101 protein-coding genes and 3 tRNA genes (1 of these 104 running past the window's edge) are annotated in these 115343 nt (G+C 37.9%); 57 read left to right on the forward strand and 47 right to left on the reverse strand.

Annotation, left to right across the window (positions count from 1 at the left end):
• Positions 1–174: 174 nt before the first annotated feature.
• Positions 175–1005 carry an alpha/beta fold hydrolase gene (locus ACSZOX_RS02535; protein WP_437918178.1) on the forward strand — a complete coding sequence of 277 codons (831 nt, stop codon included), beginning with the start codon at positions 175–177 and terminating at the stop codon, positions 1003–1005.
• A gap of 201 nt (positions 1006–1206) precedes the next feature.
• Positions 1207–3168, forward strand: a complete 1962-nt coding sequence (locus tag ACSZOX_RS02540) for a gamma-glutamyltransferase family protein (protein ID WP_437918179.1) — start codon at positions 1207–1209, stop codon at positions 3166–3168.
• Positions 3169–3218: 50 nt separating this feature from the next.
• On the opposite strand, the gene ACSZOX_RS02545 is transcribed toward ACSZOX_RS02540, so the two are convergent.
• From ACSZOX_RS02545 to proS, 3 genes are all read right to left on the reverse strand, one after another.
• Entirely contained in the window at positions 3219–4358 is a 1140-nt protein-coding gene (locus ACSZOX_RS02545) for a cystathionine gamma-synthase (protein WP_437918180.1), read from the reverse strand.
• A 142-nt stretch (positions 4359–4500) separates the two neighbouring features.
• Positions 4501–5277 (reverse strand): NAD-dependent epimerase/dehydratase family protein, encoded by a 777-nt coding sequence (locus ACSZOX_RS02550; protein ID WP_437918181.1) that lies wholly within the window; start codon positions 5275–5277, stop codon positions 4501–4503.
• Positions 5278–5350: 73 nt separating this feature from the next.
• Positions 5351–6823, reverse strand: coding sequence for a proline--tRNA ligase (gene proS / locus ACSZOX_RS02555; protein ID WP_437918182.1), 1473 nt, complete (start codon positions 6821–6823; stop codon positions 5351–5353).
• A 178-nt stretch (positions 6824–7001) separates the two neighbouring features.
• On the opposite strand from proS, the gene ACSZOX_RS02560 reads away from it, so the two are divergent.
• Together ACSZOX_RS02560 and ACSZOX_RS02565 are read left to right on the forward strand one after the other, a co-directional pair.
• Positions 7002–8147: a hypothetical protein gene (locus tag ACSZOX_RS02560; protein WP_437918183.1), complete on the forward strand. Its 1146-nt coding sequence runs from the start codon at positions 7002–7004 to the stop codon at positions 8145–8147.
• Positions 8148–8210: 63 nt separating this feature from the next.
• Positions 8211–9776 carry an OmpP1/FadL family transporter gene (locus ACSZOX_RS02565; protein ID WP_437918184.1) on the forward strand — a complete coding sequence of 522 codons (1566 nt, stop codon included), beginning with the start codon at positions 8211–8213 and terminating at the stop codon, positions 9774–9776.
• Between the two features lie 59 nt (positions 9777–9835).
• Here the strand turns inward: ACSZOX_RS02565 and ACSZOX_RS02570 are convergent, their stop codons facing one another.
• Positions 9836–11191: an NfeD family protein gene (locus ACSZOX_RS02570; protein ID WP_437918185.1), complete on the reverse strand. Its 1356-nt coding sequence runs from the start codon at positions 11189–11191 to the stop codon at positions 9836–9838.
• A 31-nt stretch (positions 11192–11222) separates the two neighbouring features.
• Between ACSZOX_RS02570 and ACSZOX_RS02575 the strand changes: the two genes are divergently transcribed.
• The 3 genes from ACSZOX_RS02575 to ACSZOX_RS02585 are packed head-to-tail and all read left to right on the forward strand — an operon-like array spanning position 11223 to position 13581.
• Positions 11223–11972 carry a hypothetical protein gene (locus ACSZOX_RS02575; RefSeq protein WP_437918186.1) on the forward strand — a complete coding sequence of 250 codons (750 nt, stop codon included), beginning with the start codon at positions 11223–11225 and terminating at the stop codon, positions 11970–11972.
• 10 nt (positions 11973–11982) lie between these two features.
• Positions 11983–12915, forward strand: coding sequence for a DPBB and LysM peptidoglycan-binding domain-containing protein (locus ACSZOX_RS02580; protein ID WP_437918187.1), 933 nt, complete (start codon positions 11983–11985; stop codon positions 12913–12915).
• Between the two features lie 21 nt (positions 12916–12936).
• Positions 12937–13581 (forward strand): uridine kinase family protein, encoded by a 645-nt coding sequence (locus tag ACSZOX_RS02585; RefSeq protein WP_437918188.1) that lies wholly within the window; start codon positions 12937–12939, stop codon positions 13579–13581.
• 201 nt (positions 13582–13782) lie between these two features.
• On the opposite strand, the gene ACSZOX_RS02590 is transcribed toward ACSZOX_RS02585, so the two are convergent.
• Positions 13783–15006 carry an MFS transporter gene (locus ACSZOX_RS02590; protein WP_437918189.1) on the reverse strand — a complete coding sequence of 408 codons (1224 nt, stop codon included), beginning with the start codon at positions 15004–15006 and terminating at the stop codon, positions 13783–13785.
• 201 nt (positions 15007–15207) lie between these two features.
• Here ACSZOX_RS02590 and ACSZOX_RS02595 point away from each other — a divergent pair, with 201 nt between their 5' ends.
• The 8 genes from ACSZOX_RS02595 to ACSZOX_RS02630 all read left to right on the forward strand — a co-directional run bounded on the left by ACSZOX_RS02595 (position 15208) and on the right by ACSZOX_RS02630 (position 23728).
• Positions 15208–15687: a DUF4442 domain-containing protein gene (locus ACSZOX_RS02595; protein ID WP_437918190.1), complete on the forward strand. Its 480-nt coding sequence runs from the start codon at positions 15208–15210 to the stop codon at positions 15685–15687.
• Between the two features lie 13 nt (positions 15688–15700).
• Positions 15701–16129: a transposase gene (locus ACSZOX_RS02600; protein WP_437918191.1), complete on the forward strand. Its 429-nt coding sequence runs from the start codon at positions 15701–15703 to the stop codon at positions 16127–16129.
• 6 nt (positions 16130–16135) lie between these two features.
• On the forward strand, positions 16136–16786 hold the full coding sequence (locus tag ACSZOX_RS02605; protein WP_437918192.1) for an SCO family protein: 651 nt from the start codon (positions 16136–16138) through the stop codon (positions 16784–16786).
• A 3-nt stretch (positions 16787–16789) separates the two neighbouring features.
• The gene (locus tag ACSZOX_RS02610; protein WP_437918193.1) at positions 16790–17218 is read left to right on the forward strand and encodes a c-type cytochrome; all 429 of its coding nucleotides are present in this window, start codon (positions 16790–16792) and stop codon (positions 17216–17218) included.
• Between the two features lie 218 nt (positions 17219–17436).
• Entirely contained in the window at positions 17437–18012 is a 576-nt protein-coding gene (locus tag ACSZOX_RS02615) for a TetR/AcrR family transcriptional regulator (protein ID WP_437918194.1), read from the forward strand.
• Between the two features lies 1 nt (position 18013).
• Positions 18014–19348 carry a TolC family protein gene (locus ACSZOX_RS02620; protein WP_437918195.1) on the forward strand — a complete coding sequence of 445 codons (1335 nt, stop codon included), beginning with the start codon at positions 18014–18016 and terminating at the stop codon, positions 19346–19348.
• 36 nt (positions 19349–19384) lie between these two features.
• Positions 19385–20527 (forward strand): efflux RND transporter periplasmic adaptor subunit, encoded by a 1143-nt coding sequence (locus ACSZOX_RS02625; protein WP_437918196.1) that lies wholly within the window; start codon positions 19385–19387, stop codon positions 20525–20527.
• Positions 20528–20557: 30 nt separating this feature from the next.
• Complete coding sequence (locus ACSZOX_RS02630) at positions 20558–23728, forward strand: efflux RND transporter permease subunit (protein WP_437918197.1); 3171 nt, start codon at positions 20558–20560, stop codon at positions 23726–23728.
• 55 nt (positions 23729–23783) lie between these two features.
• Here the strand turns inward: ACSZOX_RS02630 and ACSZOX_RS02635 are convergent, their stop codons facing one another.
• Entirely contained in the window at positions 23784–24491 is a 708-nt protein-coding gene (locus ACSZOX_RS02635) for a class I SAM-dependent methyltransferase (RefSeq protein ID WP_437918198.1), read from the reverse strand.
• A 223-nt stretch (positions 24492–24714) separates the two neighbouring features.
• On the opposite strand from ACSZOX_RS02635, the gene ACSZOX_RS02640 reads away from it, so the two are divergent.
• Together ACSZOX_RS02640 and ACSZOX_RS02645 are read left to right on the forward strand one after the other, a co-directional pair.
• Positions 24715–25590 carry a LysR family transcriptional regulator gene (locus ACSZOX_RS02640; RefSeq protein ID WP_437918199.1) on the forward strand — a complete coding sequence of 292 codons (876 nt, stop codon included), beginning with the start codon at positions 24715–24717 and terminating at the stop codon, positions 25588–25590.
• Positions 25587–26420 carry an MBL fold metallo-hydrolase gene (locus ACSZOX_RS02645; RefSeq protein ID WP_437918200.1) on the forward strand — a complete coding sequence of 278 codons (834 nt, stop codon included), beginning with the start codon at positions 25587–25589 and terminating at the stop codon, positions 26418–26420. Before ACSZOX_RS02640 ends, ACSZOX_RS02645 begins: the two co-directional genes overlap by 4 nt.
• 22 nt (positions 26421–26442) lie before the next feature.
• Here the strand turns inward: ACSZOX_RS02645 and ACSZOX_RS02650 are convergent, their stop codons facing one another.
• The 6 genes from ACSZOX_RS02650 to ACSZOX_RS02675 all read right to left on the reverse strand — a co-directional run bounded on the left by ACSZOX_RS02650 (position 26443) and on the right by ACSZOX_RS02675 (position 32554).
• Positions 26443–26865 carry an SH3 domain-containing protein gene (locus ACSZOX_RS02650; protein WP_437918201.1) on the reverse strand — a complete coding sequence of 141 codons (423 nt, stop codon included), beginning with the start codon at positions 26863–26865 and terminating at the stop codon, positions 26443–26445.
• A 92-nt stretch (positions 26866–26957) separates the two neighbouring features.
• The gene (locus ACSZOX_RS02655; protein ID WP_437918202.1) at positions 26958–27410 is read right to left on the reverse strand and encodes a hypothetical protein; all 453 of its coding nucleotides are present in this window, start codon (positions 27408–27410) and stop codon (positions 26958–26960) included.
• Positions 27411–27506: 96 nt separating this feature from the next.
• The gene (locus ACSZOX_RS02660) at positions 27507–28013 is read right to left on the reverse strand and encodes a hypothetical protein (RefSeq protein WP_437918203.1); all 507 of its coding nucleotides are present in this window, start codon (positions 28011–28013) and stop codon (positions 27507–27509) included.
• Between the two features lie 127 nt (positions 28014–28140).
• Positions 28141–29028: a bifunctional 5,10-methylenetetrahydrofolate dehydrogenase/5,10-methenyltetrahydrofolate cyclohydrolase gene (locus tag ACSZOX_RS02665; RefSeq protein WP_437918204.1), complete on the reverse strand. Its 888-nt coding sequence runs from the start codon at positions 29026–29028 to the stop codon at positions 28141–28143.
• 34 nt (positions 29029–29062) lie between these two features.
• Positions 29063–30853 (reverse strand): translation elongation factor 4, encoded by a 1791-nt coding sequence (gene lepA / locus ACSZOX_RS02670; protein ID WP_437918205.1) that lies wholly within the window; start codon positions 30851–30853, stop codon positions 29063–29065.
• Between the two features lie 381 nt (positions 30854–31234).
• Positions 31235–32554: an ammonium transporter gene (locus tag ACSZOX_RS02675; RefSeq protein ID WP_437918206.1), complete on the reverse strand. Its 1320-nt coding sequence runs from the start codon at positions 32552–32554 to the stop codon at positions 31235–31237.
• Between the two features lie 226 nt (positions 32555–32780).
• Between ACSZOX_RS02675 and ACSZOX_RS02680 the strand changes: the two genes are divergently transcribed.
• Complete coding sequence (locus ACSZOX_RS02680; protein WP_437918207.1) at positions 32781–33761, forward strand: 2-hydroxyacid dehydrogenase; 981 nt, start codon at positions 32781–32783, stop codon at positions 33759–33761.
• 75 nt (positions 33762–33836) lie between these two features.
• Here the strand turns inward: ACSZOX_RS02680 and murA are convergent, their stop codons facing one another.
• From murA to dnaB, 4 genes are all read right to left on the reverse strand, one after another.
• Entirely contained in the window at positions 33837–35159 is a 1323-nt protein-coding gene (murA, locus tag ACSZOX_RS02685; protein ID WP_437918208.1) for a UDP-N-acetylglucosamine 1-carboxyvinyltransferase, read from the reverse strand.
• 97 nt (positions 35160–35256) lie between these two features.
• Positions 35257–35982, reverse strand: a complete 726-nt coding sequence (locus tag ACSZOX_RS02690; protein WP_437918209.1) for a DUF4290 domain-containing protein — start codon at positions 35980–35982, stop codon at positions 35257–35259.
• A gap of 59 nt (positions 35983–36041) precedes the next feature.
• Entirely contained in the window at positions 36042–38315 is a 2274-nt protein-coding gene (locus ACSZOX_RS02695) for an ATP-dependent helicase (protein WP_437918210.1), read from the reverse strand.
• Between the two features lie 107 nt (positions 38316–38422).
• Positions 38423–40015, reverse strand: coding sequence for a replicative DNA helicase (dnaB, locus tag ACSZOX_RS02700; protein WP_437918211.1), 1593 nt, complete (start codon positions 40013–40015; stop codon positions 38423–38425).
• A 416-nt stretch (positions 40016–40431) separates the two neighbouring features.
• Here dnaB and ubiE point away from each other — a divergent pair, with 416 nt between their 5' ends.
• The 5 genes from ubiE (at position 40432) to ACSZOX_RS02725 (ending at position 43879) form a co-directional block, all read left to right on the forward strand.
• Positions 40432–41172 carry a bifunctional demethylmenaquinone methyltransferase/2-methoxy-6-polyprenyl-1,4-benzoquinol methylase UbiE gene (gene ubiE, locus ACSZOX_RS02705; RefSeq protein WP_437918212.1) on the forward strand — a complete coding sequence of 247 codons (741 nt, stop codon included), beginning with the start codon at positions 40432–40434 and terminating at the stop codon, positions 41170–41172.
• A gap of 136 nt (positions 41173–41308) precedes the next feature.
• Entirely contained in the window at positions 41309–42151 is an 843-nt protein-coding gene (locus tag ACSZOX_RS02710; protein ID WP_437918213.1) for a PorT, read from the forward strand.
• Complete coding sequence (locus ACSZOX_RS02715) at positions 42151–42918, forward strand: SDR family NAD(P)-dependent oxidoreductase (RefSeq protein WP_437918214.1); 768 nt, start codon at positions 42151–42153, stop codon at positions 42916–42918. Before ACSZOX_RS02710 ends, ACSZOX_RS02715 begins: the two co-directional genes overlap by 1 nt.
• A 57-nt stretch (positions 42919–42975) precedes the next feature.
• Entirely contained in the window at positions 42976–43425 is a 450-nt protein-coding gene (locus ACSZOX_RS02720; protein ID WP_437918215.1) for a GatB/YqeY domain-containing protein, read from the forward strand.
• Position 43426: 1 nt separating this feature from the next.
• On the forward strand, positions 43427–43879 hold the full coding sequence (locus tag ACSZOX_RS02725) for a GNAT family N-acetyltransferase (RefSeq protein ID WP_437918216.1): 453 nt from the start codon (positions 43427–43429) through the stop codon (positions 43877–43879).
• 102 nt (positions 43880–43981) lie between these two features.
• On the opposite strand, the gene ACSZOX_RS02730 is transcribed toward ACSZOX_RS02725, so the two are convergent.
• Both ACSZOX_RS02730 and ACSZOX_RS02735 read right to left on the reverse strand, forming a co-directional pair.
• Entirely contained in the window at positions 43982–44941 is a 960-nt protein-coding gene (locus ACSZOX_RS02730; protein WP_437918217.1) for a GNAT family N-acyltransferase, read from the reverse strand.
• 3 nt (positions 44942–44944) lie between these two features.
• On the reverse strand, positions 44945–45775 hold the full coding sequence (locus tag ACSZOX_RS02735; protein ID WP_437918218.1) for a 1-acyl-sn-glycerol-3-phosphate acyltransferase: 831 nt from the start codon (positions 45773–45775) through the stop codon (positions 44945–44947).
• A gap of 179 nt (positions 45776–45954) precedes the next feature.
• Between ACSZOX_RS02735 and ACSZOX_RS02740 the strand changes: the two genes are divergently transcribed.
• The 7 genes from ACSZOX_RS02740 to ACSZOX_RS02770 all read left to right on the forward strand — a co-directional run bounded on the left by ACSZOX_RS02740 (position 45955) and on the right by ACSZOX_RS02770 (position 53578).
• Positions 45955–46614: a CBS domain-containing protein gene (locus ACSZOX_RS02740; RefSeq protein WP_437918219.1), complete on the forward strand. Its 660-nt coding sequence runs from the start codon at positions 45955–45957 to the stop codon at positions 46612–46614.
• A gap of 54 nt (positions 46615–46668) precedes the next feature.
• Positions 46669–47562, forward strand: a complete 894-nt coding sequence (locus ACSZOX_RS02745; RefSeq protein WP_437918220.1) for an NAD kinase — start codon at positions 46669–46671, stop codon at positions 47560–47562.
• Positions 47563–47638: 76 nt separating this feature from the next.
• Entirely contained in the window at positions 47639–48460 is an 822-nt protein-coding gene (locus ACSZOX_RS02750; RefSeq protein WP_437918221.1) for a DUF6089 family protein, read from the forward strand.
• A 25-nt stretch (positions 48461–48485) separates the two neighbouring features.
• Positions 48486–49223, forward strand: a complete 738-nt coding sequence (locus ACSZOX_RS02755; protein WP_437918222.1) for an isoprenyl transferase — start codon at positions 48486–48488, stop codon at positions 49221–49223.
• 119 nt (positions 49224–49342) lie between these two features.
• Positions 49343–51919 (forward strand): outer membrane protein assembly factor BamA, encoded by a 2577-nt coding sequence (gene bamA, locus ACSZOX_RS02760; protein WP_437918223.1) that lies wholly within the window; start codon positions 49343–49345, stop codon positions 51917–51919.
• Positions 51920–52347: 428 nt separating this feature from the next.
• Positions 52348–52881 (forward strand): OmpH family outer membrane protein, encoded by a 534-nt coding sequence (locus tag ACSZOX_RS02765; protein ID WP_437918224.1) that lies wholly within the window; start codon positions 52348–52350, stop codon positions 52879–52881.
• 112 nt (positions 52882–52993) lie between these two features.
• On the forward strand, positions 52994–53578 hold the full coding sequence (locus ACSZOX_RS02770; protein ID WP_437918225.1) for an OmpH family outer membrane protein: 585 nt from the start codon (positions 52994–52996) through the stop codon (positions 53576–53578).
• Between the two features lie 568 nt (positions 53579–54146).
• Here the strand turns inward: ACSZOX_RS02770 and ACSZOX_RS02775 are convergent.
• The 4 genes from ACSZOX_RS02775 to ACSZOX_RS02790 form a co-directional block, all read right to left on the reverse strand.
• The gene (locus tag ACSZOX_RS02775) at positions 54147–54281 is read right to left on the reverse strand and encodes a hypothetical protein (protein ID WP_437918226.1); all 135 of its coding nucleotides are present in this window, start codon (positions 54279–54281) and stop codon (positions 54147–54149) included.
• Positions 54282–54874: 593 nt separating this feature from the next.
• Positions 54875–55540, reverse strand: a complete 666-nt coding sequence (locus ACSZOX_RS02780; protein WP_437918227.1) for a response regulator — start codon at positions 55538–55540, stop codon at positions 54875–54877.
• 308 nt (positions 55541–55848) lie between these two features.
• Entirely contained in the window at positions 55849–56352 is a 504-nt protein-coding gene (locus tag ACSZOX_RS02785; protein WP_437918228.1) for an N-acetyltransferase family protein, read from the reverse strand.
• Positions 56353–56389: 37 nt separating this feature from the next.
• Positions 56390–57775: an APC family permease gene (locus ACSZOX_RS02790; RefSeq protein WP_437918229.1), complete on the reverse strand. Its 1386-nt coding sequence runs from the start codon at positions 57773–57775 to the stop codon at positions 56390–56392.
• A gap of 225 nt (positions 57776–58000) precedes the next feature.
• Between ACSZOX_RS02790 and ACSZOX_RS02795 the strand changes: the two genes are divergently transcribed.
• A complete protein-coding gene (locus ACSZOX_RS02795; protein WP_437918230.1) occupies positions 58001–58495 on the forward strand; it encodes a hypothetical protein in 495 nt (164 codons plus the stop codon).
• A gap of 111 nt (positions 58496–58606) precedes the next feature.
• The gene (locus ACSZOX_RS02800) at positions 58607–59074 is read left to right on the forward strand and encodes a ferritin-like domain-containing protein (protein WP_437918231.1); all 468 of its coding nucleotides are present in this window, start codon (positions 58607–58609) and stop codon (positions 59072–59074) included.
• 94 nt (positions 59075–59168) lie between these two features.
• Here ACSZOX_RS02800 and ACSZOX_RS02805 read toward each other — a convergent pair whose 3' ends face one another.
• Together ACSZOX_RS02805 and ACSZOX_RS02810 are read right to left on the reverse strand one after the other, a co-directional pair.
• Positions 59169–60431 carry an aminotransferase class I/II-fold pyridoxal phosphate-dependent enzyme gene (locus tag ACSZOX_RS02805; protein ID WP_437918232.1) on the reverse strand — a complete coding sequence of 421 codons (1263 nt, stop codon included), beginning with the start codon at positions 60429–60431 and terminating at the stop codon, positions 59169–59171.
• Between the two features lie 670 nt (positions 60432–61101).
• Positions 61102–61506, reverse strand: a complete 405-nt coding sequence (locus ACSZOX_RS02810; protein ID WP_437918233.1) for an NUDIX hydrolase — start codon at positions 61504–61506, stop codon at positions 61102–61104.
• A 185-nt stretch (positions 61507–61691) separates the two neighbouring features.
• On the opposite strand from ACSZOX_RS02810, the gene ACSZOX_RS02815 reads away from it, so the two are divergent.
• From ACSZOX_RS02815 to rimK, 4 genes are read left to right on the forward strand one after another with little or no spacing between them, the layout of a single operon-like run.
• A complete protein-coding gene (locus tag ACSZOX_RS02815; protein ID WP_437918234.1) occupies positions 61692–62180 on the forward strand; it encodes a DNA-deoxyinosine glycosylase in 489 nt (162 codons plus the stop codon).
• 58 nt (positions 62181–62238) lie between these two features.
• The gene (locus ACSZOX_RS02820) at positions 62239–63417 is read left to right on the forward strand and encodes an AIR synthase related protein (protein ID WP_437918235.1); all 1179 of its coding nucleotides are present in this window, start codon (positions 62239–62241) and stop codon (positions 63415–63417) included.
• 3 nt (positions 63418–63420) lie between these two features.
• Positions 63421–63867: an ATP-dependent zinc protease family protein gene (locus ACSZOX_RS02825; protein ID WP_437918236.1), complete on the forward strand. Its 447-nt coding sequence runs from the start codon at positions 63421–63423 to the stop codon at positions 63865–63867.
• A 45-nt stretch (positions 63868–63912) separates the two neighbouring features.
• A complete protein-coding gene (rimK, locus tag ACSZOX_RS02830) occupies positions 63913–64848 on the forward strand; it encodes a 30S ribosomal protein S6--L-glutamate ligase (protein WP_437918237.1) in 936 nt (311 codons plus the stop codon).
• Positions 64849–64960: 112 nt separating this feature from the next.
• Here rimK and ACSZOX_RS02835 read toward each other — a convergent pair whose 3' ends face one another.
• Together ACSZOX_RS02835 and ACSZOX_RS02840 are read right to left on the reverse strand one after the other, a co-directional pair.
• Complete coding sequence (locus tag ACSZOX_RS02835; protein WP_437918238.1) at positions 64961–65635, reverse strand: response regulator transcription factor; 675 nt, start codon at positions 65633–65635, stop codon at positions 64961–64963.
• 6 nt (positions 65636–65641) lie between these two features.
• Positions 65642–67135: a sensor histidine kinase gene (locus ACSZOX_RS02840; RefSeq protein WP_437918239.1), complete on the reverse strand. Its 1494-nt coding sequence runs from the start codon at positions 67133–67135 to the stop codon at positions 65642–65644.
• Positions 67136–67264: 129 nt separating this feature from the next.
• Between ACSZOX_RS02840 and ACSZOX_RS02845 the strand changes: the two genes are divergently transcribed.
• From ACSZOX_RS02845 to ACSZOX_RS02860, 4 genes are all read left to right on the forward strand, one after another.
• Positions 67265–68641, forward strand: a complete 1377-nt coding sequence (locus ACSZOX_RS02845) for a DUF4270 family protein (RefSeq protein WP_437918240.1) — start codon at positions 67265–67267, stop codon at positions 68639–68641.
• A gap of 2 nt (positions 68642–68643) precedes the next feature.
• Complete coding sequence (locus tag ACSZOX_RS02850) at positions 68644–69633, forward strand: Kelch repeat-containing protein (protein ID WP_437918241.1); 990 nt, start codon at positions 68644–68646, stop codon at positions 69631–69633.
• Between the two features lie 163 nt (positions 69634–69796).
• On the forward strand, positions 69797–71089 hold the full coding sequence (locus ACSZOX_RS02855; protein WP_437918242.1) for a 4Fe-4S dicluster domain-containing protein: 1293 nt from the start codon (positions 69797–69799) through the stop codon (positions 71087–71089).
• A gap of 20 nt (positions 71090–71109) precedes the next feature.
• A complete protein-coding gene (locus ACSZOX_RS02860; RefSeq protein WP_437918243.1) occupies positions 71110–71904 on the forward strand; it encodes a (Fe-S)-binding protein in 795 nt (264 codons plus the stop codon).
• Positions 71905–71945: 41 nt separating this feature from the next.
• Here the strand turns inward: ACSZOX_RS02860 and ACSZOX_RS02865 are convergent.
• From ACSZOX_RS02865 to ACSZOX_RS02880, 4 genes are all read right to left on the reverse strand, one after another.
• Positions 71946–72028, reverse strand: a tRNA-Leu gene (locus tag ACSZOX_RS02865).
• Between the two features lie 62 nt (positions 72029–72090).
• Complete coding sequence (locus ACSZOX_RS02870; RefSeq protein ID WP_437918244.1) at positions 72091–72969, reverse strand: Ppx/GppA phosphatase family protein; 879 nt, start codon at positions 72967–72969, stop codon at positions 72091–72093.
• 149 nt (positions 72970–73118) lie between these two features.
• The gene (locus tag ACSZOX_RS02875) at positions 73119–73733 is read right to left on the reverse strand and encodes a hypothetical protein (protein WP_437918245.1); all 615 of its coding nucleotides are present in this window, start codon (positions 73731–73733) and stop codon (positions 73119–73121) included.
• A 63-nt stretch (positions 73734–73796) separates the two neighbouring features.
• Complete coding sequence (locus ACSZOX_RS02880) at positions 73797–76370, reverse strand: phosphoenolpyruvate carboxylase (RefSeq protein ID WP_437918246.1); 2574 nt, start codon at positions 76368–76370, stop codon at positions 73797–73799.
• Positions 76371–76853: 483 nt separating this feature from the next.
• On the opposite strand from ACSZOX_RS02880, the gene ACSZOX_RS02885 reads away from it, so the two are divergent.
• Positions 76854–79043: an FUSC family membrane protein gene (locus ACSZOX_RS02885; protein WP_437918247.1), complete on the forward strand. Its 2190-nt coding sequence runs from the start codon at positions 76854–76856 to the stop codon at positions 79041–79043.
• Positions 79036–80007 carry a YpdA family putative bacillithiol disulfide reductase gene (locus ACSZOX_RS02890; RefSeq protein WP_437918248.1) on the forward strand — a complete coding sequence of 324 codons (972 nt, stop codon included), beginning with the start codon at positions 79036–79038 and terminating at the stop codon, positions 80005–80007. The genes ACSZOX_RS02885 and ACSZOX_RS02890 overlap by 8 nt, the downstream gene beginning before the upstream one ends.
• A gap of 1 nt (position 80008) precedes the next feature.
• On the opposite strand, the gene ACSZOX_RS02895 is transcribed toward ACSZOX_RS02890, so the two are convergent.
• Entirely contained in the window at positions 80009–80620 is a 612-nt protein-coding gene (locus ACSZOX_RS02895; RefSeq protein WP_437918249.1) for a TetR/AcrR family transcriptional regulator, read from the reverse strand.
• A gap of 102 nt (positions 80621–80722) precedes the next feature.
• Between ACSZOX_RS02895 and murB the strand changes: the two genes are divergently transcribed.
• From murB to ACSZOX_RS02910, 3 genes are all read left to right on the forward strand, one after another.
• Positions 80723–81739: a UDP-N-acetylmuramate dehydrogenase gene (gene murB, locus ACSZOX_RS02900; RefSeq protein ID WP_437918250.1), complete on the forward strand. Its 1017-nt coding sequence runs from the start codon at positions 80723–80725 to the stop codon at positions 81737–81739.
• 268 nt (positions 81740–82007) lie between these two features.
• Positions 82008–82520: a sigma-70 family RNA polymerase sigma factor gene (locus tag ACSZOX_RS02905; protein ID WP_437918251.1), complete on the forward strand. Its 513-nt coding sequence runs from the start codon at positions 82008–82010 to the stop codon at positions 82518–82520.
• Between the two features lie 27 nt (positions 82521–82547).
• Entirely contained in the window at positions 82548–82784 is a 237-nt protein-coding gene (locus ACSZOX_RS02910; protein WP_437918252.1) for a cytochrome b5 domain-containing protein, read from the forward strand.
• Between the two features lie 10 nt (positions 82785–82794).
• On the opposite strand, the gene ACSZOX_RS02915 is transcribed toward ACSZOX_RS02910, so the two are convergent.
• The 4 genes from ACSZOX_RS02915 to mgtE all read right to left on the reverse strand — a co-directional run bounded on the left by ACSZOX_RS02915 (position 82795) and on the right by mgtE (position 85566).
• On the reverse strand, positions 82795–83715 hold the full coding sequence (locus tag ACSZOX_RS02915) for a PfkB family carbohydrate kinase (protein ID WP_437918253.1): 921 nt from the start codon (positions 83713–83715) through the stop codon (positions 82795–82797).
• 51 nt (positions 83716–83766) lie between these two features.
• Positions 83767–83840: transfer RNA gene (locus tag ACSZOX_RS02920), tRNA-Asn, on the reverse strand.
• Between the two features lie 169 nt (positions 83841–84009).
• Positions 84010–84083, reverse strand: a tRNA-Asn gene (locus ACSZOX_RS02925).
• A gap of 109 nt (positions 84084–84192) precedes the next feature.
• A complete protein-coding gene (gene mgtE, locus ACSZOX_RS02930; RefSeq protein ID WP_437918254.1) occupies positions 84193–85566 on the reverse strand; it encodes a magnesium transporter in 1374 nt (457 codons plus the stop codon).
• A gap of 471 nt (positions 85567–86037) precedes the next feature.
• Between mgtE and ACSZOX_RS02935 the strand changes: the two genes are divergently transcribed.
• Complete coding sequence (locus ACSZOX_RS02935) at positions 86038–88842, forward strand: hypothetical protein (protein ID WP_437918255.1); 2805 nt, start codon at positions 86038–86040, stop codon at positions 88840–88842.
• A 61-nt stretch (positions 88843–88903) separates the two neighbouring features.
• Here ACSZOX_RS02935 and ACSZOX_RS02940 read toward each other — a convergent pair whose 3' ends face one another.
• Together ACSZOX_RS02940 and sppA are read right to left on the reverse strand one after the other, a co-directional pair.
• Positions 88904–90094: a phosphoglycerate kinase gene (locus tag ACSZOX_RS02940; RefSeq protein ID WP_437918256.1), complete on the reverse strand. Its 1191-nt coding sequence runs from the start codon at positions 90092–90094 to the stop codon at positions 88904–88906.
• Positions 90095–90183: 89 nt separating this feature from the next.
• Complete coding sequence (gene sppA / locus ACSZOX_RS02945; RefSeq protein WP_437918257.1) at positions 90184–91950, reverse strand: signal peptide peptidase SppA; 1767 nt, start codon at positions 91948–91950, stop codon at positions 90184–90186.
• An 84-nt stretch (positions 91951–92034) separates the two neighbouring features.
• On the opposite strand from sppA, the gene folK reads away from it, so the two are divergent.
• Both folK and ACSZOX_RS02955 read left to right on the forward strand, forming a co-directional pair.
• Complete coding sequence (gene folK / locus ACSZOX_RS02950; RefSeq protein WP_437918258.1) at positions 92035–92526, forward strand: 2-amino-4-hydroxy-6-hydroxymethyldihydropteridine diphosphokinase; 492 nt, start codon at positions 92035–92037, stop codon at positions 92524–92526.
• On the forward strand, positions 92523–92879 hold the full coding sequence (locus ACSZOX_RS02955; protein WP_437918259.1) for an Hpt domain-containing protein: 357 nt from the start codon (positions 92523–92525) through the stop codon (positions 92877–92879). Before folK ends, ACSZOX_RS02955 begins: the two co-directional genes overlap by 4 nt.
• Here ACSZOX_RS02955 and ACSZOX_RS02960 read toward each other — a convergent pair.
• Positions 92876–93553: a CDP-alcohol phosphatidyltransferase family protein gene (locus tag ACSZOX_RS02960; protein WP_437918260.1), complete on the reverse strand. Its 678-nt coding sequence runs from the start codon at positions 93551–93553 to the stop codon at positions 92876–92878. The two genes, ACSZOX_RS02955 and ACSZOX_RS02960, sit on opposite strands and share 4 nt — an antisense overlap.
• A gap of 61 nt (positions 93554–93614) precedes the next feature.
• Positions 93615–95090 (reverse strand): transcription termination factor Rho, encoded by a 1476-nt coding sequence (rho, locus tag ACSZOX_RS02965; protein ID WP_437918261.1) that lies wholly within the window; start codon positions 95088–95090, stop codon positions 93615–93617.
• A gap of 340 nt (positions 95091–95430) precedes the next feature.
• On the opposite strand from rho, the gene ACSZOX_RS02970 reads away from it, so the two are divergent.
• Positions 95431–97155, forward strand: a complete 1725-nt coding sequence (locus ACSZOX_RS02970) for an MFS transporter (RefSeq protein WP_437918262.1) — start codon at positions 95431–95433, stop codon at positions 97153–97155.
• A gap of 239 nt (positions 97156–97394) precedes the next feature.
• On the forward strand, positions 97395–98255 hold the full coding sequence (locus ACSZOX_RS02975; RefSeq protein ID WP_437918263.1) for an N-acetylglucosamine kinase: 861 nt from the start codon (positions 97395–97397) through the stop codon (positions 98253–98255).
• Between the two features lie 69 nt (positions 98256–98324).
• Here the strand turns inward: ACSZOX_RS02975 and ACSZOX_RS02980 are convergent, their stop codons facing one another.
• Both ACSZOX_RS02980 and ACSZOX_RS02985 read right to left on the reverse strand, forming a co-directional pair.
• A complete protein-coding gene (locus ACSZOX_RS02980; protein WP_437918264.1) occupies positions 98325–99008 on the reverse strand; it encodes a metal-dependent hydrolase in 684 nt (227 codons plus the stop codon).
• Between the two features lie 8 nt (positions 99009–99016).
• Positions 99017–99331, reverse strand: coding sequence for a YbaB/EbfC family nucleoid-associated protein (locus ACSZOX_RS02985; protein ID WP_437918265.1), 315 nt, complete (start codon positions 99329–99331; stop codon positions 99017–99019).
• Between the two features lie 128 nt (positions 99332–99459).
• On the opposite strand from ACSZOX_RS02985, the gene ACSZOX_RS02990 reads away from it, so the two are divergent.
• Positions 99460–99957 carry an ABC transporter substrate-binding protein gene (locus ACSZOX_RS02990; RefSeq protein ID WP_437918266.1) on the forward strand — a complete coding sequence of 166 codons (498 nt, stop codon included), beginning with the start codon at positions 99460–99462 and terminating at the stop codon, positions 99955–99957.
• A 30-nt stretch (positions 99958–99987) separates the two neighbouring features.
• Here the strand turns inward: ACSZOX_RS02990 and ACSZOX_RS02995 are convergent, their stop codons facing one another.
• Positions 99988–101022 carry a hypothetical protein gene (locus ACSZOX_RS02995; RefSeq protein WP_437918267.1) on the reverse strand — a complete coding sequence of 345 codons (1035 nt, stop codon included), beginning with the start codon at positions 101020–101022 and terminating at the stop codon, positions 99988–99990.
• 206 nt (positions 101023–101228) lie between these two features.
• On the opposite strand from ACSZOX_RS02995, the gene ACSZOX_RS03000 reads away from it, so the two are divergent.
• A complete protein-coding gene (locus ACSZOX_RS03000) occupies positions 101229–101813 on the forward strand; it encodes a thymidine kinase (protein WP_437918268.1) in 585 nt (194 codons plus the stop codon).
• Between the two features lie 156 nt (positions 101814–101969).
• On the opposite strand, the gene ACSZOX_RS03005 is transcribed toward ACSZOX_RS03000, so the two are convergent.
• Complete coding sequence (locus ACSZOX_RS03005; protein WP_437918269.1) at positions 101970–102488, reverse strand: glutathione peroxidase; 519 nt, start codon at positions 102486–102488, stop codon at positions 101970–101972.
• A gap of 17 nt (positions 102489–102505) precedes the next feature.
• The gene (locus ACSZOX_RS03010; RefSeq protein WP_437918270.1) at positions 102506–103369 is read right to left on the reverse strand and encodes an N-acetylglucosamine kinase; all 864 of its coding nucleotides are present in this window, start codon (positions 103367–103369) and stop codon (positions 102506–102508) included.
• Between the two features lie 132 nt (positions 103370–103501).
• On the opposite strand from ACSZOX_RS03010, the gene ACSZOX_RS03015 reads away from it, so the two are divergent.
• Positions 103502–105232: a M61 family metallopeptidase gene (locus ACSZOX_RS03015; protein ID WP_437918271.1), complete on the forward strand. Its 1731-nt coding sequence runs from the start codon at positions 103502–103504 to the stop codon at positions 105230–105232.
• 34 nt (positions 105233–105266) lie between these two features.
• On the opposite strand, the gene ACSZOX_RS03020 is transcribed toward ACSZOX_RS03015, so the two are convergent.
• Positions 105267–105794: a hypothetical protein gene (locus ACSZOX_RS03020; RefSeq protein ID WP_437918272.1), complete on the reverse strand. Its 528-nt coding sequence runs from the start codon at positions 105792–105794 to the stop codon at positions 105267–105269.
• Positions 105795–105964: 170 nt separating this feature from the next.
• On the opposite strand from ACSZOX_RS03020, the gene ACSZOX_RS03025 reads away from it, so the two are divergent.
• Together ACSZOX_RS03025 and ACSZOX_RS03030 are read left to right on the forward strand one after the other, a co-directional pair.
• On the forward strand, positions 105965–107725 hold the full coding sequence (locus ACSZOX_RS03025; RefSeq protein ID WP_437918273.1) for an AMP-dependent synthetase/ligase: 1761 nt from the start codon (positions 105965–105967) through the stop codon (positions 107723–107725).
• Positions 107726–107732: 7 nt separating this feature from the next.
• Positions 107733–108704, forward strand: coding sequence for a YihY/virulence factor BrkB family protein (locus ACSZOX_RS03030; RefSeq protein WP_437918274.1), 972 nt, complete (start codon positions 107733–107735; stop codon positions 108702–108704).
• Positions 108705–108785: 81 nt separating this feature from the next.
• On the opposite strand, the gene ACSZOX_RS03035 is transcribed toward ACSZOX_RS03030, so the two are convergent.
• Positions 108786–111506 carry a carboxypeptidase-like regulatory domain-containing protein gene (locus ACSZOX_RS03035; RefSeq protein WP_437918275.1) on the reverse strand — a complete coding sequence of 907 codons (2721 nt, stop codon included), beginning with the start codon at positions 111504–111506 and terminating at the stop codon, positions 108786–108788.
• Positions 111507–111573: 67 nt separating this feature from the next.
• Entirely contained in the window at positions 111574–113067 is a 1494-nt protein-coding gene (cls, locus tag ACSZOX_RS03040; RefSeq protein ID WP_437918276.1) for a cardiolipin synthase, read from the reverse strand.
• Positions 113068–113271: 204 nt separating this feature from the next.
• On the opposite strand from cls, the gene ACSZOX_RS03045 reads away from it, so the two are divergent.
• Together ACSZOX_RS03045 and ACSZOX_RS03050 are read left to right on the forward strand one after the other, a co-directional pair.
• Positions 113272–114384 (forward strand): efflux RND transporter periplasmic adaptor subunit, encoded by a 1113-nt coding sequence (locus tag ACSZOX_RS03045; protein WP_437918277.1) that lies wholly within the window; start codon positions 113272–113274, stop codon positions 114382–114384.
• Positions 114385–114474: 90 nt separating this feature from the next.
• Positions 114475–115343, forward strand: the 5' end (the start) of a protein-coding gene (locus tag ACSZOX_RS03050; protein ID WP_437918278.1) for an efflux RND transporter permease subunit. Its footprint extends 2290 nt past the window's final position; the window shows 869 of its 3159 coding nt (coding positions 1–869); the start codon lies at positions 114475–114477; its stop codon lies off the right edge, out of view.

The raw sequence follows: 115343 nt of genomic DNA on the forward strand, positions 1-115343 counted from the left end.
TAGACCAACAAAACTTGCATTTCCTCCTATTCTTTTGCGTTTTATACCTATTCAAACTTTCGTATAACCACCTATGCAAAAATCGAGGAGAACCTCATAGAGCGGTACTAAAATTTCTTTTCCTAAACATCTTCTTTAAAACACAGTTCTATTTGTAGTATAAAAAAGAATATTATGTCAACAATTGTAAATCAAACGAATTCAGAAGAAACACAATTACATGTGTTAGACTATGGAAGTGGACAACCGGTAATTTTGATACATGGATGGCCCTTGAGTCATAACTCTTGGGAAAGACAGATACCGGCAATTGTAAAAGCTGGCTTTCGGGTTATTGCTTATGATAGAAGAGGCTTCGGACAATCTTCGGCACCTTGGAACGGTTACAATTACGACACATTTGCAAATGACTTAAACGCAATCATTACCAAATTGCAACTTTCTAATGTAATCCTTGTTGGATTCTCGATGGGCGGTGGTGAAGTCATCAGATACCTCTCTACATATGGCGAACATAACGTTTCCAAAATAGCATTAATATCTTCTATAATCCCGTTGGTTAAACAGAAGGAAGATAACCCTGATGGAGTACCAGACGAAAAATTACAAGAAATCATTAGTCAATTAACTAAAGACAGGCTGGGTTTTCTAAAAGGATTTCATCAGCAGTTCTATGGAGCAGATAGCAATCCCTTCGCGGTATCCGATGAGCAATTGGATTATGATTTCATTGTGTCCTCACAAGCATCAGCACATGCTACGGTAGAAGCTGCCAAGGCATGGATGGATACCGATTTCAGAACAGAATGTGAACGGATTAGTGTTCCGACTTTAATCGTTCATGGAAAAAAGGATGTTACTGTACCTTTTGAAACCGCAGCAGCTCAAGCTGCTGTCTTAATCAAGCATAGCTTGCTTATTACTTATAATGATGCGCCTCATGGTCTGAATATAACCCATGCGGACCGGCTTAACACCGACCTATTGGGCTTTTTTGAAAGTTAGAGGTTCTATTGTACAAATAAATTTGAATATAGATTGATTATATATACATTTGTATAATTTCATAATTTAGGTTAATAATTGGTTTAGTGAGGTTTCCTCGTCGCCCGACGTTGGAAACCTTTTTTAAGCGACGGAGACTCTTCATCCACATTTTATCAATTGAAGAAAAAAAACTATATTGTATAAGCAATCTACTTGATTATGCCGAATTATCGATTAACTTCCATACTTCCCACGTCTTTATTTTGGGTTATTTCCATCTTAATTACTGTTCCTGTCATTGCTCAACGCACACAAAAACCACCTTTACATGGTAAACATTGGATGGCTATTACAGGTAAACCATTAGCCGCTACAGCTGGAGCACAACTTTTTCAACAAGGAGGAAATGCTATTGACGCAGCCTGTGCAATGCTTGCTGCTACCTGTACGATGTGGGATGTATTAAGTTGGGGAGGAGAAACACAGGCCTTAATCTATCATCCTAAATTGAAAAAAGTTATTGCCATTAACGCATTGGGGGTAGCGCCTACCGGTGCTACCGTAGATTTTTTTAAGCAAAAAGGATATGCATTCCCTCCTGAATATGGTCCGTTAGCTGCAGTTACACCGGGGACTGTAGGAGGATTATGCCTCATGTTGGCAGATTACGGAACAAAAAGTTTAACCGAGGTACTTACTCCAGCAATAGAAATGGCCAAGGGTTACCCCATAGATGCACAGACGGCCAATAGTATAGAAAAGGGGAAAGACATGATCCGACAATGGCCTTACAGTAAGCAGGTTTTCCTAGTACATCAAGATACTTCGCGCGAAGCACCAGAACCCGGGGAAATATTCGTACAACAAGATCTGTTACAAACACTTCTGAAAATGGTAGAGGCAGAACAACAGGCTTTAAAAGCAGGCAAGAATAGAAAAGATGCTATTATGGCTGCAAATGACCGTTTCTATAAAGGTGATATCGCAGATGAATTTGTCAGAGGGAGTCAAGAACAAGGGGGCTTAATCAGCAAACTAGATCTTACGAATTGGAGGCCCTTGGTTGAAGAACCCTTGCATATAAACTACAAAGGTATAGATGTATATAAATTACAAGAGTGGACACAGGGCCCAGCGATGCTTCAATGTCTAAATATTTTGAAGCACTTTGACTTAAAGGCTATGGGGTACAATAGTCCTGATTATATCCATACCCTCTATCAAAGTATGAATATGGCATTTGCTGATAGAGATTTTTATTATGGAGACCCTTATTTTAACCCTAAATCACCTATTAAGCTTTTACTAAGTGATAAGTATGCTAGAGATCGTGCCTCTGAAATTAATCGATCGGCGAACAATCCTATTGTAGCTCCCGGAGATCCATATGTGGCAAACAACCAAGTAAACCCTTATAAAAAGCTCTTGCAAGAAAGACAAAAACTAACAGATTCGTCCAAGACAGGCAAAGATGACTTCGTTCCAGTACATGATGTCGTCCATACGCCCTCTTTTTTGCAAGATATACAACAAAGTGCTTTCGCAAAAAGACGCTCAGACAGTCTTTACACCGACAGACTGTGGCGCGGTACAACGAGTATTGAAGCAGCAGATTCAGCAGGCTGGGTGGTATCGATCACTCCGAGCGGAGGCTGGCTTCCCGCTTGTATTGCCGGCAAAACAGGTATTGGGATGAGCCAACGTCTCCAAAGTTTCATTCTCGACAGCATTATCAATCCATTTAACGTTATTGCTCCAGGAAAAAGACCCCGTGTAACGTTAACGCCTTCTTTAGCCCTTAAAAATGGTGAACCTTTTTTAGCATTTGCCGTGCAAGGAGGAGATACACAAGATCAGAATTTACTTCAATTTTTTCTGAATGTTGTTGAATTTGATATGACACCCCAACAAGCTAGTGAAGCCCCGAACTTCAACAGCAACCAACTTTGGCTTTCGCTCGGCGGCACAGGATTCCAAGATCGCAAACCCAGACCAGGTAGTCTGCTACTCGATAAAAACACACCTAAAAATGTGCTAGATAAATTGCAAAAAATGGGGTATAGCCTCCAGTTCGGAGAGCGCACGAGCGGGCCAATAAATGCTATTTATTTTGATGAGAAGCATAAAAGCTTATGGGGAGGTAGCAGCAATAATGGAGAAGATTATGGCATTGCTTGGTAGCTATCCTCTTCTCCATTATTTTGAAACGAAAAATTAAGCTTTAGTAGAACTTAACTAAATACCTGTTCCAAATCGGCAATAAGATCATCTGGATCCTCTACGCCGACAGATAAACGAAGTAAATTATCGACGACCCCCACTCGTTCTCGCTTTTCCTTTGGAATTGAGCCATGTGTCATCGATGCAGGATGATTTACGAGAGACTCTACACCACCCAACGACTCGGCCAATGTAAATACTTTAAACCGAGAAGCGATACGAAAAGTCTCTGCTAAATCAGCATTTTTTAAGACAATGGAAACCATACCACCAAAATCACGCATTTGCTTTTTCGCAATCTCAAAATCGGGGTGATCTTCAAATCCAGGCCAATATACCTTTTCTATTTTTGGATGCTTTCTTAAATATGTAGCAACCTTACGCCCATTTTCACAATGTGCTTTCATACGCAAGTGTAAAGTTTTAAGACCTCGAAGCACCAGAAATGCATCTTGCGGACCTGGAGTTCCCCCTACCGCATTGTAATAAAACCATAGTCGTTTAAATAAGGATTCATCATTGAGGATCAAGGCTCCCATAACCACATCAGAATGCCCATTTAAGTATTTTGTGGCAGAATGCATCACAATATCTGCGCCTAAATCCAACGGGTTTTGAAGATAAGGAGACGCAAAGGTGTTATCAACAACATATAGTATGTTATTTTTCTTTGCCAGTTCTCCAATAACTTGAAGATCGGCTATTTTGAGTATAGGATTGGTAGGACTTTCTATCCAAATTAATTTCGTTTTCGAATTGATATTGCTTTGTAGATCGTTCAAATCTGATGTATTGACGAATACGAATTTAATTCCATAATTCTCATACACTTTCATAAATATACGATAGGTTCCTCCGTAAAGATCGTCACCTGTAATCACCTCGTCACCAGGATTGAGCAAACGAAGGACTGTATCTGTCGCTGCCATTCCGCTAGAAAATGCGAGTCCAAACTTACCATTTTCCAATGCCGCCAAACAATCTTCCAAAGCTTTACGTGTCGGATTTGTTCCTCTCGAATATTCAAAACCTTTATGATTTCCGGGCTCAAGTTGTTGGTAGGTAGATGTCTGATAGATCGGTGTCATGACCGCTCCTGTTGTCGGATCAGCTTCCTGTCCGGCATGTATGGCTTTTGTTGCAAACTTCATAGTTAAAGTAAGATGAAAATTAACAATCTTATTATATACTCCCTCCTATAGTAAAATTGGGAATAATCTATTTATCAAACTTAATTAATTTGCCAGTATCATCCAAAAAACTAAGCTACGCAATAGCCTCCCTACGCATATTTTAAAATTCTAGCGGAGATTTAAATAAAAAACTATAGTTTAATTCCTGTTGAATCTTATCACTAATTACAATCTTTTGGAAATTTTCGTTATCCTCGAATGAGGAAGGAAGGAAGTAACCGTATTTTTGGGCTGAAGCCAAAATAACATCTCGTTTTAAGGGGTGTTCGGGGGTCACTAAATTGTATATCGGAGACTTAAGTGTATGATGAAATCCCAACTCGATTAATGCCAATACGTCCTCTTGATGTATAAAATTGGCCAATTGGGCACCTGTGGTACAGATTCGATTCTGGAAGTACTTTGCAAAAATACGTTGTTCACCAAAGAGACCTCCCAATCTAAAAACCAATGTACGTTCTAAAGTTAACATCTTATTTTCAGCACATTGTAAATTATCCATACGATCAAGAACAAAGTTCTCTGCAAAAGAGCCATCTTGATCGGGGTAAACACCTATGGAACTTAAAAATAGATGTTTTTTGTATGCCAATCTAGAAATCAACCTATGGACGCTATCAAATCGTTGAATCAATACTTGCTCTTCTAGACGTTTTACAGCAGGAATACTGTTGAGCAAAATATCTACCTGAGCTGGAAAATCAGCATAACGAACAGCTTTATCAAAATCGGCAAGAATAGGACAAATACCAAGTTCTGAGAGATGCTGGTATTTGTCCTCTTTTGTTGTGGTAGCATACACCGTATATCCCTGTTCTAGCAGACGCTTAGCAAAAGCTTCTCCAATCCAACCACAGCCTAATATGAGTGCAACCACCTTTTTATAAATTATAAGTCTTTATGTGTCGCTTCCAGTAAATGTGGGTAAAGCGAACTAATAGAATAATTCATTAATATGCCTTCGCAAAAAGAACGCGTTGTTTTGAAGGCTTACCTGTAAAAATACAGATTCCATCTTCCTCTTTTGCATCCAAAGGGATACAGCGTATCGTCGCTTTTGTCTCTTCTTTTACACGTTTTTCTGTTTCAACAGTACCATCCCAATGACAGGAAATAAATCCACCTTTATGCTCTAAAACCTCTTTGAACTCCTCGTAAGAACTCACTTCTGTGATATGCGAATTTCTGAAGTCCAAAGCCTTCTGAAAGATATTTTCTTGAATAATATCCAAAAGATTCTCGATCACCACAGCCAAACCTTCTTGCGAAACGGTTTCTTTTGTTTGAGTATCACGTCGAGCTAGCTCCACAGTACCATTTTGCAAGTCCCTTGCTCCTACCGCCACGCGTAATGGTACGCCTTTCAATTCCCATTCTGCGAATTTAAAGCCTGGTCTTTGTGTATCTCGGTCGTCGTACTTGAAAGAAATTCCTTTTTCTTTTAATTCTTGCGTTAGGGTATCAACAAATTTGTCAATATTAGCTTTTTCTTCCTCTGTTCTAAAAATAGGGACAATCACAACTTGTATAGGTGCTAATCGAGGAGGTAATACCAATCCTTGATCATCCGAATGCGCCATAATCAAAGCTCCCATCAGCCGCGTAGAAACTCCCCATGAAGTAGCCCAAACATGCTCTAATTTTCCTTCCCTGGAGGTAAATTTAACATCGAAAGCTTTTGCGAAATTCTGTCCGAGAAAATGCGAGGTTCCAGCCTGTAATGCTTTTCCATCTTGCATCAATGCTTCTATACAATAAGTGTCTAATGCTCCCGCAAAACGCTCATTCTCTGTTTTTCGTCCTCGGACAACTGGCACAGCTAGAATATTTTCGACAAAGTCTGCATAAACATCCAACATTTGCTCGGCCTCTGCCACTGCCTCATCTTTGGTCGCATGTGCGGTATGTCCTTCTTGCCATAAAAATTCGGCCGTGCGCAGAAACAAACGCGTCCGCATTTCCCAGCGCACAACATTTGCCCATTGGTTCACTAAAATAGGTAGATCACGATAGGATTCAATCCATCCTTTATAGGTATTCCAAATGATCGTTTCTGAAGTAGGACGTACAATAAGTTCTTCCTCCAACTTAGCGTCTTCATCCACTACAATATTCCCCTGTCCATCATTTTTTAAACGATAATGTGTGACAACAGCACATTCTGTGGCAAAACCATCCACATGAGAAGCCTCCTTTGAAAAGAAAGATTTCGGAATAAATAAAGGAAAATAGGCATTGGTATGTCCTGTTTCTTTAAATCGTTTATCCAAGATAGCTTGCATACGCTCCCAAATACCATAACCATAGGGCTTTATAACCATACATCCCCTAACAGCTGCGTATTCCGCCAAATCTGCCTTGATTACCAAGTCATTGTACCACTGTGAATAATCCTCACTACGACTTGTTATTCCTTTTCCCATTTATTTATTTTATTTTTTGTAACAAATTGTGTAATATTCCCGTCTTATTATCGAAAACCTTAGTGAGCACTAAAGTTTTATTTATATTTTTGATTACGAGATTAAACCCCTGTCAGAAATACGCGTCTAAGATAATAATAAAGACTGTATTATCGAATTTTTAACTGTAGTGGATATCATGAAAACAAATAGATTATTATTCGGAAGTTTTACATTAGCTGCAATCGTTGCATTCAGCTCGTGTTCAACAAGTAGGCAAGTTGCCTACAAAGACGATGTGTATAATAATCAGTCCAAAGCTCCTCAGAACTATCAGAGTCCGGATTATTATTACACAGATGGACAACAAGAGGAGCAATATTCTGACAATGCTTATTACGAAGATGAATATGGAGATGAGGACTATGTAGAAGGTTTTGATTACGATGAAGATCTTGAATATGCCAACCGTATAAATCGGTTCTATTATGCGACTCCTGGAATGGGCTATTACGATCCTTGGTTTGACCCTTGGTATGGCTATTCTGGATTCGGCTTAGGTTTTGGTTGGTCTAACTGGGGCTGGGGCGGCGGATGGTCACTAGGTTTCGGTTGGGGATACCCTTCTTATGCATGGGGCTGGGGATATCCGGGATACGGCTGGGGTTCTCCTTATTATGGCTTCGGAAATTACTGGGGCTACAACGCTTGGGGGCATCCATATTATGGATATAACAACTATTATTATGGTGGAAATTATAATAATGGAAACCGCTACCGTGTAAGACCTCAAAATGCGATGGTACGAGGAGGCTCACGTGTAGGTTATAATAGCCGTGTAGGTAGCGCTTCTCGCGTGCGTAGTTCTTCTGTTACACGAGATGGTAATGGAAGAATTTTGACAGGAAGATCAAGCAGGGTTGCTTCGGGCTCGACGTCACGTGTACGTTCAACTGTATCTGGCAATAATACATCGCGTGTCGGCACTAGTCGGGTAAGCAGAGATGGATCAACAGTCGGTACAACAACCAGAACGACGAACAGCTCACGCGTGGGTACATCGCGTACGACAACACGGTCTTCCGTGAGTTCATCTACGTCGAATTCGTCACGCTCAACGACTAGACCTGTTTCTAGTGAAAACACTTCACGCGCAACAACTAGAAGTACAGAGTCTTACACGCCTTCACGTAGTTCGACACGAAGCTCTTCTGGATCGTCGTATACTCCTTCAAGAAGTTCGTCAGGAAGTTCTATGTCTAGAGGAAGTAGTGGCGGAGGCATGTCTAGAAGCTCAGGAGGCGGTGGTGGAGCCACACGTTCCGGGGGCGGCGGAAGACGATAAGAATTTATCAATAGCCAATATGAATATTTATATTGGCTATTTTTTTTATATCAATATCAAAATATGAGATTTAAAAATATACTATTCACTTCTTTATTTGTATCAGCATTAAATATAACACATGCACAGAGCGTAGACGATGCTCTTTTATTTTCTCAAGAATTAAACAGCGGTACTGCCCGGTTTAAAGGGCTAGGAAATGCAAAGACTGCTCTTGGTGGCGATATCAGTAGCGTAACAGGAAATCCGGCAGGTTTAGGTTTTTTCGGACAATCGGACATCTCCATCACTGCTGCTTACAGCAATACAGGAAACAAAAGCAGTTATTTTGGAACAAATACGACCAAAAACAAAGGTCGCTTTGCCATTGATCATGCAGGAGCTGTTTTTCACTTTCCAAAAAACGAAGGTTACCATGGTTGGCAAAATTTCAATGTTGGATTTAGCTATGAAAACACGAACAACTTTAACAATCATGTAAGATACGAAGGCATCAATCCGAATAATACAATCGTTAGCGCCTATTCCGATGAGATAGCGTTTTACGGTGGACAAGATTTTGCCAACGACCTAAGAAATATGAATCTGGTAGAACAATTTGATAGGACGGACGGAACAACAGACTACTTTCCTATTCCTTATGAATCTGGAAATAAAACTCAAGTAAGTAATGTTGTTACCAGTGGTTTTAGCAATAAAAGCGCTATCGCATTTGGAGGAAATTACAACAACAAACTATATATCGGAGGAACAGTAGGCCTAACTAATTTCCGTTATGAGCATACAGTACAGTTTTCTGAATACGGTTGGACCAAAATTGCAGACCATATCTCGCCGGATAATCCAAACTCAGAATTCCTAGATCCAACCAAAGAAAAGAATAAATTTGTAGATAAAAACTATGAACTATTTGATGATTACTATCAATATACGGAAGGATCTGGCGTTGATTTTAAAATAGGAGCTATCTTTAAGCCTGCGGTAGACTGGAACATTGGTGCTACAATTACTTCCCCTACCTGGTATACCATAGACGACTACTACGATAGGAAGATACAAGTTGACTATTACGAAGATGAGCAAGCAACAACAAGCTTCTCTTCTTTTGAAAAAATTTATCCTTTAAACCCATCCACATATACCTATCGTCAGATAACTCCTTGGAAATTTAACTTAGGACTTTCCAAATTCTTCAGTAGAGGCTTTGTTAGTGCTGATGCCGAATTCGTAGATTATAGCACAACGAAAAGACGCGTTCTTAATGGCGCTGACCCATCTTCTGAAGACGTCTGGGACAAAGAAGTGAAAGATGCTTATCAAAGTGTAGTTAATTTCCGTGTAGGTGGAGAGTTTCTATTCACCAATGCAATCAGCGGCCGTGCGGGATTTAATTACTATGGAAATCCTTATAAAAATGCCGATAATACGCAATACAGTGGAAGTTTAGGTTTAGGTGCGAAATTGACGAATACCCTATACCTCGACTTGGCGGTCGTTCATTTGGTTAATGACTATAAAGTTAGTCCATACACGATCATCGATGAAACTTTTTGGAATACCACTACACCGACAGCAGATATCAAACATCAGCGCACAAATGTGGTATTAACGTTTGGAGCAAAGTTCTAACAAAACCAAATAAAAAAGGGATGAAAATAATTTTCATCCCTTTTTTATTTGGTTTTCAGCTATGTATCCATTGGTTTGGCACTTAATTTCCGAACGAAAAGGTTATAGTTTTCATGCTTTTCTACGTAAACTTTCTCTCCAACGTCAATAAATCCGTCAAGCGCCACAGCATCATACCACACACCATCGATTTCAATTTTTCCAGATGGACGTAATACGGTACGTGCGATACCATCCTTGTAAATGAGATCTGATTTACGCTGAGAAGATGTATATCCTATTTCCGACTTCTGTTCGTCTTCTAATACCAGCACTCTAAAAGCAGAGGATCGCAAGATATTCTTACCAAAAAGCACCATTAAAACAACAGAAAACAACATTGCACCTATCACAATCAAGAAAGAGTTTATCAAAAGCCCTGGCTTACTTACACTAAAGTTAAGGAAATCATTATCCACCATTGAAAAAGCAAGCCCACATAACACGAATATAATCCCCAACACTCCAGCAATGCCAAAACCTGGTATTACAAATACCTCTAGCACCAGTAGAACGACACCTGCAACAAAAATGGCGATTTCCCAGTTATCAGCTAATCCTTGTAAGTAGAGCGGTGCAAAGAAAAGCGCTGCAGAAAGTAAAGCAACAACTAATGCAAATCCAATTCCCGGAGTCTGTAGTTCAAAATAAATTCCCCCGATAATTCCCAATACTAAGAAGCCACTAACCATAGGATTAATTAAAAACGCGACTATTTTATCAACTATAGATATTTGATGTTGGATAACATCAGCAGATTTTATTTCAGCTTGCTGATAAAGGTCTTCAATATTTTTAACTTCAGCTTTTATAACACCTGCTTTTAACGCCTCTGAGGACGTTAGCGTAAGTAATTTACCATCAGGTTTGAGAGCGGGAATAGATATCTCTGGGTCAACAAAGGCTTCCGCAATTTTTGCATCTCTCCCCTTAGCTTCGGCTGTTGCCCGCATCAATCCTCTCATATAGGACTGGTATTTTTCAGGCATAATTTCGCCTTCTTGATTCACGACACTCGCGGCGCCTAAGCTCCCACCTTTGTTCATATAAATATCGTCTGCCGCTAACGAGATCAAAGCTCCCGCGGAGGCGGCATTATTATTTATATACACAATGGTTTTCATATCCGCATTCAATAACTTCGAGCGGATAGAATCCGCAAAATTAACCGCTCCGCCAAATGTGTTGAGTTCCACAAGAAAAGTACTTGCCTGTATCATTTTCGCTTCACTATAGGCTTTATTAACAGTACGCCATGCATTTGGGCCAATTTCATCCTTAAGATCTACTTTATACACCCTCTGTGCAATGGCAAAAGGCAACAAAACAAAAAAACTTAAAAAAAAAGCCAAAACAGATTTTGTAAATTTGCTCATATATTGATTTGCTAGTTGTTCGATTTCAGTAATGAATAAATATACAATTTATAAAGCATTTGAGAAAAAATTTCCATTGTCGATATGGAAAATAGTCGTGGACGCAAAGGCTCAAATGATTGCTGTGGAACTAAGGGACACAGATACGACAAGCCCCACCTTCTATGTATTTGACTTTTCGGGAAACGGCTTGGTTGAAAATTTAAAAGTGGAGGAAAAGGAATGGACATTAGAAGCTCTTCAACATAATACGCTTATTCTTAAACGCGTTGGAGATAATGTACCATTGCGAGAAGGTATATTATTGCTAAACTTTGAAGGAGCAGTAAGATATTTATCACACGAATACATCTGGGTAGATACGTTTCTCGACTTCATTAAAGTGAGACCTCGGACAATCCAATACGGTTTCGAAGAATATATAAATATATTTCACGCAAAAAAGATGATCGAAAAGTCTAATATTGTCGAAGAATATTGTCGTTCAATAAAGATGCCTATCCCCTATACAGGCGACCTGCCTAGCCATTTAAAAAATGTTACAATTGTGGACACAGCATGGGTAAGTCGTTCGGAAAATAAATTAATTTGGTCCTATCATACAAAAGATAATTCCAATTATCGCTTAAACCTTTGCGTAACTGATGCATCCAACTTGCTATACGAAAACACCTTATTAAATGACATGCCAAAAATGATCCCTCAACCTTATTTCCAAATTGAGAATCAAATTTTCTTAATGTCATATAATAAACAAGAAATTGTTTCGTATTTAGTATAATTGCAACCGTATGAGAAAAACAAGAGCTTTTTCAACCTTTATGAAAGTAGGGGTTATAGGTGTTTTATTTTCACCACTTTTATCAGAAGCTAAATCTGCTGACATTTTTTTGGATAGCGATTTTTTCACCTTCAACATGTCTCCTGACTCTATTGGAACGGAAATCGTAAATGGCGAAGTGTATATCCTTCATCAAGTAGAACCTAAAGACACCTATTATGCCTTAGGTCGCCGATATAAAACACAGGTCAACAGCATCATGTCTGCTAACAAAAAGAAAAATCTGAAACCTGGAGATACCGTAAAAATTCCTACGGGACAACGAGCTGAATCAACCATTCCCCAACAAAACACAAGACGTACCGAGGTAGTCCCTACACAGAATCCACAACAGGACGAAGTACTCACCGCCTATAAAGTGGGGAAAAGTGAGACCTTATATGCCATCTCTCGTCGTTTTAACACCACAGTGGAAGCCATCAAAGAGATGAATAATTTAAGTTCCAATTCGGTAAAAGAAGGACAGCTACTACAGATTCCTAACTCTGACTATCATGAACCCGAACCTGAAGTGGTAAATGTTCCCTCTGTTATTGATACTCCTTCTATTGCGGAGCAAAATTCACGCGATCTTGGTTTTGACGCAAATCGATATGGCATACGCGAAAAACAAGAAAAAGGAATTGGTGTTTGGATGGAAAACCTAGAGACAGAAGGAAAAAGTAATCTCGCCCTTCATAAAACAGCGCCTATTGGAACAATTTTAAAAATTACGAACCCGATGACAAAAAATGTAACATATGCAAAAGTCGTGGGAAAATTCACCGATAATGCTGAAACACAGGATGCGATAGTCGTTCTTTCAAAATCTGCAGCTTCTTATATTGGAGCATTAGATAGAAGATTTTTGATAGAAATTGCATATGGTGTACCTTTGCAATAAATTAAATAAATTTTTCTTTTAATGAACAAACCATATGTCATTGGTATCGCTGGGAGCAGCGGTTCGGGTAAGACCTTTTTCTTAAAAAGCTTTCTTAATCATTTCTTAGCGGAACAGGTTACATTAATTTCTCAGGATGACTATTATATTCCTGCCAATACAAAAACAAAGGAAGAAAATAGGCACTATAATTTTGACGTACCCACAGCGATTAATAGACTAGCCTTTTTTCACGACATCAAAGAACTTTTCGACGGTCATACCGTATACCGTGAAGAATATACGTTCAATAATCCGGACGCCGTTCCAAAAATATTGGAGATAAAACCAGCCCCTATCCTTATTGTAGAGGGCCTATTTATTTTCCACTACGAAGAAGTGAATGAATTACTTGACTTTCGTATCTTCCTTGATGCTGAAGAATCAGTGGCACTAGCTCGTCGATTGAAAAGAGATCTCATCGAACGAGGCTATGACCATGAGGATGTCATGTACAAATGGAACAACCATGTCGTTCCCGCTTATAACGAGTATTTAGCACCTTTCAAGCCAATATGTGATCTGGTCATTATCAACAACACGGATGATCCAAAAATCATAGACGATGCTGCAAACAAAATTTCACTGGATTTGAAAGAAAAAAATTCAACCATCAAAATTATTTAAATCAAATCTAAATAGATATCTTTGCATTCGAGATGGATGTGATTATAAACTCTTTAGAGGAGAACGAAAACAGCAATCCCTTTTTTGACGAGGTAAAAAAGGGATTGTCCTGCAACATGGACAACGAATGTTGTCTATTTAAAAAGTGTTGCAAAAAATATAAGAGAGGCAAACGTTGTAGAAAGTGTCCCGAGCGATAAGTTACTCTTCTAAATAATCTAAATCTTTATCGAAACTCTCTTTCAACTGTGTCAAGGCAAATATTGCTATTGCGGATAACAAAAGTGTAACGGATGCCGCAGCATACAGTATACCGATTTTGGGCACTAAAAATCCATACAGTAAGGTAGAAGGAATCAGGGCTCCCCTAACAAAATTTGGAGCGGTAGTTGCCACCGTTGCGCGAAGATTTGTTCCAAATTGTTCGGCGGATATTGTTACAAATGTAGCCCAGTAGCCTACTCCCAATCCCATAAAAAATGCTAACCACAAAAATTTCAATTCCGAAATCCCTTGGCTAGATAGGTAATATAAGGAAAAACATATAATCAACATCTGACAGATAAAAACAACCTTTTTTCTAGACCTAAGCCACTGCGCCAGCAATCCTGCGAGAACATCACCCAAAGAAATTCCCAAGTAAGTGAACATAACAGCTTTGCCCGCACCAAGAGGAACTTCCGAGCCTAGGGCTTTGCCTATTTCCGGGGCTTGCGTGATAAGGACGCCCACAACAAACCAGATTGGCAGGCCAATAAAAAGACAATAGAGGTAACGAAGAAATCGATCCTTGTTGTTAAAGAGCATCCATACATTTCCTTTTGACACTTGTTGGTTACTTTTTTGCTGAAATAAACCCGACTCAAATGCACCTACCCGCAACAACAAGAGACATACCCCCATTCCACCACCGACAAAATAAGCTGTTCTCCAACTAAACCATTCGGATACATAATAAGCTAAAATAGCACCTAAAACACCGACGCCAGCAACAATCATTGTACCGTATCCCCGCTTCCCCTTCTGCATACTTTCACTCACCAAGGTTATTCCTGCGCCGAGCTCTCCAGCTAATCCTATTCCTGCGATGAAACGAACCCATGCATAAGTATCCACGGTCTGCACAGAGCCATTATAAATGTTAGCTAACGAATAGAGTAATATTGATCCGAATAACACTTTCAATCGTCCAAATTTATCAGCGATAATACCCCAAAAAAGACCACCGATAAGTAAACCTGCCATTTGCATGTTTAAAACGAATTCACCATTTGATCGCATTTGCGACTCGTCGACACCAATATCTTGGAAGGATTTTACCCGCACAATAGAAAAAATAATAAGGTCGTAGATATCCACAAAATAACCGAGCGATGCTACCGCTACTAGAAGAGCAATCTTCTGAGTAGGCGCTTTATCTTCCATAATTTCATTCTTTTATTGTTGGCAATTTACAACGGTTTTCCATTTATTACAACATTTAAAATACGCAGTTCTAAACGATAGCTAGGAAAAAATTATATTTAAGACAACCAAACTGAATCTAACGGCATCACTACTCCGGAATTGGGATATAACGTATCAGGGAGTAATTGCATATCAAGGTGAATTTATTTAGGTTTGTATATGCAACTCTCTCCAAAAGCGTTAAAATGGATACTACGTTTTTATCCACCGTTCTTTTTTCAAAGAATTTGGGTAAAAAAGGTATATCCTGAATTCAAACAATTGGATATAGAAGTGCGTAAAAGTATCTTTAATAAAAACAGTAACGGAACCATTTTTGGCGGAACAATATTTTCTGCTGTCGACCCTATCCATACGCTTTTAATTGACCAGATACTAAAAAAAAGAGGAATTTCGAAAACAGTCACTTGGTTAAAATCTGCAAAAATTGATTATATAAAACCAGCTTCTAAACACTTACTCTTCTCTATTTGCATTGATGATAGGGATATTCAATCCATATTAGAATGCATCAGTAAAACCGGAAAAGTAGAGAAAAGCTTTGCCATTAAAATTATTGATCAAGACGGACTCGTCTGTGCAAAGTCACATAACGAAATATATATCCGAGATCTTACATTCAAATACCCAAACAATTAAAATACAAAAGTATATGACAAAATTATTTCTAGCTGCGACAGCTTTCGGACTTCTAACAAATGTAGGTTGTCAGAACATCAAGGATGAGAAAAACGATCCAAAAGTGATTTCGGCAAAAGCTATTGAAATTCACGATGAAATTATGCCTCAGATATCCACCTTTGATCGCCATACGGTTTTAATTGATTCTCTGTTACAAAATTTGCCCGCTCAACAAACTGTATCGAAAATTGATACCGCCGAAACGCGCCAGGATCTACTTGCCTTGAAAGGTGATCTGGAATCTGCAACAGATAAAATGATGACTTGGATGAAAGATTACGTTCCAGATAGTACGGATGCCAGCTATCAAAAAGCGGAAGTTGAACGCATATCCAATCTAAAAGTAGAATTTGATCAAGTCACAAAAGACGCAGAACGTGTCTTAACACCTTTTAAATAGTAACATATGAAGCTGCACACAGGTCCTTACCTTTACGGACTACTGCTCCTCGGTACACTAACGGGCTGTTTGAAAAACAGCGAGAGAAAACTCCCTATCATAGGCGAACGGGAAACGAGTGAAAGAGTAGTTGATGGAAAAACTATTGTAGATACGTTATATCATCAAATTCCTGCTTTTAACTTTCTTAATCAAGACAGCTTGCTTGTCTCAAATAAAAGTTTTGACAATAAGATATATGTCGCCAATTTCTTCTTTACGCATTGCCCTAGCATATGTCCTACCATGCAACGTAATCTGCTGACGGTCTATGAAAAATACAAAGGTGACGATAGGATTGCGTTTCTATCGCATAGTATCGATTTTAAATATGACTCTCCGAGTGTACTAAAGTCCTATGCTGAAAAGCTCGGTGTCACAAATAATCAATGGCAATTTGTAGCAGGAAGTAAAAAAGATATTTATGGTATAGCAGAAAAATACCTCGTGTATACGAAAGAAGACGCCTCTGTTCCGGGTGGATACGACCACCAAGGTTATCTGGTCTTGATCGATCATGAAAAACGAATCAGGGGAGCTTATGATGGGACCAATAGCGATCAGGTTGCGCAGTTGTTCCAAGATATCGAAATTCTCTTAAAGGAAGAAGCTCAATAATTCATGCGAAACAAGATCATCTGTTTACTTTTTTTCGCTGGACTGATTATCGCGTTCATAGGTGCTTGTCAACCGAACCTTAGCATAGAAACAGCGCAATATGCAGTCAATGGTCAAAAACTCTATCTAGCACATTGTCAAAACTGTCACGGGAGCAAAGGAGAAGGTCTTGGACAACTCTACCCTGCTTTAACGGACACAAGCTTTCTGACAAAGCAACGTTCTTCGCTAGCCTGTATTGTAAAAAACGGCTTAGAGGGGCCTATTGAGATACATGGTAAAATTTTTGACGGATCTATGCCTGGAATTCCACAACTGACATCCGTTGAAATAGCCTACATTTTGACGTATGTAACAACAACATTTGGAAACAGCACTGAAACTTACACACAAGAGGAGGTTCAAAAATCTTTGGAAAGCTGTAAAAAATAAAAAGGTTTTCAAACGGGGAGAATGAAAACCTTTACTAACCAATTATAAACCTAAATTATGATACAACAAAAATACAATATGTGTGGATAACACACAAGCGTCCAACTTGTTATTAACATAAATTTAATACGATTCTCCCCTAAGCTATCCCAGGTCTTTTGATTTATAACAAATCTTTGACATTCGCAGAGGTGCTTTTTTACTACATTTGCACCCGAATGAACGTTCAATTAAACAAAAAGGAAGCAATTTTTGAAAGTACCTTGACCCTGATCAATGAGCACGGCTTTCACGGAACTCCAATGAGTCAGATTGCTTCGCACGCGAATGTTGCCACTGGCACTATTTACCATTATTTTGCTTCGAAGGATGAGCTAATAACTGAGCTGTTTGCCTATTGTCGAGCAAAAACAAATGAACACATTTTTAATGTGGATGAAGCACTCTCTTACAAAGAGAAATTTTTTTACATCTGGAATCGTTTAGTGGACTATTACCTAGCTCATAAAAAGATTTTCTGGTTTGTAGAACAATTTTACTCTTCTCCTTATTATGAACTCATACAACAGAAGAAAAATCCCAGTTATTATGGGGCTGATCGCATGCGTATGTTTTTTGAAGAAGGGATAGATGCAGAAATTATAAAAAACGTCAGTTTTCCTACGTTGATTTCGCTCTACATTGGCTCGGCGACTTCACACGTAAAAATGGTTACTTATGGCTTTTGTAAAACACAAAAACAAGGACGTGAAGATTTAATTGAAATAATTTGGAATGGTGTTAAAAATCAATAATATGAGATTCAAAAAAGTTGCTTTATCTCTCCTAATCGCATCGTGTATAATGGGGAATTCTTATGCACAGACAACCGAAGATGACGGAAAACTAAATAGCAATGCTACGCTGGATGAATTAATTGGCTATGTATTGCGAAACAAAATCGAACTTAAACAAGCAAATATTGACAAAGCTATCGGTGAACGAGAAATCGCTTCGGCACTTTCAGGTTGGTTCCCACAGATTAATGCGACGGGATCGTTATCCCATGCATTACAAATTCAAACTACAGTCATAAATGGGGAAGCAATTCAAATGGGGCAAAAAAATAACAGCACTTTAACTTTCCGTGCAGATCAAACCATATTAAGTCCTACACTTTTTCAAGCTTCCCGTGCGGCTAAATATGTGCGCCAACAAAACGAACAAAATATTGAGAGCACGAAAATCAACACGGTTGTAGATGTCAGCAAAGCTTATTACGACATTTTAACCTCCGAAGAGTCGATCAATATCATCAACGAGAATATTGTAAGACTCGAACGCCAATACACAGAAGCAAATGCACGTTATGAAACTGGCTTAGTAGACAAAATCGATTATAAAAGAGCTCTGATATCGCTCAACAACACGAAAGCTGAATTAAAAACAGCGAAGGAAATGCGAAATTATAAATACGATTATTTGAAAATGCTTTTAGGAATGAAAACTTCCCAAGATGTCAGTCTATCGTTCGAAAACCAAACTATGGAAAGTAATATATTGTTGGATACCGCAACAGCCTTGAACTATAGAAATCGTATCGAATTTAGACAAACGGAAACATTAAAAGACATACAGAAGTTGAATACCCAGTACCAGAAGTGGCAATTTTTACCACAATTAGGCGCCTACGGTGTATATAACGCGAATTATTTCAATTCAAAGTTTACCGATTTGTATAACAATAACTATCCGAGTTCCTCTGTAGGACTATCCTTGACATTGCCTATTTTTACGGGTACAAAGCGTATACAGGAAATCCGGAAATCTGAACTCCAAGAGCAACGGATAGAATGGGATTTAAAGAACCTAGAGAACCAAATTAGCACGGAGTATTCTGCGGCAATGGCGAGCTACCGTTCTAATATGAATGCTTGGCGAAATGCGAAAGAAAATATGCAGCTTTCGGAAGAAGTATATACAACCATCAAGCTGCAATATGACGCTGGAGTAAAAACCTATTTGGAGCTAATGACAGCAGAAGCGGATTTAAAGACCAGTCAATTAAACTATCTAAATGCCTTATATGCAGTATTGGCTAGTAAACTGGATATACAAAAAGCGTTAGGCACTGTCGATACAATAAATTAAAAATCAAACCTTTTCAAACAAGAAATATACAAAACCATGAATAAGAACTTTTTATTTTCCGCATTAATCATAGGTTCAGGATTGTTCTGGCAATCTTGTGGATCCAAAGAGGGGTCTAAGCAACAGCAGGCTGCTGCGCAAGGACAGCAAGCTGTACCAGTGTCGACGACAATCGCTGAGAAGCAAATTGTATCGGGGATTAAAAACTACCCTGCCAGTGTTGTTCCACTTCAGGAAACACAAATTTCGGCAGAGGTTAGTGGCTATATTACGAAAATTAATGTTAGCGATGGTGCTACAGTCTCCAAAGGACAAGTGCTTTATGAAATAGACCGGATCCGCTATCAAGCAGCCGTTGATCAAGCTAAAGCAAATTTAGAAATTGCAAAATCCACTTTGCAACGTGTGGAGAAGGATTTAACACGCTACCAAACATTAGCGGACAAAGACGCCATAGCGAAACAAACATTGGATTACGCTGTTACCGATGTAAATAACCAAAAAGCACAGGTTCAAGCTGCTCAAGCGGCCTTGACTACTGCCGAGACAAATCTTCAACGTGCTGTAATTCGCGCACCATTTTCGGGTGTTGTGGGCATTTCTCAAGTACGTTTAGGAGCTTTAGTTTCTCAAGGCTCAACGATACTTAATACCGTAAGCTCTATTGATCCTATTGCTGTGGAATTCCAAATTAACGAAAGAGAGATTGCTGAATTTACAGCCTATCAATCTGGAAAATCTGCGACCGAAATCACGGTTTCTTTACCTGAAGGAACACCTTACGCACAACCTGGAAAGATTGCATTAATTGATCGCGCGGTGAATTCGACAACAGGAACCATCACCGTACGTGCTGCTTTCAACAATGCACAAAATACATTGCGTGCAGGAATGAATTTAACGATGAACGTACAGAGCACTTCGACTAACGAACAAACTATTATTCCATTTAAAGCTGTACAAGATCAGCTCGGTGTGTACAATGTATTTGTTGTCAATGATAGTAGTCAAGCGGAAATACGTCCTGTAAAACTAGGCTTAAAAGTTGGTGATAATGTTGTTGTCGAATCAGGTGTAGAAGCTGGTGATAAAATTATCGTTGACGGCATTATGAACGTACGGGCAGGAGTAAAAGTTGCTGAAAATGTACCTGCAGCTGCGAATACGCCACAGAAATAGTTGTTGAAGTCCTAAACTAAAAGAATAGAAATGATATCAGAAGTATTTATAAAACGGCCCGTCACGGCAATCGTCATCTCGATCTTGATTATGATCATTGGTACGATTTCGATCATGACATTGCCGATCAGTCAATATCCATCCATAGCTCCGCCTACTGTTACGGTCACGGCAAACTATACAGGTGCCGATGCACAGACCGTGGAACAAACTGTTACTACACCCATCGAAAGCCAGATCAATGGTACACCGGGCATGATTTATATGTCATCCAATAGTACCTCAAATGGACAATCTACGATTACGGTAACTTTTGAAGTAGGAACCGATATCGATGTGGCAACATTGGATGTACAAAATCGCGTCGGTATTGCAGAACCTTCCCTTCCAGAAGCTGTTCGTCGGCTTGGAGTTGTCACACGGAAAGCCAACACAGATATTTTGATGTTGGTATCGTTGGTTTCTCCAAAAGGAACACGAGATGATAAATTTTTGGCCAACTACGCGAACTTGTATGTTAAGGATGCTATTTTACGGGTAAAAGGTGTCGGAGACGTTACGGCCTTTGGACAACCATTCTCTATGCGTGTTTGGTTGGATGCAAATAAATTAACAGCGCTCAAATTAACGCCCACAGATATTTCGACAGCAATATCCGAACAAAATCTCCGTATTCCTGGAGGATCTGTTGGCGCACCTCCATTGCAAAACTCACAGGTATTCGAATACCCAGTGATTACGGACTCCGATTTATCTTCTGTTGAAGATTTTGAAGAGATTATCATCAAATCAAATACAGATGGATCTATTGTACAGCTAAAAGATGTTGCTCGGGTAGAATTAGGACAATTTAGTTATGCAACGACTACGCGTACAGATGGTATGATCTCAACGGGTATGATGGTGGCGCAAACTCCTGGAGGGAACGCTGTAGAAACTGCTGAAGGAATCTATGCGGCGTTAGACCAAATGAAGAAATCGTTTCCACAAGATGTAGACTATGTTGTGGGGTATGAAACCGTTTCTGTTGTTCACGCATCTATTGATTCCGTCGTACACACTTTAGTAGAAGCGTTGATATTGGTGACATTGGTTGTTTTCTTCTTCTTGCAGTCGTGGAGAGCAACTTTAATACCTGTACTTGCGATTCCAGTATCTGTTGTAGGTACCTTTATCTTTTTCACGTTATTTGGTTTCTCTATTAATAACCTGACATTATTAGCATTCGTTTTAGCCATAGGTATTGTTGTAGATGATGCTATTGTGGTGGTGGAAGCTGTACAGCATTACATCGACCATTATAAGATGAGTGCTCGAGAAGCTACGATGCATGCGATGAAAGATATTACTGCACCAGTTATTGCCATCGCTTTGATTTTGGCTGCAGTATTTATTCCAGTAGGTTTTATTCCGGGAATGGTGGGTAAATTGTATCAACAATTTGCAATCACTATTGCAGTGTCTGTCATGCTATCCGCCTTCATCGCCCTTTCTTTAACACCTGCACTATGCTCGTTGTTATTAAAACCAACCTCTGTAAATAAGGAAGCGAAAGGTTTAAATAAATTCTTCTACAAATTCAATTTGTGGTTTGAACGTGTTACTCATAAATATTCAAAAGGGGTTCGTGCTTGCATCCGTAAAGCACCGCTAGCATTGATTATCCTACTTTGTATTTTCATTGGTACAGGTTACATGTTCAAAACAAAACCTACTGGTTTTATTCCTACAGAAGATAATGGTTCCTTTTTTGCCGGTGTGAATTTACCGGAAGGATCTTCTGCAAGTCGTACTTCGGAGGTATTGACAGAATTAAATGAGCAATTCCGTGCAGATTTTCCGGAAATTGAACACGTCACACTGATTGCTGGGATCAATATTTTAAATAGATCTTTTAAATCGAATGCAGCGACATTGTTCGTCTCCTTGAAACCTTGGGCTGAACGGAAACGTACAGCTGCAGAAATTACCGGTGCTATTATGGGGAAATATGCAGCATACGGCAAAGCACGAGTACTTGCAGTGACTCCTCCGGCTATTCCTGGATTAGGTACTTCTGGTGGTTTTTCACTGATGATACAAGACCAGCAGACTGTTGATATTAAACAGTTCGAAGGAGTAGTAGGTAAGTTCTTGGCCGCAGCAAATCAACGTCCAGAAATAGGTATGGCCTATACGCTTTTCAACTCCAATTCTCCCAACTTTAAGATTTCGGTGAATAGAGAGCAAGCGAAAAAAATGTCTGTACCGGTATCTTCGATCTATAATACGATATCGTCTTATTTAGGGTCAGCATATATCAACGACTTTACACGTTACGGTCGTAATTTTAGAGTAGTAACTCAGGCCGATAATGATTACCGTATGAATATTGAAGATATTAATAAGCTTTATGTAAATAATAGCAACGGAATGTCTGTGCCATTGAGTACATTGGTTACTTGGCAGCTTGTACAAAATCCTTCTATTATCAACCACTATAATATTTTTAGAAGTATAGAGGTGAGTGGATCTGCTGCACCAGGTTACAGTTCCGGTGACGCATTGCGTGCATTAGAGGAAGTCGCAGCACAAACATTACCAAATGGATACAGTTACGATTTCTCAGGCTTGTCTTTGCAAGAAAGCCAATCAGGGAACACAACGGTAATGATCTTCGCCCTTTGTATTATATTTGTATTTTTACTTTTAGCTTCATTGTACGAGAGTTGGTCTGTACCTTTTTCTATTCTACTCTCTGTACCTATCGGTATATTCGGTGCTATTCTAACCCTCACGCTAATTCCTACCTTGGATAATAATATCTATGCGCAGATTGGTCTTGTAACTATTATTGGTTTGGCCGCAAAGAATGCGATCTTAATTGTAGAATTTGCAAAAGAACGTGTCGATATTGGTATGCCTCTATTAGACGCGATCATTGATGCTGTAAAATTAAGGCTTCGTCCTATCATCATGACGTCCTTTGCATTTATTCTTGGTATTATTCCATTGATGTTGTCAACAGGTGCAGGAGCATTCTCTAGACAAACAATCGGATGGACGGTATTTGGAGGAATGATGGCAGCGACCCTACTCGCTATCTTTATCGTGCCAGTATTATTCTATGTCATCACAAAAATGGCTTATGGCAAGAAAAAGCTAGCAGAACTCGAAGCCAACTTCGACGAAGAAAAAGCAAAAAATCTAAGCGCGCATTAAGCTTACATTTTTCATTTAAAACAGAAAAGGACGTCAGTTGACGTCCTTTTCTGTTTTATTTAAACCCTACAAAAGAGGCAAATGGCAAGTTTTTGTGTAGAATATCAACAGCTTTAAATCCTACCTTTTTCATTAACTCTAATTGATAGATAAGGTCACGAGGTGTGTCTTCCTTTTCTATATATGCAAATACATCGTCACGGTATGCGTCATCTTTTAAATTGGAAAGATAAGATCCATATAAATCCTTATAAATATACTCTTGTAAACCTATATCATGTTGGTGAACAAGATCAAAAATCCATAAACTCCCACCTTTTTTTAACAATCTGAATAATTTTTTGAACGCATTTTCCCAGTCTTCATCATCACGAAGATGGTGAAGCACTGCCGTTGCTATAATAACATCATAACTACTTTCGGGCAAGTCCACAGTTCTAAAATCTCCTTTTTTTGCTTTTACAATTCCTGTGGTTGCCTGTTGAACACGTTCAACGGCTTTATTGAGCATATTTTGACTCAAATCGACCAAGGTCACATCGATACCCGATACCTTGGTCAACAACTTCACAGGATAGTTCCCTGCACCGCAGCCAATATCCAAAACCTGTTGCAGGTTAGGATAACGACGCGCTATTGCTTCTGTCATAATTTCCATGTTGAAGCTAGCGTCTAATGTAGTCATCTGACCTGTTTCCAAATTGGAAAAACGTGCTACGTCGCGATCAAAACGATCTTCAATTTCCTTTAATGTTGATTTCATTTCTTGTTTTTTTATGGAACTTTTGATAATTATTAAGATGTACACAATCCTATCAACAGGATAATGAGCTTCTCAACACCTATTTACCACTTACCTGGCAGGGTAATTAAAGAAAATAATATTTCTTAACGCCTTCTGCAAAGCCTTGTATTTTCAACAAAACTAACGCTCGTTTCAATACTTTAAAAATACTATATTTATCATCTAACAATACTTAAATAGTATGGAACTAAGACACCTGCGTTATTTTTTAATGTTGGCAGAGGAGCTTCATTTCGGAAAAGCCGCAAAAAGGCTCTTTATTTCGCAACCGCCATTAAGTAGGCAGATTAAGGAACTGGAAGAAGAACTAGGCGTCACGCTATTCTTACGAGATAACAAAAGAGTGGTGATGACCGAAGCAGGGCATTACTTTGCTCAAGAAGCACAGGAGACAATCAAACGTCTTCATTCCGCAAAGCAACAGGTCAGCAGAATCCACCAATCACTTTCTGGCGAAATTAAGATTGGTTATATTAGTTCTACGGATAAAAGAAAACTCGGATTGTTAATACAGCGCCTACAGGATTCACACCCTTATTTACAAACGAAGTTGTACGAACTTTCCAGTGAACGTCAACTGGAAGCTTTATGCAACGGCAACATGGATTTGGGGATTATACGTGCTCCAGTTTTATCGCCACAGATACAAGTTGAGAAGTTGTATGATGACGGGTTTGTGTTAGCGACTCCAAGTGGAGTATTGCTGCCTGATCAATATTCTCTTCTTTCTAATCATCCATTCATTTCTTACCATGCCGATTATGCACCAATATACCATAGTCAACTTTTAGCATATTGTGCTAACTTGGGTTTTTCGCCAAATTTAAGACATGAGTGTAACAATATCGCTTCTATATTGGAACTTGTCCACTTAGGTGCAGGGATTAGTGTTGTCCCCTCCTCTGTACAATGTCAATATCTACATCTTAATATAAATTTTCTAACTTTGGGTGAACTCAACATAAAGACGGATATCTTACTGGCTCATAACAAGGTTCAAAAACATCCCGCCTTTACCGTTTTGCGGGACTTAGTCAAAAAAATATTTGAAGAATGAAGTTATATACTATCGATACTGGCTTTTTTAAATTGGATGGCGGAGCGATGTTTGGTGTTGTTCCGAAATCTATTTGGCAGAAAACGAATCCCGCTGACGAACGAAACCTATGTACTTGGGCCACGCGGCTCCTACTTATTGAAGATGGGAAACAATTAACATTAATTGACACGGCCTTAGGTAACAAACAAGAGGATAAATTTTTCGGTCATTATTTTAGACATGGCGATGCTACCATAGACAATTCCCTTGCTAAATATGGTTTCCATCGCGATGATATCACCGATGTCATTCTTACTCATCTTCATTTTGATCATTGCGGAGGTGCTGTCGAGCGCGCTGGCGATCGATTTATCCCAGCTTTTAAAAATGCTAAATTTTGGAGTAATGAAAAACATTGGAATTGGGCACTGAATCCTAACCCACGCGAAAAGGCTTCTTTTTTAAAGGAAAATATTGTACCAATTCAAGAAAGTGGACAATTAAATTTTCTAAAGGAAGAAGAAGATTTTTCTCAAAATATATCTATACGCTATGCGTTTGGACATACAGAGGCAATGATGTTGCCGCAGATAACATATAAGGGTAAGACAATTTTGTATATGGCAGACCTGCTCCCTTCTGTAGGACATATCCCACTTCCTTATGTAATGAGTTACGATGTACGCCCCCTCACAACAATGAAAGAGAGACAATTTTTTTGGGAAGAGATTGTGGAAAAAGAATATATACTTTTTCTAGAACATGACCCCCTACATGCCTGTTGCACTTTACAACAAACGGAAAAAGGGATTCGGTTGAAGGAAACGTTTTCTCTAACAGATATCTAGCAAGACCTATCGTCTTTTTTTATCAATCACAAGGCTCTAAGTAGTTGGTGTAACAATAACCTTCTACAGCTTCGCTGGTGCGTACTAACCACCACTGATCGTGTGCTCTACTCAGGAGGTTAATGACTTCTCCTGCCTGAGCATTACCAATAATAGCTTGATTTACTCCGGGACCTTTCCGTATAGGAAGAAGGGGCGCGTCTGTAAGAACTCGAACTTTCTTCCCTACCAAGGTAGGTGTTACGCTTACGTCCATAACCACTTCGGAAGAAAAGTAATTCGGATCTATCTGGTTATAAATATTCCACAATGTATTTTTTATATCAGCATTTGCTGCAATACCTTTGATTGTTAGAACACCGCTATCTTCGTGAATTGTCAAATCCTTTACTTCTGCCGTTGTTGCCGCGTCGAATAGCAGTCTATATTTATCAATTAATTGCATATCATCTATTCCTATATCAAAATCTATCTATGAAGACTATATTTTTTTATTAGAAACAATGGGAGATCGAGTTTGTTCATACTTGCAGTTATTTAATGCAAATTTAAGATTCGCTGTGTATTGCCGTTGAAAGAAATGCTTTCACCCACTGACATTCCTACTAACAATTTTCCTATAGGTGAAGAGGACGAAATTATCATAAATTCCTGATTTTCGACAATCTGCTTTCCTAAACTTATGGCAATAAAATAATATGCTTTGTCTGTAACAACGAGCGATCCCAATCCTGCGATATCCCTAGATTCCAATTCTATCTGTTGAAGCACTACAGTATCTTTCTTCGCTTGCGTAAGTTGTTCTTGATATCGATTTAAATCCTGTTGAATCATCTCTCTTGAGGTTTCGTATTTATCGCCAGCACTACTTTTTGTATCGCTTTCGATGGCATCTTGTGCTTGCTGTATTGCATAAACTATATCTTGGATACGCATCTCATTCTTCGTTCGACAAAAATCTAATAGTTGTTTCTTAATTGTGTTCGCCATACTCGTTGTCTGCTCGTTTTTATATTTCTATTGTAAATACAAAGAACGCCAAACGTAATGTTTGGCGTTCTTACTATATATTGTATTAAATTACCTTTAGTCTTTCAATGCCTCTTTTACATTTTTTGCTTTACGCTCAGCATCTTCGGCTACTTGATTAGCCTTATCGGCGGTTTTATCTATAGCTTTGTCTATAGCCCGTCCAGTAGCTTGGGCTGCTCTCCCAGTTGCATCGACAGCTTTCTCCGCACCACTTTCAACGGCGTGTCCAACTTTCTGTGCAGTAGCTTTCACTTTATCCCAAGCTGTATTGGCCTCATCTAATGATTTTTTTGCGGCTTCTTCAGCATCCTTATCCCCTTTCTTTATTGCTGCATCTAATTCTAACTCCGCTTTTTTCACACGTGATCTCGCTTCTTCAATTTCCTTGTCCATATTGGCATGTACATGTTCTGCATGTTCATCAACTTGCTTCAAGGTATGATCCAATTGCTCGCCTGCAGAGATATCACCATCTGCATTTTTATCCTTTGAAGGATTGTTGTTACAAGATGCAAAACTAATTGCCGTTGCAACAAGTGTCAATAATGCTAAATTTTTCATATGTAAATACTTATTTAAAACAAAAAAAGACCGTTGGTATAAATAAACACCCTGCTCCCTATTTAGCTTGAAAGTCAGGATCTAGAGCCCATTTATGAATATTTACAAGATTTGTACCAAAAAAAATTTAAGCTTTTGGATAAACGGTTCCTTTTGCTGCTTCTAGCGTATTTTTTAACAGGCCAACTATAGTCATTAAACCCACGCCGCCCGGTACAGGTGTAATCCAAGATGCCTTTTTTGCAACCTCTTCAAAATCTACATCTCCGTACAACTTAAATCCAGACTTCGTTTCGTTAGAGTCTTCACGATTGATACCGACATCAATCACTACGGCTCCCTCTTTCACCATCTCCGCCGTTACAAAATTTTTCCGACCTATTGCTGCGACGACAATATCTGCCGCTAAAACTTCCTCTTTCAAGTTACTGGTACGGCTATGCGTCAACGTCACTGTACAATTGCCAGGATTACTATTTCGAGCTAATAGAATACTCATTGGTGAACCAACGATATTACTACGACCAACAACTACAGCTTTTTTACCTGCAGTTTCAATACCGTAATGTGCTAGCATTAACATAATACCGTATGGCGTTGCAGGAATAAAACAAGGTAAATTACGTTGCATACGACCAAGATTAATTGGGTGAAACCCATCGACATCCTTACGGTAATCAATTGCTTCTGTAATCTTGTCGGGATCGATATGTTTAGGCAAAGGTAGCTGGACAATCAGACCATCAATGCGCTCATCTTTGTTGATTTCCTCAATTTTGGCGATCAATTCATCTTCCGTGATATCAACTCCGTAACGGATATTCGTTGATTCGAAGCCAACCAGCTCGCAGTTCCGCATTTTACTCGCTACATAGGTTTCACTTCCTCCGTCGTTGCCTACCAATATTGCAACCAAATGTGGTTTTCTTCCTGTTTCTGCAGTAAATGCTGCTGCATCTACTTTTATATCTTCTTTTATTTTTGCTGATACCAGCTTTCCATCTAATAAATTCATATTTATCGAATAGGGTATTCTTTTGTATAATCTATTAATCCAATTTAAGAACCGCCATAAATGCTGATTGTGGAATCTCAACATTTCCCACTTGACGCATTCGTTTTTTTCCTTTCTTTTGCTTCTCTAAAAGTTTACGTTTCCGAGAGATATCTCCTCCATAACATTTTGCGGTAACATCTTTACGAAGTGCAGAAATTGTTTCACGCGCGATAATTTTAGCTCCAATAGAAGCTTGTATACGAATTTCAAATTGTTGACGAGGTAATAATTCCTTTAATTTTTCACAGATTTTCTTACCAAAGTCATATGCATTCGTCCTATGTATGAGCGACGACAACGCGTCGACAGGCTCATCATTCAAACGAATATCTAATTTTACCAAGTCTGATTTCCGATACCCTATCTGATGATAATCAAAAGAAGCATAACCTTTTGATATGGTCTTTAGTTTATCATAAAAGTCAAATACAATCTCTCCCATTGGCATTTCAAAAACCAACTCCACACGATCAGACGTAAGGTAAGACTGGTTAATAATAGTACCGCGCTTCTGTATACACAGCGACATCACTGGGCCTACGAAATCTGATTTTGTAATGATATTCGCTTTGATATACGGTTCCTCAATAAAATCTAACTTGCTTGGGTCAGGCAAATCAGAAGGATTATGTACGGTAATCTCTTCTTGATCTTTGGTCATAAACGCTTTGTAGGAAACGTTCGGGACTGTCGTAATCACAGTCATATCGAATTCCCGCTCTAAACGCTCTTGGATAATTTCCATATGGAGCATACCTAAGAAACCACAACGAAAGCCAAAGCCTAATGCAGCAGAAGATTCAGGTTCGAATACTAAAGAAGCATCATTTAGTTGCAGTCGATGCATAGATTCACGAAGCTCTTCGAAATCCTCGGTATCAACAGGGTAAATCCCCGCAAAAACCATAGGCTTTACCTCTTCGAAACCTTGTATAGCATCTGTGCAAGGGCGATCGCGATGGGTAATCGTATCTCCTACTTTTACTTCACGCGCTTCTTTAATACCGGAAATAATATAACCTACATCGCCAGTTTTAATAACATCTTTGGCAACTTGATTTAATTTTAGTGTACCAATTTCATCTGCGAAATATTCTTTACCTGTAGCAACGAATTTTACCTTATCTCCTTTTCTGATTTCGCCATTTTCTATCTTAAAATAAGCCATAATCCCTCGGAAAGAGTTAAATACGGAATCAAAAATTAGCGCTTGAAGAGGTGCTTGTGGATCTCCAACGGGAGCAGGTATTCGATCTACAATGGCACTCAAAATTTCAGGAACACCTAAACCTGTTTTTCCAGAAGCAGGAATAATTTCCTCTCGTTTTCCACCAATTAAATCTATAATCTGGTCTTTTACCTCCTCTGGCATTGCACCAGGCAAATCCATTTTGTTTAGAATAGGGATAATTTCCAAATCATGTTCTAATGCCAAATATAAATTGGAAATAGTTTGAGCTTGTATCCCCTGAGAAGCGTCAACAATCAACAGAGCTCCCTCACAAGCCGCTATAGAACGTGATACCTCATAAGAGAAATCAACGTGTCCCGGCGTATCAATCAAGTTTAATATATATTGCTGCCCATCTTTAACATACTCCATTTGGATAGCGTGGGATTTGATCGTTATACCACGTTCACGTTCCAAATCCATATTATCCAACAATTGAGCTTGAGCTTCACGCTGTGAAATCGTGTTTGTAAATTCCAACAGACGATCCGCCAAAGTACTTTTACCATGGTCGATATGCGCTATAATACAAAAATTACGTATATGCTTCATACAGGTTTTTATCCAAAAATTCTAATTGGCAAATATAATTTTTTTAAGGCAGATAATTGCGGATTAAACCGTAAATAAAAAGGATAATATTAATTAACTGCAACGTTACGATAAACTTCAATAGAAAAAAAGAGGATGTATGACCACGTATTTAATCCCGATTCCGTCTCTTTTTCTAAGTTAATTCGTAACACAGAAAACCCGATGACCGCCATAATCGACACTTCGTTTGTCTCGGCCGAACATCAGTTGCCCTGAACACATAGCGGTCTATTGCAATCGCAGGCACGGTCGCCATAAACGTAGATCGATTTATAACAAAAAAAACCGTACGACTAGCGTACGGTTCATTCATAATTGGAGTAGTTAGTATACAATATCTTATAATTTCTCTCCGTGCTGCGACAGATCCAAGCCTTCTGCTTCTTCATGTTCTGTTACACGCAATGGCGTAATTAAATCCGTAACCTTTAATAATATAAAGGCAACAACAACAATAAATATAGTTGAGCCAATTAATCCTATAACATGAGCAGTAAATAGACCTGTTTCTCCAAAATATAAACCATTGGTTTCAACGGCACCATTAATAGCGGAATGTGCAAAGACACCTGTCAAGACCATCCCTACCATACCACCTACTCCATGGCTAGGAAATACATCAAGGGTATCATCTATGTTAGATTTCGTTCTCCATTCGATTAACAATCGGCTAATAATAGCGGCAACAGCTCCTATTACAATAGAGTGAGGCACAGTAACAAATCCTGCCGCAGGTGTAATCGCAACCAATCCTACCACTAAACCGATACATGTCCCCATAGCGGAGGGTTTAGTTCCACGTGCTGCATCAAATAAGATATACATTACTGCAGCGGCTCCTGATGCGGCTGTCGTTGTAGCTAATGCAGTTGCAGCTAATGCAGAAGCACTAAACGCTGAACCAGCATTGAAACCAAACCACCCAAACCAAAGTAATCCTGTTCCTAATAACACATAAGTAATACGCGCTGGTGTGTGTTGTTTATACTCTTTACCCTGCTTAAGATAAATCGCAGAAGCTAATGCAGTTAGACCAGCAGACATATGAACAACCGTGCCTCCGGCAAAGTCTAATACGCCCATTTTGAAGAGAAGCCCATCAGGATGCCATGTAGCGTGAGCCAATGGTGCATAGATAAAAATAAAGAAGAGACAAATGAACAAAATATAGGATGTGAAACGAATGCGTTCAGCAAATGCGCCCGTGATTAACGCAGGTGTCAATATTGCAAATTTAAGTTGAAACATAGCAAAAAGCGCAAAAGGAATTGTAGGAGCTCCTGGCCAAGGTGCATGATCTAGCACATCTTTAAACATGAAAAACTGACGAGGATCACCAATTACACCTCCTATAGAATCACCAAAAACCAAGCTGAATCCGAAAACTACCCATACCACCGCAATAACCGCCATCGATATAAAACTTTGCAGCATCGTGGAAATGACATTCTTCTTCTTCACCATTCCGCCATAAAAATAGGCCAAACCTGGTGTCATAATCAAAACCAAAGCTGTAGAAGTAAGCATCCAAGCCACATCAGCAGGATTATATTCATAAACATTCGAATTCGTAGGCAAGGATGGGGTAAAAAAGGCCACCAACACCACTAAAACCATAACAAAAAAAGGAAATAAAGATTTTTTTTGAGAAGTTGACATAAGTTTATTATTTAATGATGCAATTATATGCAAAAAACATAATAAAACAATATTTTTTTTAAAAAAATTAAAAATATAAGCGTTTTTATTTGAACAAAATAAAACAAAAACCACAAAATATCTAAAAATAACGCAAACACCCGAATTTTCACACATCGCACAGCTCCACAAAAGGATTTAAAAACCCTTTATCTAGAAAAACGTATATTGAACAAAAAAAACAACTATGAAAGTATTCATTTCAAAGAATATCCCTCTTCCTGGCATAGAAAATTTAAGAAATGCGGGGGTTGAGATCGCAATTAATGAAAAATCCATCCCACTTTCTCGTGAAGAACTTATTTGCGCATGCAAAGAAGTAGACCTCCTGCTCCACGTTGGTCAAGGGAAATTAGATCACATTTTTTTTGAGAATTGTGCACACCTGAAAGGTATTGCATTAACAAGTGTGGGATATGATCATGTAGACCTTCAAGCTGCTACAAAAGCAAAAATACCGGTAAGCAATACGCCTGATGTTTTGAGCGATGCGACCGCCGATATTGCCTTTCTGCTCATGTTAGCTGTATCGAGAAAGGCTTTTTATCGAGCACAGCAGGTAAAAAACGGCCAATGGAAAGATTTTGAATTCACGAAAGATTTAGGCACCGAACTTTATGGAAAAACATTAGGCATATTCGGATTAGGAAGAATAGGATTATCCCTAGCTCGGAAAGCGCAAGCGGCATACCATATGCGAATTATTTACCATAATAGACATCGGAATACCGAAGCAGAAAAACTTGTCAATGCTAGTTATGTAAACTTTGATGATTTGTTAACACAAAGTGATGTCATCTCTGTTCACACAAATCTAACTGCCGAAACTCAATACAGGTTCAATCAAGATAGTTTTCGTCGTATGAAGAAATCAGCCATATTCATTAACACCGCTCGAGGTAAAATTCATCATGAGACGGATCTAAGCGAAGCACTACAGCATGGTGAAATATGGGGTGCTGGATTAGATGTTACCGACCCAGAACCGATGCGGGCTGACCACCCTCTTCTAAACATGTCGAATGTTTGTATTTTACCTCATATAGGTTCTGCAACACTAGAAACACGCACCCAAATGGCTCTATTGGCATCAAACAATTTAATCGCCTTGAAAAATGGAAATAAAATGCCTCAAGTGATAAACAGCCAGGTATACGCTTCAGAATGAAAAACGAAATTTAAAAAAAAGAGCTGTTCTCTTTCGAGAGCAGCCCCTTTTAACAAATATCTTTTTTTGCTCGGTTTAGTGAGACGGCTGCCCCTCTACTCTACGAATATCTGCACCCAATATTTTCAAACGGTCTTCAATATCTTGATATCCACGCTCTATTTGCTCGATATTGTAAATAACTGATTTCCCCTGCGCCGACAAAGCTGCTATTAATAATGACACACCTGCACGTATATCTGGAGACGTCATTTCAATACCTCTCAATTTCGTTTGTTTATTTAGGCCAATTACAGTCGCTCTATGTGGATCACATAAAATAATCTGCGCTCCCATATCGATTAATTTATCGACAAAAAACAACCTGCTTTCAAACATCTTTTGATGGATCAAAACATTTCCTTTGGCTTGAATAGCTGTCACTAAAATAATACTTAATAAATCCGGGGTAAAACCTGGCCAAGGAGCATCAGATACTGTAAGGATAGAACCATCAATAAACGTATCTATTTCATAAGATTCTTGCGAGGGAATAAAAATATCGTCGCCTCTCAATTCAAATTGAATACCCAGCTTCGAGAACACCGTCGGTATTATCCCTAATTCTTTAAAACAAACGTCTTTGATTGTTATCTCTGAACCTGTCATAGCGGCAAGACCTATAAATGAGCCAATCTCAATCATATCGGGTAACATACGATGACTCGTCCCTCCTAATTTTTCAACACCTTCAATGGTTAATAGGTTCGACCCAATACCTGAAATATTGGCTCCCATGCGATTCAACATCTTACAAAGCTGCTGTAAGTAGGGCTCACAAGCTGCATTATAAATAGTTGTGGTCCCTTTTGCCAATACTGCTGCCATAACTACGTTGGCTGTACCCGTTACAGATGCTTCATCCAACAGTATATAGGTACCTTTTAGAGCGGTAGCATCTACATTAAAAAAGTGGTTCTCAGCGTCGTAAACAAACTTAGCCCCTAGTTTTTCAAATCCCAGAAAATGGGTATCAAGACGACGACGCCCTATTTTATCACCTCCTGGCTTTGGAATTGCAGCTTTTCCGAAGCGAGCCAACAGCGGCCCTACAATCATGATCGATCCCCTGAGTCCACCGCCCTTTTGCTTAAATTCTTCCGATTGAAAATAATCAATATTAATATTTTTTGCTTCAAACTCATAGGTATCTTTATTCAACCGATTAACAGAAACACCTAACGCCCCCAACAGATCGATTAATTTATTCACATCCTTAATATCGGGTATGTTACTTATAACCATTTTCTCACTGGTGAGGAGGACAGCTGATAAAATTTGTAAGGCTTCATTTTTTGCGCCCTGTGGTATAATCTCGCCTTGTAATTTCTTACCTCCAATTATTTCAAATGCATTCATATTAGTCTAGTGTACCTCTTATTTAAAAAAAAGAGCAATTGAATAACGATTTTCGCCACGCAATTGCCCTCACTTAATGAACTGTTCGCGGAAAGAATTACTTTTTAAATCCCCCTTTTTTGGGAATAAAAGTTTTCTTTCCTCCGCCGCCACCGCCCATTTTTCTATTCTTATTATTTTGACCACCATTATTGTTATTGTTGTTTCTATGGTGGTTGTTGTTACTCGCGGTAACAGGTGCGCTTTTTATCCGGTTGCCTGGAGGAGGAGTCTTAAAATCAAGCTTGGTTAAAACAGTATCGCTTGGCAGACTCAATTGTCCTTTGGACAGCTCAAATAAATCTTGGATAATGTGTTCATCCTGCACAGAATCTTTGTTCCATGTCATATAAGCCATTTTCATAAAATTGGCAACAGAAATCGCCATACGATGTCTATTTTCAGGATTCGGCATTGCTAAAGCCTTCTCAATCATCCTTTCAACCGTAAATCCGTAATGTTTAAAACGAATGGAGTGTTGCGGATAATTTAATAATTCCGGCTTCTTATGTATTGCATCTCTTTCCGGCACAGGATAAGGAGATTCTACGTCAATCTTAAAGTCAGAGATGATATGGAGATGATCCCATAATTTATGTTTAAAATCTGATACATCACGCAAGTGTGGATTCAACACCCCCATCATATCGATGACAACTTGTGCATAACGGTTTCTCTCTTCTTGTGTGGGAAGCGTACAAATATAATCTACCATATTCTGTACATTCCTCCCATATTCTGCCAAAATCAACTTTGGACGGGTACTATTGTAGTCGAAATCCATATCGTTTAGTTTTACGCTAATTCAACGTATGATTAGCGCAGTTATTATTGTTTTCTATATTAAACTATTCTAAGTTTTGCAAATTTAAGCAACAATTGTTTCTGTCCCAACTCTTTGAAGAAAATAGTTGCCTTTATATCTGGCTTATTCCCTTCCAGACTCACGACCTTGCCAAAACCAAATCGCTCGTGCTCCACTTCCATACCGACTTGAAGCCCCGAAATATCTGAGGGAGCGAAGCCTGGAGTCGGAACGTGGGCCTTAGGCAAAATAGAGGTTGTTTTAATTGTTTTTGGTTTGGGTTTTGAAAAAGAGTCTGCCTCCTTCTGTTTCCAAGCTATCCGATCCGATTGAAAACCACCATCAACACCCGCAGCGACACTTCTTGGCTGAAAATCAAGTTCTAAACAAGCAGGATTTAATTCATCTAAAAATCGACTTGGCTCACAGTTGTTCAATGTACCCCAACGGTAACGTGAGGTCGCATAAGAAAGATGAAGTTTCTTTTCGGCCCGGGTCACGGCCACATAAAACAGACGCCTTTCTTCCTCCAACTCCGAACGAGAATTTAACGACAATTGTGAAGGAAAAAGGTTCTCCTCTAAACCTACAATAAAAACTTGCGGAAATTCAAGCCCCTTAGAAGAGTGGATTGTCATCAAAGAAACCGTATCCGCATTTGGATCTTTATCATTATCGTCATTGGTAAGCAATGCGATATCCTGCATAAAGACATCGAGTCCTTTCTCTTCAATATCCTCACGTTCTGAAAATTCCTTAATTCCATTCAGCAACTCCTGGATATTCTCGTAACGATTGAGCCCCTCGACAGACTTATCTTCATACAAATCTTTTAAAATCCCACAATGCTGTGCAATATGCATAGCGGTTTCGAATGCAGAATTTGTTTTTGCAACGGCCTGAAAACTTTGAATCATTAAACCAAAATTCCCCACGGCACTCGCACTTCGACCATCGAGAAACATCTGAGCATTAACAACGACATCCCACAGTCGATATTGCTGCTTATCAGCAGACACTAGTATTTTTTCTAGCGTGGTATCGCCAATACCGCGCCTAGGATAATTGATAACCCGTTTTAATGCCTCTTCGTCGTTCGGATTAAACGTTAAACGAAAATAGGCAATAAGATCTTTGATTTCCTTGCGTTGGTAAAAAGATGTACCGCCATAAATCTTATAGGGAACGTTCAACTTCCGTAAAGCCTCTTCCATAGCCCTAGACTGCGCATTGGTACGATAAAGGATTGCAAAATCTTTATACTTCAAACTTTTTAAGGCCTTTTCTTGCGAAATGGCTTCAGCTACAATCTTTCCTTCCTCATTATCCGAAAATGCGCGTGTTACTTTAATCTTGTCGCCATCTTCGTTCTCGGAAAACACGTTTTTTTCTAATTGATTCTGATTTTTCTCGATGACGCTATTCGCAGCGTTAACAATCATCTTCGTAGACCTATAGTTCTGCTCTAATTTAAAAACCTGAACATCCGGATAATCCTTCTGAAAGTTTAAAATATTTTGGATGTTTGCACCGCGAAAAGCGTAAATACTTTGCGCATCATCACCTACAACACAAATATTTTCATTTACAGCCGCTAATCTTTTGACAATCAAATATTGTGAAAAATTCGTATCCTGATACTCATCAACCATAAGATATTTAAATTGATGCTGATACTTATGAAGCACATCTGGATGTTTATTTAGAAGCACATTTGTCTTGAACAACAAATCGTCAAAATCCATTGCTCCAGCACGATAGCAACGCTGTGCATAGGTCAAATAGATCTGCCCCAATTGGCCTCTACCATTAGCTATATCTTCGGCCAGAATAGCCTCGTTTTTATTATATTCCTGCGGGGATATTAGATTATTTTTTGCAGAAGAAATGCGGCCATATACATGATTTGCATTATAAAGCTTATCATCTAAATTCATTTCCTTGATAATAGCCCGAATTAGACTCTTTGTGTCATCCGTATCATAGATGGTGAAATTCCGAGGATAACCGATGAGTTCAGCTTCAACACGCAAAATACGGGAAAACACAGAGTGAAAAGTTCCCATCCATATATTCTTAGCTTCCTGCCCCACGACATTCATAATCCGCTCACGCATTTCTTTCGCTGCCTTATTTGTGAAGGTTAGCACAAGGATATTGAAAGGATCTACTTTCTTTTGTATGAGATGAGCTACGCGATAGGTAATAACACGGGTCTTTCCAGATCCTGCACCCGCTACAATCATGACCGGACCTTCCGTTTGTTCTACAGCAGAACGTTGGGAGGGGTTTAATCCTGCTAAATAATCCAAATCTTTCTCCTAAATTTTATGAAAGTTCTAATAAAGTAGCGGTAAAATTAAGAAAAATATTCCATACCGCATATGTAAGTAAAAAGAGGCATTCAATGAAAAAAAGCCTAAAATGGAGCATCATCTGGCATATCATTCATTCGAGAAGGCATCGTTATTCCTCCACCATCGAAACCGCCGAAGCCGCCGAAAGAATCGGAAGGAGCCATTGCAGAGCCGAAGCTGTCGGCCCCCCCCGCAAATGAATCAGCACCTGCCCCAGCAAAATCCTCTTCGAGATCGACGAATTTCACAAATTTTCCAACAAATTTTAAAGGCACAATACCAGTTTCACCATTACGGTGTTTTGCTATGATTACCTCTCCAATTCCCGCTGTAGGTCTTCCCTCTTCGTCCTCCGTCAACCCATAATATTCTGGACGATAAAGAAACAACACCATATCCGCATCCTGTTCAATAGATCCCGATTCACGTAAATCGGATAACATGGGACGTTTACTATTTCCCGGCCTAGATTCTACTGCCCGAGATAACTGCGAAAGTGCCAAAACAGGGATATTAAGTTCTTTTGCTACCGATTTGAGCGCGCGCGAAATCGAACCAATCTCTTGTTCACGATTCCCTCCACCTTTTCCTTCAGCCTTACCATGCATCAATTGCAAGTAATCCACAATAACCATCTGGATATCATGTTGTGCTTTCAGACGACGACATTTCGCCCGAAATTCAAAAACATTTAGTGCAGGGGTATCATCTATGATAAGGGGAGCCTCTGTCAGGCGACCAATACGGGAATGCAATTGTTGCCATTCATGATCAGCCAAATTACCTTTTTTTAATTTTTCCTGTTCAATTTCTGTCTCCCCAGCAATTAGACGATTAACCAATTGTACCGAAGACATTTCCAGAGAAAATACAGCCACAGCACGCTGATGGTCGACAGCTGCATTCCTAGCTACAGACAATACGAAGGCCGTTTTACCCATCGCTGGACGAGCTGCAATAATTACCAGATCGGAGGGCTGCCAACCGGATGTCATTCGATCTAATGCAGTCAGACCGGAAGGAATCCCGGTTAAACCATCTGTTCTATCACGCAATAACTCTAAATTTGAAATAGCCTCACGCATGATGTCATCCATTTTCCTGGAATCACGACGAAGATTATTTTGGGCAATATCAAAAAGCGATTTTTCCGCATGATCCAAAAGATCAAAGATATCAGCAGTTTCGTCGTAGGAACTGTTTATAATCTCCGTAGAGACTTTGATCAATTCCCTTTGTATATATTTTTGAGAAATAATACGCGCATGGTACTCTATATTTGCAGCAGAAACCACCCTGTCTGTTAACTGCGTAATATAATAGGCTCCTCCCACCATCTCTAAGGCTCCCATTTTACGCAATTCCGTAGTTACTGTCAATAAATCAATTGGAGACGTTTGTTGAAACAGACTGAATATGGCCTCGTAAATTTTTTGATGTGCCTCTTTATAAAAAGAATCAGGCTTCAAAATATCGATAATTTCGCTAAGCGCATTTTTTTCGAGCATAAGCGCACCTAGCACCGCTTCTTCCAAATCCAAAGCTTGAGGAGGTAACTTACCTAACCCACCAATCAAATTATTCAGACTTGCCCTCTTCTTTGTAAAATTGGGTTTGCCCGCGTTGTTATTCGAAAATTCACTCTCTGTCGCCATTCCAAAAAAAGTTCTTCAGTTAAAAAATGTGTGCTTCGTGCACCGTGCTCGTAACGGGGTAACAAAAATATAAAAAATAAACAGGAACAATTGAACAATTTGTAAACACTGTTTACAACAACTTTAAATAAGGTTGCGAAAGCAGGCCTAAGAGCACAAAAAAAGAAACCTCAGTTATAAACACTTTATGTTGAAAAGATGTGGAAATAAAAATGTAAAACCTGAAAAACAACAAGTTAACAAGATGTTTATAACTAAAAGATATGTTAAAAACGATAGTTACGAGTTTGAGGTAAAGAAAATATCCTTCTCATTTCAGTCTTCCTATTCAGAAACAAACACTTATAAAAAATCCATTCTCAATTATTCCTTTTTGGAGATTTTTTTACTGCATTTCTATATTGTATCTTTGTTCTATGGCAAATGAAACCTCATCTATAAAACCCTATAAAACCAAAGCAGGTGGAAAAAAGGAACAAGTCGCTGATATGTTTAACAACATTTCGAAGACATACGATGTACTGAACCGCTTAATGACGATGGGAATTGATACCATATGGCGAAAAAAGGCCATACGGCTTCTGCTAAGCATAAAGCCTCAACTTCTTCTGGATGTCGCTACGGGCACAGGTGATTTTGCATTAGAATCCCTACGAATTTTGAACCCTAAAAAAATAATTGGTGTAGATATATCTTCTGGCATGCTCGATGTGGCCAAGCAAAAAATTGCAAAGAAAGGCCTTCAAGATCGCTTTGAAGTACAATTAGGGGACTCGGAGAAGCTACAATTTGCAGACGAAACCTTCGACGCTGTTACAGTCGCCTTTGGTGTTCGAAATTTCGAGAATTTACCACAGGGTCTAGCAGATATACATCGGGTACTTAAACCCGGAGGAAAAGCGATTATTCTAGAGCTATCCAATCCAACAGCATTCCCTATTAAACAGCTTTATCATTTTTATTTTCATAAGCTAACACCTGCACTTGGGAAAGTAATCTCGAAAGATTCCAATGCTTATTCCTATTTACCAGAATCTGTTGCTAATTTTCCAGATGGTGAACGATTTGCTAAGATCACGTCTAGCGTAGGGTTTTCGGAAACTAAAGTGAGGCCTCAAACATTTGGATTTTGTACCATTTACGAATGTACAAAATGAGATTTGTAACATGCTCCATTGGCAATGTAAAGGGATGAACAAGCTGCTCAAGTCATGAACATTAAGGAACATACCGAGTAATTTACAAAACGCATTGGCATGTATGACTTTTAATACACGTAAATAATTCACACAGATGAAAAAAGTAATTGTATACCTATTAACTGTCTTGACGGCGACAAATTTATTGCACGCACAACCATCAGTATCATTACCTTTTTCATCTTTTTACGATGAAGACGCTTGGTTGTCGATGGGATTACAGTACAATTATGTCAATTCGGTATACAAAATCGGACTTAAGGAAAATTGGGGTTCGATGGGTACATCTCAAACAATCAATCCTGCAAATAGAGATCTTTATATGGATCGTTTCCAAGCTATTGAGTCTGCGGTAAGTCATGGTATGTCTGTAGGTATACCTATCGAGATTAGATTTACGGACAATTTATCTAGCATGATCCAGCCGAGTTTTATGTTCATAAACAATCAAGGAATCGAATTTTCCGGTAGAACAGAAGACGGCGAAGAGAGGCATGTCACACGACGTATGAGACATGAGGTGAATAATACCCAAGGCTCTAATTTCAACTCTCTTGAATTTCCTTTTTCGCTACGCTTTCGCTCGGATGAGAAGATGCTAAAAAACAAATTCCACCGTTATCGGGGCTATGTTTCACTTGGAACCCGATATACACGCTGGATTGATATTTCTGGAGAATATAAACAGTGGTCAAATGTCCCACTAGAAAACCGACCACAAACTTTAATTTTTAAGCCTGGTTATTTTTCATGGGAGGCCGGCATAGGCGTTGAGATTTTCTTTCCGTTTTTCAGGGTATCACCGGAAATTAAATTTATACAGAGTCTGGGTGATGTTCTTGATCATTCACACATCCTTAGCCAAGAAAATGCTTTTATGGCACCGTTAGGAAAGACACAAATAAAAAACATACAATTTAGTTTAATTTTTCAATAATGAGCAGAACAGTACTCATCACAGGAGCAAGTTCGGGAATTGGAGAAGCCTGTGCGAAAACACTTGCCGGTGAATCAAGATATAGACTCTTACTTTGTGCCCGTCGGTTACAACGACTGGAGCAACTCAAACATGAAATACACACATCCTATCCCAATTGTGAGATATTTTGCTTTGAACTTGATGTTCGCGATCAAGAATCTGTACAACAAAAATTAAATGCGCTACCAGACGAATGGGCTAACATCGACATTTTAATAAATAATGCTGGATTAAGTCAAGGCTTGGATAGTATAGAAAATGGGGATATCGGCGATTGGGATAGAATGATTGACACAAACGTTAAAGGCTTGCTTTATGTTTCAAAGCATGCGCTTCCTCTCATGTCGAATAGCGAAAATGCCCATATCATCAATATAGGTTCCATAGCAGGAAAAGAAGTTTATCCAAATGGAAATGTCTACTGTGCAACAAAGCATGCTGTAGATGCATTGAGCAAGGCAATGCGAATTGATCTATTGGAAAAAGGCATCCGAGTAAGCTCTATAGACCCCGGTATGGTAGAAACAGAGTTTTCATCTGTGCGATTCAAAGGAGACGATACACGTGCAAAAAATGTATATGCCGGGCTGACACCTCTCTCGGGCAAAGATATCGCAGAAATTATATCTTTCGTACTATCTCGTCCTACCCATGTCAATATCAATGATTTAATAGTTATGCCTACCGCACAAGCTAGTGCCACTTTAGTTAAACGGAACGCTTAATACATAATACAAGCTTATTTTTTATTAATTATTTATTACATTTTATTTTAAAACATCATGTCACTGGAACAAAAAATCAATCAAGATATTAAGGCTGCAATGATTGCAAAGGATAACAGCCGTTTACGAGGTCTTCGTGCTGTTAAGGCTGCTATTTTGTTAGCGAAAACCGAAAAAGGGCATACTGAAGAGTTAAACCAGGATGCTGAAATTAAAGTTCTTCAAAAACTCGTAAAGCAACGCAAAGAATCTGGTGAAATCTACAAACAACAGAATCGGGAAGATCTATATCAGATTGAATTAGAGGAACAACAGGTTATTGAAGAATACCTACCGAAACAATTAGATAGAAGTACTATCGAAGATATCATTAAAAATATCATTTCTGAACTTGGTGTTAACTCAGTCAAAGATATGGGAAAAGTTATGTCAGCAGCGAATCAGAAATTGGCGGGACAAGCCGACGGTAGAACAATATCGGAAGTTGTAAAATCCTTACTATCGTAAGATGGAATGCCAGTGGACTATAAAACCATTTTCCGCACTAACACCGAATGAGCTTTACGAAATACTCCAATTGCGTATTGATGTATTTATGCTGGAACAGCAGTGTTTATACCGTGAATGTGATAACAAAGACGTTCAAGCATTTCATCTATTTGGGGTATACGAGGGGAAAATCGTAGCTTATGCCCGATTATTGCCAAAGAAAATATCCTATGAAGATCTTTCTATTGGCCGGGTTGTAGTACATCCAAGTTTTAGGAAGTACGGATTAGGTAAAATTCTAATGCAAGAAGCTATATCCTATTGGCATCAGATTTTTCCAAACTCGCCGATTCGAATCAGTGGACAACTTTATCTACAGCGGTTTTATGAAGATCTAGGTTTCGAAAAAGTTAGCGAAGTTTATTTGGAAGACGATATTCCTCATATTGAAATGCTTTTAGAGCAGGAATAACAGATATCTGTTATTCCTGCTCTAAAAGCATTCTTTTATTCATTGTATTCCTCGCTGTACTAAAAGAAGGAAAGATAAGTTGGTTATATAAATTTCAACCTTTTATTTTTGAGGTTTAGTTCCAAAGACTTTGTCTCGCTCGTAGGTCACCATATGGCGTTCCTTTTTTGCAGGATAAATATCTTCGAGCGTAATCATAATTCCAGTTTCCTCAACCTCTCCAAACTCATCGTTCATGGCGGTACCAAAAGTCCGCATCGTAGGAGAAAGATTCATATAAGTATTGATTAGCGGCGGAATGTTCTCTCCGAGTTCTCTTACTTTGGTATTTAAAACTTTGTAACCATCTTTATATGGCAATCCATCAAAAATACCTCGGAAAGCTGTGATATCAGTTTTATACGTGATATTCAATTTTTCGAAGGGAACAACTAATTTTTCATTGTCTGGAAAGTAATGTTCCATAAAATAAATCAGCAGATCTCTCGCTACAGCATTGTAGTGCGGATACATCGTTACCTTACCAAAAAGATACTTAATATCCGGATTAATCATAACAAGAGCGCCAAGACCATCCCAAAGATTATCCAAAGAGAATAACCCCTTCCTATTATCAATAGCTGGTTGGAATCTCGGTTGAACCCATGATCGGCCTAACTCCAATGTGTAGGGTAAATATTCCTCTTTAAATGTTTCAGAAAACTGGAAATAATGTGCAGTGGATAAATGCAAATTCCCTTCTTTATCCAGCGCATCTTTACACTTAATCACGCGATACCCCGCAATAATCTCTTCCTCTTCTGGATTCCAAGCGATGAGTTGATCGTAATTATGTAAACTTGTGTCATTCTCATCAATATCTAGCGCTAATCCTGTGCCACCACCGGCACCACGAAACGTAAGTTCGCGCAGTCGGCCTATTTCCTTCATAATATGAGGCGCTGAATGATAATTCACTAAATAAACCTCATTATTTCCATTATTGGTATAACGTACGAAGGCTTCTTTTGTGAGCTCCGCTTTTATTAACTCTCTATCTACTGGCGCAATAATTTCTTGCATATTCTATTTCTTTTCCCCCATTTTATAAACCCGTTCTCTGACTTCGTGAGCCCACTCCCGTTCATTCTTTGATTGATCAAAATACAGATAAGGAATACGCTTCCCTATCCGAATAGTTACGGTTTGATTTCGTTGTGAAAACATCTCATCTGGCAAATATAACATCTCTAGATTTGCCTTCAGCCCTAACTTCTGTCTTAGTCTAGCTAAATTATAGAAAAAATTGGAATTTCTCCCATCGATATATACAGGTACAATATCTCTCTTATATTTTTTTGCTTTCGCAATGAAACTTTTCTTCCACTCCAGATCAGCTATTTTTCCGTTTACTTTACGAGAGACCAAACCTGCCGGAAAAATGAGCAATGCATTGTCTGATGCATAAGCCTGATCAATTGCCATAATACCACTTTTAGCTTGATTTCCAACTTTATTTACAGGAATAAAAAGTGGTTCTAGATTTTTGATATTCATCAAAATATCGTTGACTAGAAATTTTACATCTCGGCGATATTTACCAATAGCATGCATAATAGCTATACCATCTAAACCTCCTAATGGATGATTAGATGCAAAAATAACACTATCGTCTACTGGTATATTTTCTTCCCCTTCTAAAACAACGTTCACCCCAAGCTCATTTATCAAATCATCGACAAAATCGAGACCATACTGATCTCTAAATTTTGTCATAATATAATTTATATCATCTTCATGAATTACGCGCTCGAGATAGCTGATGATCGGTCTAGGAATCCATCTAGCCAATTTTGGACTTTTTTTATGAATGACTTCACGTACTTGTATAAACTTTACGCTTTCTTCTTCGACCATTTGCTTTTATTAATACGCCTTAATTATAATAATTGACAGCGCAAAATTAATGAAAATATATTTTAATGATGTAAAAAGTTATTTACATGTAAATCGTGTCTGGTATAATAGATTATTCTTACATTAGCATATCTTAAACGTTTATTGGTTTGGAATGTTTACTATAAAACAGGAGCATCATGTATATAGGTGAAATTCTATCAAAAAAATATCTGGAGGTCAAGCCCGATGATACAGTTTCATTGGCGTTAGACAAAGTGAATGAATTTCACATCTCTATGCTTCCTGTCGTACACGAAAACGACTACTTAGGTTTAGTCACAGAGGATCAACTTTTAGCGCATGAAGAACATCAATTGCTCCGTGAGCTTTCTGTTTCTTTTCGTTTCCTTTATTTGTATGAATACCAACACATATATGATGCTTTGCAATTTGTTAGTATCCACAAGCTAGAGCCAATTCCCATTTTAGATAAAGAGAACAGGTACCTCGGTACGCTCTCGTCTTCAGAAATCCTTTCAGCACTAAATGATACACTTGGGAACATGCATCTAGGTGCAATTATCGTCTTAGAATTAGGCCGAAATGATATATCGTTCTCCCATCTCGCACATTTATTCGAATCGGAGAATGTACGCATAATAAGTACAGCGATTCGTGATATTCCGGATACGACAAAAATTGAGATTACGATCAAGGTGGACAAACAAAATATTTCAGCCTTGGTTGCTTCGCTTTGGCGATTTGATTATGTTGTGAAAGCTACCTTTAATGATGGCAGTCAGGATTCCGACATTAAAGAACGTTACGACATTCTAATGAATTACTTAAATCTATAAGTTTCTATCATTTTTTAGCATCTTTGCAAAAGAATATTATCAAAACACCCTCTCATGCAAAGAAAATCCATAGCGATATATGGACGGGCTTTTAATTCATCTGTTGTCCCTTATGTGCAGCAACTCTTTTCTTATTTAAAGGAAAAAGATGTACTCACCTACATACACTCGGACTTCTATGACTTCCTGAAATTACAATTTGATTGTCCTGATGATTGTTTACTTTATTATAACCACCAGGATCTGCCAAACGACATTTTATTTTTGCTCAGTTTAGGAGGAGATGGGACAATGTTATCTGCGGTTTCACAGGTTCGGGACTCCGGAATTCCTATTGCAGGAATTAATTTCGGTCGCCTTGGCTTCTTGGCCTCTATTCATAAGACGCAAATATCGCAAGCATTAGACGCGATATTTAACGGGGAATATACTTTGCAGGCTCGTGATGTACTACAAGTCAATGGCTCAGACCGTAAAATTTTTGGACAAGACAACTTCGCCCTAAATGATATTACAGTTTTTCGACACGATACATCGTCGATGATTACAATCAATGCAACGTTAAATGGGGAACTCTTGAATTCCTATTGGGCAGATGGACTTATTATAGCAACTCCAACAGGATCTACAGCCTATTCCCTCAGTTGTGGCGGCCCTATTATTATGCCAGGCAGTGGTAACTTTGTCATCACCCCTATTTCTCCACACAACTTAAACGTTCGGCCGATTATCATCTCTGCAGAAAGTGAATTGGAACTCGAGATAGAAAGTAGAACCGATAAATATATTTTAAGTTGCGATTCAAAGAGTGAGACACTCGATACGCATACCAAATTGTCTATCCGTAGAGCGCCGTTCCGTATTCATTTAATTCGCTTGGCATCTGATAGTTTTTTCAGTACACTTCGAGAAAAATTACTATGGGGCTTGGACGTCAGAAACTATTAAACACTATTTTTAACACAATTAAATTGCCCTTATTCTACTAAAAGAATTATATTTACAGCCAAAAAAGAACCCAAAATTGAAACATTTAGTCTATATACTCATTGTCGTTCTTTGGAGTCGATTTCCTATTGCCCAGGCGCAACAATGGGAAATCGGGGGCAATGTGGGGACAACAGGTTTCATGGGCGATATTAATCCTAATAATCCTTTTTATTTTAAAAGCATCGGCGCTGGCATTCATGTTGTTCACAATTTCAATCCGACATGGGGTGTACAAGCTTCTTATCAGTACGCACATCTAACGGGATCGGATTTGGACGATACTGATGACTACAGAAGACAACGAGGTCAAATGTTCAACAATCATGTTAGCGAGCTTTCGGTAAGAGCTAATTTTAATTTTTTCCGTTTCATTGCAGGTCGTAACGTAAATAAGTATACACCTTATTTATTCGCGGGGATCGCAGGTATCAAGCACAACCCTTATGCCTTTACAGAAAACGGCACCAAGCATTCCCTTGAAGACCTTCAATTACAAGAGGATAATACCGTTAAAAAATTCGCTTTTGCTATTCCATTTGGTGTTGGCTTCAAATACAATGTTAGAGGTCCGTGGTCTATAGGCGCTGAACTAGGCTACCGCATTGCACTGAATGACAACTTAGATAATATAGCTAATAATTATCCCTATGCGGATCAATATCCAATTAATTATCAAAATACGTACAAGGAACTAACAGAAGAGTGGTGGAAATCAATAGCTTTTCCGAGTGTAGAATCTGTGAGTGATTACGAAGGCAAACCAAAAGGCAACGGTAGGCCTCACGATGGTTACATGCTTGCGGGCATAACTGTAACGTTTACTTTCATCAGCAAAAAATGCTATTGGTGGAATTAATATTAAAACAAGGTTTTTGACAAAAATGAGCTTCGAGGAAAAAATAAATAAAAAGAATCTTCCAAAACATGTAGCTATCATTATGGATGGCAATGGAAGGTGGGCAAAAGGGATAGGAAAATTGCGAATTTTCGGCCATCAAAATGGCGTGTCTGCAGTAAGGGAGGCCATGGAAGGTTGCGTAAAAATTGGAATTCCATATCTAACATTGTATGCTTTTTCTTCGGAGAATTGGAATCGTCCAAAGTTAGAGGTACAAGCACTCATGGAACTTTTAGTAAACACCCTCGCAAAAGAAACGGCAACATTTATGAAAAATGGTGTACGTTTAAATACAATTGGCAACCTTCAAGATTTACCCAAAAATTGCCAATCTAAACTAGCCGACACTATCGAACTAACGAAAGATAATAATACATGTGTATTAACCTTAGCACTCAGCTATGGGTCGCGAGCAGAGATCGTAGAGGCTACGAAAGCCATCGTTCGAAAAGTTATAGATGGTGAAATATCTGTAGACGACATCAACGAAAGTTTAATCAGTGAAAATCTATTTACTGCAGGGATACCTGATCCTGACCTGATGATTCGAACAAGTGGTGAACAGCGGATTAGTAATTATTTACTTTATCAAATGGCTTACACTGAATTTTGCTTTTTAGATAAAATGTGGCCTGAATTTACCAGAGAAGATTTATTTGAAACGATCTATAATTACCAACAAAGAGAGCGACGGTTTGGTAAAACGAGTGAACAATTATAAGTTTTACTTACCTTTACAGCAATAATTAACGTCTGATTAATACCTTGGCTATTAATTATTTTCTTTTAACAAAAATTAACAACAGATTGGTGTACTTTAGCACCGAGAAAAAAGAATAAATGAAGCGCATACTATATCTAATAACATTTACTGTACTTCTTGGAGGACAACAATTAATCGCTCAAATTCGTGGCAACAATCCTATAAATTTGAACGATCCTGATGAAATTACTTACCTAGCACCGAAAAATTATGTTATTGGAGCAGTACGTGTTTCGGGCACACAATATTTAGATAGTGATGTCCTTATCACGATATCGAAACTCGTGGTTGGTCAGTACTTAGAAGTACCCAGTGAAGCTACTGCAAACGTAGTGAAGACGCTTATGTCTCAAAATCTTTTTGACGATGTTCAACTTTATGCGGAGCGCATCGAAGGAGACAATATTTTTCTTGAAATCCGCGTACAGGAACGACCTCGTCTTACCAGAATTGATATCAATGGTCTGAAAAAAGGAGAAACTGATGAAATTAGAAAACGTCTGAACACAAATTCTGGAAAAATTGTCAACGAAAACCTAATCAAGACCACTCAAGCAACTATACAGAAATTTCTACGAGAAAAATCGTATCTATATCCTGAAATTAAAATATCTACGGAAAAAGATACTGCACAGGCTAACAATGAGATCGTTATTGTAGATGTGAACAAAAATAAGAAAATTAAGGTTCATCAAGTTCATTTTGATGGGCAGGATGCCTTCAGCAACAAACAATTGCGAAAATTCTTGAAAGGTGTTAAACCTCGTCGCTGGTATAGAGTGTTTGGTCCTGGAAAATTCAAAGACGACAAGTATAAAGAGGCTAAGGAGAATCTTGTTGCAAAAATGCAAGATAAGGGATACCGAGATGCTCAAATCTTATCCGATAGTGTGGTAAGATATGACAATAATGAAGTGGATGTATACCTAAACTTGTACGAAGGGCCTCGTTATTATGTTGGAAATATAGAATGGTCAGGAAATTCTAAATTTTCAGATTCGGTATTAAATATCATTTTAGGTATTGAGAAAGGCAATATTTATAGTGAAGAAAAGCTAAACACCAAGTTATCCGGACCTACAAGAAATAGTGATGATATTAGCGCTTTATATCAAAACGATGGATATCTCACTTTCGGAATTCAACCTATCATCAAAAAGATCTATAATGACACGATAGATATTGAAATCGTTGTTAGTGAAGGAAAGCAGTTTACAATTAACAATGTTATTGTCAAAGGAAATGATGTAACTAACGATAAAGTTGTTCTTCGCTCGATTTACACTAAACCTGGGCAGAAGTTCTCTAGAGAGATGTTGATGCGTAGTGTACGTGAGATTTCCCAACTGGGTATGTTTGATGAACAAAAAGTAAATCCAGTTCCTACAAATTTAAATTACGAAGAAGGAACAACAGATATCGAATACACGGTGGCAGAGAAACCTTCTGATCAAGTTGAACTATCTGGGGGATATGGTGCTGGCCAAGTGATTGGAACACTTGGTCTAACTTTCAATAACTTTTCTACTAGCAATTTATTCAATAGAGATGCCTGGAAACCACTTCCTAGAGGTGACGGCCAAAAATTAAGTGTACGTGGACAAACCTCAGGAAAACGTTACCAATCCTATAGTTTCTCATTCTCAGAACCTTGGCTGGGAGGTAAAAAGCCTATCTACTTTGGATTAAGTGCTTATACCTCGAGCTCTTCTTATGGCGGTTTCAACTATTACACAGGACAACAGCTTGTGAGTGATTCGGAATTAAATCGTATATGGATGACGGGAGTTACAGCAACATTAGGTAAACGTCTTCAGTGGCCGGATAACTATTTTCAAGTCAACACATCGCTATCGTTCCAACGTTATAAGCTACAGAATTATGGGAATTATTTTCTATTCTCAGATGGAACGGCCTATAACATCAACCTAACGCAAGAAATCAGTAGAAACTCGGTAGATGCCCCTATATATCCTACATCGGGTTCGCATATTCGTTTGACGATACAGTTAACTCCTCCATATTCTTCTTGGAACAATATTGACTATGCTACCGCAGCTGATAATGTTAAATACAAATGGACAGAATATCACAAATGGAAATTTGATAGCCAATGGTATACAAAAATTGCAGGAAAGCTCGTATTGAAAACCCAAGCTCAATTTGGTTACCTAGGAAATTATACAGACAAAACACCTACTTCTACATTTGAACGTTTCAAGCTAGGGGGAGATGGTATGCAAGGATTTGACTTCCTTCAAGGCTCAGAAATTATTGCTATGCGCGGTTATGCCAACGGAACAATCATACCAGAATCTACAGGAAATGGTTACGCTAACATAGCAATCAACTCGGGTAGCCCAATATATGCTAAATATCAAATGGAGCTAAGACATCCTGTTATGTTAAATGATCAGGCGACAGTATTCGTTTTGGCGTTTGCGGAAGCAGGAAATACATGGAATAAATTTAGCGAAGTGAATCCTTTAAAAATGCGCAGATCTGCTGGTGTTGGAGCACGTATTTTCTTACCTATATTCGGTATGTTGGGTATAGACTATGGACATGCATTCGATCCTATACCAGGTCTACAATCGAGTCAATGGAAACAGAACTTCACGTTTAGTATACTTCAAAATATGGGAGGCTTCTAGAATCCGAATGCTCCAAAGACTAACCGAAAATCCCTTGTCAATAGAAAATGGCAAGGGATTTTTGATTTATTCTCCATTCATAAAATGAAAAACAAAAGGAAGAAAATCTCACGGAATCGAGATTGTCTCTTCTCTCACCTTTTATAGAGTAGTTAAATTATGTTAAACAAGCAAATACAAGCTATATTTGTCCGTTTTTTGCTATTTTTGCCAATAGAAAGAGCTTCAATTTGTTAGCTTATTGTTTTGGAGTATTAAACTTTTTAAAACTAAAATTGTCTTAAAATTTGAAAGAGAAAAGTAGCAATTCAACTGAATTAATCGTTTCTTTGATAATACAAAGTAGCTATCAAAAATGAATATCTGTAATAAGATTAATTCATTAATAAGTAAACAAATAGAAGTAAATTCGAGAAAATTATACACGTATGAAAAAAATAGTTTTAATCATAGCCTTTATTGCTTTTTCCGTAAGCGCGAGTTTTGCTCAACGTTTAGCATACGTTGATTCAGAATACATCCTGAAACACATTCCAGAATATGTTTCTGCGCAAAAGCATTTGGATGATCTTTCCACAAACTGGCAAGAAGAGGTCGACAAACAATATGGTGAAATAGAACAGTTGTATAAGGCGTATCAAAATGATCAAGTTTTATTAAATGATGACATGCGTAAACGTAGAGAAGATGAGATTGTCAATAAAGAGAAACAGGTAAAGGAATTTCAACGTCTTAAATTCGGTTATGAAGGCGAACTATACAAAGAACGGATTAGATTGGTTAAACCTATTCAAGATCGCGTAGCAAAGGCAATACAAGATGTAGCTACAAATCAGGGACTAGATCTTATTTTAGATAAAGGAAGTGAGGTAACGTTCTTATTCGCTAATCCCAAACTTGATAAAAGTAATGATATCATTACAAAATTAGGTTTCAAACCAGATCCTAGCTTGGCAAACTAATTTTTTTGTTTATACTTGTCTAAATAATAGAAAAAAATTAATTATTAACATTATTTTATAAAAAACAAAAACCGTATTACCTCCTTCGGAGCACTGATACAAAATGATTAAAATGGAAAGAATGAAAAATTTATTTAGAAGTGTAGCTTTAGTGGCGGTGGTGTTTTTGAGCTCACAATATGTGAATGCTCAACAGAAAATTGGTCATATCAATGCTGACGATGTCTTTCAAATGACACCGGAGTTCAAAACAGCAAATGATCAATTGAAAACTTTAAATGATACCAAAACAAAAGAATTGCAAGGGATGTATGAGGAGTATCAGAAGAAACAAAACGATGCAAATGAAAAATTAAGAAATCGTAGTGAAGCGAACAAAACTGCAGTTGATGCAGAATTGCAAACCTTAGGTCAAGAACTTCAAAATATCGAACAACGTATTCAAGAAGTTCAACGTGTGGCTCAAGAAGAACTGGGTAAAAAACAACAAGAGTTATTGGCTCCTATCCAGACTAAAGTAATGAATGCAATCAATGCTGTAGCGAAAGAAAAAGGCTATGCTTATGTCCTTGACACATCAAATGGTAGTGTTATTTATTTCCAAGGTGGAGAGGATATTTCAGCTGAAGTAAAAAGCAAATTAGGAATTCCTGCAAATGCTGTACCAGCGACACCTGCAGTTCCAGCAACAAAGTAATAAGAAAAGAATAGATCATAAAAAGAGGAAGTAAAGTAAATACTTCCTCTTTTTATTTAGCAGTATTTAATAACTAGAAAATCTTAGTGGAAATTAGAATTTGAAATTTATTCACAAAATTCCTCACTAGCTATCCGAACAGTACAAACTAAAAAAACAGACCCTCATAAAGAAATTTTGACCCGATTTGACCCAATCGGACCCTTTCTGGCCTGTCTCCTGCCAGAAACAACAAAAAATCCCCCATAACCGACATTAAGTCTGAAGCAACCCGATGTACGTTTGTCTCAACCGCATATGAGTCTATCACAAACGTGACTGCTTTTGTCGCAAACTAGAATGAGTTTATCACAAACGTAACCAAGTCTGTCGCAGAAGCAATCAAGTTTGTCGTCAACTTGCATCTGACACCCCAACCGCATATCAATCTGTAACAACCGCGATTGCTTTTGTCACAAACGCAACCAAAGTTGTCACAAACTCAACCAAGTCTACCACAAACGCATTCAAGTTTATCACAAACTAGGTTCCGGTTACGACAGACTTACATCAGGTTATGACAAATTTTTCAGCTTCTGCCCTTATTTCGGCTCTCTTCCATAGCCTTCAGAAGGTCCTCTTCGACGTAAAAATCCGTCTCGTTCAAGTTCATGGGATCGTGCAATCCCGAGCGGACCTTCCAATTATACTTGCTTTCGCTCATACACAATTTTTCAATCACTTTCTGATTTGTCCATAGCGTTCTATCTTCGAGAGGCAAGAGTCTTCTCCCATAAGATGACCAACTATCCTTCAGCAACTTGAAGATCTTATCCAGTACAATGAAAATATACTACATTCCTATTTTCATAGCATCAATTGGTCTGCATAGTTTCATAGCTCTATTTTAAGAGCAAAACATCGATCACCTTAAATCGTATATTTCTATTCTGTTTATTCTACAAAAGTTTTATACATGACACCGAAATTCGAAAAAAATATGTGGTAGCCCCACAAGAAGAAGAGGCTACCGAAGTAGCCTCTGGCACGTTCATAATTAAGTTAATACGTGAACACTGGATCTTTTAGTACGAATAGTGGGTAGCATCAACATTTTTGCCACTAATCGTTATAAACATTTTTCTGTCTTTTATATATTAGTATGGACTACGCAAAGAATTTTAAATAAGTTCGAATACATGCTTAGAAAAGATACCTAATACCTCAGTCCATTTTTTACATTTCCCCAAAGATATAGATACTAAAAAGGTATTATTTACGGGAACCCGTAAAACAGAAAATAATTGGCAACAAAGCTTAAATTAAACCAATATCTTTACAATAAGCGATAAGCTGTTCATTTTTAGAAAACTCTAAAACTTCACGCATAAGGTTAAGCCGTTTTTCGATACTACTCAAACCAGAAGGCTTGATCTGTTTTTGCTGTAAATAGAAGGGTATATTTTTTTGAGGGATTCCTTGTGCGAGTAAAGCGATAATATGAAGATCTAGCGTGGTGAATTCGTGGATATTTTTATCACGCGCATGTTCTTTGATTTCTGGCGATTGATATATTTTATTCTTATACACAGCATGTAATGCCTCGTTAAGATATTGTGCATCGCGACGGGCTTTGCGGACGTAACCATCAATAGACTGTTCCCTAAATAGATCGTCAATTACCCCTACACGACTTTCCGCGGATAACACAATAACTTTGATATCTTCCTGCACAGCTCTCACTGCCTTGACCAATTCGACACCATCTGCAATATTTTGTGGAATATGATCATCTTCAAATATTAAATCAGTAATAAGCAGCTCATAAGGATCGCCATCTCGAAGCGCATTTTTTATCCAATTTAAGGCATGATCACAGTAATAGACGTATTTCGCATCTTGAATACCCAAATCTTGTAATGTTTTTTGAACAGAAATATTTGCGATTTCATGATCTTCAGCAATGAGAACTTTTTTAAACATAAGAATTTGTATTTTAATACAGAATGGAAAGTCATAATACCAAGTGTTAGCCCTTTTCCTAATTCAGTACAAATGTACTATACCTTACTAGAAATCCATACGGTTTTCCGTATTCTATAGTGTTATTGTTATACGGGATTGCTATGACAGATTTTACTTCATTTTAAATTCGCATCTAAACAGGCACAGCAATTTTATTTATCTGCATTCCCTCAGAAGCGCCCAATATACCATCACACCTGAAATCTTAAACTTGTGTATTCAGACTACATGATCAGTTAGCTTCGAATTGTATCCACTCGTCAAACTTATAAAACCTTTTCAAAAGCTTGTCGGGAACTACCTCTAAAATAGACTTCGCCACAATAGCTGTATCCCGATTTTTCGAAGATTTTTAACATCGCCTGATTATCAAAATTGGTATCAGCTCGAACACTAACAATACCATTATCTATCGCAAATTGTTCGATGAGCTGCAATAAAATTTTCGACAAACCTTTTCCGACATACTCTTTTCCAAAAGCCACTCTATGGAATACCAAAAAGTCTCCATCGGTTAACCATTTACCATTTATTTCTTCATATGCTGGCTCGTCGTTAAAAATTAGAGCACAATATCCAGCGATCTCCTCCCCATCCACCAATACAAATCCCACTTTATTTTCAATATCCTGAGCAACAACGGTAGGGTTGGGATATCCATCCTGCCATTGTGTACTGCCTTCTTCCTTTCTTTTAGAAATTGCATAGCTTAATACATCCCATATTTGGGGTATTTCTAGCTGTTCAGCATGTCTTAGCGTATATCTCATATCACATCTAAGATAGATAAATTGAGAGATTAGTTCTCTAATTTTTATCTTTTCTGTTAATAATAAAATACAAAGGAATTCCTAATAATATTAATATAAAACCAGGCCACGTATATTGGGGCTTATAAATCATCAATAACAGGCAAAATGTACCTCCAATTAATACATAAATAATAATCGGTATCGGGTATAAAAAAGTTTTATAAGGACGATCGATGAGCGGCTTACGCCAGCGTTGATAAACCACGCCCAAAACTGTGATCATATAGAATATGACGATAACAAAAGAAACCATATCTAACAGATTTCCATATTGTCCACTTAAGCATAATAACGAAGCCCAAATTCCTTGTAACCATAACGACTTCGCTGGAACTGCATATTTATTATTGGGGATAGCTTGCTTGAGAAAGAGCTTGTCTTTCGCCATCGTCTGAAAAACTCGCGCTCCAGATAGAACGAGCCCGTTCACGCAACCGAATGTGGAAATCATAACTAAAATGGCCATAACAATTGTCCCTGTATGTCCTAATAACTTTTCTGCGGACGCAATTGCTACCCTATCGTTTGCCGCAAAAGCAATCTCATCACGATTCAATGTACTTAGATAAACATAATTACAGAATAAATAAAGTAGCATAACAAGTGTGGTTCCAATGACCATTGCACGCACAATATTTCGCTGTGGATTTTCGACCTCTCCTGATATAAAAGTTACGTTCTCCCATGCGACACTACTAAAAATTGATCCTACCATTGCCGCTGCAATCCCTCCCAAAAGCACATTACCCGATATTTCATTCCAACTTTTACCATCGAGATTCTGAAAAGAAGACCATCCTACACGCATATTATCTGCAAAGAAATTCTCACGCACAAAATAAATACCACCAATAACAAGAACCACAAGTGCAATTATTTTCGCTGCCGTAAAAATTGACTGTACAACTTTTCCTGATTGCAATCCTCTCGTATTAATGGCTGTCAATGCGAGAATAACTCCTATCGCCACAATTTGCATCCAAGTGATCATAAAATTCCCTTGTTGATATAAGGGTGATGCATTATTCAATGCTGGAAAAATATATGCTGTAAATTTTCCAAAAGCCACTGCTACTGCTGCAATTGTCCCTGTTTGAATAACTGTAAATAAGCTCCACCCGTACAAAAAACCTGTCATCTTACCAAATGTTTCCGTGAGATAAGCATATTGTCCCCCCGCACGTGGATACATAGAGGCCAGCTCTCCATAGCAAATTGCTGCGGAGACTGTTGCTAAGGTGGTCAATAACCAAACAAAAATAAGCCAATATCCAGATCCCAATTGTCGCATCATATCTGAACTGACGATAAAAATCCCACTTCCAATCATCGATCCCATAACAATCATGATTGCATCCCAAAGTTTTAGTTTTTGTTTCATATATTCAGGTACATTGTTTCTCAAACCTACAAATATTCAAAGAAAATACATTAAGATATCTCTATTTTCCTTTCTTTTAGGTATACAGTCATAAATATTCAACCCTCTTGCCCACAAAACATTACCAATATAGCATTAGAACTAAATATGTCTACAACTAAATATTCGTATTTTCCTAAAAACTTTTGGTGAAACCATACGTTAAATTAAGATACAATTCATGATATGATGCAGTCACTCGTTTTAGTAGGCCTATTAGCAATGAATACCATATTGGTATCGCTTAATATAGATGATTTTCGGAAAGCATATCCCCTTGCTGTGGAAAATGCCAACACCTGTGAGCAAGAAATTAAACGTATAAAAGACATAAAGCCAACCAAACCGTTGGAACAAGCCTATATTGGTGCACTGTATGCTGTATGGGCGGGACATCTAACTTCTCCTCTAGAGAAATTAAACGCTTTCAAGAAAGGAAAGAACATGCTTGAAGAAGCCATAAAAACTGGAAATCAAGACGCTGAAATCCATTTTTTACGACTTACTATACAGCAGAATGCACCGGCTATATTAGGTTATAACGACAACAAGAAACAAGACATCGAGATTGTCATTAAAAAATTTGACACATTAAACTCTCCCTTGTTAAAAAATAACATAAAGCAATTCTTTTCTCAAAACAACCTACTATCGGCTCAACAAAAGAAAGTGTTAGAATAGGAAATTTCTACTTTTTGTTTTTAAGTATTTATCCATTTAATTCATCAATTAGTACCTTTTATGTAAATCAATACAACAAATGACATCCATGATTGTGCTTCTCATAAAAAGATGGCTATGGACACAACAATAGAAAAGAACACCGAATTACTTAATGATTTAATAGAAGTTAATAACGATAGAATTGAAGGTTACGCAAAGGCAATAGATTTAATTGATGCAAGTAAGGATGCTGATATAATTTCGCTTTTTGAAAGATTTCGACAACAATCTCGGCAATTTAAATCTGCTCTTGCTCCCTTAATTACTAGAGAAGGAGGAACACCCACGGAGGGAACCAGAACAATGGGCAAACTATACCGAATGTGGATGGATATAAAAATTAACATCACGGGTCATGACAGAAAAAGCATCTTAGAATCCTGCGAAAAGGGAGAAGATATCTTTAAGAATGTATACGATAAAGTATGGGAAAATATCGATGAAATAGACCCACAGATATTATCGATAGTAAAAAGCCAAGCGGATCAACAACTACAAGCGCATAATGAAATAAAAGCGCTTCGCGATGAAGCATAAACTATCTAAGCAGAAAAAACACCGAAAATCGATAGGTATTAATCCAAATTTCGGTGTTTTTTGTTGATATTTCGTTTATTCTTTCTCTATAAGATTAGTGAACAATTTTACGGTTCAATACGCTAGGATATTTTTTGGTAACATGTTCGATAATATTAAGCGTTTTATCCAACTGTTCTTTCGTATGCAGTGCAGAAAGACTCATGCGTATGCGGGCGTCTTTTTTTGAGACAGCTGGGTAAGTTATCGGATTTGCATAAATTTGTTGCTCAAATAATGCACTATTAATTTCGAGTGTCACGGTCGGATCGCCAAATTTCAATGGAACGATTGCCGACTCAGTATTACCGATCTCTAGTCCTATATCTCGAAGTTTCTCTTTAAAATAGAGCATATTTTGATTTAAACGATACTGCCATATAGGTTCCTCGTCGATCAATTCTATTGCTTTGATCAACCCCAATGTCGTAGCGCCCGCAGTTGCTGAAAAAATTTGCTGTCGCGAATGAAATTTAAGAAATGAGGCGTTGTTTTCATCACAAACAACATATCCCCCAATGCCGCCAAAGGTTTTACTAAAAGTTCCTGTAATGAAATCCACATCTTTAATTAACCCCGTTACCTCTAGTGCACCGCGGCCTGTTTTGCCCAAAACCCCAACCCCATGTGCATCATCAACCATTATATAGGCATCATGCGCTTTGGCTAAACTAATAATCTGACTTAAAGGAGCTATATCGCCATCCTGTGAATATACACCGTCCACAATAATCATCCGAGTCCGATACATACCGTTTGTATTTTGTAGAATTCTTTCCAAACTCTCGATGTCATTATGCATGAATGTTTTTTTGTTCGTCAATATACAACCTTCATGAACACTGGCATGAACAGCCATATCAACGATAGCTAAATCATCTTTTTGTAACAGACATTGCAATGAGGAACTATTTGCAGTATATCCCGTGGTGAAAATAACAGAACTGTTTTCTTCCCTTCCAAAAAATGCGGCAATCTTTCTTTCCAGAAGACGATGATAGTCAAAAAAACCACCAATTAACGGTGAGGCTCCCGCACCGGTCCCATATTTCTCAATACCCGCAATAGCACTAGCTTTTACTGCAGGATGTTGGGTAAATCCTAAATAGTCATTAGACACAAAACTTATAAAAGCCTCTGATTGTTCACCTTGCAGAAACATCTCAGAATTGCAGCCACTTTCTCCAATAATTCGGTATTGCTGATTATTATCAACATTGATATAACGTAAATAGTCTTTGAAAAATTTGGATCTTTCAGAAATTTTCATGCCTGGCATGTCCTCAAAATCCTTAATGGAAAGTTTGTCGAAATTCATAATTTTACCTAATATTTGATTAAAAAATAACACAATAGTCAACGATACCACAGGTACATCTAAATTTATTATTTTTCTTTGGAAATACTTATTTTTTTTCAAACTTCCTTAAATTTTTATTGCAATAGCTATGCTTGTATCTTATTTCAAGCTATATAAAGAATGATTATTATCGGAATTGCAATAGTAATTCTGACACTTTTTACGCTGTTTTTTCTATTTCATTTTCTTGCTCCTCAGGCATTTCTTATCTCATTGTTCAATGAGTCCTTTTTTATTATACGATCCTTCAATATATCTAAACACACATAATTTAATTAGCACATGACGAAGCTTGCAGAGCCACATAGCACAACTAATTATTTTGTAAAACCATACATAATAGACAGATTTATTAACGATATATAGAATCCATATGAGCGGAGTTTTCCATCTTTCGAGGATCCGTCTCATCTATCTTTTTATAACCGCTTTGTGCAAAGAAAATAGGAGACTATATCGACAGACAGATAAAACCACTCCTCATCAAAAAGCGTTAAAGAAGAGCTAAATAGGTATTCAAATACGGATTGGATAATAAGCTAAATATCAAACTCATTCAATTTTGTCATCTAATTACATAAAAGGTGATAAAGTCGTCTAGGGCCTCAAACGCTCTGCAAAGATCAAATCAAAGTGCTAACCAATGAGGTATTGTGAATTCGCGCAACAGATTTGCCAATATATATTCTGTGTAATTATCTTTAGTAAGCCATAGAAGAGATTCTATCTCCGCTTGAGGAGCTAAAGTAGTGGGATCTCCTTCAAATAAAACTTGAAAAACATGTCCTTGTACATATGTTTCCTTTTCATTTACTGCGCAAGTCTCGTGAGTTCCCAGAAAAGTAAGGTCTGAAATAGGTATGGTAAGTGCTAATTCTTCGCCTAATTCTCTGATCAAAGCTTCCTCAGGTCGCTCGCCTTGTTCTATTTTTCCTCCAGGCATGATATGATAGATCGACTTTTTTTTCTTCACGACCAATAGCCGCTTTTCTTTATCCAATAACATAGCCGAAGCCAAACGAATGATATCCATTTTGTATTTTATAAAAACTTAATTCTCACCTTTACCAATCTCATCGGTTGGCAGAAGTATACAAACCTAATGCAAATTTAAACCAACTATGCAAAAACTTCAGCGTAAAACAATTAATTAGGATTTTGAAAGTAACATTTCTCAACAAAGCAAAACCTTAATGCAAAACTTCTATCTTTAGAACTATGTATAAAAATTCTTTTGCTCCTGTAATTCCTCTAAACAGTAAAATATTAATATTAGGTTCGCTGCCAGGCGACCGTTCCATTATAGAAAATCAATATTATGCCCATCCGCGAAACAGATTCTGGAACACGCTAGCAGCACTATTCGAAGAGCCGATACCAACAGATTATAAAAACAAAATCGACCTATTGCAACGACGCAAGATTGCAGTCTGGGATGTCTGCGCAAAAGCCCATCGAATAGGCAGTATGGACACAGCTATTGTTGAAGAAATACCCAATCAGATTAACCAGTTACTTCTAAAAGAAGATCATATAAATGCCGTTTGCTTCAATGGACAAACGGCCGAAAAATTGTATGACAAATATTTTATAAGATTACCACATCTGACTTATATTAGCCTTCCTAGTACCAGTCCAGCCAACGCAACTTTTGATCAAAATCGATTAATCGAAAAATGGAAAATAATTTTAACAGTTCTATATTAGCTACTTTTTATTTTTCAGTTATAAGAATATCATTGTGTTTGCTATTTTTGCATACAAGATGTCAGATTTAAAATACAACCAAAGAGGCGTATCCGCTGGAAAAGAGGATGTCCATAATGCTATAAAAAATATCGACAAAGGCTTATTTCCAAAAGCCTTCTGCAAAATTATTCCGGATATATTAGCAGGCGATGAATCTTGGTGTAATATTATGCACGCAGACGGTGCTGGCACAAAATCTTCTCTCGCTTACGTTTACTGGAAAGAAACTGGTGACATATCCGTTTGGAGAGGAATAGCTCAAGATGCAATCATCATGAATATCGATGATCTGCTCTGTGTTGGAGCAATTGACAACATTCTATTGTCTTCCACCATAGGAAGAAACAAAAATTTGATTCCGGGAGAGGTTATCGCAGAAATCATCAATGCAACAGAGGAGATACTGCAGGAACTCCGAGATTTAGGAATAGGTATATATTCAACCGGTGGAGAAACGGCTGATGTGGGAGATCTTGTTCGTACAATCATTGTGGATAGTACTGTTACGTGTAGAATGAAGCGTGAAGATGTCATCTCAAACCATAAAATAAAAGCGGGGAACGTTATCGTTGGACTTGCCTCTTATGGAAAAGCATCTTACGAAAAAGAATACAATGGAGGAATGGGATCTAATGGTCTAACATCTGCGAGACATGATGTATTTCATAAGTATGTTGCCGAAAAATACCCCGAAAGCTACGACCCAGCTGTCCCTTATGAGCTAGTTTTTTCAGGGAACTGCCGCCTTACAGAAGAAGTAACAGTGGAAAGTGGTGAAAAAATATCCGCTGGAAAACTTGTATTATCTCCAACACGGACGTATGCACCTGTTATAAAAGCTATTCTTGATAAATATCGTAGCCAGATTGATGGTATGGTTCATTGTTCCGGAGGTGCTCAAACAAAAGTGCTTCATTTTGTAGATGACGTTCATGTTATTAAAGACAATTTATTCCCTATCCCTACATTGTTTGAGCTCATCCAAAAGCAGTCTAATACCGATTGGAAAGAGATGTACAAGGTCTTTAATATGGGGCATCGCATGGAGCTTTATGTGCCAGAAGAAATTGCAGCTGATATTATTGCAATTTCCGAATCCTTTGGAATTCCTGCGCAGATTGTAGGGCGCGTTGAACATGCTAAAAATAAAAAGGTAACTATACATTCCCCGCAAGGCGAATTTATATATGAGTAAGTTATGGCCCTAATTAAGGAAAAACGTACCATCGGTAGGATCGAGATTGTAGATCTTCCAGAATTAGGGCTATACAATATGTATGCAAAGATTGATACCGGAGCAGAAACTTCCGTATTACATTGTGAAAATTTTGAAATTTTTGAAAAAGATGGGCATAGGTATATCCGATGCTACATTACAGGACATCCAGAAGATATTAATCCTGAGGTTCTTCACCTGACTTTTCCAATACATAGGGAAAGAGTTGTAAAGAGTTCTTTTGGTCAAGCGGAGACACGTTACATATTTTTAACGAAAATAAAATTATTCGACACATTATTTGACATTAAACTTTCTGTGAGAGATCGTTCTTCTATGTCCTACCCCATGTTATTGGGCAGAAATTTTATCAGTGGAAAGTTTCTGGTGGATGTAGCAAAAAAGCATCTAGCGAAAAACTCATTATAAAACTAATTTTCGATCCATTTGTTCATCAAATAAAAACATCTTTCAGTGAATATTGCCGTATTATCAACGAATAGAAATCTCTATTCCACCAAGCGTCTAGTTGAAGCTGCTGAAATTCGCGGACATCATTGTCAAGTAATCGACCACAGCAAATGCTACGTAGGAATACAACAAGGAAAACCTACGATACATTATAAAGGACAAGACTTATCACACATAGACGCAATTATCCCACGTATTGGTTCTTCTTTAACATTCTATGGTTCTGCCATTGTTCGTCAATTTGAGGTCATGGATGTTGTTTCTGCCAATCCAAGTCAAGCGATTACACGATCAAGGGATAAACTGCGTTGTATGCAAATCCTATCAGGAGCAGGGCTAGGATTACCTATTACAGGATTTGCACGTTCTGTCTCCGACGTAGACGATCTTATTAATATGGTAGGCGGTGCACCACTGGTTATCAAACTATTAGAGGGGACACAAGGTATTGGTGTGGTACTTGCAGAAACAAAAAAAGCAGCTTCTTCTGTGATTGAAGCGTTCTACGGCCTCGGTAATAATATTTTAATCCAAGAATATATAAAGGAAGCCAAAGGAACAGATATTCGCGCTTTTGTCGTTGATGGAAAAGTTGTAGGTGCAATGAAACGTACTGCGAAAGAGGGCGAATTTCGCTCTAACCTACATCGTGGAGGGACTGCTGAAATAGTCAAATTAACAAGAGCAGAGAAAGAAACAGCTATATCAGCTGCAAAAGCAATGGGTTTAACTGTCGCGGGGGTAGATATGCTCCCTTCATCTCGTGGACCGCTAATACTTGAGGTGAATTCTTCTCCTGGACTTGAAGGTATTGAGACTGCTACCGGAAAGGATATAGCTTGTGAAGTTATTAAGTATCTAGAAGGCCAATATGCCGTCAAGCAGGCTTCTAAACCCGTTATATTAAAACGGAAGATTAAGAAAGAGAGTAAGCTATAAAATATAGACAAGAGGTTTCAAAAAGGATTGATTCGATTTTCATCCTTTTTGAAACCAACAAGTATGTAGCCAATAGTAATTCAAATCGTACGAAAAATATATTTCGAACGACCTATTGAATTCTCATTTGATAACCAACGTGACGCACATTCACAATACTGATATCAGGGTCTTCTTTCAGATATTTCCTTAATCTTGAAACGAAAACATCTAAACTTCTTCCTGCAGACATTTGTTCACCATCCCAAAATTCAAACAAAATTTCTTTTCTAGGAATGACCGTGTTCCTCCTTTCGACAAGCCTTCTTAACAATTCACTCTCTCTAAAAGAAAGTGGGATATGTTGCTCACCAAACGAAAGAATTTGTTTCGCGGGATTTAGTACGTACTTCCCAATAACAATATGATCCGTTGGATTATATTTATTACACATTTTCACTAAGGAAATTACACGAGCAATAAGTTCTTCAATATGAAAAGGCTTTCTTAGGTAATCGTTTCCTCCTAAATCATAACCCTTAAGCACATCTGTAACAGAAGATCTTGCTGTCAGAAACAATATAGGAACCGCTTTGTCATATTCTCGAATATGTTCAGCTAAAGCAAAGCCATCCATCTTTGGCATCATAATATCTAATATGACAATATCCGGTTTAGATAGCTGAAATGATTTCCAAGCTTGCATACCATCAATGCAATGCCTAACCCTGAAACTTTTCGCTCTTAAACTATCCGCTACAATTCGGCCTAGTTTTTCTTCGTCTTCTACCAATAGAATATCTATCATTGTTATTTATTTTGGAATTGTAATAATAAATGTGCATCCTTCTCCATATTCACTCCTCAATTTCACTTTACCGCCATGTTGTTGTACAATCCGCTTTACATAGGGTAAACCTAGTCCGAATCCTTTCACTGTATATAAATCGCCACGAGGAACCCTAAAGAAGGGCTCAAATACTTGTTGGTGATAGGCCACAGGAATGCCAGTGCCATTATCAATAACACTAATCTGTATCGCATGTTTTGTTTTGTCCTCTAAGATTACTTCTATCTGGTCAGCACCATACTTTATCGCATTATCTAATAAGTTATTGATGACATTTTTCAAATGGTAAGGGTCTCCATGAACAAATAAGGAATACTCCGGTTCTTTTAAGCTAATGCATACCCCCTCTCGCGCTTTTGCTACTTGAATATGCTCAACAGACTTTCTCACAATCGTAGAAACATTTGTACTTTCCTTATTTATTAGCTTTTCTTCTGCATTCTCATCTTCTGCAATTTCCAATACCCGATCGATCATCGCGGATAAATGATCTAGTTCTTCCATCACCATTACATGATACTGTTCTTTCAACTGTTCATCGTTTGGATCAACATAATTCCGAAGAGCTTCTAGAGCAACGTATACTGTGGAAACAGGAGTTCGTAATTCGTGTGTTAAACTGTTGACAAAGGCTTTCCTCAATACATCAAGCTTATTCTGCCTAAGAATGGTAATAAAAAGATAAAAGAAAGTACCTAATACGGTAGCCAATATCAATACAGAAACAACCAATTGCCAACTCAAAGCATACCATAAGAACTGCCAGGGACGATAAAACTCGATAGAAATAAAACGTCCTTGTTCTGGATCAATTAAAAAAGGACGAATGGCAATAGTATTCTTCCCAGATGGAGGATTGAACATCTCTATAGGTATGTCTTTGGAAAAAGAAGGAAAGGTTTTAACCTCGAAAGTAAAACTTGCTTCTAAACCACTTTGTTTCATATGATTTTCAAATCTCTTCTTTACACGATTTATTGTCGTATCGTTCCAGTCTACTGCACGCATATAAGAAAGCGGAGAAAGTAATTTCGGACGCATAGGAAAACGATCATCACCTGGCATTCTTTCCCGACGGGGGCGTTCACCCCGACTAGAATCATGTTGTTGTTTAAAAGAGTCCATGCGATTAGCATGAGTTTGCCTATCATTTAGCAAAACAGAGTCTAAGATTTTTTCCAGTCGATCTGCTGAAATTTCAGGGATATCTTCTTTCCAAGCGTCTAATAAACTCTGCTTCCATGGCGTATGCACTTTTCCTTTAACACTGTCTGGTGCATTTACTTCTCTCTCCTGTCCTACTTCCTGAACTGCTTCAAAAAGTGATTGTTCTGCAATAGCAGTGAACAACCCCATTCGTTGATGATAACTACCATACAGCCAAGTTCCCAATACAATTAGAATTCCGACAGCCGCCAGAACCACAAGTAGTAATATTAATTTTAATTTATCTTTCATTTCGACAAAACGAAATTAAACATCAATTTCTTACTTCTAATTGTGCTTAACCTAGTTTAACAAAATGTAATGTTCATTAACATATCATATTGACAGTTTTGCTAGCACATTTTGAATCGCTTATTAGACATGACGAATTTAACAATACGGAAACATTTGCTTAAGATATTAGGAGCATTACTACTTATGCCCCTTTTCTATCAATGCGCAGATATTGAATCAGTTAGCTTAGACCTCGACTCCAGTAGCCTTGGTGTAAATAGCTCAGATACCTTCGCTGTAAAAACAAGTACCTTTCTTCTTGATCCTTTACCAACTGGAGGAAGAGGATTACTTTTGGTCGGCGCTTACGAGGACAGCTACGTGGGACAAGCAAAAATATCTTCGTATTTCAGACTAGAACAACCTGATGTATCTAAAGAGTTTACAAACGATGTTCAATTTGATTCGCTTACAATTAGTCTTTTTTATAATGGATACTATTATGGCGATACAACAAAAAACATGACATTGAATGTGCACCGCTTGACAGAAGACATAGATCCAAGAGAATTATCCATTGCTTTGGAAGATGATGAATATCCGGTATTTGTATCCTCCGAAACACTATATGCTGATCAAACATTTGCTTATCAAAGTACTGCACTCGGATCCAAAAGTTTTCTGCCCAGACCAAAATCAATTAGCGATACTATTCGGATAAAGTTAAGCCAAGATCTAGGAAATGAACTCTTTCAAATGATCCGTAACAAAGATTCCAAATTGACGATAGAAGACGAATATCTTGAATTTTTTAAGGGACTCGCACTTGTGCCTGGAGACGATGCCCAAGCTGTCATTGGCTTAAAAGACTCTGTCGCATTTAATTTACACTACAGCTACGAGCGTCAAAGTGATGGGCGTCAGATTTCTGATTCACTCACCATAAACATTGGTAGCAGTAGTTATCAATACAATAAAGTCGATGCGGACAGAACTTCCAGTACCCTCGCAGATTTATCATATAGTAATCAAGAGATAGATCCTAGTAATACAAATCAACGAACATTTATTCAAGGAGCAACAGGGATAACTACTCGTATACGCTTTCCCGAATTACGTCAAACATTAGGATTAGGAGAAACGTCTATCAACAAAGCTCAACTTATTATAGAAACCGATCAACCTGAACTCGGATATACTCCTCCACCGGATTCTCTGATTATTATGGTTGCAAACAAATATGGAACTCCGACATCCGTGTTGCAAAATAGCTCAGGGAGTTCAATCATAGCTACCTATCGAATGGCGAGTAGCTGGGGCGGGATAGGTCGAGGAAAATATGTTTTTGACATTACCGACTACATACGTGAACTAATAAAAACAACAAGCTATAATGAAGAAGAAACTTTATTAATCTCATTACCAACATCCAAACTCATGTCTAGTGTAAATATGCTGCGCATAGCACAAGAAGACGATAAACCCGCTATTAAATTAAACGTACTATATATCAAAACACAATGAAAATGAAATGGTTAATTAAATTAATGCTCTTAGCAACGATAGGGCTATTTTTTTGTTCTTGCTCATCTGATGACGATGATGATCCAGATGAATGGACTCGAGGTGCAGACTTCGAAGGATTGCCACGTAGTGGCGCAGTCGGTTTTACAATTGGCGACTACACCTATCTTACGACTGGATATGGTACAAATTCGACTCGATTTGTAGATACATGGCGTTTTAACCCTTCTCTTCAAAGTTGGGATCAAATGGCAGATTTTCCTGGAGCAGCAAGGAATAATGCAGTATCATTTGTACTTGATGGGAAAGGCTATGTTGGTCTAGGAACAAATTCAACCACTATGTTCAAGGATTTCTATGAATATGATCCAAGCACAAATTCTTGGACTCAAATAGCTGACTTTGAAGGAGCTGCTCGTTACGGTTCAATTGCATTTACATTGAACGGAGTAGCATACGTGGGAACCGGAAGAGACTTTGACGGACAAGATTATAATGACATTTATACTTTTACACCAAGTCAAAGTGGTGGTACATGGACAAAGGTTGCGAGTACTCCAAATAAACGTTCTTTTGCATTTACTTTTATTTTAAATGGCTTAGCTTATTTAGGTGGTGGCACAAGTAACAACCAGAATGTAAAAACATTCTACGCTTTTGATGGAACCAGTTGGATCGAAAAAGAGCCTTTAGCAGATCGTGATGATGACGACTATACGTATGATCTTACACGATTAAGTCCCTCTGCATTTGTTCTCAACGGAACAGCATTTATCGCCGGTGGCTTATCAAGCTACAGTGGCTCCCCAACTTCTACAACCTGGCGTTATGTAGAATCTGGCGACTATTGGGAAGACCACCAAAACTTTGCAGGATCGTCGAGACATCAAGCGGTCACCTTCGTACATGGCGACGTTGCATATGTTGCAACCGGCCGAAGCGGAACATCTCCTTTCTATGATACATGGAAATTCTCGCCAAACCCTTGGTAAGACATAAAAATTAATATAAGCAAAGCCCGTGTCCCCTTCTACACGGGCTTTTTTATTTACAACCTTTAATACATTAGCTATTTTAAATCTTTCCAAATTAATATTATGCCAGCATAGTATTAGTTTGTATATTTATATTTGTTAAAAACCAGCAAACATAGTTATGATAGGTCAATTTATCTTTTTAACGCTGTTCGTTTTGTCTCTCTTATTCTTTTTAAGGAATGCGAGGCGCATTTTCCGAAACATACAATTGGGAAAAAAAGAAAATAGAGGGGGAAGCAAATCAGAACGTATTAAACAGATGCTTCTAATCGCTTTCGGACAGAAAAAAATGTTTAAAAAACCAATTCCAGCAGTCCTACATTTATTTGTTTACTTGGGTTTCTGCATCATAAATTTGGAGATGTTGGAAATTGTTATTGACGGCATCTTCGGTACGCACCGAATATTTTCATTTATAGGCCCTATTTACAACGCACTCATATACACATTTGAATTCTTGGCTTTTTTTGTTTTGATAGGCTGTATTCTATTCTTAATAAGAAGGAATGTTCTCCAGATATACCGATTAAATGGGAAGGAATTAGTGAAATGGCCAAAAACAGACGCGAATATCATATTAATTACAGAAATTCTACTCATGAGTGCTTTCCTATTAATGAACGGAGCAGATTTCAACCTTCAGCAATTGGGACACGATCCATACCTTAAAGCGGGTTCGTTCCCCATCAGTCAATATGTAAGTACTATACTTCCTAATGATATCAGTATTCTTACATACATAGAACGATTCTGTTGGTGGTTCCACATCGTTGGTGTCTTACTTTTTCTGAATTATTTACCTTTTTCGAAACATCTACATATTGTACTCGCGTTTCCAAATGCATACTTCAGTAATCTGGAGCCCAAGGGAAAATTTCAGAATATGGCAACGGTGACAGCCGAAGTGCGCTATATGTTAAACCCATCTTCTCCCGCTCCAAGCGAATCAATCTCTCGATTTGGGGTAAAAGATGTCACAGATTTAACCTGGAAAAACCTATTGGATGCCTATTCCTGTACAGAATGTGGTCGCTGCACTGCAGCCTGTCCCGCAAACATTACGGGAAAACGTCTTTCACCACGAAAAATTATGATGGATACTAGAGACCGATTAGAGGAAGTAGGACGTATCCTAGATAAACAAGGGACAATGATCGATGATAATAAATCGCTTTTCGAGTCTTACGTTAGTGAAGAAGAGATTTGGGCCTGCACAACCTGTAATGCCTGTGTAGAGCAGTGTCCTATCAATATCAATCCATTAGAAATAATTATGGGGCTTCGGCAATATGCTGTTATGGAAAACTCCCAAGCGCCTGCTAGTATAAATGCTATGTTCAACAATTTAGAAAACAACGGTGCCCCTTGGAAATATGCTCAAGCAGATCGCGCAAATTGGAGAAACGTTTAATTCAGAAATAATAATAAGAAATGGAAACAAACCATCAAATCCCAACTGTAGCAGAAATGCTCGCTGAAGGAAACATACCTGACTTATTATTTTGGGTTGGTTGTGCGGGAAGTTTTGATGAACGCGCTCAGCGAATCACAAAAAGTATTTGCAAAATACTACGGTATGCTGGGATAAAATACGCCATACTAGGAGTAGAAGAAACTTGTACAGGAGATCCTGCGAAAAGAGCCGGCAACGAGTTTCTTTTTCAAATGCAAGCTATGACCACTATTCAGGTTTTGGATAGTTATGAAATCAAAAAGATAGTAACAGCCTGCCCGCATTGCTTTAATACTTTGAGAAATGAATATCCTAGTTTAGGGGGATACTACGAGGTTATTCATCACACGCAATTAATTCAGTCGCTAATTGATGAAGGCAAGTTAAAACCATTAGATAATCACGAATTTAAAGGTAAACGTATTACCTATCATGACCCTTGCTATTTGGGACGTGCTAATGAGGTGTACGAGGCGCCTAGAGAAATTTTAGAGCAACTAGATGCGGATCTTGTGGAACTGAAACGCTGTAAGAGCAATGGATTATGTTGTGGAGCTGGCGGGGCACAAATGTTTAAAGAACCTGAGCAAGGAAATAAAGATATCAATATAGCCCGAACTGAAGAAATTATTCATTCCAAAGCGTCTCTCGTTGCATCAGCGTGTCCTTTCTGTATGACAATGTTAAGAGATGGTATTAAATTGAAAGAAAAAGAGGATAGCATTCAAATTCTTGACATCGCAGAAATCACCGTAAAGTCAAATGGAATCTAAAAGAAAAGACTATCTGTAAAGAGATAGTCTTTTCTTTTTTGTGCCCAGGAGCAGATTCGAACTGCCACGCCCATAAGGCGCCACCCCCTCAAGATGGTGCGTCTACCAATTTCGCCACCTGGGCTCAGCGAGAGCAAAAATAATGCTTTTTATCAGATTTAGAAATATTTTTATCAATTTCTATCCCTATTTCTGTAAGTTACTGTCAATCAAACTCTGAATAATTCCATCCACTAATCCGACGCGTGGAGCGACAATATTTTTGAGATGTCCAACTTTCATAATAGTGAGAAAGATCTCTGCCGCAGGTATGATAACGTCCGCACGATCTTGCTTTAATCCTAATACATGAATCCGATCTTTCAACGAATAGGAGCTTAAATATTGATAAATAGCTTTAAGTTTTGCATAAGACATCGGTTTGTCCATTTTCTCATTTGCGATGCGAGAAAGTTTATTGATATTTCCACCGGTACCTATACCATAGATATTTTTATAGATCTTTGTATTTTCTCTAACCCAGCGCTTCATTTCATCCCAAGTTTCCGGATTATCTTGATTATCCAAGATTCTAATCGTACCTAAATTAAAGGATTTAGAAGCGACTAACTGAGCATTTGCAAATAGAGAAATCTCTGTACTCCCTCCGCCCACATCAATATATAGATAAACTTTATTCTTATCCATACTATCTTGCAGATTACTACTGTAAATTATTGCAGCTTCTTTTGCTCCGTCGATAATCTCAATATCAATCCCCACCTTACTACATGCTTTTACTATATCGGCACCGTTGTCTGCATCCCGCATAGCAGAAGTAGCACATGCCCGATATTCACTTACACGGTAAACATCCATCAGATTGCGGAATGCTTGCATCGTTTTAACCATATTCTCAAACTTTGATGTAGAAATATGTTGATGTATAAAAGCGTCATCGCCTAGACGTAAAGGTACGCGAATAAGAGCTTCCTTAGTAAACTGAACAGGATTTCCCTCTTGATTGATTTCCGCAATTAATAATCTAACTGCATTGGATCCGATATCTATAGCGCCGTATCTCACAGAAAATGGGGTTTAAAATGTATTAAATTAAATCTTACAATAATAACAAATCGAATATTAATATAATGTTAAGTTGTACAATAATTTAACCAATAAAAAAAGGAATGTATTATATACATTCCTTTTTTTATCGTTATATCGTCTCTCGATTAATGGTGACCGTGAGCGTCTTCTTTGCCACCTGCTAATTTAAACAGTTCAGCTACTTTTTCCAAATTTTCAGAAGCAAATGCACGTAAATCGGTATTTGTATTTCTGCTCAATCGCTCTAACTGATCTTTGATTATTGCAGATTCATGTTGTACATGATGCACATAGCCTCCGTGATTAGCATGATCATCGCTATGAACATGAGTGGCAGCATGTGCCGTTGAATCTGAAGAATGTTCTTGTACATGACTGTGAGCAACGTTATGTTCTTCAGTAGGCGCCACAAACACTTTCCCTCCTTTTATAGGAAAATCTACATGACTCAAAGTCGCCAAGCTATCTAAAGTAGGAACAATAGATGCATAGACCTCTTTAACCTTCGCTGCCAATTGTTTTTCCTGAGCAGAAGCTGAATGCTCCTCCACATAAGAGGCATAATCTAATTCATAAACAGCCTTTGCTCCAACAAGCTGAAAGAAGTTAAATGCATCTCCATCCGCCAAGCTTGTATGGGTATACTTTAATTGATTTTCACTCGCGGTCTTATTAGGGTTACAAGACACCAATAAAGCGCTAGCACACACGCCCGCAACAAATAAAGTGTTTAATTTCATCTCTTTTGTATTTATGCTACAAAAATAAAAAAATAATCGACTTTCCTATTTAAAATAAACAATTTACGCCAAATTACGACCCGCATTTACCACTCCATATATGGTCCGTGCAATCAATTTTCTGTAAACAGCCTCCTTCTCCTCAGATAACTCCTTATCCCGAATTGTACGGATAGCATAATGCTGAATCGTCAGTAAAGGCAATATGATTTTTTCCCTAGCTAAAATAGAAGCACGCTCTATAGGATAATCTTCCATAAGAACCGATGAATTACTTAATTTTAGGATATACTTTTTGGTTAATTCATACTCTGTTTTCAGCATCATCCAGAAATCACCAAATGTTTTATCATATTGCATATAAGCCGTAACGTGAAAGTTTGACTTTGTCATAGACATCATACAATTATCAATGATGGTTTTAAACATTCCAGAGCTCTGGTATAAATTCTTAACATAAGACCACAAATTATTCTCTTCAGCCCATTGTAAAGCGGTACCCACACCAAAAAATCCAGGGATATTTTGTTTCAGCTGACTCCAGGAAGTTACAAAGCTAATGGCACGCAAATCTTCTAAACGTAATTCCTTTCCTGAGTTTCGTTTAACAGGTCGGCTACTTATGTTAACTTCAGAAAGTTGTTTTAACGGACTCAATGTTTCCAAATACTTCAAGAAAAGCGGGTGTTTCCGTAAGGACATAAATTTTGCATGGCTCTCATGCGCCATTTGGTCGATAACCTCTTTTTGTTTTGTAGTTAACGTATCACCATCTTTTTGCTGCAATTCAGAAATAATACCCGCCTGTAACAATAATTCAATATTGTGTTGCGCGGTCTCCAGCGATCCATATTGACTACTGATTGTCTGCCCCTGAATGGTTAACTGTATATGCTCATTTGCGATTTCTTTTCCCATGGAAGCATAAAAACGTTGGGTTTTACCTCCTCCTCGTGCCGGAGGCCCACCTCGTCCATCAAAAAATACGAGATCCACATCAAACTCCCTAGCAATTGCTGTAAGCTCAATTTTAGCTTTATATATAGACCAATTAGCCATGAGATAGCCACCATCTTTTGTGCTATCCGAGAAACCTAACATAATGGTCTGTTTATTACCACGTTGTTTAATATGTCTCGCATAGCCATCATTCGAATACAAGCTACGCATCACATCTGCAGCACGAGACAAGTCATCCACCGTTTCAAACAATGGAACGAAATCAATAGTTAAATTGTCTTTTTTCCATCCTGTCCACAGAAATAGCTGCATTAGTCCCAAAATGTCAGAAGCCTGTTGGCAATTACTGATAATAAAACGTTGTGCGGCACGTTCGCTTCCACTTCGCTGTATATCTTTCAGTAAATCGATTACTTGCAAAGTATCCTGTATTAAAGGATCTACTTGAGCATCAACACCTAAATGCAATTCTGAAAAGGTAATATTTTTTTCTTTGTTTTGTTCAGAGTCTACAATATCCTCTAATTTAATGCCTGTCTCGGGATTATTTTCTAACAGATAATTGAATGTTTTACGTAGAATCCCACTATCTTGACGAATATCTAATGTTGTAAAATAACAACCAAATGTTATAACCTTACGTATTAAATCTTCGACTAACTCGACAAACAATCCATTATGTCTACTGTTTAACACATCTTTCACCGCATTTAGATTCTCTAAAATTATAGCGGTATCGTCCGTCGGATGTTCTACAGGATTAAAGCTGTTTTCATAAAATATATCCTGTAGTATGTCTAAGTACTCTTCAACTCCTCGGAAAGTAATGCGCCGTTTTACGATGCGAAAATCTCGATAATAACAACGGAATAAAATTGTCCTTAACATATTTGCAACTTTACGTGTGCTTTCCGCAGTTACATTAGGGTTACCGTCTCTATCCCCTCCAGGCCAAAATCCCAATTCGATCAGTTGCTTGACATCTTCAATAGGGACTTCCAACTCACTATCAATCTTTGACTGTATTTCAGATGCTACTTTATAAAATACATTCTCCAGAAACCAAGCTAAACTAGCTGCTTCATCAACAGGAGTAGGTTTCTCTTTATTAATAAATGGCGTTTTCCCGAGTTGTTGCAACAAGGACTGTATATTCGGCACATCATTTTGCTTCAACGCCTCAATTAAATCGGTAATAATAGCTAAAACGGGGCCAGGGTAGAATTGAGTTGGGTGAGCCGTTAACACCAGCCTGACAGAAAAGTCCCTCAACTTATTCACGATCTGTTTCTTCAACTCAGGATCCTCTTGTGTACGCTGAAAAAGTCCTTGCAAAATCCCTGACTCATCATTCCGCCCTACAGCGTGAAATGCAGAATCTTCTACAGCATCAAACAAAACAACTTGACGTTCAATATATTGAACAATACGAAAAAGAAAATCAATACGATCTTCTTCTTGGACATATTGCTCATACTGTCCAAAAAAACTTTCGATAATATCTTCTGGAGCTAAATGCTCATCTACTCCCTTTTCGCAATGTGTGGAAAAGAAAGGAAGTATCGTCCCTGTATGTTTCACCCGTTGAAAAGGCAAGGTTAAGAACAGGCTTTTGTATAAATCAAAGCGTGTTAGTACTTCGTTGTGAAAAACAGATTGTTTTTGACTTATCTTCATGCTTAAAATTATGGAATAACATAGATTCGAGTAAAAATTCGAATCGGCCTAAATTATATAATATTATCAAAAAAAACAACTTTAATATATAAAATAAATATTAATAAACGGTTTTTTTTATAAAAAACTCAAAACAAAGAGAGAATTAATAAACGGTATTTATCTGGGACAGGAACATTCATTTACAACAGCCATCTCAATCACAAAATGGAATCAACACAAGATACAAAATGTTTCTTTCATTTATGGATACCCCGACAACTTTGCAAGAAAGAACCGCTAAAAAACTAATTCCATGTTAGTCTGTATAGTATGAGATTAACCAGCATGACGAACAAACCAGCATCATTCTCGACGGGAGCTAAAGCTTAATAAATTCGTGTTTATACTAAGCCGATCATATTGCATATAAAAGTGAATTTATTTAGGTTTGTAGACAGTTAGCATAAGTAATTGCCGAAACGGAAATCAATCTATATTTTCATGGAAAAGACTAAAGAGATAAGTAATTTCTTTTATGGACAATACTTCTCAGAAGGATTAAAGATAACAATAGGCTGCATTGTGCCTGTACTTGTTTCAGCAACCTTAGGTCACTTTGAAATTGGCACATTAATTTCATTAGGAGCGCTGCTTGTAGGACTTTCAGATACGCCAGGAGCACCGTCCCATCGCCGCTTAGGTATGCTTTCCACAGCGATCCTCTGCATGATTACTTATGTAATCATTATCCACGTTAATTTCTCTATCACCTTAACAACCGTAGTTATTGCAGCGTTGAGTTTCCTATTCGCAATGTTCGCTATTTTCAATGCAAGAGCTGCCACCGTGGGATCGATGTGTACCTTGATGATGCTATTTAATGTACGTCATGAATTACTAGACACGGAAAGGTGGCTTTATCTTCTCTGCATCGCAACAGGCGGAGCCTGGTATATGTTAATCAGCATGTCCATTTTACGTGTCCGGCCATATAGAATAGCACAACAAGAACTATCGGAATCCATTCGCCAAGTTGCGGATTACATCAGATTAAAAGCGAATTTTTACGACCCAAAAATAGATATTGACAATAACTATCTGAAACTTATCGAAAAACAAATTGAGGTTCATAAACATCAAGAACTTGTCCGGGATATACTGTTTCAAAGTAAACGTTCCATTAAAGATACAACAAAGATCGGGCGCTTTTTAACGCTCATTTTCTCAGACATTGTCGACCTATTTGAGCAGAGCATGACGACACAGTATGATTACAATGCCATTAAGACAACATACGGTCAACATGGGGTATTAATGCCTTTTAAACATGTGCTCATCAAACTCACTCATGAGATGGATAACATGGCGTACGCGATTAATGCAAACAAAATGCCTAAGCCTATTTATCAATTTGAACATGACATCGAGCGATTGAGAGAGGCTGTTGACAAACTGGATAAGAAAAAAGTAAATACAATTCCTTTAAAAAAGATTATAATCAACATCCGCAGTATTGTTCGATATATAGAAAACATCTATAGTTACAGTTCTTCAAAAATAACCGAAATACCCAAGGAAGAAATTGACTCTGCCTCTCAATTTATAACACGAGATCAAATCGACTGGAAAAAATTCAGGAGCAACCTTAGTTTAGATTCTTCAGTATTCCGGCATGCCTTACGTATGTCAATTGTACTATCTGGCACTTATTTGATCCTTAGTTTAATCAGTTTCAATGCAAATGGAATCTACTGGACGTTATTGACTATTATGGTTATTCTGAAACCAGGCTTTGGACTGACTCAAGAGCGAAATCTCCAACGTTTGATCGGCACTGTCATTGGAGGTGTTATAGGAGCCACGATTGTGTTCACCATTCATGACCCCTCCATCCGGTTTGTTTTACTTATTTTCTTTTTCCTGACAGCATATAGTCTATTCCGGGTAAACTATATCATAGCCGTCATGTTTATGACGCCATACGTTCTGATAATGTTAAGCTTCCATGGAATGAATACGATAGAAATGGCAAAAGAGCGAATCTTTGATACCTTTCTCGGGGGCGTCATTGCATTTTTATCCAACTATATCATTTTTCCAAATTGGGAAAGTGTACAATTCAGAGGAAACATGCGAAACCTATTGATTGCAAACTACAACTATGTTGCCCAAGCGATTAAGGTTTTGGATGGCGAAAATTTATCTATTACAGCATATAAACTCAAAAGAAAAGAAGTCTATATCGCTTCCGCAAACATGGGGTCGACATTTCAACGTATGCTTACTGAACCAAAATGGAGGCAAAAATACACAAAAGAGATCAACCGCTTCGTCATTCTAAATCATATTCTTTCCTCTTATTCCGCTAATCTGTTAACTCAAGTTAATCAAGCAGATATAAAGACATTTAACAAAGAACATGTAAAGCTCTTAAAACGAATTTTATCAGAGTTAGAAAAAGCTATAACGCTACTTCCTCAACTCGCTGACGAAGAAATTCATTTTAAAATTAATGAAGATTTCCCCTCATTACACGACCCTATTGAAAGTGAAGAAGAAAGCAAATTAATTACAGAACAATTACTTTTTTTGAGCAAAATTTCAGGAGATTTACACCGGGTAACACAAGAACTCATGGTTCGCTCTCAAGAAGTTGAGAAAAATGAAAAAATGAAATTAATCGATGGATAATTATTTTGATGTACTAATTATAGGCGCTGGCCCAATTGGTCTAGCATGTGGAATTGAAGCTCAACAACAAGGGTTATCCCATATTATTTTAGAGAAAGGCTGCTTAGTAAACTCTCTCTATAATTATCCGATCAACATGACATTCTTTTCTTCTTCAGAACGTCTAGAAATAGGAAATACGCCCTTCGTCACGACCCTTCCAAAACCAAAACGAGCTGAAGCACTTGAGTACTATAGACGTATCAACGATAAATTCAAACTCAACACAAAATTATTCGAAGAAGTTTTATCTGTAGAGAAAAATGAACAGTTGTTTTCTATAAAATCTTCAAAAAAAGCATACTTTGCAAAATCTGTTATTGTCGCAACAGGATTTTATGATATCCCCATGCTCTTAAATATACCTGGAGAAAATCTCGACAAGGTATCTCACTATTATAAAGATCCACATTATTACGCAAACCAACATGTATTGGTGATTGGAGCCAGTAATTCATCCGTTGACGCCGCCCTAGAAACATACAGAAAAGGAGCAAAAGTGACCATGGTTGTAAGAAGCAACGAGATAAGTCCTCGCGTAAAATATTGGGTAAAACCAGACATTGAAAACCGGATCGCTTTTAAGGAAATCGACATTCACTACCTTAGTACATTAAGCGAAATTGGCGAGGATTATGCTATCTTAAACACTCCCGCAGGACAAAAAAAAATAAAGAATGACTTTGTTCTTGCACTAACAGGATACCGCCCAAACTTCGACTTTCTAAAGAAAATTGGCATCCACATCCCCGATCAAGCACCAATGATACCAACGCATGATCCCGAAACAATGGAAACAAATATAGAAGGACTCTACCTAGCTGGCGTTGTCTGTGGTGGATTAAACACCCATCTTTGGTTTATCGAGAACTCTAGAGTACATGCGGAGATAATCTTAAATCACATCCTTGGAAGAACAGCTTAGACTAAGCTCGTAATCCCCGAAGAAAAATACGAACCATTTTCTTTTGCTTAGCCAAAATAAGCTCAAATTCTTCTGGGGTTGGAAAGAGACAGTCGTTCAAATCCTTACTCAAAATGCCTGTACGCATTCCCATTAAAGAAAACAAAATCAACTCAGCTGTCTCACCAATATCATCAACACGAATTTCGTCATTTTTAACGCCAACTTCTAAGATACGACAAAACTGATCACGTACTCGTCCAAAAAATGGTTCCAAATTTTTACCCATTTCTCGCGGATTTTGAAGAAATAACGAAGAAGAATATTCAAAGAGATTGTAGTTCTCTCGCATCGTTTCCATCCGGCTGTCTATAGCAAACATAATCGCATTTTCGACACTTGAAGCCTTTCCAACATAAGCGTCGACTTTGTTTATCATTTCATTTACCACATATTCCATGACAGCTTTATATAAGCTGTGTTTGTCCGGAAAGTAATAATATAATAATGCTTTAGAAAATGCCAAGTCTTTCGCTATTTCGGCCATGGTAGTCTTTGCCATTCCAAAATGAGCAAAACGCCGTTTAGCAACCTCCAAGATCTTAGCTCTTTTTATATCTACATTTTTGGACATGATAAATTATTCCTTAAATAAATGTGTTAATAGTATCTTTACATCAAAATATAAAATTAATTCTTTTTTTCTGAATTTTTAAAAGAATTAGTCAAAAGAAAAATGACAAACGACATCCAATATAATATTTCTTTAAGACCATACAACACATTCGCTGTAAATGCTTATTGCAAAGAATTCATCAAAATAGATCAAGAAACACAACTTCCCTATCTATTTAAAGATCTCTTCTTTAGCCGCAATTTTTTTGTCATCGGCGGAGGGAGTAATGTACTTTTTACAAAGGACTACGATGGCCTTATTATATTGATGGCAAACAAGGGTATCCAACATTTTATAGAAGGAAATTACATTTATGTAACAGCGAAAGCTGGGGAGATATGGAACGACCTCGTTTGGTATTGTATAGATCATGATTTTGCCGGTCTAGAAAACATGGCTTTAATTCCAGGTACAGTAGGCGCCTCTCCTGTGCAAAACATTGGAGCTTACGGTACAGAACTGATGCATGTTTTCCATTCCTGTCAAGCATTTGACACCCTGACAGGAGAATTCACAACTTTCAAAAATTCGGATTGCAAATTCACATATCGTGATAGCATTTTTAAATCTGAGCATAAAGGTCGTTTCATTATTACCTCGGTAACCTATAAACTCGGTCTTAAACAAAAAATAAATACCACTTACGGATCAATAAATAACGAGCTGTCAAACAGAAAAATAGCAAATCCAGGTATTCGGGATGTCGCAGAAGTTGTTTCTGCTATTCGTGTAGAAAAATTACCCGATCCTTCTACTATTGGTAATGCTGGCAGTTTTTTTAAAAACCCAATTATCGACATTAAAGAATTTAAAATTCTGCAAGAGCAACACAGCAGCATAGTTTATTTTCCTGTAAATGACCAACAGGTAAAACTCGCGGCAGGATGGCTCATAGAAACCTGTGGTTGGAAAGGTAAGGTAGATGGAAATGTAGCTGTATGGAAGAACCAAGCACTAGTTATTACCAATCCAGGCAGCGCTTCTGGTCTAGAAATTTATACGACATCGTCCAAAATAATAAACGACGTGTATAAAAAATTTGGAATTGTATTAGAACGGGAAGTTAATATCTTATAAAAGTTTTCAACAATTGTCAAATATTTTTGTTGAAAAACAACCATTTACACAATCTAATTAATTATCAGAAGGTTATTTGAACTAAACAAGTTCACTTTTAATTGAAATTTAACCTTAATTTCAATTAGACTTAATGGATTAAAAAAAGTTTAGCACGGCATTTGTAGTTTTATACCAAACCGTATTTCATGGTAAATGAACTACACCAAAAAAAGCAGGAGGAACACCAGTTTTTTCGCTCATTGTAAACTTTTAAATCCAATCTAGTATGAACAAGTTAGAATTCAACACTTTGGTAATACAGCAAGCTGATTCACTCAAAGCGTACGCAAAGAATTTCACTAGAGATCAGGATGACGCAAATGATTTAGTGCAGGATACTCTATTGAAAGCAGTGACTTATTTTAACAATTTTAAGGAGGGCACAAATCTAAAAGGATGGCTATATACCATCATGAAAAACACATTCATCAACAACTACCGTAGAGTTGTCAAAACCAATTCTTTCATTACGAAAGAAGAAGAAATTACGAATGCAAATTTGGTCATTTCAGCACCAAGTAATTATGGCGAAAATAAATTTGTGATGGAGGACATCAACCACGCGCTATCCAATTTATCAGAAGATTACTATGTACCTTTTACTATGTATTTTGAGGGATATAAGTATCATGAAATTTCAGACTATCTTCATATTCCTATTGGCACTGTAAAAACGAGAATTCACGTAGCGAGAAAAGCCATGAAAAAGACACTTCACGCTTATAAATTTGGAGATTAAGTCTATATTTGGGTTCAAGAAAAAATAATGGACAACATTCCAAATTATTCCAAATCACAACTTGCATTAAGAAATGGACAGGATAAACCAGAAATATGGGTCAGTTATAAAGGCCTAATTTATGACGTAACGAAAAGCAGGTTGTGGAGAGATGGCAAACACTATGAACACTGGGCAGGTCAAGATTTAACAGAAGAACTCAAAAGTGCTCCACATTCAGAAGCTGCATTTGAACGCTTTGAAGTAATAGGAAAACTCATTTGAGATTAGCGAATTATTCGCTAATCTCAAATTTTGATAAGGTCACAAATCTTTGTATCCGTTGTTCAATATCAGCTTGTGATAAGTTTTGTAATTGTTCAGTTCCAAATTTTTCAACGCAATAAGAAGCCAATGCCGATCCGTATATAATTGCATTCTTCATATTAGCAAAATTAATCGACTTAACTTTAGCCAAATACCCTATAAAGCCACCTGCAAACGCATCACCTGCACCGGTAGGATCAAAAACATCTGCCAAAGGTAATGCTGGAGCTGAGAAAATCTGCCCGTCGCCGAAAAGCAAAGCGCCATGTTCTCCCTTTTTTATGATCAAATATCTTGGTCCCATTGTCAAAATTACCTCTGCTGCCTTCACCAATGAATACTCACCAGACAACTGGCGTGCCTCTGCATCATTAATCGTCAAGACATCAACCTTTTTCAGAACAGTTTTCAGATCGTCCAACGCTACATCCATCCAAAAATTCATCGTATCCAAAACAACCAGCTTAGGCTTGTTCTCAAGACGGCTCAGCGTATCCATTTGCACCTGAGGTGTTAAGTTACCTAACAGCAAATATTCACAATCTTGATAAGAAACAGGAACCTTTGGATCGAACTCTGCCAAGACATTTAACTCGGTAATAAGTGTATCCCGACTATTCATGTCATTATGATACTTACCCGACCAAAAGAAAGATTTTCCTCCAGCAACAATTTCTACCCCCTCTACATCTATACCTTTAGAGGTCAAGATGCCGATATTATCCTCTCCAAAGTCCTCACCAATTACACTAATTAATTTCACTTTATCATAGAGATAAGAAGCAGCCAAACCAGCAAACGTAGCAGCACCACCAACAATTTTATCTGTTTTACCAAATGGGGTCTCAATCGCGTCAAACGCTACAGTACCAACAATTACTAAACTCATATCGTTAGATTTTTGACAAAAAAAAACCGGCTTATTAGCCGGCTAAATTAGCTCCTGAAGCTGGGCTCGAACCAGCGACCCTCTGATTAACAGTCAGATGCTCTAACCTGCTGAGCTATTCAGGAATCTCGATCTTTCTAAAAGAATACCCCTTTTTCGAAAGTGATACAAAGATAGAACTTTGATTTTTATTTTCAAAATAATTTTAAAAAATATATTCCCCAACTCCTTCAAGCAAAAAATGAAATCGGAAGAACAAAAAAAACGTCCACTCTTTTTATTGAGTGGACGTTGCTCCTGAAGCTGGGCTCGAACCAGCGACCCTCTGATTAACAGTCAGATGCTCTAACCTGCTGAGCTATTCAGGAATTTATCCATCGTTTCCCTTTCGGTGATGCAATTATCGGAAGTTTTAATGAACTCTGCAAATAATTAGAAACATAAAAATACAATCTCCTCTATTCCAGCTTCTTTTTTTTATTGAACCACACCTCCCAAAATCAAGGTTGCTATCGTAAAGTAAATAATCAATCCTGTCACGTCAACTAAAGTCGAAACAAACGGAGCTGATGAACTAGCGGGATCTGCTCCAAATCGTCTTAATACGAAAGGTAACATAGAGCCAATCAAGGATCCCCACAACACGACACCGACCAATGAAAAGGCAATAGCAAAAGCGTATAATGTCCAAGCGTCACCATACATCCCAGAAAAAGCTTGGTCTACAGAAATCCGAACAAAGCCCAACGTTCCTAGTATCAATCCCAATAACAATCCAGAAAGAATCTCCCGCCGCATAACTCGCCACCAATCTCGCAAGGTAACCTCTCCCATAGCCATTGCTTGAATAATCAAGGTTGAAGCTTGCGATCCGCTGTTCCCCCCACTAGACATAATCACAGGCATTAATAAGACTAAAATAGTAGTAAGCCTATCTTCATAGTACTTCAAAACATTAAATGTCAACAGCTGTCCCAAAAAGAGTACGATCAACCATCCACCGCGTTTTTTCACAAGATGAAGTATCGAAACATCCAAGTAAGGCTCATCCAAAGCCTCTGTTCCCCCTATCCGTTGCATATCCTCCGTATACTCTTCATTTGCTACCCAAAGAATGTCATCAATAGTCACAATCCCCAACATAATATCTTGCTCATCCACAACAGGAAGAGCCACCCTATTGTTCATACGAAAGATATTAACCGCCTCTTCTTGCGGGTCATTTGCATGCAATGAAATGAGTCTATTGTCGATAAGGTCTTCAACTTTAGTATCCGGATCCGAGATAAGAATATCACGTATTTTAATATCATCCACTAAACGGCCATCACTGTCGATCACATAAAGAACATCAATCGTCTCCGAAGCATTTCCATAACGCCTAATATGATCTAAAATACGTGTAATGTTCCAGTGCGGCTTTACTGTAATGTAATCGGGAGTCATTAAGCGGCCTACACTATCTTCAGGATATCCAAGCAGCGATAAAGCTTCTTTTCGCTCCTCCGGGGAAAGCATAATAATAAGATGCTTAACAACATCCCCCTTTAACTCGCTAAAAAATGATGTACGATCATCTGGAGGCATCTCATTAATCAGTTCCCGTATTTTATTCGCAGGTAACTTCTTAAAAATACGCTCTTGCGTAGGGAAATCTAAAATACTAAATACATGAACGGCCCGATTGATATTTAGCGTCTCCATAAAGAGAGAAGCATGCTCTGGAAGTTCATCAATAAGCTCTTCGACGTCGGAAATGTTTTGCTCGTTCAGAAAATTCTGAAGTGAAGAAATATCATTAGATTCTATCCATTTCTCAACAAGCTCTACTTGCATTTCTAATTCTTCCATAACATGACATTTTTTATCCTACATTGGTTTTTTCTATTTGGAGCAAAAGTCGACTTTTTACTTCGAAATAACTAATTAATTTTTTGGACCACCGATAGACCATAAAAGGCCTCTTCCAAAAATTTTATGCTAATCATCCCAGCTAAGCCCGACCGGTCTTCCAACCACACATGAATAAAGCCGATGTTAATCCCATGCCTCTCGATAAAATAACCAACCTACGATTAGTCGCCCTCGTTAAAATGCCATTGAAAAACTATACTTTATATTGCCTAAAGAACAAACTTTAAAGCGAGTTCCCTTAAGAAATCCCAACACAAAATAAGTAGAAGCCAACATTTTTTTTAACTTCGTGATACATCTTAAAAATCAACACTTTCGCATGCAAATTCGCTGCTTACAAAAAATAAAACAACACGCAGAATAGAAAACTACAAAGAATAGCAAACCATCACCAATAAGATTACAACAATGAATAAAATACTGGCTATCACCTTCATGGCACTGTTACTATCGATCATGATCCCTTATAAATCCAATAGCCAAATAATCGATAATGAACAAGCTCATTCTAATATAAAATGGAGACAGATCGACACGGAACATTATCGTCTTCTTTTTCCCCAGACGTTCGAGCAAGCGGCTAAAAAACTAGCTACAGAACTTCCTTACCTGAGAAGGTATAGCAGCAATAGCCTTTCTATTTCCCCAAGAAAAATCACCTTAATTTTACAAGGAAATCATATCAGTCAAAATGGATACGTTCAACTTGCACCTCGAAAATCAGAATTTTATCCCGTACCATCATCCACAGCAGATAACCAAGAGTGGCTTCCGAATTTGGCATTGCACGAACTTCGCCATGTTTCCCAATTCGATAAATTGACAGGTAGAATAAGAGGACCTTTTTTCGAACAATTAGCATTAGCTTTATACGGCCTAAACTTACCTGCCTGGTATTTTGAGGGCGATGCAGTGCAAGTGGAAACACTATATAGTTCCGGAGGACGTGGAAGACTGCCATCATGGGATATGCCCTTACGAGCAAACATATTATCGGGTCGAGAATATAGCTTCAACAAGTATGTCCTCGGATCGTTTAAGGACAACGTCCCCAGTCACTATACCATCGGTTTTTTCATGAACACCTACCTAACCAACAACTTTGGTTTAGAAAGTCATCAAAAGATCTTAGAAGATATGCATACGAAACTTCTAAGACCATTTAATTTTAGACAAGCGGTTAAACATGTTGCCGGCATTAAACCCAACAAGTTATTCAGCAATACAATTGAAGAATTGCATCAAAAATGGCAACGAGAACTGACAGACTCATCCGTTACAGCGATAGAAACACCTAAAAGCAATTTTCCAAGTGACTATTTATTACCGCAAACTAACTATGAAAACAAATTGTTTGTACTGAAATCAAGCCCACAATCTGTCAACGAAATTGTCTATTTGGACAGCAATACGAAAGAACATCATATAATAAAGACAGGCATCCAGATTACGCCATACTTTCATATGCGTGACGACTTGATTGTTTGGGACGAGTACCGAAAACACCCTCGCTTTGGAAAACAAACATATAACATCGTTCATACCTACAATGTAAAAACAAAAAAACTTAGAACTATCAGTAAAAAATCCAGATATTATTCTCCTGTCTTGCATCCTAACGAGAACGCTGTAGCTGTAGTTGAGGTCGATTTGGCTAATAAAAGCAAGCTACTTCTATTAAATTCAGACAACGGAAATATTATCGATAGCATTCATTGTCCAACAGAAGTCCATATACAACAACCAAAATTCAATATAGAAGGAGATAAGATCATCGCGATCGCAGTATCCCCCCAAGGAACAAACCTTATTGAATTTAATTTAAAAAATCATGCCTATCGCTACCTTCTACCCTGGGCTAACCAGCAATTAGAGCGACCATTCTATCATCGGCATCAGATCATCTTTAAAGCTCACTTTGATGGGGTAGATAACATATACGCTCTCGGGCAAGATAGTCTTATTTCGAAAATAACAACAAGTAAATTTGGTGCATTCAACCCCTTCGTTGACGCTAACGACACGTTATTTTTCAACGATTATCAATATAACGGCTACAAACTAGCAAAACAATCTTTAACAGCCATCTCAAAAAAAATACAGGTCGCACCTTCACCTTATATTCGTAAAACATTAGCACAAGTAGATTTCTCCGATGAGAAAAAAGCAACAATCGATTCAGTAGAAGTAAAAAAATACAGTTCAACTGCACATCTCTTTAATTTCCACAGCTTATCTATAAGCAGCACAAACTTTGAAAGCTTTGAAAATTACATGCCTGGACTATTTTGGTTATCAAACGATGTACTAAACACAACCCAAATAAAACTAGGTTATGAATTTGATACAGACATTTCGAAAAGTACTTATTCGGCAGAAGTAGCCTACAAAAGATACCTACCTGTCTTCACCATTAAATATGCAAACCGCGGTTTAGTTGGAAATGCAGTAAGCGGAAACAACAGCAATGAAATTACCATGTATGATTATAGAGATCATCATACCACAATGGATATTTCTATCCCACTGTCTGTTTACCGGAGAAACACCGTTTACAGCTATGGCGCAAACTTTGGCACATCTTATACTAAGCGATACAATGTAAGTTTACCATTAAAAAACTTTAACGACATTATCGCCTTTCCACTCAATTATCAACTATATCTGAACAAGAATAACATGCGGAGTAAAATGGATCTCGCACCAAGGTGGGGGCAAAATCTTAGCATAACTTATAGACACCTTCCATTTGAACAAGACCTAAGCGGACAAATATTGTCCGTAAGAACTAACTTTTATTTTCCTGGGATATGGATGAACCACAGCTTACAGCTACGTTTAGCTGCTCAAAAAAGTAGCGGTCGCTACGAAGGGTCATACGACATTCCTATGGTTTCCGCATGGGGTCATTTCCAGTCCCCTATCGTACACAACACCGCAATGATAAACTATAGACTTCCACTATTTTACCCCGATTGGAGTTTGGGAAATCTAGCATATATCAAACGCTTTCAAGGACTATTATTTTCCGACTTCCAAAATATCCATAAGAGTACTGCTCCTAAAAGTTTTGGTTTGGGTATTTCAGCAGACTTTAACGTTTTTAGATATATTCTTCCAGACATCAACGTCGCTGCAAAGCTCACTTACCTCAACGACAACACCACGGCACAAAACATCATTCCAACTTTTGGGTTAAGCTACTCCTACTAAATAAGAAGAGCCGCAATGTATTTTGCGGCTCTTTTTAAAATTTATCTACTTAAACGAGAATTTAGTCATTCAATGCTTGTACGCCTGGAAGAACTTTACCTTCCATATATTCTAGTAAAGCACCGCCTCCCGTACTAACATAACTTACATGCTCTGTCATACCAAACTTAGAAACCGCTGCAGCCGAATCTCCTCCACCAATCAAAGAAAATGCACCGCGCTCCGTAGCAGCAACAACCGCATCAGCGACAGCCTTGGTACCTTTCGCAAAGGTATCAAATTCAAATACTCCCATTGGACCATTCCAAAGTAAAGTTCTAGAAGCGCCTATTACCTCTGCAAAATGAACCGAAGAATCGGAACCAATATCTAAGCCTTCTTTATCTGCAGGAATCTCATCATTAGGACCATTGTATGTATTAGCATCATTTGAAAACTTATCCGCAATCTGTGCATCCGTAGGAAGCACAAGATTTACACCTTTTTCTTCTGCTTTTTTCACCAACTCGTTAGCAAGATCCAATTTATCCAATTCAACCAATGACTTTCCAATCTCGCCTCCACGCGCCTTAACAAAAGTATATGCCATACCTCCACCGATAACGAGATTATCTACCTTATCCAACAATGCTTCGATCAATTGAATCTTATCAGATACCTTAGCGCCACCCATTATAGCTGTAAAAGGTCTTTCAGGCTTATTAAGAACTTTCTCTGCATTATTTATTTCGGCAGCCAATAAATAACCAGCATATTTATTTCCTGTGAAAAAGTCTGCAACAATAGCCGTTGAGGCGTGCGCACGGTGTGCAGTACCAAAAGCATCATTTACATAAACATCTCCTAATTCGGCTAATTTTGATGCGAAATCACGATCACCTTTTTCTTCTTCTTTATAGAATCTCAAGTTTTCCAGCAGAAGAACCTCGCCAGCTTTTAAATCAGCCGCTTTGTCAATAGCTTCTTGTCCAATACAGTCGTTGGCAAATTGAACATCAACACCTAACACCGTAGATAGGTGTGCAACAATATGCTTTAAAGAATACTTATCCGTTGGTCCATCTTTAGGACGCCCTAAATGAGACATCAAAATCACAGAACCACCATCATTTAATATTTTTTTAATTGTAGGTGCTGCTCCCTGTATGCGGTTATCATCTGTTATATTAAAATTCTCATCAAAGGGCACATTGAAATCTACACGGATTAATGCTTTTTTACCCGAGAAATTTAAATCATCAATTGTTTTCATATACACGTTAAAATTTAAGTTGATCTTTATTATCAAGCCATAAATATAGAAAAAAGGAAGGAATTGAAAAAAAAGCCTTCCTTAATATTTTATCGGATTTCTACTAAATAAGGTATTCTCGCCTGTATACCCGACGATTTGACAACAGTACGCAATTGGTTAATGTACTGCCTGTAATCTCCCAGTTCGTCATCTAACATCCACATCTTTATCTTTTCCTTAGACGTACCCCAAATCGAAGCAAAAGGGTCTTTAACAGCTGGATAATACATTAACTTGTAATCCTTTAGTTTTGCTTTTGTTGCTGCAGCACGCACTGCGCGATCGAGGTCGCCCACCTTATCCACTAAACCATTTTCCAGCGCTTGACTTCCCGTCCACACACGACCTTGACCAATACTATCTACGGCTGCTATAGAAAGCTTCCTACCAGAAGAAACCTTTCCCATAAATGTCTCATAAACTCGATTGACCTCTGTCTGAATAATAGCTCGTTCCTCTCCTGTTAAAGGTCTATCTGGCGATGTCATCAAATCCGAAAAATGCCCTGTTTTAACCTCATCAATATGAACTCCAAGTTTATTGTTCAATAGCCCCTGAAAATTAGGGATCAAACCAAATACACCAATAGACCCTGTTAGCGTTTCTTCCTCTGCAAATATAGAATCAGCCAATGCCGATATATAATATCCTCCAGAAGCCGCATAATCTCCCATTGAAACAACGATAGGTTTAACTTTTTTCGTCAATTCTACCTCTCTAGCAATAATATCAGATGCCAATGCTGAACCTCCGGGCGAATTTACCCGAAGTACGACAGCCTTTACACGATCATCTTTCCTTAATTTACGCAATTCTCGAGAGAACTTATCGCCACCAATATTATCATCGTTTCCTTCGCCATCAACAATTTCACCATATGCGTACACTACGGCAATACGATCTCCCGTTTGTTCTTTGTTAACAGTTCCCACATAATCTAACAAGGAAACTGTCGGAATATCCTTTTTTTCATCGATATCAATACGTTTTTTCAGTTCTGTCAACAGCTCGTCTTTATATAACCTTCCATCTACGAATTTATATTTTACAGCATCTTCAGCGTTTCTAATCAAATACTGATCAGCAATATGTCGCAACGAATCAACTGAAATATTTCTAGCCTTAGCAATATTGCTTAAAAACGATCCATACATCCGCTGCAAATAAGAATTCATTTGTTCTCTATTTGCAGCACTCATCTCATTCAAAATAAAAGGTTCTATAGCCGACTTATACGTTCCCACCTTTACGACCTGCATTTCCACACCTAATTTATCCAACGCCTCTTTCATAAAAGCAACAGAAGAAGATAATCCCTTAAACTCCAATGATCCTTCTGGATTTAGATATATTTTATCTGCTACTGACGCCAGGTAGTAGGCTTTTTGTGTATAAGTATCACTATAAGCGACAATAAATTTCCCAGAACTCTTAAAATCCACCAATGCATCACGTATTTCCTTTAAGCTAGCCATACCTGTATTCACATAAGTAGGATTAAGATAGATTCCTTTTATACGATCATCCCCTTTTGCAGCTGCTATTCGCGACAAAATATCATTCAGTCCTAGAGACTTCATTTCTCCATATCCAGGGACATTCAAGCCTTCCAATGGATTTTCACTGGTACGCTCAGTAATTTCATGGTTCAAAGACACATATAAAATAGCCTTGGCTGGAACATCTGCATCCTTGCTACTTCCCATCTGTTCCACTGCATTTATTACAAAACCTACCAATAAAACAAGACAAAGGAAAACGACTATCCCTATCCCCGTAATAGTCGCCAAAACATATTTAAAAAATGATTTCATACATTGTAAACGTTTAAAGAACCTAATTTAATTGTTTCTTTTGAATAATTCGAAAATTAAACGGATATGATTTATCTTTAACCCATGAATACGGTATTTCTTCTCTTGGGGGCCAATCTAGGAGATCCCACAAGACAACTCACCAATGCAATCAAAGAAATTGAACAACGCGTAGGTCAGATTGAATCGCTATCGTCAATTTATGAGTCAAAAGCCTGGGGCGTTATAGATCAACCTAATTTTTTAAATCAGATCGCTGTGGTATTATCACCTCGAACTGCACTAGAGATTCTCGATGAAATCCAAGCCATAGAAAATGAGCTTGGCCGGGTACGCTTAGCAAAATGGGGCGCTAGGCTCATCGATATTGATATTCTATATTTCAACAATGAAAGCATCAACCATGAAAGATTGATCGTCCCCCACCCTTACTTACAAGACCGAAATTTCACATTAAAACCGCTAGTTGAATTGGCACCTCATTTTATACACCCTGTATTACAGAAAAGTAATCTCGCCTTACTAGAAATGACAGAAGACACACTTGATGTACATTTATACGAACCAAAATCATGACGGAAGACTTCCAATTCATTAACCCAACAAGCATTCAGGAAAACCTTATGTTTAATAATGACCTGATTAGACAGTTTCTTGCACTTTATCAAACGCAGATACCAATAGATTTTGAGGCTTTGAAAAAAGCTATCATTTCTAAAGATCACACAGAGATTACCAACAAAGCGCATCACATTAAACCGACTATGGAATATATAGGAGCTACAGTGCTGCGTCAGAACTTGCAAAGTCTCGAATCTGCAGGAAAACAGCAAATCGACATTTCTTGTATAGAACAGATGTTTGAGCAAATCGAACCAATGTTTGCCGTATTACTGAAAGAGATAGATGAATATCTCCAGTCCCTTTAATCTACAACAGAACCTCTAAAGTGTAAATATGAAAAAAGAAGATATCCAAGCAAGATCAGAGGCAATGCAGTAAACTGTAAACCTATGAGAAGAATCAAACTAACGATAACAAAAATATACTTATACTTATTTTCTTGCCATGCTAACGATGTCAGTTTCATACTAAATAAGCGAATTTCGGAAATCAGCAAAAAGCTCAACAAAGCAACAATTACAAGTAGAACTATAGGTTGTTTAATAAAAGGAAAGTCTACCGCTATAAAGGGGAGAGAAATAACGAAAAACGTATTCATCGGCGTGTTTACTCCTATAAAATCACTGCTTTGCCGTTCGTCCACATTAAACTTTGCGAGTCTCAGCGCCGAAAAAACGGTAACGACAAAGCCAAGAAAAGGTACGTAGCTAGAAGAAACAGAAGATTGCAATAACATAAACAACACCGCTCCAGGTAAAAAACCGAAGCTAACCATATCAGCTAAAGAATCCAGTTCTTTTCCAATTGTAGATTTCACGTGCAGCAATCGAGCAAGCATACCATCGAAAAAGTCGAATATGCCAGACACCAGCACGCAATAGAAAACAAACATATGTTCATTTTGTAATGCAAATAGAACGCCCAAGCAACCTGAAAAAAGATTAAGGCACGTTAAAGTATTCGGAATATGTTTTTTCATTTATAAAAAATAAGCCGTCTTTTCATCAAAGACGGCTTAAAAATATCAAATATTGATGGGATTACCCATTCATACTAATCAAAAACTCTTCATTAGACTTTGTACCACGCATTTGCGTTAATAAAAATTCCATAGCTTCTGTAGAGTTCATATCTGCTAAGTGGTTGCGCAATACCCACATCCGTTGTAAAGTATCTCTATCAACAAGTAAATCATCGCGACGAGTACTTGAAGCAGTAAGATCGATAGCAGGGAATATACGCTTGTTAGCCAATTTACGATCCAATTGAAGCTCCATATTACCAGTTCCTTTAAACTCTTCAAAGATCACGTCGTCCATTTTTGAACCAGTGTCAGTCAATGCTGTAGCCAAAATAGTTAAAGAACCTCCGTTTTCGATATTACGCGCAGCACCAAAGAAACGTTTAGGCTTATGCAATGCGTTCGCATCCACACCTCCGGATAAAATTTTACCCGACGCCGGAGCAACAGTATTATAAGCTCGTGCTAAACGAGTAATTGAATCTAACAGAATAACGACATCATGTCCACATTCTACCATCCGCTTTGCTTTTTCCAATACGATATTTGCTATTTTCACATGACGGTCAGCCGGTTCATCAAAAGTAGATGATATCACTTCAGCACGCACGTTTCTAGCCATATCAGTAACCTCTTCAGGACGTTCATCTATAAGTAAAATGATTAGATAAACTTCAGGATGGTTCTTAGCGATTGCATTAGCAACTTCTTTCAATAGGTTTGTCTTACCTGTTTTAGGTTGCGCAACAATCAAGCCGCGCTGTCCTTTTCCTATTGGTGTAAACAAATCCATGATACGCGTAGAATGATTTCCTAAACCTAAATCTAAGTTTAACTTTTCGTCCGGAAATAAAGGTGTTAAATAATCAAATGGAACACGATCTCTAATTTCGGCAGGATTTTGTCCGTTAATTGACTCTACACGAACAAGAGGAAAATACTTCTCTCCTTCTTTTGGAGGGCGTATACATCCCCTTACGTTATCACCGGTCTTCAATCCAAAAAGTTTAATTTGCGATTGAGAAACATAGATATCATCAGGAGAAGTCAAGTAATTATAGTCAGAAGAACGCAAAAAACCATAGCCATCCGGCATAATTTCTAATACACCTTCGTTTACTATAACATTATCAAAATCTGTTGGAACGACTGGACTTGGAGTTTCGGTTTTTGAGGGAACGCTTTCTGTGTTGGGTTTAGAAGAAACTTCTTGGATTACTGGACTATCCGATCTATGCTCTTCACTTACACTTGGTCTTTTAGCAACAGCAACGGGTTCTGTCTTCAACGTTCTTACACGTTTCCTAGGTCGATCAGCACCGTCTTCAACTTTCTCTACTTCTTTATCATCTTCCTGTAAGGATTGTTTCGCGATAACAGAAATACGATCGATCAATTCTTGTTTGCGTAGTTTATCGACATCAGCGATGCCTAATACTTTTGCAATCTCGCGTAACTCCGACACGAGCTTGGTATTTAGTTCATTAATATCCATTAACTTATTATTATGAGATATAGGATTTTATTGCAATTTGAATTCATCCATTTTATTCTAGCAATTGACACCCTTCTATGATATACTAAAATATGAATAAGGCAAACTTAATAGTTAAGTCTTCCAAACCTCTCCACGGATAAATTTGAGAATCGGCACAAAAATAATATAACATTTGTATATTCAAAGAAAATTTATAAACTTTTTTTCTTGTGGAATAGATACTATCATAACGCACTTTGTAAAAAAATGTTTTATGATTAGAGCAACTTTACATTTTTTTTTAAATTGCACGAATTCTTTGTAAGTTTAAACCTTAAACTAAAACGTTTTATCGTATATGAAAGAAAACCAATCTACAAACTACCCCGCCTTATATACCTTGGTAGTTGTATTCTTCTTTTGGGGGTTCATCGCCGCTGGGAATAGCGTATTCATCCCTTTTTGTAAGAATTATTTCCAGCTGGATCAGTTCCAGTCGCAGTTAATTGATTTCGCGTTTTACAGCGCCTATTATATCGGTGCTCTTCTTCTGTTCATTTTTAGTACCGTATCGGGAAAAGATCTCGTGGGAAAATGGGGATACAAAAAAAGCATTATATATGGGTTGCTATTTTCTGCTCTAGGCGCCGCAGCGATGATTATTGCAGTAGAAGTTAACATATATATAGGCATGTTACTTGGCTTATTTATTGTAGCACTTGGTTTCTCTCTACAACAAACCGCAGCTAATCCATTTGCTGTTTTATTAGGCGACCCTAAAACTGGCGCTTCTCGCGTCAATTTAGGAGGAGCTATAAATTCTTTTGGAACAACTATTGGTCCTCTTGTTATCGGATATGCGCTTTTTGGAACATTTGAACCCATTTCTAATGCTGAAATAGCTAATCTCCCCCTCAACAAAGTTGTATACCTTTATATCATCGTTGGACTACTTTTTGTTTTGGCTGCAGCATTATTTCGTTTTTCAAAAAAAGTGCCTGCCGGTATCAACAACGAACCCATGGAATCTGCAACGAAGGCTAAAAACACCTTAATCGCAATGACTGTGTTGCTTTTATTAATGTTTGCTCCTGTATTCTTAAGTTACAAAAGTGAAACCGCATTAGAAATTGAAAAACTACAAAACCAACTTGATTCACTAACGGATCCTTCTGCAATTACAACACTTAAAAACCAAATAAAAGAACTTGTACATCCGCTAGAGCTTCAAAGAATGGCCTGGCTATTGGGCGCTCTTTTATCCGTCATAGGAGGACTCGTATTTGCTTACTCCAAAGCGAGTAAAAATCCCGAAGGTTGGGGAGCAATGAAATATCCTCAATTGGTATTAGGCATGTTGGCCCTATTTATATATGTAGGGGTAGAGGTCGCTATAGGGAGCAACCTTGGAGAATTGTTGACACTCGATGAATTTGGAAACTTACAATCGTCAGAAATCACACCGTATGTATCCATTTATTGGGGAGGGATGATGATTGGGCGATGGGCTGGCGCTATCAGCGCATTTCAATTTGCAAAAAGCACGAAACAAATATTACTCGTTTTAGTACCTATAATTGCTTTCTGTATTATCATTGGAGTCAATAGCCTTGCAGGATTTGACATGTCACATCTTATTTTCTTTATCGTATGTGTCGCTATTCAAATTGTATCGTTCTTCTTAAGTAAAGAAAAACCTGCACGTACGTTACTTATTTTTGGAACGTTAGGATTGATTGCTATGGTAACAGGTTTACTTTCCTCAGGCATTATAGCTATCTACGCGTTCCTAACTGGCGGATTGGCATGCTCTATTATGTGGGGATCGATTTTCAGTTTATCTATAGTAGGCTTAGGTAAATATACCGAACAAGGTTCTGCATTTTTAGTCATGATGATTTTAGGCGGAGCTATTATCCCTCCTTTACAGGGCAAATTAGCGGATATCATTGGTATCCACAACTCTTATGTACTTCCATTAATAGGTTTTTGCTATATTATTTTATTCGCCATTATTGTTCGCAAATTTTTAAGTAAACAGGGAATTAACATTGACGAAATAGAAGCAGAAGGTGGACATTAAGCCTAAGTTATTGTACAAAATACACTAAGTACATTCAGAAAAAACAACGTTAAAAAGTGCTTTTAAACATACTTAAAGGCACTTTTTGATTTAAAACCAATTCTACACCTTTCCTAAAACGGTTTTTTTACATCTTAAAATTCGTCTTTTTAAACATAAAAATGTATTTTCGAGCAGATTAAAACGTCAGAATTAGCAAATAAAAAACTAAAAAATAACACAATAAAACCAAATCTATAATGATTATCATTGCGGACGGAGGATCAACAAAAACAAACTGGTGTTTGTTAGATGATTCAAATAAAAAAATATACTTCAACACGGAAGGATACAACCCTTATTTTGTTGATAGTGAATACATTGTTAATTCGTTAAAAAAAGGACTCCCTGGTGATCTTCCTTTCGAAAAGATTACAGAAGTCAACTACTACGGAGCCGGTGTACATAACAAAGAAAAAGCGGCTATTGTTGAAGTTGCCATGCAAAAAGTATTTCCTAATGCCAAAGTTGAGGTCGGACATGATTTACTAGCCGCAGCACGTGCGCTTCTTGGAGATCAACCGGGCTTTGCGGCAATTTTAGGTACCGGTACCAACACCTGTATCTACGACGGTAATGAAATCACTTTCAATATTGATTCTGCAGCGTACATTTTAGGCGACGAGGGAAGCGGCAGCTTTATTGGTAAAAAGTTATTAGCAGATTTTATCAGAGGTTTAATGCCGGAAGACGTAGCAAAGTCATTTTTTGACACATACAAACTAACGCCAGATGAAATTATGGACAATGTATACACAAAACCATTGGCCAATAGATTCTGTGCAAGCTTCAGTAAATTTGTTTACGACAACAATGTAAACATACAATACACACGGAAGATTGTCGACGATGCATTTGAAGCCTTTTTCAAAAACCTTGTAAGCAAATACCCAGATTATCAAAACTATACCTTTAATTGTATTGGTTCGGTCGGATATAACTTTAGAAATGTACTAGAAGATAAAGCCACACAATACGGTATGAAAACAGGTAAAATATTACGTTCACCAATAGACGACCTCGTTATATTCCATATTAACAGGGCTTCGAAAAGTAACTAAAACTATTCGTATCATAAAAAAGGGCATTTTAAATTAAAATGCCCTTTTTTATGATACACTCCTCGGTATCTAGAGAGAAATAGTTTCCCCTATTGCAGGCAAAAACAAACTTAAGCCATTAGTTTCAAATTTCTCTAAGGCTTCCTTAGTATCTATCGCTATCGGAGGAAATGTATTGTAATGAATTCCAATTACCTTTTTGCAGTTAACAAACTTAGCAGCTTTTATAGCATCATCCACATCCATCGTGTAATGTCCACCTATGGGAAGAAAAGCCCAATCCAATTCTAAATCTTCCAACAATTTCATTTCAAATGTTAGTCCTGTATCGCCCGCAAAGTATATTTTCTTCTCACCAACAAAAAACACATAACCAACAGGTACACCTGCATAATCTCCTTCTGGGGTACTGCTCGTATGTAATGCATATACCATTTTTACTTTTCCAAAAGGAAGACTAAGTGTCCCGCCGAAATTATATTCGATAACCTTGTCTTCCGGAACCCCTTGCTTTCTAACCCAGCTAGCTGTTTCAACAATTGCAGCCACTGTGGCGCCACTATTTTTCTGTATAACTTCCATATCCGCCACGTGGTCTTGATGGCAATGACTTAAAAAAATATAGTCGGGTCTGAGGCTATTTACATCGATATCTTGCGCCAAACTATTATAACGAATAAAGGGATCAAGCAATACCTTAGTACCATTGAATTCGAATTCCACACAAGATTGTCCATAATAAGTGACTTTCATACCTGCTTCTATTTATTAAATAAACTGCCCAAACCACCCATTCCGCCGATTAAATCTTGCGAAACAGCTTGCATTTCCGATTGGCTGACATTCTCGGCTTGTGCGAGAGCTTTGTTCAATGCCACAACCATTAACTCCTCTAATTCTTCTTTATCAGCATTCTGAAAAAAATCAGCATCTATCGAAACTTCTTTGATTTCCTTATTTGCAGAGGATATAACTCTAATTTTACCTCCCTCGGCTTCTCCCGAAACGGAGATATTATCCAATCTTTTCTTTACTTCCTCAGCTTTTTGCTGCGCCTGAAATAACTTATCGAACATATCTATTATCTATTAAACTGCAATTTACAAAATAATGCGGTAGGTTCCCTCATACATTGATTAATCCTACAGTAATTAGGTTCTTTAGCTGTCCTTCCTTACCTTTGCAGCATAAAACAAGTCCTTGCATGGAAGAACTCAATTTTTACAACAACTTACTAGCGACACTACATTTAGCGGATCAACACGCTGCGGAATATCTGGATGAAGAAATCAACATTTTAATTCACAAATTGAAATTTATTCCGCAAGAACAGCGACCATCTGTGCTCGTTGTAGAACAAAAAACAGGTTTTCAACCTATTTTTAACGAACAACTCCAAGATGTTGTGACAATTTCTGGAGGAAGGTTATTACAAGAAAAATTTGACAATCCTTCAATTTTACTAATTATTCAAGAAAATGAAGCGCTATATGGAGAAATTCCAGTGTTATTGGAAGACGAAATATTGAGCCGAGGTAGTGCTATACAATCCAACCAAATTTACATCGTTCAAAAGAACTCCTTCGGATCCCAATCCAGCGATTTCTTAACGGAGGTAGAGATTTGTGCCGAAATAGTACAGCCTAAATACTTCATCTACGGACGTCAAGGGAATGAATGGGTAAAATTTGATCTTACTTAAATAAAAACGGGCGTTTAAACGCCCGATATTTTAGTGAATAAATTTTTTCCTTAGAACCGCGTAAAGCTTCTCCACAGTCTGCGGTTTATCTCCCCAGTTATTCTTAAGCGCATAATTCGTTTGTAAAAATACATCTGCCTCAGCAAATGAACTGTAACGATTCAACAATTCAATTGCTTCACTATAGGCAAGAGAATAACCATTAAACAAATCTTTAATAAACAACAATTTATCATTCAAGTTTATAATAGACTTTAAATCAACAGCGCGATCAGCAGAACCTGCAGCTGTAGCCCCAGAAGAAGCTATTGGATTGACCTGAGCGGTTGCTTTCCTTTGTTGGAGTAATATTTCATTCAACGTCAACGGTCTTGTATTTTTATCCTCTTTGTCAACAATTGGATCCGCTTCAACGATTATCTCCTTACTTTCTTGAATGATCTCATTAACAACAGGAGCTTTTTCTGCCAGCAAATTGTCGCTTTCTGGTAGCTCTGCCGATTCGATATCCTTCACCAACGCGGGCGGCTCATCTGTATAGATCTTTTGAGATACTTCAGGTTTAGGCTCGCGGATATAAGACGTACCAAATAAAGTCGGCGAAGGGGGAACTACTTTACGATCTTCCTCTACAGGTACTATTTGATTTTCTTCTTCCAATTGTGCAACTTCGATCTCCTCCACACGCGTATCTTCGGATTCCTCATTATCCTGTTTATTTGTAAACGGGAATGATTGCTCTTGAATCTCCACAATCTCATCTTGAACAGGTTGGCTATCTACTTGATTATTTAAAATAACTGGCGGAGTAAAGAACGTATTCTTTTTCACGTCATCATTAGTGGAAATACGTTCAGCCTGTATTGTAGAATTTTGTTTTCCATCTTCCTCCAATTTTCGCAAGACCTCAAGGTGTGCTGTGAGAAACCTAGCCTGCGACTCTAAAAGCAACAAATCAGTTGTGGAATGTCCAACTTTACGCTCAGCCAAAGCAGAATAATCATCATTCATTTCAGCCAGCAATTCTCCAATCTTCGAAAAAATAGATTCTTTAGTATACGCCATCGTTTCTTATTTATATATTTTGAGGTAGCTTCTCTATTTTTACAATTTATCTCCTGTGGAAAAAAAACAAACTGATAGATACTGCTTTCCAAGCTACGTAAATTTCTTTCCCTCAAATTTAAGATATAATTTCGATATTAGTATGGTTCGGAAGGAAGTTTTCATTCGTGTAAACATCGTTTTGCCAAAGCAATAATCCAAATTTCATGCTATTTTCAGAACATACTTTTATCCAAAAAAACACGCAAGTTGGCAGCATCGAAGTCATCTGTGGTTCCATGTTCTCGGGTAAGACCGAAGAATTGATCCGACGAATGAAAAGAGCACAATTTGCAAAATTACCCGTAGAGATTTTTAAACCAACGATTGATATCCGATACGACGATCGAGCGGTAGTCTCCCATGATAGTAATAGTATACCTTCTACCCCTATTGCACACTCTTCTGCGATCCTATTACTCAGCGCCGAGACCAAGGTCGTCGGTATAGACGAAGCACAATTTTTCGATGATGAGCTCCCACACGTTTGTATTCAACTGGCGAATAAAGGAGTACGCGTTATTGTAGCTGGACTTGACATGGACTTCAAGGGGCAACCTTTTGGTCCAATCCCGGCACTAATGGCCATAGCAGAACATGTCACTAAAGTCCACGCCGTTTGCGTCCAATGTGGAGCGCCCGCAAACTATTCTTACCGAATATCAGACAACAAAGACAAGGTATTACTCGGAGAAAAAGATAGCTATGAACCTCGATGTAGAAGCTGCTATTTTACGTTACAACCGCATTAATATCACGAAATGAAAATTAACAAAAACTTAACAACATTTTTTTTAAACCTCTGCTAAAACCTATTATCTTTGTATTAACAAAATTAGTTTATAAATGGCCAGTCCATAAAAAAAGCCTCTTATAATAAGAGGCTTTTTTTATGGACGTTGTTCCTTTTACTTCAAGTTGTCAGTAATAGAAGAATCAAGAGGATTTACTTTGGAGCGAAAGCGATGTACCAACTTCCCCTCTTTATTGATAAGAAATTTTTCAAAATTCCAGTTGATATCACCTGTAAAATCTGTGTTCTTTTCCGTTGTTAAATATTTGAATATAGGATTAATATCCTTTCCCTTTACATCAACCTTTTCAGACAAAAGGAACGTAACACCATAGTTCTTTTCACAAAACCCTTGAATTTCTTCATTAGTTCCAGGTTCCTGTTCGCCAAAATTATTTGCCGGAAAACCTATAATAACAAGATCTTTACCACATTTTTCATGCAAAGCCTGTAAATCTTTGTACTGTTTCGTAAAACCACATTTGGAGGCAGTATTCACAATTAATATATTTTTTCCTTTGAACTCCGAAAAGTTCACCTGTTTACCATCTATAGAAGTAAAGCTAAAATCATAAATTGAACCTGCTGGATTTAACATAGAAATAAGCAAGATCAGGGTGTTCACTACAGTCATTTCGTATTAATTTAAATTTATTCTTCAACCAATTTCGTTTCTCTATCAACAACAAAATGGAATAATTGTTCCATAGGACTCTTTAAAATAGACCCTACCTTTACGCCCAGTACTTCGCAAACTTCGCGAAGTTGTAAATCAAAATGATAAGCGATTCGTCCTACAAAATTGACTTTGTACTCCCAGTAATCTGGATAAGTCATCACGTTTGTACGGACAAACTCGTCAAATCCATTCCGCAACAAAGTATCAATAAAAGGATGTAATCTATTTTCTGCCATAAACTCAGCAAAAGACGCCAAATAAGCATTCGGTCTCTCTCTCTGATAGACATTCTTAATAACAATATCTTTATTAAGTCTATATTTTTCTGCGAATTTCTTCGATAGATCTTTTGGCATTTGCTCATAGAGATACGTTGTAATCAAACGCTTTCCAAACCAAGCCCCTGCTCCCTCATCCCCTAAAACATAACCTAATCCGTGCACGCCAAGTTTTAAATTTTCACCATCAAAAAAACCTATATCAGATCCTGTACCAATTGTACAAACATAGCCCTTATCTTGGCCACAAGTCGCATAAGCACAACCGAGCAAATCACTTTCAACAGAAATAAAAGCTGTTGGAAAAATCTCTGTCAATGCATTAGACACGATTTCTCTCCTATCGGGAGTTACACATCCTGCACCAAAAAAATACACTTCATGAATCTCGCTGGCGTAAGGTAATATTTCAGGCACTTCTTTCATCACTTTAGCAATCTCCTTCTCATTCACAAAGAACGGATTCAGCCCTTTTGTACGGAAAGCCAACGGCTTGCTGTCCGGAAGATTGAGCATCCAATCCGAATTAGAAGAACCACTATCTGCAACTAGAATCATATAATTATATCCAAGAGTAATATACTCAAAGGTAAACAAATTTATCCAACAAATATTCTTCACAATTCTATATTGCGTTGTATCTACAAGAGAATAAGTTTAGTTTTGTATAAATTTGTAAACTCACAATAGATGTCAGAAACCCGCATACACTTCTCTATTTCGTTTGTTGAACCACAAGCTCATTATGTAGAAATTGAAATGGATATTTCCCATTTTCCACATGCCTACTTAGACCTAAAAATGCCCGTGTGGACACCCGGATCTTATTTGCTTCGTGAATATGCAAAACACGTAGAATCCGTTTACGCATTTTCAAACGGACAGCCAATCACTTGCAATAAAATTGCGAAAAATACGTGGCGAGTAAATAATACCTCTGAACATATAACAGTGCGGTATCGCGTATATGGATTTGAAACTTCAGTACGAACTAATTTCATTGACGCAGACCATGCATTCCTAAGTCCTGCAGCAACCTTTCTTTATCTAGATGGCTTTATTCAGCATGAATGTCAAGTTGAAATTAACCTTCCTTCTTCGTGGAAAAGTATCTCCACAGGATTAGATAAATTAAATGCAGAAAAGAATATTTACTATGCTCCAGATTTCGATATACTTTATGATTCTCCCATCGAAATAGGAAATCAGGATTCTTGGCATTTCGAAGCTGCATCTGTACCACATGAATTTGCTATGGTCGGTGGAGGAACATATGATAAAAATCGACTTACAAACGATATAACGAAAATTATAGAATGTGAGACCTCTCTTTGGGGAGAAAACCCGAACCATAGATATGTTTTCATAACACATAATTATCAAACAGGGGGCGGAGGATTGGAACATCTTAATTCTACCGTGTTAGGAGCGAGCAGAAACGCCTATTTAACAGAATCTGCTTACAAAAATTTCCTAAGCTTAGTCGCACATGAATATTTTCACCTTTGGAATGTCAAACGTTTACGTCCGAAAGCACTTGGCCCCTTTGATTATGAAAAAGAAAACTATACCGAGGGGCTTTGGATCATGGAGGGGTTTACAGCGTATTATGACAATCTTATTGTCAGACGCTGTGGTTTCTTCAGTGAAAAAGAATACCTAACGGAGCTAGCCAATGAATTCAATCTTGTATACAATAAGCCCGGTGTCCAAATACAATCTGCTGCACTATCTAGTTTTGACACTTGGATTAAACAATACAGACCTGATGAGAATTCATCCAATACAAGCATCTCTTATTACAACAAGGGCGCTATGTTAGCCTGTGCATTGGATGTGCACATTCTTGCCTCTACAAATGGATCACAAAGACTAGATGACGTTTTACGGGAAGCCTACATTTTATTTTATAAAAAGGAACAACGTGGATTCGAGGAGCATGAATTTTTAGCGCTTGCTGAACGAATTACAGGAGTAGACCTCAGCGATATTTTTGACGCAGCCCATCATACCGCAGAACTAGATTATAACATGTATTTTAATGCTGTCGGTTATGAACTCATCAATCTAAATCAAAATAGTAAAGAGCTTGCTTTAGGGATAAAAACCGCAGATCACGAAGGAAAAATTTTCATCAAACATGTAGAACGTGGTTCGAGTGGATGGGATGCGGGACTCAATGTAAACGATGAACTTATAGCAATAAACGGTACCCGCTTAGATATCGCCGGCAAAGAACTTGAATTTATTTTAGAGCACGGAAACGTAAATGATATAATAGACATCTTGATTTCACGTGATGGCCGTGTCAGAACCATACATGCCCCATTGCGGTATAGCACAAAACAACATTTGGTTATTCAACCTTGTACAAGCGCAAATGACAGGGAGCAAATACTAGGAAAAATTTGGTTATCTTAATAAAAAAGGCGACAGAAAATTGTCGCCTTTTTTATTAAAATTTATATCGAATAGTCAGCCCCAGCGGGTCAATCAACTTGATCGTACTTTCCTGTAAAAAATCAAAATAAGGTTTGACATCTAACGAAACTGATAAAGGTGTAGTAGGAATCGCATACTCTACGCCGATAATTCCATCGATGCTAAGTGCCAGCTCCGATTTTCCATTCACTCGCTCAGTCACTGTTTGTCCAGCGTCGTTCTGCCAAGTTCTTTCAACATCTTTATATCTAAAACTTCCTATACTTCCTCCAAAACCATAAAACCATGAAAAGTTTTCCGCTAATGGTTTGTGAAATTCATACAATCCCACCAAACGAAATCTTCTAGATTTGGAGTTACTCTGTAAACTCATTATCCCCTGCACCGCTCTATCTTCAGCCAATGTATAACGATAAGAGAAACCAGTAGCACTACCGAAACGTCCACCCACAGCATGTTGTGTATCCAACTGCGCCGATACCTTTCCAAATGAGACAAGAACTATTCCTAATGTTAATAAGAGCCAATTTGCTTTCTTCATGAATATATTATGTTTTTTAAGTAAACCAAAAGTAACACTTTTTTTAACGTTCAAAAGTTAAAATCTGTTATCATTTCCCCTCATATTTTTCGAACCATTCGCTGTTTCGTCTGCAAAACATTATATTAGTAAAAGAAAAAAACATTATAAACCATTAAATTTTGAGGCGTATGAGCGAGCTAAACATATTATTCGACATCTTAAAAAGATATCAAAACCAATATGCACAGCCTTGTATGGTTGCAGGAAAAAGGAATGATGTCTGGGAACAATATTCTACGGAAGATTTTATAAATCACATCGATAATCTGAGTAAGGCATTTGTCTTTCTCGGACTAAAAAAAGGAGATAAAGTGGCGCTTATGTCCGGAAATAGACCCGAATGGAATATCATAGACTTCGCCTGTAATCAAATCGGTATTGCCATTATCCCGCTTTATCCCACTTTATCAGCACAAGATCTATCCTATATTATCAATGATGCTGGTGCGAAGCTCATCTTTGTCAGTAATGCAGACCTTTCAAAGAAGATTGACCAAGCAGTTGAGGATCATCACTTGTCCATTGATACCTATACCTTTGATGAAGTAGCTGGTAAATCAAATTACCGAGAACTTCTTAAAACTGGTCAGGAACAAGACGTAGATCTCGCACCATTAAGAGCTGCTGTCGGCAGCGAAGATCTATTGACACTTATCTATACATCTGGCACAACAGGCAAACCTAAAGGAGTATTCCTTACCCACGGGAATATTATCAGCAATATTGAAGCCTGTGCACATCTCGTACCACAAAATGTGCACACAGCACTTAGCTTTTTACCGCTATGCCACATTTTTGAACGGATGGTAGTCTACCTATATCTTTCGAAAGGTATACAGATCTACTATGCAGAAAACCTAGATAATATTGTGGCTGATATTAATGAAGTGAAACCACAGATTTTCACAACCGTTCCACGTGTCCTAGAAAAGGTTTATGATAAAATTGTGGAGAAAGGAAAAACATTGACCGGCTTAAAGAAGACGCTATTTTTCTGGGCGTTAGATCTAGGACATAATTACCAAGAACCACTAAAAAACGGGAGCTTCTTCAATCTAAAATTAGGAATAGCACGCAAACTAATTTTTTCAAAATGGAAAGAAGCACTTGGTGGAAATATACAGTTGATCATTTCCGGTGGCGCAGCTTTACAAGAAAGACTTGGACGCGTTTTTTGGGCAGCAGGTATAAAAGTTTTAGAAGGATATGGACTTACCGAAACATCGCCTGTCATCGCAGTAAACTCTCATCAGCCACAGGATGTCAAATTCGGTACGGTCGGGCGCGTATTAAAGAACTTGGATGTCAAAATTGCCTCCGATGGTGAAATATTAGTTAAAGGTCCAAGTATCACTTCCGGCTACTACAAGAACGAGGAAGCTACACGTGAAGCAATCGATCAACAAGGTTATTTTCACACTGGAGACATCGGCGAAATCACGAAAGATGGATTTCTAAAGATTACCGATCGTAAAAAGGAAATGTTTAAAACTGCAGGTGGAAAATATGTAGCACCTCAAATGCTTGAGAATAAGTTTATGGAATCAACATTCATCGCTCAGATCATGGTCATCGGAGAAAACCAACGTTTTCCGGCAGCTTTAATTGTTCCTGCTTTCGATGAATTAGAAAAATGGTGCCAACATAAAGGCATAAATTTTTCTTCTAAAGAAGAAATCGTCAAAAATCCAGAAGTTATTGATAAATATCAAAAAGAAATCGATAGACTCAATACGAATTTTGGTCAATGGGAAAAAGTTAAGAAATTTGAACTTCTAGCAAAAGAGTGGACAATTGATGGTGGAGAGTTAACCCCAAAGCTGAGTTTAAAAAGAAAAATTATACTAAAAAAGCTGGAGAGCATCATTGACACGATATACGAGGAATAAAACAAACATGAAAAAAGAAACTATTGGAGCAAAAGCAAAAGGGTTTGGACGTTTATTACTTGATACTATTAATGATTTTTTAAACGACAAGTGTCTTAAAAAAAGCGCTTCATTAGCTTATTACACTGTCTTTTCGATAGGCCCGTTAATTTTAATTTTAATATGGGCACTTGGTTTTTTCTACGGGAGTCAACTTGACGGCCCCACAGGAGCTCGGGACGAAATCATGGAGGAACTAAACCAATTGTTTGGGAAAGACATCACGCTCATGTTAGATTCCGCCATAAAAAGGATATCTTTTGAAAGCAAAAATGGCATTGGTGTATACATTGGTATCGCCGTCCTGATGTTTTCTTCAACCACCATTTTTGTAGATATCCAAAATTCTATCAACGAAATTTGGAGAGTCAAAGCCAAACCAAAAAAGGGGTGGCTCAAAATTATTGTCGATAGGCTCCTTTCGTTTTCTATGATTTTAGGTTTAGGTTTTTTACTTATGGCATCGCTTATTTTGAGCAGTATCATTGGGGTACTCATGAATTTCATCAGTAATTACCTGCCTGATATTGACTTTCAAATACTTAATTTGATAAACTCCATCGTTTCATTTCTTATCATAGCCTGTCTATTTGCTTTCGTTTTTGCGGTGCTTCCAGATGCCAAAGTAAGATTTAAAGATATTTTTTGGGGAGCAATTTTTACAACACTTCTTTTTCTTCTCGGTAAATCGCTTATCTCTTATTACCTGACAAACAATGCCACAGCAAGCTCATATGGAGCAGCAGGCTCTGTCATCATTCTTTTAGCCTTTGTATACTACTCTGCTGCAATATTATACTTCGGAGCAGAGTTTACCAAACAATATGCAATTAAATACGGAAAAGGCATACGACCAACCTCCTATGCTGTATTAGTCGAACAAACAGAATTAGAAATTGATGTAGAAACAGGAATACGTGAAGTAGTTCATAAAAAATAAAGGGACAATTAAAATTGTCCCTTTATTTTTTGCTATCTCTACAATCGATACGAAAGGAGAGAATCGCCAAATTATACACTATTACTTGACGTTATAATAATAGACAGACCGTCCAACTGTTCCTGCAGCGTCCTGCCCCTCTACAACGACTTTATAACGACCATTACCATCCGCATTGTAGAATTCCAATGTCACATGACCTTTCTCATCTAATTCCACCTCTGGATTCCAATAAATAGTTGTTCGGTAATCATTTGTATTTTTACTATCCGAAGTCGTATATTTCGGCATATAATACTGTCTTTCTTTAACATATCCCAAAGGTACCATATCAATAATATTCGTCTTGGGAAGCAGACTTTCGATTTCAGCCAAAGACATCCTAGGTTGCTTCTTTTGATCGTTCTTTTTCGTCATAATGGACACCACACCATCATTTTGATATGTTCGACTCACCGTACCTAAGTCATCACGCAAAAAGATCTCTATCGCCTCAATCTCTGCCGGCTGTATAGAATTCAAAGAAGGTTCATCAATAGGCATACCATTCAAGAAAAACTGCACAGGAACTCGACCTCCTTGGTTATAATTACGTGTTATATAATACTTCAGCGTTTGGTTATCATAAGTTATACCCGTAAGCAGCGTGCTCAAACACATTGTAAACACATTACAGCCCGATAAACGGTCGGCTTCAATACGATGCTCTGGCATTGACAATCCGGATAAAGCCGAGAACTCTTTACTCGTCACTGTTTTCTTTTGCGTTGCAGTGACCTGGACTTCATCAATGAGTATAGATGTCCGATATTCATTTTTACTGTTGGCCAAATACGCCTTCATCTCTTGGTCGATATTTTGAATATTATTACTGGTGTAAGGATTTCCCTGATCGATCCCAGGAAAATAGGTTGGATCCATATTAATCACCAAACTTCTAAAGTTATCATTTCCCCGAGCACTTACAGTTACCTTCGAAGAATCTGGAAACACTAAATTTTCAAAAGCAAACCGTCCATTATTATCCGTGTATGTATCCTTACGTAAATTCCTTGCGGGGATAGACAAAAGCAGTCCACCATTGGGAAAAGTCCGTCCAGTATTTAATCGTAATGTACCGGTTATCGAAATACCTTGTTCAGGAAAAAATTGTACCTGTGGATATTTTTCCGCGATAAGATCCGCATACGAAAAACGTCTGAATCCCTGAGTCATCAACAAAACATTTAATGCCTCCTTTCTATTCTCATTTTTCGAATTGAAATAATAATTAGGTTGTTCTACATAGCCCTTCAAATCAGATGTCAGCAAATAGTTACTCAAGATCCCCAGTTCCTGGTCATCATTATACGGCGTTTTACTATCATCAATAACAGAAACCGAGTAATTTGCTTTCATCGAATCTCTCGGCGCAACATCAATAGACATTTTTACCAACTCTTTTTGACTATAAGCGGCTTTATCGGTTTTTATACCAATATCTAATAATGGTTGGGAGTCATTAAAAACCAATCTTTCACTCACTAACTTTCCATCAGCGCCCATTATCGATATTTGGATAATACCATTCGGCAATTTATCCTTAGGAATATTAATCAAAACAGAAGAATTCTTCAAAGTAGCTTGAGCTGCATACACGAGATGACCATTTGACTGCCCAAATACATAAAATACTTGATTTGTCATTTTTTCATAGAACGAGTCATTCGCCACAAGCCCCATTTGTAATGTCGTACCGTCATCTTGGTGAAAAACAACATTAATACCTTCCGCTTTTACTTCAGGAAGATCATAAGACCGTTGTTCACCATTTTCAAAAGTAACCGTCGCTTTATAACGTTCACCCAAAACAGGCACAAAGTCTAACACCCCCATACCAAAAGCAAGCTCACCGAAGGAAGCAACTTCTTTCTTCTTACTATCAAAAATTTTACCGGATACTTTTAGCCCCTTTCCAGTTGAACTTACTGCTTTGAAAGCAATTTTCTTAGGAATCCCGGCTAATAAATCCCCTCCTTCAGGGAAAAATTGAACATCAGCATCCCATAACGCCGGTTGTAGGGAGTAGTTCCCGACAAGCGGAGGTTCTAGTTTATCCCCATCAAGCTTAACAATCAGACGCCCTTTTTTAAGATATTCTCTATCCTTAATAGTCAAATTGATATTGACACGTCCCATATCGTCCGTTTCAGCCTTTCCCTTATCAAATGGATCCCATCCATCTATAGCTTCCCAAGTCAACTTTCGCCTACCGACAAGATTACCAGATCTATCTCTAAACTGAATGGTCGCCTTAGTCTTCGCATTTCCATCCGGCGTGAAATTTACTTCAGCGCCCAATTTTTTATTGATCGCATCTCCCACTGGTACAATTTTGTTATAGAAAAAAGACTGATCAAAGTTTGCCATCCATTTTGTATAAGCACGGAAACGATAATTATCTTGTGCAATAAATTGAGGATCTAGAACAAGCTGCCCCTTCCCTGCATTATCTTTCAATGGAATCCGTAGTGTTTGAATCAACGAATCTTTACTATTTAACATTTCCACATAGATAATCTTACTAGGAGCATATTCAAACAGGTTATGATTTAAATACGTTTTAAACCATAACGTATCCCCAACCGCATAATACGGTTTATCAAAATGTAAATGAACCTTTTCTACAGGGTAGCCGCCAAAATATTTTTGAACTTTTTCAACAACAGTATTAATGGGGATAGCAGGGAGTTGTTGTCCTACAACATTCTTCGCACAGAGTACAAACAGCGTAGAAAACAACAAAATGGAAAGTTTTTTCATCAAGATACACATTTTTCGAGGAGCTAAATATATTGATTTTTCTCGCAAAAGAAAAGAATTTAACAGCTTATAACAGTGGTGCTAATAACCTACAGACCGAATCAAGTCCACGTTTCCATGTTTTTCTCCTCTTCCATTTCGTCAATGTTATCCGTTCACAAGACATTTTATCTGTTTCAAACTGCCGATCTAACTGCCTACATAATGCAGCATCAGAAATAACAGCTGCAATCTCGTAATTGATGTAGAAACTTCGGATATCCAAGTTCACCGTACCGATAAAAGACAATTTTTCATCAATGCTGATCGTTTTTGCATGAATAAAGCCCTTGGTATAAAAGTAAACCTTAACGCCTCTTTCAAGCAGAGGCTTAATAAAAGACAAACTTGCATGTTGCACGATATAAGAATCTGATTTCTTAGGCAGCATGAGTTCCACCTCGATACCGGCTGCTGCCGCAACCTGTAAAGCCGTAGCCAACTCGTCACTAGGAATATAGTAGGGTGTTACCAACTGAATTTTTTTATCCGCTTCTCCTATTGCAATAAGGATGGCTTCCATATTATAGGGACCTAAAGAAGCTGGGTCGCTAGATACAAAAGAAACGGACGCATCACCACATTTTTTCTCGAGTGGAATACTACGCAAATAACCTTCATGCAAGAGAAAGGGATGTCCATCGGCCAAATTCCAGGAATTCCAAAAACCAACCTGCAACATATTCACTGCTGGCCCCTCAATTTTCACCGAGGTATCTCTCCAAAATCTAGTTGAAGAGCTTTCGCTCTGATTAATATACCTATCAGATATATTAATCCCCCCAACGTAACCTACTTCACCGTCGACAACAACTATCTTTCTGTGGTTTCGATAATTACTATTAGCAAGCGAAGTAAAGTTTACCGGCATAAAAGGTTTGAACAAAATTTTTGTTTTTTTAAATCTTTTCATGCGCTTCACCATAGCAGATGAACCTATACTATCGACCATCAAACGAACAACAACTCCCTCTTCCGCTTTTTTGTTCAAAATATCCAGAATCGCTGAACCTATATCATCTAATTCATAGATATAATATTCCACATGTATCGAATGTTTAGCATTTGTTAGTGAACTTAAAAGTTCTGAAAATTTTTGTTCCCCATTAATCAACAACTGAACGCGATTTCCTGTTGTAGGTGAAGAAAGTCGTTCATTTTTCAAAAATATGAACACCCGTGAGAGGTTACCTATACGTTCCTTTATGCGTGCGATATCCTTTTCCATGTAAGGTTCTAGACTCTGCCATTCCTTTTTTAACCGAACAGCTTGCGCTTGGTTAACTCGCTTTATACGTCTAACTTTATTAAACTTCTGCCCGAAAAGATAATACAACAATAACCCCAAAAAGGGTAAAAATACAATGACCAATACCCAGGAGATTGTTTTGGTAGGGTTCCGATTCTCGATAAGAATCGTACTAATCACACCAAAGTACAAGATGAGCAGCGGTATCCAGTACCATTCTTTTACAAATTCGACAAGTTCGTGTGCAAAGTCCATTATTAGATGAAAATTCATTAAATTTAAGCTTTTTCAATGGAATTATTCGAAGAATTATCGAACGTTAAGAATTGTTAAAGAAGAAACGATTTCGTATCAAAAATGTTATAATTGCAATACATCACGTAACTAAACCGTTACAATTTACAGGTCTAACAAAGAAAGAGAGAGATGAATTTAAAAAGTTCAAGATTAAAAAACATTGCTTACACACTATTATTTATGGCTACAACACTACAATTAACCAATTGTAGTACTGGAAAATCAGAAGAAAAAGAAAATAGCAATAAAGCTTTGGCATTACCTGTCTATACCGTTGACACGAGTGATGCTACTACTATTAAAGATTACTTAGGAACCATCGAAGGAAAAGTAAATGTTGAAATACGTCCACAGGTGGAAGGTATTCTACAAGAAATATATGTAGACGAGGGCTCGTTCGTCCAAAAAGGTCAAAAGCTATTCAAAATAGATGCTTCAGCTTACCAAGAATTACTAAACAATACTGTAGCCACGCAGAACGTTGCAAAAGCCAAATTAGAAAATGCTAAATTGGAAATGGAACGTTTGAAGCCTTTAGTGGAAAATGATGTGATTTCAGATGTACGCTTAAAAACCGCAAAATCTGAGTATGATGTCGCTATGGCTTCATTAGATCAAGCTACAGCAGCCGTCAGGAGTGCTCAAATTAATAAAGAATTCACCATCCTAACAGCTCCCGTCAGCGGTTACATTGGCCGTATTCCAAAACGAATTGGTAATCTGGTCTCTAAAGGAGATAATGAACCTATGACGGTACTTTCTGACGTACAAGAGGTATATGTATATTTTTCAATGAACGAATCCGATTTCCTTTACTTCTCAAAACTAAAAGCGAAAGAAGACAGTTTAAAAGGTATCAAACAACAGAACAATCAGTTGAATTTTCCCGAAGCGACATTGATCCTTGCAGATGGCGAAGAATATAGCCAAAAAGGCCGAGTAGACGCCATCAATGGTCAAGTCGACCGAACAACTGGCGCAATTTCTTTACGCGCCTCATTTCCAAATACAGACAATATTCTGCGTAGCGGAAGTACAGGAACGCTAAAAATTTCGGAAGTAAAAAAGAACGTCATTCAAATACCACAAATCGCAACAAGTGAACTTCAAGACCGCACATTTGTTTATATAGTAAATCAAAACAATAAAGTGGAAAGACGTTCAATAACTATCAAAGGAAAAAGCAAAGATAACTACATTGTTTCTTCGGGTTTAAACATCGGTGATCGCGTACTTCTATCGGGACTCGACAAAATTACCGAAGGATCAAATGTCAATCCAATCCAACAATAACCAACAGCTTTCGCTGTTCTTCAGGAACTTTTCAAAACCATATCGAAGGGTATGGATAAAATTTTCTTTGCCCCAAGTAAATAAGGTAATATGTTAAAAACTTTTGTAAATAGACCAGTGCTAGCCACTGTAATATCATTGATTCTTGTCATATTAGGTCTTGTTGGTCTCAAAACCCTACCAATAAGTAGATTTCCGGAGATAGCGCCACCGAGCGTCGTCGTGTCTCTAAGTTATCCCGGAGCTAATTCGGAAACTGTTGCGGAGAGTGTGCTGTTGCCCGTAGAAGAGGCTATAAATGGCGTAGAGGACATGACTTATATAAAATCCTCAGCTACAAACTCGGGTTCAGGTACCGTTCAAGTATTCTTCAAAACAGGAACAAATCCAGACATTGCTTCAGTCAATGTACAAACGCGGATATCAAAAGCGATAAGTACAATTCCGGCAGAAGTAAACGAAAACGGAATTACGGTGCAACCACGACAAAGTGGTGCGATTATGACGATCAATCTCTTTTCCGATCACAAAGATTCTATATATGATGAGACCTTTCTACAAGCCTATGCACAAATCAATATGATTCGTCCTCTTCTACGTGTAGACGGCGTAGCTCAGGTTTCTCGAATCGGTGCTCGGGACTATTCCATGCGTGTTTGGCTTAATCCCGAAAAACTTGCGGTATATAACCTGATACCGCAAGATGTTATCCAATCACTAAACGATCAAAATTTCGAGATTGCACCAGGAAAATTTGGAGAAACTTCCGATGAAGTTTTTGAAACCGTCATCAAACATAAGGGGCGATTTTCTAAACCAGAAGAGTTCGAAAACATGGTGATAAAGACCAACAAGGATGGATCAGTTCTTTATCTTAAAGACATTGCGCGAATAGAATTCGGTGCCACCAACTTGGGCAGTGACAACAAAGTAGATGGTCATCCTGGTCTTACATTAAA

Origin of the sequence: Sphingobacterium sp. LRF_L2 (genome assembly GCF_965644235.1) — a bacterium.
Taxonomy (GTDB): domain Bacteria; phylum Bacteroidota; class Bacteroidia; order Sphingobacteriales; family Sphingobacteriaceae; genus Sphingobacterium.

Coding starts and splice junctions, on each gene's coding strand:
- ACSZOX_RS02565 (WP_437918184.1), top strand. CDS start 8,211: ATGAGATTTAAAAATATACTATTCACTTCTTTATTTGTATCAGCATTA.
- ACSZOX_RS02905 (WP_437918251.1), top strand. CDS start 82,008: ATGAACAAGTTAGAATTCAACACTTTGGTAATACAGCAAGCTGATTCA.
- ACSZOX_RS02835 (WP_437918238.1), bottom strand. CDS start 65,635: ATGATAGATATTCTATTGGTAGAAGACGAAGAAAAACTAGGCCGAATT.
- dnaB (WP_437918211.1), bottom strand. CDS start 40,015: ATGGCGACAGAGAGTGAATTTTCGAATAACAACGCGGGCAAACCCAAT.
- ACSZOX_RS02625 (WP_437918196.1), top strand. CDS start 19,385: ATGAATAAGAACTTTTTATTTTCCGCATTAATCATAGGTTCAGGATTG.
- ACSZOX_RS02725 (WP_437918216.1), top strand. CDS start 43,427: ATGGAATGCCAGTGGACTATAAAACCATTTTCCGCACTAACACCGAAT.
- mgtE (WP_437918254.1), bottom strand. CDS start 85,566: ATGGAAGAATTAGAAATGCAAGTAGAGCTTGTTGAGAAATGGATAGAA.
- ACSZOX_RS02885 (WP_437918247.1), top strand. CDS start 76,854: ATGGAAAAGACTAAAGAGATAAGTAATTTCTTTTATGGACAATACTTC.
- ACSZOX_RS02790 (WP_437918229.1), bottom strand. CDS start 57,775: ATGAAACAAAAACTAAAACTTTGGGATGCAATCATGATTGTTATGGGA.
- ACSZOX_RS02890 (WP_437918248.1), top strand. CDS start 79,036: ATGGATAATTATTTTGATGTACTAATTATAGGCGCTGGCCCAATTGGT.
- ACSZOX_RS02680 (WP_437918207.1), top strand. CDS start 32,781: ATGAAAGTATTCATTTCAAAGAATATCCCTCTTCCTGGCATAGAAAAT.
- ACSZOX_RS03000 (WP_437918268.1), top strand. CDS start 101,229: ATGCTATTTTCAGAACATACTTTTATCCAAAAAAACACGCAAGTTGGC.
- ACSZOX_RS02845 (WP_437918240.1), top strand. CDS start 67,265: ATGACGAATTTAACAATACGGAAACATTTGCTTAAGATATTAGGAGCA.
- ACSZOX_RS02980 (WP_437918264.1), bottom strand. CDS start 99,008: ATGAAAGTCACTTATTATGGACAATCTTGTGTGGAATTCGAATTCAAT.
- proS (WP_437918182.1), bottom strand. CDS start 6,823: ATGGGAAAAGGAATAACAAGTCGTAGTGAGGATTATTCACAGTGGTAC.
- ACSZOX_RS02975 (WP_437918263.1), top strand. CDS start 97,395: ATGATTATCATTGCGGACGGAGGATCAACAAAAACAAACTGGTGTTTG.
- ACSZOX_RS02815 (WP_437918234.1), top strand. CDS start 61,692: ATGTATAAAAATTCTTTTGCTCCTGTAATTCCTCTAAACAGTAAAATA.
- ACSZOX_RS02880 (WP_437918246.1), bottom strand. CDS start 76,370: ATGAAGATAAGTCAAAAACAATCTGTTTTTCACAACGAAGTACTAACA.
- ACSZOX_RS02535 (WP_437918178.1), top strand. CDS start 175: ATGTCAACAATTGTAAATCAAACGAATTCAGAAGAAACACAATTACAT.
- ACSZOX_RS02610 (WP_437918193.1), top strand. CDS start 16,790: ATGCGAAACAAGATCATCTGTTTACTTTTTTTCGCTGGACTGATTATC.
- ACSZOX_RS02850 (WP_437918241.1), top strand. CDS start 68,644: ATGAAATGGTTAATTAAATTAATGCTCTTAGCAACGATAGGGCTATTT.
- ACSZOX_RS02720 (WP_437918215.1), top strand. CDS start 42,976: ATGTCACTGGAACAAAAAATCAATCAAGATATTAAGGCTGCAATGATT.
- ACSZOX_RS02820 (WP_437918235.1), top strand. CDS start 62,239: ATGTCAGATTTAAAATACAACCAAAGAGGCGTATCCGCTGGAAAAGAG.
- ACSZOX_RS02715 (WP_437918214.1), top strand. CDS start 42,151: ATGAGCAGAACAGTACTCATCACAGGAGCAAGTTCGGGAATTGGAGAA.
- ACSZOX_RS02560 (WP_437918183.1), top strand. CDS start 7,002: ATGAAAACAAATAGATTATTATTCGGAAGTTTTACATTAGCTGCAATC.
- ACSZOX_RS02615 (WP_437918194.1), top strand. CDS start 17,437: ATGAACGTTCAATTAAACAAAAAGGAAGCAATTTTTGAAAGTACCTTG.
- ACSZOX_RS02660 (WP_437918203.1), bottom strand. CDS start 28,013: ATGAAAAATTTAGCATTATTGACACTTGTTGCAACGGCAATTAGTTTT.
- ACSZOX_RS02910 (WP_437918252.1), top strand. CDS start 82,548: ATGGACAACATTCCAAATTATTCCAAATCACAACTTGCATTAAGAAAT.
- ACSZOX_RS02940 (WP_437918256.1), bottom strand. CDS start 90,094: ATGAAAACAATTGATGATTTAAATTTCTCGGGTAAAAAAGCATTAATC.
- ACSZOX_RS02780 (WP_437918227.1), bottom strand. CDS start 55,540: ATGTTTAAAAAAGTTCTCATTGCTGAAGATCATGAAATCGCAAATATT.
- ACSZOX_RS03045 (WP_437918277.1), top strand. CDS start 113,272: ATGGCTACAACACTACAATTAACCAATTGTAGTACTGGAAAATCAGAA.
- murB (WP_437918250.1), top strand. CDS start 80,723: ATGACAAACGACATCCAATATAATATTTCTTTAAGACCATACAACACA.
- ACSZOX_RS03010 (WP_437918270.1), bottom strand. CDS start 103,369: ATGATTCTAGTTGCAGATAGTGGTTCTTCTAATTCGGATTGGATGCTC.
- ACSZOX_RS02775 (WP_437918226.1), bottom strand. CDS start 54,281: ATGAGCGAAAGCAAGTATAATTGGAAGGTCCGCTCGGGATTGCACGAT.
- ACSZOX_RS03030 (WP_437918274.1), top strand. CDS start 107,733: ATGAAAAAAGAAACTATTGGAGCAAAAGCAAAAGGGTTTGGACGTTTA.
- ACSZOX_RS02605 (WP_437918192.1), top strand. CDS start 16,136: ATGAAGCTGCACACAGGTCCTTACCTTTACGGACTACTGCTCCTCGGT.
- ACSZOX_RS02800 (WP_437918231.1), top strand. CDS start 58,607: ATGGCTATGGACACAACAATAGAAAAGAACACCGAATTACTTAATGAT.
- ACSZOX_RS02960 (WP_437918260.1), bottom strand. CDS start 93,553: ATGAAAAAACATATTCCGAATACTTTAACGTGCCTTAATCTTTTTTCA.
- ACSZOX_RS02600 (WP_437918191.1), top strand. CDS start 15,701: ATGACAAAATTATTTCTAGCTGCGACAGCTTTCGGACTTCTAACAAAT.
- ACSZOX_RS02710 (WP_437918213.1), top strand. CDS start 41,309: ATGAAAAAAGTAATTGTATACCTATTAACTGTCTTGACGGCGACAAAT.
- ACSZOX_RS03015 (WP_437918271.1), top strand. CDS start 103,502: ATGTCAGAAACCCGCATACACTTCTCTATTTCGTTTGTTGAACCACAA.
- ACSZOX_RS02935 (WP_437918255.1), top strand. CDS start 86,038: ATGAATAAAATACTGGCTATCACCTTCATGGCACTGTTACTATCGATC.
- ACSZOX_RS02590 (WP_437918189.1), bottom strand. CDS start 15,006: ATGGAAGATAAAGCGCCTACTCAGAAGATTGCTCTTCTAGTAGCGGTA.
- ACSZOX_RS02570 (WP_437918185.1), bottom strand. CDS start 11,191: ATGAGCAAATTTACAAAATCTGTTTTGGCTTTTTTTTTAAGTTTTTTT.
- ubiE (WP_437918212.1), top strand. CDS start 40,432: ATGGCAAATGAAACCTCATCTATAAAACCCTATAAAACCAAAGCAGGT.
- ACSZOX_RS02955 (WP_437918259.1), top strand. CDS start 92,523: ATGACGGAAGACTTCCAATTCATTAACCCAACAAGCATTCAGGAAAAC.
- ACSZOX_RS02755 (WP_437918222.1), top strand. CDS start 48,486: ATGAGCTTCGAGGAAAAAATAAATAAAAAGAATCTTCCAAAACATGTA.
- ACSZOX_RS02540 (WP_437918179.1), top strand. CDS start 1,207: ATGCCGAATTATCGATTAACTTCCATACTTCCCACGTCTTTATTTTGG.
- ACSZOX_RS02770 (WP_437918225.1), top strand. CDS start 52,994: ATGGAAAGAATGAAAAATTTATTTAGAAGTGTAGCTTTAGTGGCGGTG.
- ACSZOX_RS02740 (WP_437918219.1), top strand. CDS start 45,955: ATGTATATAGGTGAAATTCTATCAAAAAAATATCTGGAGGTCAAGCCC.
- ACSZOX_RS02575 (WP_437918186.1), top strand. CDS start 11,223: ATGAATAAATATACAATTTATAAAGCATTTGAGAAAAAATTTCCATTG.
- ACSZOX_RS02875 (WP_437918245.1), bottom strand. CDS start 73,733: ATGAAATTAAACACTTTATTTGTTGCGGGCGTGTGTGCTAGCGCTTTA.
- ACSZOX_RS02795 (WP_437918230.1), top strand. CDS start 58,001: ATGATGCAGTCACTCGTTTTAGTAGGCCTATTAGCAATGAATACCATA.
- ACSZOX_RS02635 (WP_437918198.1), bottom strand. CDS start 24,491: ATGAAATCAACATTAAAGGAAATTGAAGATCGTTTTGATCGCGACGTA.
- ACSZOX_RS02745 (WP_437918220.1), top strand. CDS start 46,669: ATGCAAAGAAAATCCATAGCGATATATGGACGGGCTTTTAATTCATCT.
- ACSZOX_RS02895 (WP_437918249.1), bottom strand. CDS start 80,620: ATGTCCAAAAATGTAGATATAAAAAGAGCTAAGATCTTGGAGGTTGCT.
- ACSZOX_RS02785 (WP_437918228.1), bottom strand. CDS start 56,352: ATGAGATATACGCTAAGACATGCTGAACAGCTAGAAATACCCCAAATA.
- ACSZOX_RS03025 (WP_437918273.1), top strand. CDS start 105,965: ATGAGCGAGCTAAACATATTATTCGACATCTTAAAAAGATATCAAAAC.
- sppA (WP_437918257.1), bottom strand. CDS start 91,950: ATGAAATCATTTTTTAAATATGTTTTGGCGACTATTACGGGGATAGGG.
- ACSZOX_RS03035 (WP_437918275.1), bottom strand. CDS start 111,506: ATGAAAAAACTTTCCATTTTGTTGTTTTCTACGCTGTTTGTACTCTGT.
- ACSZOX_RS02915 (WP_437918253.1), bottom strand. CDS start 83,715: ATGAGTTTAGTAATTGTTGGTACTGTAGCGTTTGACGCGATTGAGACC.
- ACSZOX_RS02690 (WP_437918209.1), bottom strand. CDS start 35,982: ATGGATTTCGACTACAATAGTACCCGTCCAAAGTTGATTTTGGCAGAA.
- lepA (WP_437918205.1), bottom strand. CDS start 30,853: ATGAAGCATATACGTAATTTTTGTATTATAGCGCATATCGACCATGGT.
- ACSZOX_RS02640 (WP_437918199.1), top strand. CDS start 24,715: ATGGAACTAAGACACCTGCGTTATTTTTTAATGTTGGCAGAGGAGCTT.
- ACSZOX_RS02970 (WP_437918262.1), top strand. CDS start 95,431: ATGAAAGAAAACCAATCTACAAACTACCCCGCCTTATATACCTTGGTA.
- ACSZOX_RS02580 (WP_437918187.1), top strand. CDS start 11,983: ATGAGAAAAACAAGAGCTTTTTCAACCTTTATGAAAGTAGGGGTTATA.
- ACSZOX_RS02855 (WP_437918242.1), top strand. CDS start 69,797: ATGATAGGTCAATTTATCTTTTTAACGCTGTTCGTTTTGTCTCTCTTA.
- ACSZOX_RS02630 (WP_437918197.1), top strand. CDS start 20,558: ATGATATCAGAAGTATTTATAAAACGGCCCGTCACGGCAATCGTCATC.
- ACSZOX_RS02985 (WP_437918265.1), bottom strand. CDS start 99,331: ATGTTCGATAAGTTATTTCAGGCGCAGCAAAAAGCTGAGGAAGTAAAG.
- ACSZOX_RS03005 (WP_437918269.1), bottom strand. CDS start 102,488: ATGACTGTAGTGAACACCCTGATCTTGCTTATTTCTATGTTAAATCCA.
- ACSZOX_RS02620 (WP_437918195.1), top strand. CDS start 18,014: ATGAGATTCAAAAAAGTTGCTTTATCTCTCCTAATCGCATCGTGTATA.
- ACSZOX_RS02825 (WP_437918236.1), top strand. CDS start 63,421: ATGGCCCTAATTAAGGAAAAACGTACCATCGGTAGGATCGAGATTGTA.
- cls (WP_437918276.1), bottom strand. CDS start 113,067: ATGAATTTTCATCTAATAATGGACTTTGCACACGAACTTGTCGAATTT.
- ACSZOX_RS02675 (WP_437918206.1), bottom strand. CDS start 32,554: ATGTCAACTTCTCAAAAAAAATCTTTATTTCCTTTTTTTGTTATGGTT.
- ACSZOX_RS02645 (WP_437918200.1), top strand. CDS start 25,587: ATGAAGTTATATACTATCGATACTGGCTTTTTTAAATTGGATGGCGGA.
- rho (WP_437918261.1), bottom strand. CDS start 95,090: ATGGATATTAATGAACTAAATACCAAGCTCGTGTCGGAGTTACGCGAG.
- ACSZOX_RS02730 (WP_437918217.1), bottom strand. CDS start 44,941: ATGCAAGAAATTATTGCGCCAGTAGATAGAGAGTTAATAAAAGCGGAG.
- ACSZOX_RS02805 (WP_437918232.1), bottom strand. CDS start 60,431: ATGAATTTCGACAAACTTTCCATTAAGGATTTTGAGGACATGCCAGGC.
- ACSZOX_RS02810 (WP_437918233.1), bottom strand. CDS start 61,506: ATGGATATCATTCGTTTGGCTTCGGCTATGTTATTGGATAAAGAAAAG.
- ACSZOX_RS02655 (WP_437918202.1), bottom strand. CDS start 27,410: ATGGCGAACACAATTAAGAAACAACTATTAGATTTTTGTCGAACGAAG.
- ACSZOX_RS02585 (WP_437918188.1), top strand. CDS start 12,937: ATGAACAAACCATATGTCATTGGTATCGCTGGGAGCAGCGGTTCGGGT.
- folK (WP_437918258.1), top strand. CDS start 92,035: ATGAATACGGTATTTCTTCTCTTGGGGGCCAATCTAGGAGATCCCACA.
- ACSZOX_RS02595 (WP_437918190.1), top strand. CDS start 15,208: ATGCAACTCTCTCCAAAAGCGTTAAAATGGATACTACGTTTTTATCCA.
- ACSZOX_RS02665 (WP_437918204.1), bottom strand. CDS start 29,028: ATGAATTTATTAGATGGAAAGCTGGTATCAGCAAAAATAAAAGAAGAT.
- ACSZOX_RS02995 (WP_437918267.1), bottom strand. CDS start 101,022: ATGGCGTATACTAAAGAATCTATTTTTTCGAAGATTGGAGAATTGCTG.
- ACSZOX_RS02840 (WP_437918239.1), bottom strand. CDS start 67,135: ATGAAAGATAAATTAAAATTAATATTACTACTTGTGGTTCTGGCGGCT.
- ACSZOX_RS02650 (WP_437918201.1), bottom strand. CDS start 26,865: ATGCAATTAATTGATAAATATAGACTGCTATTCGACGCGGCAACAACG.
- ACSZOX_RS02990 (WP_437918266.1), top strand. CDS start 99,460: ATGGAAGAACTCAATTTTTACAACAACTTACTAGCGACACTACATTTA.
- bamA (WP_437918223.1), top strand. CDS start 49,343: ATGAAGCGCATACTATATCTAATAACATTTACTGTACTTCTTGGAGGA.
- murA (WP_437918208.1), bottom strand. CDS start 35,159: ATGAATGCATTTGAAATAATTGGAGGTAAGAAATTACAAGGCGAGATT.
- ACSZOX_RS02735 (WP_437918218.1), bottom strand. CDS start 45,775: ATGGTCGAAGAAGAAAGCGTAAAGTTTATACAAGTACGTGAAGTCATT.
- ACSZOX_RS02860 (WP_437918243.1), top strand. CDS start 71,110: ATGGAAACAAACCATCAAATCCCAACTGTAGCAGAAATGCTCGCTGAA.
- ACSZOX_RS02765 (WP_437918224.1), top strand. CDS start 52,348: ATGAAAAAAATAGTTTTAATCATAGCCTTTATTGCTTTTTCCGTAAGC.
- ACSZOX_RS02545 (WP_437918180.1), bottom strand. CDS start 4,358: ATGAAGTTTGCAACAAAAGCCATACATGCCGGACAGGAAGCTGATCCG.
- ACSZOX_RS03020 (WP_437918272.1), bottom strand. CDS start 105,794: ATGAAGAAAGCAAATTGGCTCTTATTAACATTAGGAATAGTTCTTGTC.